The organism is Brevibacillus brevis (genome assembly GCF_900637055.1).
Classification (GTDB): Bacteria; Bacillota; Bacilli; order Brevibacillales; family Brevibacillaceae; genus Brevibacillus; species Brevibacillus brevis.
Genome location: NZ_LR134338.1, coordinates 2,098,609 through 2,213,448, shown reverse-complemented (window position 1 = coordinate 2,213,448; position 114,840 = coordinate 2,098,609). Strand labels below are relative to the sequence as shown.

Annotated in this window: 118 protein-coding genes, 1 pseudogene, 2 riboswitches and 1 other annotated feature (2 of these 122 cut by a window edge); of the genes and pseudogenes, 34 read left to right on the top strand and 85 right to left on the bottom strand. The window is 47.7% G+C overall.

Annotated features, from left to right (window positions below; all coding sequences use genetic code 11):
- Positions 1-1,752: the 3' portion of a squalene--hopene cyclase gene (gene shc / locus EL268_RS11115; protein ID WP_106653258.1), read on the top strand. It extends 147 nt beyond the left edge of the window; 1,752 of the gene's 1,899 nt are visible here — the last part of the coding sequence; the start codon falls outside the window, past its left edge; it ends in the stop codon at positions 1,750-1,752.
- A gap of 9 nt (positions 1,753-1,761) precedes the next feature.
- Here shc and EL268_RS11110 read toward each other — a convergent pair whose 3' ends face one another.
- The gene (locus EL268_RS11110) at positions 1,762-1,959 is read right to left on the bottom strand and encodes a hypothetical protein (protein ID WP_106653257.1); all 198 of its coding nucleotides are present in this window, start codon (positions 1,957-1,959) and stop codon (positions 1,762-1,764) included.
- A 146-nt stretch (positions 1,960-2,105) separates the two neighbouring features.
- Here EL268_RS11110 and EL268_RS11105 point away from each other — a divergent pair, with 146 nt between their 5' ends.
- The 6 genes from EL268_RS11105 to EL268_RS11080 are packed head-to-tail and all read left to right on the top strand — an operon-like array spanning position 2,106 to position 4,071.
- Complete coding sequence (locus EL268_RS11105) at positions 2,106-2,357, top strand: spore germination protein (protein WP_106653256.1); 252 nt, start codon at positions 2,106-2,108, stop codon at positions 2,355-2,357.
- On the top strand, positions 2,354-2,608 hold the full coding sequence (locus EL268_RS11100) for a spore germination protein GerPB (RefSeq protein ID WP_106653255.1): 255 nt from the start codon (positions 2,354-2,356) through the stop codon (positions 2,606-2,608). The genes EL268_RS11105 and EL268_RS11100 overlap by 4 nt, the downstream gene beginning before the upstream one ends.
- 34 nt (positions 2,609-2,642) lie before the next feature.
- Complete coding sequence (gene gerPC / locus EL268_RS11095; RefSeq protein ID WP_106653254.1) at positions 2,643-3,257, top strand: spore germination protein GerPC; 615 nt, start codon at positions 2,643-2,645, stop codon at positions 3,255-3,257.
- A complete protein-coding gene (locus EL268_RS11090) occupies positions 3,254-3,445 on the top strand; it encodes a spore gernimation protein (RefSeq protein ID WP_106653253.1) in 192 nt (63 codons plus the stop codon). The genes gerPC and EL268_RS11090 overlap by 4 nt, the downstream gene beginning before the upstream one ends.
- A gap of 14 nt (positions 3,446-3,459) precedes the next feature.
- Positions 3,460-3,852 carry a spore germination protein GerPE gene (locus EL268_RS11085; RefSeq protein ID WP_106653252.1) on the top strand — a complete coding sequence of 131 codons (393 nt, stop codon included), beginning with the start codon at positions 3,460-3,462 and terminating at the stop codon, positions 3,850-3,852.
- A 3-nt stretch (positions 3,853-3,855) separates the two neighbouring features.
- Complete coding sequence (locus EL268_RS11080) at positions 3,856-4,071, top strand: spore germination protein (protein ID WP_017249535.1); 216 nt, start codon at positions 3,856-3,858, stop codon at positions 4,069-4,071.
- Between the two features lie 74 nt (positions 4,072-4,145).
- Here the strand turns inward: EL268_RS11080 and ppsA are convergent, their stop codons facing one another.
- The 3 genes from ppsA to EL268_RS11065 all read right to left on the bottom strand — a co-directional run bounded on the left by ppsA (position 4,146) and on the right by EL268_RS11065 (position 9,015).
- Complete coding sequence (gene ppsA, locus EL268_RS11075) at positions 4,146-6,761, bottom strand: phosphoenolpyruvate synthase (protein ID WP_106653251.1); 2,616 nt, start codon at positions 6,759-6,761, stop codon at positions 4,146-4,148.
- 211 nt (positions 6,762-6,972) lie between these two features.
- A complete protein-coding gene (locus EL268_RS11070; protein WP_106653552.1) occupies positions 6,973-7,569 on the bottom strand; it encodes an Hsp20/alpha crystallin family protein in 597 nt (198 codons plus the stop codon).
- 84 nt (positions 7,570-7,653) lie between these two features.
- On the bottom strand, positions 7,654-9,015 hold the full coding sequence (locus EL268_RS11065) for an LCP family protein (RefSeq protein ID WP_106653250.1): 1,362 nt from the start codon (positions 9,013-9,015) through the stop codon (positions 7,654-7,656).
- Positions 9,016-9,251: 236 nt separating this feature from the next.
- On the opposite strand from EL268_RS11065, the gene EL268_RS11060 reads away from it, so the two are divergent.
- Together EL268_RS11060 and EL268_RS11055 are read left to right on the top strand one after the other, a co-directional pair.
- Positions 9,252-10,181 (top strand): NAD(P)/FAD-dependent oxidoreductase, encoded by a 930-nt coding sequence (locus tag EL268_RS11060; RefSeq protein ID WP_106653249.1) that lies wholly within the window; start codon positions 9,252-9,254, stop codon positions 10,179-10,181.
- 14 nt (positions 10,182-10,195) lie between these two features.
- The gene (locus EL268_RS11055) at positions 10,196-10,669 is read left to right on the top strand and encodes an NUDIX domain-containing protein (protein WP_106653248.1); all 474 of its coding nucleotides are present in this window, start codon (positions 10,196-10,198) and stop codon (positions 10,667-10,669) included.
- 67 nt (positions 10,670-10,736) lie between these two features.
- On the opposite strand, the gene EL268_RS11050 is transcribed toward EL268_RS11055, so the two are convergent.
- From EL268_RS11050 to EL268_RS10885, 34 genes and pseudogenes are all read right to left on the bottom strand, one after another.
- On the bottom strand, positions 10,737-12,110 hold the full coding sequence (locus tag EL268_RS11050) for an MFS transporter (protein ID WP_106653247.1): 1,374 nt from the start codon (positions 12,108-12,110) through the stop codon (positions 10,737-10,739).
- 15 nt (positions 12,111-12,125) lie between these two features.
- Positions 12,126-13,244 (bottom strand): mandelate racemase/muconate lactonizing enzyme family protein, encoded by a 1,119-nt coding sequence (locus tag EL268_RS11045; protein ID WP_373863418.1) that lies wholly within the window; start codon positions 13,242-13,244, stop codon positions 12,126-12,128.
- A 19-nt stretch (positions 13,245-13,263) separates the two neighbouring features.
- The gene (locus tag EL268_RS11040) at positions 13,264-14,037 is read right to left on the bottom strand and encodes a TraR/DksA C4-type zinc finger protein (protein ID WP_106653245.1); all 774 of its coding nucleotides are present in this window, start codon (positions 14,035-14,037) and stop codon (positions 13,264-13,266) included.
- 184 nt (positions 14,038-14,221) lie between these two features.
- Positions 14,222-16,999 carry an isoleucine--tRNA ligase gene (ileS, locus tag EL268_RS11035; RefSeq protein WP_106653244.1) on the bottom strand — a complete coding sequence of 926 codons (2,778 nt, stop codon included), beginning with the start codon at positions 16,997-16,999 and terminating at the stop codon, positions 14,222-14,224.
- A gap of 46 nt (positions 17,000-17,045) precedes the next feature.
- Positions 17,046-17,313: a binding site (T-box leader), on the bottom strand.
- A 91-nt stretch (positions 17,314-17,404) separates the two neighbouring features.
- Positions 17,405-17,896 (bottom strand): DivIVA domain-containing protein, encoded by a 492-nt coding sequence (locus EL268_RS11030; RefSeq protein WP_106653243.1) that lies wholly within the window; start codon positions 17,894-17,896, stop codon positions 17,405-17,407.
- Positions 17,897-17,994: 98 nt separating this feature from the next.
- Positions 17,995-18,768, bottom strand: a complete 774-nt coding sequence (locus EL268_RS11025) for a YlmH family RNA-binding protein (protein ID WP_106653242.1) — start codon at positions 18,766-18,768, stop codon at positions 17,995-17,997.
- Between the two features lie 12 nt (positions 18,769-18,780).
- Entirely contained in the window at positions 18,781-19,044 is a 264-nt protein-coding gene (locus tag EL268_RS11020) for a YggT family protein (RefSeq protein ID WP_106653241.1), read from the bottom strand.
- A 31-nt stretch (positions 19,045-19,075) separates the two neighbouring features.
- Positions 19,076-19,504 (bottom strand): cell division protein SepF, encoded by a 429-nt coding sequence (locus EL268_RS11015; protein ID WP_007717736.1) that lies wholly within the window; start codon positions 19,502-19,504, stop codon positions 19,076-19,078.
- Positions 19,505-19,546: 42 nt separating this feature from the next.
- Positions 19,547-20,245 (bottom strand): YggS family pyridoxal phosphate-dependent enzyme, encoded by a 699-nt coding sequence (locus tag EL268_RS11010; RefSeq protein WP_106653240.1) that lies wholly within the window; start codon positions 20,243-20,245, stop codon positions 19,547-19,549.
- An 18-nt stretch (positions 20,246-20,263) separates the two neighbouring features.
- Positions 20,264-21,094 carry a peptidoglycan editing factor PgeF gene (gene pgeF / locus EL268_RS11005; protein ID WP_106653239.1) on the bottom strand — a complete coding sequence of 277 codons (831 nt, stop codon included), beginning with the start codon at positions 21,092-21,094 and terminating at the stop codon, positions 20,264-20,266.
- 81 nt (positions 21,095-21,175) lie between these two features.
- The gene (locus EL268_RS11000) at positions 21,176-21,454 is read right to left on the bottom strand and encodes a YlmC/YmxH family sporulation protein (RefSeq protein ID WP_015892085.1); all 279 of its coding nucleotides are present in this window, start codon (positions 21,452-21,454) and stop codon (positions 21,176-21,178) included.
- 160 nt (positions 21,455-21,614) lie between these two features.
- On the bottom strand, positions 21,615-22,394 hold the full coding sequence (gene sigG, locus EL268_RS10995) for an RNA polymerase sporulation sigma factor SigG (RefSeq protein WP_007717728.1): 780 nt from the start codon (positions 22,392-22,394) through the stop codon (positions 21,615-21,617).
- A gap of 149 nt (positions 22,395-22,543) precedes the next feature.
- The gene (gene sigE / locus EL268_RS10990) at positions 22,544-23,266 is read right to left on the bottom strand and encodes an RNA polymerase sporulation sigma factor SigE (RefSeq protein WP_007717727.1); all 723 of its coding nucleotides are present in this window, start codon (positions 23,264-23,266) and stop codon (positions 22,544-22,546) included.
- 2 nt (positions 23,267-23,268) lie between these two features.
- Entirely contained in the window at positions 23,269-24,231 is a 963-nt protein-coding gene (gene spoIIGA, locus EL268_RS10985; RefSeq protein WP_106653238.1) for a sigma-E processing peptidase SpoIIGA, read from the bottom strand.
- 235 nt (positions 24,232-24,466) lie between these two features.
- Entirely contained in the window at positions 24,467-25,615 is a 1,149-nt protein-coding gene (gene ftsZ, locus EL268_RS10980; protein ID WP_106653237.1) for a cell division protein FtsZ, read from the bottom strand.
- Between the two features lie 126 nt (positions 25,616-25,741).
- Positions 25,742-26,995 (bottom strand): cell division protein FtsA, encoded by a 1,254-nt coding sequence (ftsA, locus tag EL268_RS10975; protein WP_106653236.1) that lies wholly within the window; start codon positions 26,993-26,995, stop codon positions 25,742-25,744.
- Between the two features lie 142 nt (positions 26,996-27,137).
- Positions 27,138-27,484: pseudogene (locus tag EL268_RS10970) on the bottom strand (small basic family protein).
- Positions 27,485-27,486: 2 nt separating this feature from the next.
- Positions 27,487-28,233, bottom strand: coding sequence for a DUF881 domain-containing protein (locus EL268_RS10965; RefSeq protein ID WP_106653235.1), 747 nt, complete (start codon positions 28,231-28,233; stop codon positions 27,487-27,489).
- Between the two features lie 20 nt (positions 28,234-28,253).
- The gene (locus EL268_RS10960) at positions 28,254-28,964 is read right to left on the bottom strand and encodes a DUF881 domain-containing protein (RefSeq protein ID WP_106653234.1); all 711 of its coding nucleotides are present in this window, start codon (positions 28,962-28,964) and stop codon (positions 28,254-28,256) included.
- A 22-nt stretch (positions 28,965-28,986) separates the two neighbouring features.
- Positions 28,987-29,772: a cell division protein FtsQ/DivIB gene (locus EL268_RS10955; RefSeq protein WP_106653233.1), complete on the bottom strand. Its 786-nt coding sequence runs from the start codon at positions 29,770-29,772 to the stop codon at positions 28,987-28,989.
- A 131-nt stretch (positions 29,773-29,903) separates the two neighbouring features.
- A complete protein-coding gene (gene murA, locus EL268_RS10950) occupies positions 29,904-31,160 on the bottom strand; it encodes a UDP-N-acetylglucosamine 1-carboxyvinyltransferase (RefSeq protein WP_106653232.1) in 1,257 nt (418 codons plus the stop codon).
- Between the two features lie 15 nt (positions 31,161-31,175).
- Positions 31,176-32,081 (bottom strand): UDP-N-acetylmuramate dehydrogenase, encoded by a 906-nt coding sequence (gene murB, locus EL268_RS10945; protein WP_106653231.1) that lies wholly within the window; start codon positions 32,079-32,081, stop codon positions 31,176-31,178.
- Positions 32,082-32,183: 102 nt separating this feature from the next.
- Positions 32,184-33,287, bottom strand: a complete 1,104-nt coding sequence (gene murG / locus EL268_RS10940) for an undecaprenyldiphospho-muramoylpentapeptide beta-N-acetylglucosaminyltransferase (protein WP_106653230.1) — start codon at positions 33,285-33,287, stop codon at positions 32,184-32,186.
- Positions 33,288-33,366: 79 nt separating this feature from the next.
- Positions 33,367-34,461, bottom strand: coding sequence for a stage V sporulation protein E (gene spoVE, locus EL268_RS10935; RefSeq protein WP_016740726.1), 1,095 nt, complete (start codon positions 34,459-34,461; stop codon positions 33,367-33,369).
- Between the two features lie 66 nt (positions 34,462-34,527).
- Positions 34,528-35,892: a UDP-N-acetylmuramoyl-L-alanine--D-glutamate ligase gene (gene murD / locus EL268_RS10930; RefSeq protein ID WP_106653229.1), complete on the bottom strand. Its 1,365-nt coding sequence runs from the start codon at positions 35,890-35,892 to the stop codon at positions 34,528-34,530.
- Positions 35,889-36,860: a phospho-N-acetylmuramoyl-pentapeptide-transferase gene (mraY, locus tag EL268_RS10925; protein WP_106653228.1), complete on the bottom strand. Its 972-nt coding sequence runs from the start codon at positions 36,858-36,860 to the stop codon at positions 35,889-35,891. Before mraY ends, murD begins: the two co-directional genes overlap by 4 nt.
- A gap of 42 nt (positions 36,861-36,902) precedes the next feature.
- A complete protein-coding gene (locus EL268_RS10920) occupies positions 36,903-38,381 on the bottom strand; it encodes a UDP-N-acetylmuramoyl-L-alanyl-D-glutamate--2,6-diaminopimelate ligase (RefSeq protein WP_106653227.1) in 1,479 nt (492 codons plus the stop codon).
- A gap of 152 nt (positions 38,382-38,533) precedes the next feature.
- The gene (locus EL268_RS10915; protein WP_106653226.1) at positions 38,534-40,462 is read right to left on the bottom strand and encodes a stage V sporulation protein D; all 1,929 of its coding nucleotides are present in this window, start codon (positions 40,460-40,462) and stop codon (positions 38,534-38,536) included.
- A gap of 64 nt (positions 40,463-40,526) precedes the next feature.
- Positions 40,527-42,998, bottom strand: coding sequence for a penicillin-binding protein (locus EL268_RS10910; protein WP_106653551.1), 2,472 nt, complete (start codon positions 42,996-42,998; stop codon positions 40,527-40,529).
- 141 nt (positions 42,999-43,139) lie between these two features.
- Positions 43,140-43,550, bottom strand: a complete 411-nt coding sequence (gene ftsL2, locus EL268_RS10905) for a cell division protein FtsL (protein WP_106653225.1) — start codon at positions 43,548-43,550, stop codon at positions 43,140-43,142.
- A gap of 33 nt (positions 43,551-43,583) precedes the next feature.
- Entirely contained in the window at positions 43,584-44,528 is a 945-nt protein-coding gene (gene rsmH, locus EL268_RS10900; RefSeq protein WP_106653224.1) for a 16S rRNA (cytosine(1402)-N(4))-methyltransferase RsmH, read from the bottom strand.
- 17 nt (positions 44,529-44,545) lie between these two features.
- Positions 44,546-44,977, bottom strand: a complete 432-nt coding sequence (gene mraZ, locus EL268_RS10895) for a division/cell wall cluster transcriptional repressor MraZ (protein ID WP_007717680.1) — start codon at positions 44,975-44,977, stop codon at positions 44,546-44,548.
- Positions 44,978-45,127: 150 nt separating this feature from the next.
- Entirely contained in the window at positions 45,128-46,387 is a 1,260-nt protein-coding gene (locus tag EL268_RS10890) for an adenosylhomocysteinase (RefSeq protein WP_106653223.1), read from the bottom strand.
- 83 nt (positions 46,388-46,470) lie between these two features.
- Positions 46,471-47,400, bottom strand: coding sequence for a LysR family transcriptional regulator (locus tag EL268_RS10885; protein WP_174769430.1), 930 nt, complete (start codon positions 47,398-47,400; stop codon positions 46,471-46,473).
- Between the two features lie 110 nt (positions 47,401-47,510).
- Here EL268_RS10885 and EL268_RS10880 point away from each other — a divergent pair, with 110 nt between their 5' ends.
- Positions 47,511-48,773: an APC family permease gene (locus EL268_RS10880; protein ID WP_106653221.1), complete on the top strand. Its 1,263-nt coding sequence runs from the start codon at positions 47,511-47,513 to the stop codon at positions 48,771-48,773.
- Between the two features lie 39 nt (positions 48,774-48,812).
- Here EL268_RS10880 and EL268_RS10875 read toward each other — a convergent pair whose 3' ends face one another.
- From EL268_RS10875 to EL268_RS10830, 10 genes are all read right to left on the bottom strand, one after another.
- The gene (locus EL268_RS10875) at positions 48,813-49,865 is read right to left on the bottom strand and encodes an S-layer homology domain-containing protein (RefSeq protein WP_106653220.1); all 1,053 of its coding nucleotides are present in this window, start codon (positions 49,863-49,865) and stop codon (positions 48,813-48,815) included.
- Between the two features lie 161 nt (positions 49,866-50,026).
- A complete protein-coding gene (gene bshC, locus EL268_RS10870; protein ID WP_106653219.1) occupies positions 50,027-51,646 on the bottom strand; it encodes a bacillithiol biosynthesis cysteine-adding enzyme BshC in 1,620 nt (539 codons plus the stop codon).
- A gap of 123 nt (positions 51,647-51,769) precedes the next feature.
- Entirely contained in the window at positions 51,770-52,327 is a 558-nt protein-coding gene (locus EL268_RS10865; RefSeq protein WP_106653218.1) for a helix-turn-helix domain-containing protein, read from the bottom strand.
- A 52-nt stretch (positions 52,328-52,379) separates the two neighbouring features.
- A complete protein-coding gene (locus EL268_RS10860) occupies positions 52,380-52,778 on the bottom strand; it encodes a DUF3397 domain-containing protein (RefSeq protein ID WP_106653217.1) in 399 nt (132 codons plus the stop codon).
- Positions 52,775-53,740, bottom strand: coding sequence for a ketopantoate reductase family protein (locus EL268_RS10855; RefSeq protein ID WP_106653216.1), 966 nt, complete (start codon positions 53,738-53,740; stop codon positions 52,775-52,777). The genes EL268_RS10860 and EL268_RS10855 overlap by 4 nt, the downstream gene beginning before the upstream one ends.
- A 171-nt stretch (positions 53,741-53,911) precedes the next feature.
- On the bottom strand, positions 53,912-55,450 hold the full coding sequence (locus EL268_RS10850; protein ID WP_106653215.1) for an acyl-CoA carboxylase subunit beta: 1,539 nt from the start codon (positions 55,448-55,450) through the stop codon (positions 53,912-53,914).
- A gap of 17 nt (positions 55,451-55,467) precedes the next feature.
- Entirely contained in the window at positions 55,468-56,241 is a 774-nt protein-coding gene (locus tag EL268_RS10845) for an enoyl-CoA hydratase-related protein (RefSeq protein WP_106653214.1), read from the bottom strand.
- A gap of 38 nt (positions 56,242-56,279) precedes the next feature.
- Positions 56,280-57,179 carry a hydroxymethylglutaryl-CoA lyase gene (locus EL268_RS10840; protein WP_106653213.1) on the bottom strand — a complete coding sequence of 300 codons (900 nt, stop codon included), beginning with the start codon at positions 57,177-57,179 and terminating at the stop codon, positions 56,280-56,282.
- Positions 57,180-57,231: 52 nt separating this feature from the next.
- Complete coding sequence (locus EL268_RS10835) at positions 57,232-57,444, bottom strand: biotin/lipoyl-containing protein (protein WP_015892116.1); 213 nt, start codon at positions 57,442-57,444, stop codon at positions 57,232-57,234.
- Positions 57,445-57,480: 36 nt separating this feature from the next.
- Complete coding sequence (locus EL268_RS10830) at positions 57,481-58,836, bottom strand: acetyl-CoA carboxylase biotin carboxylase subunit (protein WP_106653212.1); 1,356 nt, start codon at positions 58,834-58,836, stop codon at positions 57,481-57,483.
- A 276-nt stretch (positions 58,837-59,112) separates the two neighbouring features.
- Here EL268_RS10830 and EL268_RS10825 point away from each other — a divergent pair, with 276 nt between their 5' ends.
- On the top strand, positions 59,113-59,580 hold the full coding sequence (locus EL268_RS10825) for an N-acetyltransferase (protein ID WP_048033769.1): 468 nt from the start codon (positions 59,113-59,115) through the stop codon (positions 59,578-59,580).
- 89 nt (positions 59,581-59,669) lie between these two features.
- Here the strand turns inward: EL268_RS10825 and EL268_RS10820 are convergent, their stop codons facing one another.
- From EL268_RS10820 to EL268_RS10810, 3 genes are all read right to left on the bottom strand, one after another.
- Positions 59,670-60,311, bottom strand: a complete 642-nt coding sequence (locus tag EL268_RS10820) for an RsfA family transcriptional regulator (protein WP_047068386.1) — start codon at positions 60,309-60,311, stop codon at positions 59,670-59,672.
- Positions 60,312-60,445: 134 nt separating this feature from the next.
- Positions 60,446-61,213, bottom strand: a complete 768-nt coding sequence (locus EL268_RS10815) for an enoyl-CoA hydratase/isomerase family protein (RefSeq protein ID WP_106653211.1) — start codon at positions 61,211-61,213, stop codon at positions 60,446-60,448.
- 85 nt (positions 61,214-61,298) lie between these two features.
- A complete protein-coding gene (locus EL268_RS10810; protein WP_016740704.1) occupies positions 61,299-61,676 on the bottom strand; it encodes a Spx/MgsR family RNA polymerase-binding regulatory protein in 378 nt (125 codons plus the stop codon).
- A gap of 462 nt (positions 61,677-62,138) precedes the next feature.
- On the opposite strand from EL268_RS10810, the gene EL268_RS10800 reads away from it, so the two are divergent.
- Both EL268_RS10800 and EL268_RS10795 read left to right on the top strand, forming a co-directional pair.
- Complete coding sequence (locus EL268_RS10800; RefSeq protein ID WP_106653210.1) at positions 62,139-62,837, top strand: helix-turn-helix transcriptional regulator; 699 nt, start codon at positions 62,139-62,141, stop codon at positions 62,835-62,837.
- Positions 62,838-62,974: 137 nt separating this feature from the next.
- The gene (locus tag EL268_RS10795; RefSeq protein ID WP_017249582.1) at positions 62,975-63,241 is read left to right on the top strand and encodes a DUF2626 domain-containing protein; all 267 of its coding nucleotides are present in this window, start codon (positions 62,975-62,977) and stop codon (positions 63,239-63,241) included.
- A 49-nt stretch (positions 63,242-63,290) separates the two neighbouring features.
- Here the strand turns inward: EL268_RS10795 and EL268_RS10790 are convergent, their stop codons facing one another.
- The gene (locus EL268_RS10790) at positions 63,291-64,388 is read right to left on the bottom strand and encodes a class I SAM-dependent methyltransferase (RefSeq protein WP_106653209.1); all 1,098 of its coding nucleotides are present in this window, start codon (positions 64,386-64,388) and stop codon (positions 63,291-63,293) included.
- Positions 64,389-64,481: 93 nt separating this feature from the next.
- On the opposite strand from EL268_RS10790, the gene EL268_RS10785 reads away from it, so the two are divergent.
- Positions 64,482-65,555 (top strand): coiled-coil domain-containing protein, encoded by a 1,074-nt coding sequence (locus tag EL268_RS10785; RefSeq protein WP_106653208.1) that lies wholly within the window; start codon positions 64,482-64,484, stop codon positions 65,553-65,555.
- A gap of 13 nt (positions 65,556-65,568) precedes the next feature.
- Here EL268_RS10785 and EL268_RS10780 read toward each other — a convergent pair whose 3' ends face one another.
- On the bottom strand, positions 65,569-66,825 hold the full coding sequence (locus tag EL268_RS10780) for a CapA family protein (RefSeq protein ID WP_106653207.1): 1,257 nt from the start codon (positions 66,823-66,825) through the stop codon (positions 65,569-65,571).
- Positions 66,826-66,918: 93 nt separating this feature from the next.
- On the bottom strand, positions 66,919-67,566 hold the full coding sequence (locus tag EL268_RS10775; protein WP_106653206.1) for an MBL fold metallo-hydrolase: 648 nt from the start codon (positions 67,564-67,566) through the stop codon (positions 66,919-66,921).
- 63 nt (positions 67,567-67,629) lie between these two features.
- Between EL268_RS10775 and EL268_RS10770 the strand changes: the two genes are divergently transcribed.
- Positions 67,630-68,130 (top strand): hypothetical protein, encoded by a 501-nt coding sequence (locus tag EL268_RS10770; protein WP_106653205.1) that lies wholly within the window; start codon positions 67,630-67,632, stop codon positions 68,128-68,130.
- 55 nt (positions 68,131-68,185) lie between these two features.
- Here EL268_RS10770 and EL268_RS10765 read toward each other — a convergent pair whose 3' ends face one another.
- Both EL268_RS10765 and EL268_RS10760 read right to left on the bottom strand, forming a co-directional pair.
- The gene (locus tag EL268_RS10765; protein ID WP_106653204.1) at positions 68,186-68,725 is read right to left on the bottom strand and encodes a hypothetical protein; all 540 of its coding nucleotides are present in this window, start codon (positions 68,723-68,725) and stop codon (positions 68,186-68,188) included.
- Positions 68,726-68,807: 82 nt separating this feature from the next.
- Positions 68,808-69,254 (bottom strand): hypothetical protein, encoded by a 447-nt coding sequence (locus tag EL268_RS10760; protein WP_106653203.1) that lies wholly within the window; start codon positions 69,252-69,254, stop codon positions 68,808-68,810.
- A 138-nt stretch (positions 69,255-69,392) separates the two neighbouring features.
- On the opposite strand from EL268_RS10760, the gene EL268_RS10755 reads away from it, so the two are divergent.
- Entirely contained in the window at positions 69,393-69,869 is a 477-nt protein-coding gene (locus EL268_RS10755) for a DinB family protein (protein ID WP_106653202.1), read from the top strand.
- Between the two features lie 334 nt (positions 69,870-70,203).
- On the opposite strand, the gene EL268_RS10750 is transcribed toward EL268_RS10755, so the two are convergent.
- On the bottom strand, positions 70,204-71,538 hold the full coding sequence (locus EL268_RS10750) for a PhoH family protein (RefSeq protein ID WP_106653201.1): 1,335 nt from the start codon (positions 71,536-71,538) through the stop codon (positions 70,204-70,206).
- Positions 71,539-71,740: 202 nt separating this feature from the next.
- Here EL268_RS10750 and EL268_RS10745 point away from each other — a divergent pair, with 202 nt between their 5' ends.
- A complete protein-coding gene (locus tag EL268_RS10745; protein WP_106653200.1) occupies positions 71,741-72,346 on the top strand; it encodes a YhcN/YlaJ family sporulation lipoprotein in 606 nt (201 codons plus the stop codon).
- A 23-nt stretch (positions 72,347-72,369) separates the two neighbouring features.
- On the opposite strand, the gene EL268_RS10740 is transcribed toward EL268_RS10745, so the two are convergent.
- The 3 genes from EL268_RS10740 to EL268_RS10730 all read right to left on the bottom strand — a co-directional run bounded on the left by EL268_RS10740 (position 72,370) and on the right by EL268_RS10730 (position 75,463).
- Positions 72,370-73,557, bottom strand: a complete 1,188-nt coding sequence (locus EL268_RS10740; RefSeq protein WP_106653199.1) for a trans-sulfuration enzyme family protein — start codon at positions 73,555-73,557, stop codon at positions 72,370-72,372.
- A complete protein-coding gene (locus EL268_RS10735) occupies positions 73,554-74,717 on the bottom strand; it encodes an aminotransferase class I/II-fold pyridoxal phosphate-dependent enzyme (RefSeq protein WP_106653198.1) in 1,164 nt (387 codons plus the stop codon). The genes EL268_RS10740 and EL268_RS10735 overlap by 4 nt, the downstream gene beginning before the upstream one ends.
- 94 nt (positions 74,718-74,811) lie before the next feature.
- Positions 74,812-74,930: riboswitch (SAM riboswitch) on the bottom strand.
- A gap of 74 nt (positions 74,931-75,004) precedes the next feature.
- Positions 75,005-75,463, bottom strand: coding sequence for a pyridoxamine 5'-phosphate oxidase family protein (locus EL268_RS10730; protein ID WP_106653197.1), 459 nt, complete (start codon positions 75,461-75,463; stop codon positions 75,005-75,007).
- A gap of 138 nt (positions 75,464-75,601) precedes the next feature.
- Between EL268_RS10730 and EL268_RS10725 the strand changes: the two genes are divergently transcribed.
- A complete protein-coding gene (locus EL268_RS10725) occupies positions 75,602-75,943 on the top strand; it encodes a DUF5665 domain-containing protein (RefSeq protein ID WP_007723262.1) in 342 nt (113 codons plus the stop codon).
- 9 nt (positions 75,944-75,952) lie between these two features.
- Here EL268_RS10725 and EL268_RS10720 read toward each other — a convergent pair whose 3' ends face one another.
- The 3 genes from EL268_RS10720 to EL268_RS10710 form a co-directional block, all read right to left on the bottom strand.
- Positions 75,953-77,365 (bottom strand): hypothetical protein, encoded by a 1,413-nt coding sequence (locus tag EL268_RS10720; RefSeq protein WP_106653196.1) that lies wholly within the window; start codon positions 77,363-77,365, stop codon positions 75,953-75,955.
- Positions 77,366-77,554: 189 nt separating this feature from the next.
- A complete protein-coding gene (locus EL268_RS10715; protein WP_106653195.1) occupies positions 77,555-77,830 on the bottom strand; it encodes a hypothetical protein in 276 nt (91 codons plus the stop codon).
- A 10-nt stretch (positions 77,831-77,840) separates the two neighbouring features.
- Entirely contained in the window at positions 77,841-78,167 is a 327-nt protein-coding gene (locus EL268_RS10710) for a YlaH-like family protein (RefSeq protein ID WP_106653194.1), read from the bottom strand.
- Positions 78,168-78,399: 232 nt separating this feature from the next.
- On the opposite strand from EL268_RS10710, the gene EL268_RS10705 reads away from it, so the two are divergent.
- Positions 78,400-78,873, top strand: a complete 474-nt coding sequence (locus tag EL268_RS10705; protein ID WP_106653193.1) for a glutathione peroxidase — start codon at positions 78,400-78,402, stop codon at positions 78,871-78,873.
- Positions 78,874-78,939: 66 nt separating this feature from the next.
- Here the strand turns inward: EL268_RS10705 and typA are convergent, their stop codons facing one another.
- Positions 78,940-80,781 (bottom strand): translational GTPase TypA, encoded by a 1,842-nt coding sequence (gene typA / locus EL268_RS10700; protein WP_106653192.1) that lies wholly within the window; start codon positions 80,779-80,781, stop codon positions 78,940-78,942.
- A 139-nt stretch (positions 80,782-80,920) separates the two neighbouring features.
- Here typA and EL268_RS10695 point away from each other — a divergent pair, with 139 nt between their 5' ends.
- On the top strand, positions 80,921-81,532 hold the full coding sequence (locus tag EL268_RS10695) for a YhcN/YlaJ family sporulation lipoprotein (RefSeq protein ID WP_106653191.1): 612 nt from the start codon (positions 80,921-80,923) through the stop codon (positions 81,530-81,532).
- Positions 81,533-81,611: 79 nt separating this feature from the next.
- On the opposite strand, the gene speD is transcribed toward EL268_RS10695, so the two are convergent.
- Positions 81,612-82,013 carry an adenosylmethionine decarboxylase gene (gene speD / locus EL268_RS10690; RefSeq protein WP_007723244.1) on the bottom strand — a complete coding sequence of 134 codons (402 nt, stop codon included), beginning with the start codon at positions 82,011-82,013 and terminating at the stop codon, positions 81,612-81,614.
- 319 nt (positions 82,014-82,332) lie between these two features.
- Between speD and EL268_RS10685 the strand changes: the two genes are divergently transcribed.
- A complete protein-coding gene (locus EL268_RS10685) occupies positions 82,333-82,821 on the top strand; it encodes a GNAT family N-acetyltransferase (RefSeq protein WP_106653190.1) in 489 nt (162 codons plus the stop codon).
- Between the two features lie 143 nt (positions 82,822-82,964).
- On the opposite strand, the gene EL268_RS10680 is transcribed toward EL268_RS10685, so the two are convergent.
- The 3 genes from EL268_RS10680 to EL268_RS10665 all read right to left on the bottom strand — a co-directional run bounded on the left by EL268_RS10680 (position 82,965) and on the right by EL268_RS10665 (position 85,241).
- The gene (locus EL268_RS10680) at positions 82,965-83,561 is read right to left on the bottom strand and encodes a hypothetical protein (RefSeq protein WP_007723238.1); all 597 of its coding nucleotides are present in this window, start codon (positions 83,559-83,561) and stop codon (positions 82,965-82,967) included.
- Positions 83,562-83,907: 346 nt separating this feature from the next.
- Positions 83,908-84,414 carry a DUF4446 family protein gene (locus tag EL268_RS10670; RefSeq protein ID WP_106653550.1) on the bottom strand — a complete coding sequence of 169 codons (507 nt, stop codon included), beginning with the start codon at positions 84,412-84,414 and terminating at the stop codon, positions 83,908-83,910.
- Between the two features lie 227 nt (positions 84,415-84,641).
- A complete protein-coding gene (locus EL268_RS10665; protein WP_106653188.1) occupies positions 84,642-85,241 on the bottom strand; it encodes a hypothetical protein in 600 nt (199 codons plus the stop codon).
- Between the two features lie 231 nt (positions 85,242-85,472).
- Between EL268_RS10665 and EL268_RS10660 the strand changes: the two genes are divergently transcribed.
- Entirely contained in the window at positions 85,473-86,108 is a 636-nt protein-coding gene (locus EL268_RS10660) for a YktB family protein (protein ID WP_106653187.1), read from the top strand.
- Between the two features lie 84 nt (positions 86,109-86,192).
- Here the strand turns inward: EL268_RS10660 and EL268_RS10655 are convergent, their stop codons facing one another.
- Positions 86,193-87,152: an NAD(P)H-dependent flavin oxidoreductase gene (locus EL268_RS10655; RefSeq protein ID WP_106653186.1), complete on the bottom strand. Its 960-nt coding sequence runs from the start codon at positions 87,150-87,152 to the stop codon at positions 86,193-86,195.
- Positions 87,153-87,318: 166 nt separating this feature from the next.
- Here EL268_RS10655 and EL268_RS10650 point away from each other — a divergent pair, with 166 nt between their 5' ends.
- Positions 87,319-88,791 carry an aminotransferase class I/II-fold pyridoxal phosphate-dependent enzyme gene (locus tag EL268_RS10650; protein WP_106653185.1) on the top strand — a complete coding sequence of 491 codons (1,473 nt, stop codon included), beginning with the start codon at positions 87,319-87,321 and terminating at the stop codon, positions 88,789-88,791.
- A gap of 120 nt (positions 88,792-88,911) precedes the next feature.
- Positions 88,912-90,849 carry a beta/alpha barrel domain-containing protein gene (locus EL268_RS10645; protein ID WP_106653184.1) on the top strand — a complete coding sequence of 646 codons (1,938 nt, stop codon included), beginning with the start codon at positions 88,912-88,914 and terminating at the stop codon, positions 90,847-90,849.
- 66 nt (positions 90,850-90,915) lie between these two features.
- Here the strand turns inward: EL268_RS10645 and EL268_RS10640 are convergent, their stop codons facing one another.
- From EL268_RS10640 to EL268_RS10620, 5 genes are all read right to left on the bottom strand, one after another.
- Positions 90,916-92,805 carry a TolB family protein gene (locus tag EL268_RS10640; RefSeq protein ID WP_106653183.1) on the bottom strand — a complete coding sequence of 630 codons (1,890 nt, stop codon included), beginning with the start codon at positions 92,803-92,805 and terminating at the stop codon, positions 90,916-90,918.
- Between the two features lie 107 nt (positions 92,806-92,912).
- Complete coding sequence (locus EL268_RS10635; protein WP_007723214.1) at positions 92,913-93,038, bottom strand: GapA-binding peptide SR1P; 126 nt, start codon at positions 93,036-93,038, stop codon at positions 92,913-92,915.
- A 123-nt stretch (positions 93,039-93,161) separates the two neighbouring features.
- Positions 93,162-93,953 (bottom strand): alpha/beta hydrolase, encoded by a 792-nt coding sequence (locus tag EL268_RS10630; RefSeq protein ID WP_106653182.1) that lies wholly within the window; start codon positions 93,951-93,953, stop codon positions 93,162-93,164.
- 110 nt (positions 93,954-94,063) lie between these two features.
- Entirely contained in the window at positions 94,064-94,363 is a 300-nt protein-coding gene (locus EL268_RS10625) for a DUF3055 domain-containing protein (RefSeq protein WP_106653181.1), read from the bottom strand.
- Positions 94,364-94,441: 78 nt separating this feature from the next.
- Entirely contained in the window at positions 94,442-94,990 is a 549-nt protein-coding gene (locus tag EL268_RS10620) for a MarR family winged helix-turn-helix transcriptional regulator (RefSeq protein WP_007723208.1), read from the bottom strand.
- 181 nt (positions 94,991-95,171) lie between these two features.
- Between EL268_RS10620 and EL268_RS10615 the strand changes: the two genes are divergently transcribed.
- Complete coding sequence (locus EL268_RS10615) at positions 95,172-95,600, top strand: DUF1885 family protein (protein WP_106653180.1); 429 nt, start codon at positions 95,172-95,174, stop codon at positions 95,598-95,600.
- 111 nt (positions 95,601-95,711) lie between these two features.
- Entirely contained in the window at positions 95,712-96,350 is a 639-nt protein-coding gene (locus tag EL268_RS10610; RefSeq protein ID WP_106653179.1) for a glycoside hydrolase family 73 protein, read from the top strand.
- A gap of 112 nt (positions 96,351-96,462) precedes the next feature.
- Here the strand turns inward: EL268_RS10610 and EL268_RS10605 are convergent, their stop codons facing one another.
- The 5 genes from EL268_RS10605 to dapD form a co-directional block, all read right to left on the bottom strand.
- On the bottom strand, positions 96,463-96,825 hold the full coding sequence (locus EL268_RS10605) for a DUF4912 domain-containing protein (RefSeq protein ID WP_007723202.1): 363 nt from the start codon (positions 96,823-96,825) through the stop codon (positions 96,463-96,465).
- A 112-nt stretch (positions 96,826-96,937) separates the two neighbouring features.
- Positions 96,938-97,537, bottom strand: a complete 600-nt coding sequence (locus EL268_RS10600; protein ID WP_106653178.1) for a hypothetical protein — start codon at positions 97,535-97,537, stop codon at positions 96,938-96,940.
- A gap of 274 nt (positions 97,538-97,811) precedes the next feature.
- Positions 97,812-98,945 carry an N-acetyldiaminopimelate deacetylase gene (locus EL268_RS10595; protein WP_106653177.1) on the bottom strand — a complete coding sequence of 378 codons (1,134 nt, stop codon included), beginning with the start codon at positions 98,943-98,945 and terminating at the stop codon, positions 97,812-97,814.
- Positions 98,946-98,948: 3 nt separating this feature from the next.
- Positions 98,949-100,163, bottom strand: a complete 1,215-nt coding sequence (locus tag EL268_RS10590; protein ID WP_106653176.1) for an aspartate aminotransferase family protein — start codon at positions 100,161-100,163, stop codon at positions 98,949-98,951.
- 14 nt (positions 100,164-100,177) lie between these two features.
- Entirely contained in the window at positions 100,178-100,888 is a 711-nt protein-coding gene (dapD, locus tag EL268_RS10585) for a 2,3,4,5-tetrahydropyridine-2,6-dicarboxylate N-acetyltransferase (protein ID WP_106653175.1), read from the bottom strand.
- Between the two features lie 91 nt (positions 100,889-100,979).
- Positions 100,980-101,169, bottom strand: a riboswitch (Lysine riboswitch).
- Positions 101,170-101,308: 139 nt separating this feature from the next.
- On the opposite strand from dapD, the gene EL268_RS10580 reads away from it, so the two are divergent.
- Complete coding sequence (locus EL268_RS10580) at positions 101,309-101,749, top strand: flavodoxin (protein WP_106653174.1); 441 nt, start codon at positions 101,309-101,311, stop codon at positions 101,747-101,749.
- A gap of 68 nt (positions 101,750-101,817) precedes the next feature.
- A complete protein-coding gene (locus EL268_RS10575; protein ID WP_106653173.1) occupies positions 101,818-102,366 on the top strand; it encodes a GNAT family N-acetyltransferase in 549 nt (182 codons plus the stop codon).
- On the opposite strand, the gene EL268_RS10570 is transcribed toward EL268_RS10575, so the two are convergent.
- Both EL268_RS10570 and EL268_RS10565 read right to left on the bottom strand, forming a co-directional pair.
- A complete protein-coding gene (locus EL268_RS10570; protein WP_106653549.1) occupies positions 102,341-103,195 on the bottom strand; it encodes an EcsC family protein in 855 nt (284 codons plus the stop codon). The two genes, EL268_RS10575 and EL268_RS10570, sit on opposite strands and share 26 nt — an antisense overlap.
- A 271-nt stretch (positions 103,196-103,466) precedes the next feature.
- A complete protein-coding gene (locus EL268_RS10565) occupies positions 103,467-105,509 on the bottom strand; it encodes a hypothetical protein (RefSeq protein ID WP_106653172.1) in 2,043 nt (680 codons plus the stop codon).
- A gap of 199 nt (positions 105,510-105,708) precedes the next feature.
- Between EL268_RS10565 and EL268_RS10560 the strand changes: the two genes are divergently transcribed.
- Both EL268_RS10560 and EL268_RS10555 read left to right on the top strand, forming a co-directional pair.
- Positions 105,709-106,509 carry a class I SAM-dependent methyltransferase gene (locus tag EL268_RS10560; protein WP_106653171.1) on the top strand — a complete coding sequence of 267 codons (801 nt, stop codon included), beginning with the start codon at positions 105,709-105,711 and terminating at the stop codon, positions 106,507-106,509.
- Positions 106,506-107,180 (top strand): hypothetical protein, encoded by a 675-nt coding sequence (locus EL268_RS10555; protein WP_106653170.1) that lies wholly within the window; start codon positions 106,506-106,508, stop codon positions 107,178-107,180. The genes EL268_RS10560 and EL268_RS10555 overlap by 4 nt, the downstream gene beginning before the upstream one ends.
- A 90-nt stretch (positions 107,181-107,270) precedes the next feature.
- On the opposite strand, the gene EL268_RS10550 is transcribed toward EL268_RS10555, so the two are convergent.
- From EL268_RS10550 to EL268_RS10540, 3 genes are read right to left on the bottom strand one after another with little or no spacing between them, the layout of a single operon-like run.
- Positions 107,271-108,788 (bottom strand): HlyD family secretion protein, encoded by a 1,518-nt coding sequence (locus EL268_RS10550; protein ID WP_106653169.1) that lies wholly within the window; start codon positions 108,786-108,788, stop codon positions 107,271-107,273.
- 24 nt (positions 108,789-108,812) lie between these two features.
- The gene (locus tag EL268_RS10545) at positions 108,813-110,270 is read right to left on the bottom strand and encodes an ABC transporter permease (protein WP_106653168.1); all 1,458 of its coding nucleotides are present in this window, start codon (positions 110,268-110,270) and stop codon (positions 108,813-108,815) included.
- A gap of 24 nt (positions 110,271-110,294) precedes the next feature.
- Complete coding sequence (locus EL268_RS10540) at positions 110,295-110,996, bottom strand: ABC transporter ATP-binding protein (RefSeq protein ID WP_106653167.1); 702 nt, start codon at positions 110,994-110,996, stop codon at positions 110,295-110,297.
- 220 nt (positions 110,997-111,216) lie between these two features.
- Here EL268_RS10540 and EL268_RS32735 point away from each other — a divergent pair, with 220 nt between their 5' ends.
- Positions 111,217-111,390, top strand: a complete 174-nt coding sequence (locus tag EL268_RS32735; RefSeq protein WP_007723176.1) for a hypothetical protein — start codon at positions 111,217-111,219, stop codon at positions 111,388-111,390.
- 170 nt (positions 111,391-111,560) lie between these two features.
- The gene (gene pdxK / locus EL268_RS10535; RefSeq protein WP_106653166.1) at positions 111,561-112,388 is read left to right on the top strand and encodes a pyridoxine/pyridoxal/pyridoxamine kinase; all 828 of its coding nucleotides are present in this window, start codon (positions 111,561-111,563) and stop codon (positions 112,386-112,388) included.
- Between the two features lie 71 nt (positions 112,389-112,459).
- Here the strand turns inward: pdxK and rarD are convergent, their stop codons facing one another.
- Complete coding sequence (gene rarD / locus EL268_RS10530; RefSeq protein WP_106653165.1) at positions 112,460-113,368, bottom strand: EamA family transporter RarD; 909 nt, start codon at positions 113,366-113,368, stop codon at positions 112,460-112,462.
- Between the two features lie 288 nt (positions 113,369-113,656).
- On the opposite strand from rarD, the gene EL268_RS10525 reads away from it, so the two are divergent.
- Positions 113,657-114,565, top strand: coding sequence for an EamA family transporter (locus tag EL268_RS10525; RefSeq protein ID WP_106653164.1), 909 nt, complete (start codon positions 113,657-113,659; stop codon positions 114,563-114,565).
- Between the two features lie 148 nt (positions 114,566-114,713).
- Positions 114,714-114,840, top strand: the 5' portion of a protein-coding gene (locus EL268_RS10520; protein ID WP_106653163.1) for a DinB family protein. The gene runs 338 nt beyond the window's last position; 127 of the gene's 465 nt are visible here — the first part of the coding sequence; its start codon is at positions 114,714-114,716; its stop codon lies beyond the right edge, outside the window.

Here is a 114,840-nt window from a genome sequence, read left to right as displayed (position 1 = left end):
GATGAGCGTTTGATGGAGAAGCTCACTGCTCACATTACGTCTCTTCAACACGATAATGGGGCATGGAAGCTGTATCCTGACGAGCATGAAGGCCATCTGTCTACGACCATTGATTCGTATTACGCTCTGCTGTTATCAGGCAAATATACGAAGGATGAACCGAGAATGGTTCTGGCTCGCTCGTTTATTTTGGAAAAGGGTGGGCTGACACAAGCGAACATGCTGACCAAATTTGCTACAGCCTTGACAGGCCAGTACCAGTGGCCCTCGCATTTTCTCGTTCCCATCGAGATTGCTCTCTTGCACTCGAGCTTCCCTGTCAGCTTTTACGATTTTGTTGGGTATGCACGTGTCCATCTTGCTCCCATGATGATTGTGGCTGATCGCAACTATGTAAAAAAGCCTGACGATGCGCCAGACTTGTCCGATCTATACGCGGATACACCGATCACTCGCGGGCTATATCCGCATCGATTCCTAGAGAATTTCCTCAAAGAGGGCCAGTCGTTCCTCGCCACCATCCACGATTCCTTGCAGCGTCTCCCCTTTTTACCCGGACAACTGCACAAGCTCGCTCTACGGCGCCTGGAACAATACATCCTGGCGCGAATCGAGCCGGACGGTACTCTGTACAATTATTCGACCTCTACCTTTTTCATGATATTTGCGCTGCTCGCTCGGGGATTTTCTCCGCAAGACCCCCTCATCCAAAAAGCGATGCAGGGGCTTACGAATAGTGTCTACGATTATGAAAGCGGCGCACACTTGCAGCTGGCTACCTCAGCCGTATGGGACACGGCCCTCTTGGCTTCTTCTTTGCAAAAAAGCGGACTTTCTCCTACACATCCCGCGATTCAAAAAGCAAATCGGTACCTTCTCCAAAAGCAGCAGCATACGTACGGCGACTGGAAAATCCGCAATCCAAAAGGAAAGCCTGGCGGTTGGGGCTTTTCTGACTACAACACCATGAACCCGGATATTGATGATACGACAGCTGCTCTGCGCTCTCTGCGCCTGCTCGCCCGTACGGATATAACAACAGCTGCTGCCTGGAAGCGCGGTCTCGAGTGGCTATTATCCATGCAAAACGACGATGGAGGCTGGCCTGCTTTTGAACGAAACACAGACGCTGATTTCATTCGCCACCTGCCAATCGAAGGAGCCGATACCGTCAGTACAGATCCGTCCTCTGCCGATTTGACAGGGAGGACTTTAGAGTTCCTCGGAAACTATGCCGGACGAACATTGACTGACCCGCATGTAGAAAAAGGAGTCCGCTGGCTTCTCAAACATCAAGGGTCAGACGGCTCCTGGTATGGACGTTGGGGAATTGCTTACCTATACGGCACTTGGGCTGCCATTACCGGGCTGATGGCGGTTGGCTTTTCCCCTACTGATCCCGCCATCCAAAAAGCGGTTGCGTGGCTGGTTGCCAGCCAAAATCCTGACGGCGGCTGGGGGGAATCTTGCCAAAGCGACCAGAAAAAAACGTACGTCCCTCTCGGAGCAAGCACACCCTCGCAGACGGCATGGGCAATCGATGCACTGATAGCCGTGTCATCCAAGCCGACCCCAGAGCTGCAACGAGGGATTCACTACCTGCTTACTCACAATCAAGCAAACGACTGGACGACTCGCTACCCGACTGGCGGGGGGCGTCCTGGCGGCACTTACTTTGCTTATCACAGCTATCGTTGGATTTGGCCGTTGTTGGCTCTCAGCCACTATCAGACCAAATACGCGAACACGTAAAAACTACCGCTACCCTCTTCGCAAACCAAGACCTAACGGTTGAAGAGGAACCTGGGGTGAATAAACCACGGCGTGTGGCGGCGTATCAAAAATAGAGTAGCAAGACAGGACATCGGTGTCCCCAATCAGCACAATCGACGACTGAGACACTCCCCCAAAGCTGAAATCACCGACGTCTATTTTTTTATTCGTCACCTTCATATTCATGGAACTTTTTCTCCTTTTCCTAAAACTCGTGCCATCCATACAACGTATGCGGATCTCACTGGTTCGGTCGCAAAAACAGGTATGAACACCCAATGGCCTACGACATACAATACAGAGAGGATCTCTCCCAAAAGGATGTGCCGAACATGCCAGCATTCGTTGGAGTCATCAATGTAAACAACGTGGGCGGCGTTTTCAATGTCGGAGACGTCCGTAAAATCGCACCTACCAGCTATGCCAAAACCTTCGCGGGTGGAGGATCATTCAATTCTGGTACCAATCTGTCCTTTAAAATTCCACGTAGCGTCGTCTACATCAATGAACAATCCGATAATGATATCCCGCTTTTTGTAGAAGAAACGAATGATTTCAGGGCAAAGGGACGAGATTTCGCATGAACTTTTTTGTTACGCAACATATCGTAATCAATTCGCTCAAGATCGAAGGCATAAGCAACTCTTCAGTGTGCCAGATAGGAAGCGCAGGGATTATCAAACCCGTATCCAAGCTGTACAACACCGGCGGATTCACAGAGCCAGCTCCACAGGTGGGGCCTCTGCCCACAACTGGTTCGGAAGAATTCGTGCCCCTCATCCCGTTGGTTTCTCCCTCGCCCTTACGCCCTGGTATGCCTTCGCGGTTTGCCTAATTCGATGTATGTTAGATGAAGAAGGATGGTCGTCATGTACATGGATCCCGAAATGATGCAGTATCTTCAACAGTTACATGACTATATACAATTGCAAGACAAAAAGATCGAGAAGATGAAGCAAATGCTTGAACAGTTGCAGCAAGACGTAAATGAACTCAAGGAAAAACAGATTCCTTCCGTCATCAAGAACGAGTACAAATTCGATCTGCTAAAGGTTGAGCGACTGGAAGGGACTCTCAATATCGGCTTAAACCCTAAAGGAAATGACGCTGGAATCGGTGATTTTTCCATCAATCAATCGATGGATGTCCCTAATCCGCACCAAAGCAATGTCCCACTTTTTGACCGTGTCCAGAAAGAAATTTATCAATACCTGGAGACAGATGCCTACCACGTTCTTGAAAGAATCGAAACAGAGTGCAACTATCCGCTGGATAACAATTATCGTGCCTTTATCTTGGATGACATTAAAAAGCAGATCGATCAGCGGATTAAGTATTACCTGAGCGAGCTCCCTGCCGATGAACTAGAACCAGAGCAACTCGATGTTTTCGTGCAAAATACAGTCCAAAAAGTGAAACGGGATATCGACAAGACCTGCGAAACATTCGTGAAAAATTTGCCTCGTGAGGTGAACGAACCATGATGAGGTATCAAGTGATAAACGAAGCCATTTGTGTAAAAAAAGTCTCTGTTAGTGCTCTCTCTTCTGCTGCTTCCTTGTTTATTGGAGACACACAGACTGTAGACCTCAGAGCGATTTATGAAACCCCACCCGAAAAAATGATTGTCGGAGCTTCGATTCCGATTGATACTGCTCTGCGTGCTTCTTAAGGAGGGTTGTCCCCATGTACCGAAGGACCAGTCATGTCCATAAGCTGGATGTTCTCTCGGTCGATACCTCATCTGTTCTGCAAATAGGTGATTCCCGGCAGATTGATGCAGTCTCGAACATTTTAGCCGTCCAACGCGAGCAGGCCATCTTCTATGAAAATGAATTTATGTTCGAGGATTACTCGGTCTTTTCCGTTCCCTTAATTCCCCCTAGTCTCTCAGAACCGATTTGCATTGATACGTTCCACGACTGTCCGTACATTTTCATTCGAAAAGTGGAAGTCCCTTTCGTAGCAGGAGCGTCCGTCGTCCATGTTGGTTCTAATGAATCCATTACACTCGAAACGCGAGTCGTAAATATTCGTCACATTTTCCAAGACGAGCCAAAAACCAGAGGGAGGGGGTAGGCTGTGCCTTCTGTCATTGGAGCTGTCAATATCAATAGTAATTCGGGTACCGTTAACTTCGGAGATACGCTCAACATATCGCCAAAAACAGCCGCCAAGACATTCTCCGGTTCAGGAGGCGGCAACACAGGCAACGTCGTCAATACGCTCAATGGTGTCAACGCAACGAATACACTAGACCCCAATGTCGTCGATCAACCGATGTTTGGGAACATCTAATCCCTGCAGTGTTAATGTCTTTTCATTGACACTGTTTTTATTTTGGCTGAAAAAGGAGGCACGAGGCCCCCTTACTACAATATTTCAATATACCCTTCTGTTCCATGCACGCGAATTCGTTGCCCGTCTTTTATCATGGTGGTGGCATTTTCCACGCCGACAACTGCTGGTAAGCCATATTCACGCGCGATAACCGCTCCATGGGTCATCAGTCCACCAACTTCGGTGACTAGACCTTTTATGGATACAAACAATGGTGTCCAGCCAGGGTCAGTAAAGGAGGTGACTAATATATCTCCCTCTTCTAGATCAGCATCTTCCATGTTTAAGATGACACGTGCTCTTCCCTCTATAACGCCGGAAGAAACAGGTAGACCTACAATCGCATTGGCTGGCAGATTTTCTCGTTTGTACTCACCTGCAATGATTTCACCATCAGACGTGATTACACGCGGGGGAGTCAGTTTTTCAAAAAACTTGTAATCGTCTTTTCGTTTGCTGATGATCTGATCATCCAGTTTGTTTGTGCGTACGGCTTCGTGAAATTCTTCAAAAGTGAGATAGTATACATCTTCTTTTTCATGAATAACGCTTGTTTGGACGAGTTGTTCGGCTTCTTTCAGTAAAGCCTGCTTATAAACGAAGTAGCGATTCACCATGCCGTATTTTGGGTATTCCCGGTAGCCGATGAAATTCCGGATGAGGTCGATCTTTTGTTTTGTTTCTTTGGCTTTTTGTTCACCATCCGGTAATTGCTTTAATCGATCTAATAACTCTTGCTCTTTTTCCAAAGCTTCCTGTCGCCCTTGTTCGAATTTTTGTTTGCCAGCATTCGGCTCAAAGTTTTTGATGTTACCTAGAATCATGGGGACAAGCGTCATTGGTTTTTCACTCCAACGAGTTTTCGTTATATCGATTTCTCCGGCACATCTCATTCCGTATTTCCTGAGATAAGCATAGATTGCGTCTTGCGTTTCCTGTCCACCTTCAAACTGAACCAGTTCATCCAAAAAGTCATCGTCTTTTGCATGCTGCAAAAAGTCAATTACTTCTGGATAAGGACGAACCACATCTGCAACATCCATGAGCGCCAGTCCCATTTCCGAAGTAATATTGTGTGCCACAGATTGAGAAAGCGTGTCTGCTACGTTTTTTTCCCCCAACCACTTGTTCATTTTTTCATTGATCCATTTTGAAGCATCCATAGCAGCCGTAATCACACCTATGTTTTGTGGATCAAATAAAATCTTCTTTAATTGCTGGATGTCTTCTCGAATAAAATCAAATAACTCCGGTCCTGATTTCGTTTGGATGTGATGCTTTAACTCTTCGATCGATGTTTGACTACGCTTAATCAAATCAGCAACAATTGTCGGATCGTTTTCGAATTGTTCTTGAAAACCCAAAGACGACAAACCTTTATTGCTATTGTTGGGACTCTGTTCTTTTTTATCTATGGGTAATAATTGTATAAAATCTCCTCGCTCTATGACGGTCATAAGCGCGTCTTTAATAAGCGGATCGGATTGCCCCAGGGTATCTAATATGGTTTGTCTGCTGTCAGGTGAAGCCAGCATATTTGTAACATCAACAAACAGCCTTCCACCCGCTTTGCTCATGGGTGCAGGAGTTGTTAACAGGAAAAAAGACAGTCCCAATGGTTTTATGGGGTCGGTCATCATTTGTTGATGGCCAACAGATACATAGACGTGATTTTCTTGATCATTCGCTTTAGGAATGGGGTATAAAGTCGTGATTGGACGACTCTGGACAATATAAAAAGTATCATCAACCAAACACCATTCGATATCTTGTGGGGAACCAAAATAAGCTTCGATCTGTCTTCCAATGCGTGCCAGTTGTAAAATTTGTTTTTCAGTAAGGGTTTGAGTCTGTTGCTGATCAGGATCGATCGGCAGTGTCTCTGTTCCCCCTTCTTGTCGTCCATAGATAGCCAGTTTTTTGGTTGCTATCCTCTTATCGACGATTTCCTCTTCCTGTACTTTATAACAATCGGCAGAGACCAAGCCAGAGACCAGTGCTTCTCCAAGTCCATAACTGGCATCGATTGATAGCACCTTCCGGTTGGATGTAATTGGATCAGCGGTAAATAAAATCCCGGAAGCCTGTGGGAAAACCATTTTTTGAACAATAACGGATAAATAAACGTGTTTGTGGTCAAATCCATTTTGCATCCGGTAGATAACCGCGCGATCCGTAAATAGAGATGCCCAACATTTGCTGATATGCTGCAAGATTGCTTCTTTGCCGATGATATTTAAATAGGTGTCTTGTTGACCTGCAAAAGAGGCCTGTGGTAAATCTTCAGCAGTCGCACTAGAACGCACTGCATAAGCATGCTCCTCTCCGAATTGGGAGAGATAGTGAGTAACGGCTTTCACAACATCGGAAGGAATTTCTACTTCCATTATGAATTGGCGAATCTTCCTGCTGATTTCACCAATTTGATCTCGATCTTGTACGTTTAGCATGGTTAGTTGATCCAGCAAAGCATGGTACATTTCGTTTTGTTCGATGGCCTTTTGGTATCCCACTGTTGTCACACAAAATCCTTCTGGTACTTGTATTCCTTGAATTTTTGACAATTCCCCTAAATGCAACCCTTTTCCGCCAACGAGCAAAAGCTGCGTTTTTTCCATTTCCTCAAAACCGAGAACCAAAGAACTCATTCAACATCTCTCCTAACCATTAAAATTTAGAAAAAACATTTGACAGGAGTTCACCAGCATGGTACGATTAAAGTGTAAGATGCGTTAACTATGACTACATAAATCAAAACAGTCGTGATCTGATTATATCATCGCGTCTGTTACTGTGCAATAAAAAAGAACCTGGGCAGAATATCCAGGTTCTTTTTTGATTTTCCACTACCACCTGCTTTTACAAGCTTGCTTTAAATGTTGTTTTTCGTTCATTCGCCGCTCCATCACGCATCAAATAGATTTCTAACAACCCATCCTGATACTGGGCCCTCATCCCTTTTGAACTGACGGAAACCGGTAAAGCCAGCTTGCGATAAAACGGGCCGTAGCTTCTTTCCCCTTGTGTACGAAGCCCGTGGTGCTCACTTTCTTTGATGATCCCCTTGACCTCCAGCCACCGTTGGTCGGAGAGGGTAATCTCCAGACTATCGCGATCGAAGCCTGGCAGTTCACAGGAAACAATGACCATTTGCTCTGATTGGAAGATATCTGAGGCTGGGGAAAAATGCGAATCGTTTACCTGCACGAAACGCATCGGTTTTTCCTTCGTCTTTTTTTTCCCCTTTTTCACGGGTGGTACATTTGGCGCGGCTGCGGCAGTCGTCTTTTGTGCTGCTTGCTTATTAAGCGTCGCAATATTCTCCCAAAAATTCGTATCCAGCACCTGCCCCATCTGGCTTAATGCTTTCCACGGATGATCTGGGTCAAAGCCGAGCTTGGACAAACTTTCGGATGCTTTTTGTAACTGCTTCATGGTCTCTTGCAGGTTTTTCATCACTTCCGCACTCCCTCCCCAGCAAAGGCAAGACTGTCTTTGTACGATAGAATATGTGCTTTTGCCTGGGGAGTGTGCTCATGATCATCCAGTTTGCCCTACATCAGCACTATCTGTCGCTGGTGCAGGCGGAGCCAAAATATCTGGTGGTGGCATGTTACTATCCGTGGGCTCAGGATTGGATTCGCCGCCATTTCCATCTGGTACAGTCGGCGGGGTTACAGGCTCCTGTGTTGGTTCTGGAGCCGTATTTGGTGATGGTTTGGCTGGTTTCTGTGTTTTTGGCTGTTCTTTTGTACCTGTCGTGGGCTTGGGCTTCGAAGCTGGTGTTCTCTTCTCTGCTTTCATTTCGACCTTGGCTACTTCCGCTACAGCTGCATCACTGAGCTGTTCGCTCTGTCCAGCTACACCCGCTTCTGTTTGCAGGGCAGTTCGAACAGCTTGCATGTTCTCCCTCGGCCATAAGGAATAAGGAGAACTCCAGATCGCCCCATTATCCAAAGTAACCATGTTGCTGGACGAAAAGCTGGCAAAATCGAGTGCCAATCCTTTTATTTGGTCTTTTGAGAGGTCGGTTTTGATATGCTGACCAACGGTATCCAGTACGGCTGTCAAACTCGCTAATCCATCCATGGACATGCTCTTTTCTGCCACGGCACGAATCACCTGCTGCTGTCTGCGGTTTCGATCGAAGTCGCTCGAGTTGTAAGCGTCTCCACGTCTGTCGATGCGATGACGGACGAAGCCAAGTGCCTGCTCTCCGTTCAATACTTGCTTTCCTTTTTTCAAATTGCGGTATACACCTTGCTTCGGCAATTCGTATACGAGATCGCGATCTACGTCAACCGTAATCCCGCCCAGCTTGTCAATGACCGCTGTGAAGCCCTCAAAGTCAAGCTGCACGTAATGCTCAACCGAGATCCCCAGCATGTGATTCAATGTTTTTTTGAGCATCGTCATGCCATTTTCGGTAACAGGCTTCCCTTTGATTTCCGCATCTTTCCTGATATTTTCCCCTAATGCAAATACTTCATTGACTTTGTGATAACCAGGATATCCTGGGATTTGAACCCGGGTATCACGGGGCAACGATACCATGCTCAGCTTTTGCGTAACCGGATTGGCGACTGCAACGACGAGGACATCCGTGTTTAACATGCCGATGTTTTTGCGCGTATCCACCCCGACGATGACAAAGGCGATTGATTTCTTTTGTTCGTACGGCTTCTCTACAACGGGTTGATCCGGCAGCTTGTAAGGGTCTTCCGTTACGACGTCCAATGTCTTGTTAAACTGGTTGAGGGCGAAGCCTGCTCCTACGGCCAACAAACAGAGGAATAAGCAACCCGCCAAGAGCAGATACATCCGCTTGCTTCGCTGACCACGCTTGATCCGTTTACGCGGCTGTTTTGCAGGAGCTTGAGGCTTGTCATTCTTGGCTTGCACGTTCGGTTCACTCCTTTTTAAAATCACGGGGTCCATAGTGCTTTGGGCTTTTCATTTTTCAATATATTCTGGAAAACCATGTCCCATTTTACCACAATCTGCCGTCAAATTGTAGAATCCTGCCGATTCAACTCGATCGGTTTTCCCTGAGAGTTCTTGCACTTGCGAATCGAAACAGGTAGTCTAAAACTGTGGAAAATCGGATAGATGAATAAGGGAATCGGAGGGACTTGAGAGTGGAACACATACAGGTGCTGATCGCGGGTGGCGGCATCGCAGGGTTGTCCGCAGCAATATGGTGCCAACGATTGGGTCTTTCTTGTCTTCTTATTGAAAAAACGGATCGACTCGGCGGCCAACTGCATCACATATACAACGAGATTACCGACTTTCCGCCCCTTGTATATGACCAGGGAGCTGCCCTTGTAAAGGTACTGATCGCACATCCTTACATCCGACAGCCAAACATACGATTGAACGAAGCCATTCTTTCCATTGATCGGGAAACGAAGCAGGTAATTACTTCGAAATCCGTTTATCGTGTCGACTATTTACTCATCGCCACAGGAGTCGGCTGGAATGAGATACCGGCCCTAGCTGACTGTCCGAGCGTCCTGTCGCCTTGGTTTTCTACAACTGCCCAAGCGCACACCATCGCCGGGCAAGATATCGCCGTCATTGGCGGAGGAGATCGTGCATTAGAAAGTGCAGCAAATTTGAGCTTTCATGCCCGACAAGTCTATCTGTTGGTTCGGAGCAGTGGGTTGCGCGCTCGTCCCGAATGGCAAAAGAAAATCACAGGCCTGCCCAACATCCAAGTCCTGTGGGAAACACAAGTAAGTGACTATCAGGAAGAAGAGGCACGGACTGTTTTGACACTCACCTCTACGCGGGCAGGCAATCCGCAGACGATCGCAGTCGATTGGATTCTGCCGCGAATTGGTGTTCATGGAAACACAGCGGGTCTCGAAGGCTTGGACACGTTTGGCGATGACTATTTGCAAACGGATTCGTATCAACGAGTCAACTCTCCATGGATATACGCAGTCGGAGACGTGAGCAACGGAGCCGCTTATGCGAGTTTGTCACTGGCAGTTGGTCAAGCGATGAAGGCGGTCAAGCATATTTCCTTGGAAATTCAAAACAACAGATCAAAGAGCCTGTAGAAGGAGAGCTTTGCATGTACGCTTTTTACGACGATTTCGGCTTACCTGTCAAGCTAACCTTTTCCCCCGAAGAGTATCGTAACCACCAAGCAGGTCACGTGCTGGTCTTCGCTTTTTATCAAGGAAAGCTGTTATTTACTCGCCATCGTACACGCGGTGTGGAGCTACCAGGGGGAAAAGTAGAAACGGGTGAAAACAGCTTGGCGGCAGCCGTTCGTGAAGTCTATGAAGAAACCGGCGCCATTCTGGAAGGGATTGAGCGCATCGGACAGTACACCATCGACGATTCGATGCGAAAAGACATTTATATCGCAAAGGTAGCGGACTATACAAACCAGCCAAACGGCTCAGACGTGCTTGCCACCATTGTGTTTGCAGATATCCCGCGAAATGTAAAAGGCAATCAGGAGTTTAGTCGCATTCTGCAAGATGATGTGTATCCGCTCGCACTCGAACGAGCTTTACGTCATCCCTTCGCTACGTCCTAGCCATCAAAAACAGGCTCGTCCCTGTCGCTCTCCAACCCGGTGAGAATGACCGACAGAGACAGCCTGTTTATTGTTTTTCCTTTTCCTTTTTTCCCGACAACACGCGTTTGACGAGCTCATTTGGATCAAAGCCATACTTTTCGATGGCTCTCTCACGTTGTACCTCATGTACCGTTTCTCGTTCAATTCCCAGTACCTCTGATATTTGCCGCCACGCTTGCGTCTCGGTGTCTTTTGTCCCTTGTCCTTGCTGCTCGACCTGCTTAGGCTTCAAGAAGAAGATCGCAACTACAGCGAAAACGAGCGATAAACCTGCGATTGATAGAAACATGACCGTTCGAGAAATCTCGAGCAACCAGGTAAAAATAGGCGGGCCGATCGCAACACCGATAAAACGGACACCGCTATACAAAGACGTAATCATGCCCCGCTCTGTTTTTTGTACGGCCCCAACGATCATCGAGTTCAAGCAAGGTAAAATCATCCCCGTCCCCACACTGCCGATAACCAAAATGCCAATTAGGACATAAGCCCCTTTGACAAAGCTGGCCAGAATGTAGGACGTAGCGAGCAAGAACATGCCGACAATCACAAATAGACGCATCAGCTTCAGCTTCTTTTTGATGATGATTCCTGTTACATATGCCGCAATACTCATTACGAGCAATGGAATCGCCAAGAAAAAGCCTTTGATGACACCATCGATCTTGTATTTTTCCTCCAATAAATCAGACAGGTAAAAAAGTACACCAAACAACGTAAACAGGCAGATGCTCCCAATAAAAAACGCGGGGACAAGCCATTTTCCGTGCTGCTTAAACACTTGTGAGATCGAATGCATGTATTGCTTGACAGGTAGCGGCTTTTTCTCCTGTTTCTTTTCCTTGGTCAGAAATAAAAACATCAGGAGGACGACACCGCAAATTATCGGAAAAGCTAAAAAAACCATGTACCAAGAAATGAGAGCAAGCAAGGAGCCAATTATCGGGCTTAATACTTTTCCCATCCCGTTTGATGTCTCCAAAAGCCCCAATGCCCTACTCTCCGAAGCGCCATCGAACAGATCCCCTACCAAAGCCATCGCGATAGGGGCTGTCCCGGCGGCCCCGATCCCCTGCAAGACTCGCCCTCCCATTATGGCCATATAAGGTTGATCCAACCACAGTGCGGAAAGCCCTGCGACCAAACCACCCAGACCGTACAAGGCAAGGGAAATGATAATGACAATTTTTCTCCCAAATCGATCCGACAAATAGCCGGCAAAAGGGATAACAATACCTGCAGCAATCGAAAAAGCGGTGATCAACAAGCTCGTCTGTAAGGCGGTGAGCTTCATTTCCGTTTTCATTGTAGGCAGTACAGGGATCAGCATCGAGTTGCCCAACACCATAACTAATGGAACCCCGACTAGCCCAATCAGGTTTTTCGCATTTTGTGCCATACGAAACTCCTTGTCTTACGCATAAGCGCTACCGTCCCAGCGCATCGCGTTAATAATCTCCCAGTCAGGCTCGACGCCAATTCCGACGCCAGCAGGAATTGTCACTTTGCCCTTTATGGGTTGAAGCGGAAACAATTGTGTAAACGGGTTCTCCATGACGTCCCATTCGACAGGCTCAATCGGAAGGCTATCCATCTTGGTCCAAGCCAGCAAGCAAGCTTGTGCAAATAACGTGTACAATCGTGCCAACGAACCATCAAAGGAATGCGGGGACACACGATAGCCAAACTGACGGGCCATTTGCAAATGCGTTCGATAATCGTCAATACCTCCCGTATGCATCAGGTCAGGCTGTGCAATATCAATGGCTCCCCCCTCATACAAGGGCAAAAACTGCGCGCAGCGGATCAAGTTTTCTCCGCCTGCAAGCGGGATAGATAGTGACGAACGAAGCTTGACGTACTCGTTTGTACGATCCATGGGCATCGGCTCCTCCAGCCAAAGCCAATTGCCATAACGGGAAAAAAGCCCCTCCCACTTCCTTGCAGTCGCACAATCGTAGCTCTGATTGGCATCTACCGCTACTTGAACGTCTTCGGGAAGCATATTCATCAGTTTTTCGATATGCGTCTGATCCTCTTGAACAGACCGACCGCCAATCTTTACTTTCACCATCTTGAAGCCGTCGTCGACTTGCTGGCTGACTTGCTTCCATGATTGTTGCATCCAGTCTTCTGTTTCACGGTAGGATTGGAGGGAGGCATATACTGGGATGCCAGAATGAATCTGGCCTCCCCACAGTTGGCACACAGATAGCCCCGCCGCTTTCGCCAAAATTTCCGTGAGTGCCATACTGACACCTGAAGCCGATCGCTGATGCCACTTTCCTATGACATCAACAAGGGCTACTCTGTTGTCGACCTGCTTATCCAGCAAGTACGGAATGATTCGCTCACAAAAGCCCTTATGGAGCGTCGGCAGCCAATCGATAATTTCTCCCCAGCCATCTATTCCAGATCTTGTGATAATCCGAATGAGATAGCTGGTTCGATAACGCTTAAACCCATTCGCATCGCCGTAAGCTTGCGATAGACGATGAAGTAGCGGATACGTTTCTACGCGCTCAATTTGCAGGTCTGCGACCTCTACCTTGTCATGAGTAGTCATCCATGCCCTCTCGTTCTGCTTGCTCTCCCTCATAATCGTCATAGGAGAGGAAGTTTCCTTTCCCTTCTCCTTTTCTCATATACTCCTCATACGTCCCGCTTCTCATGAAATGCACACTGTCCGGTCCGTGATATCCTTCAATATCGGTATAACCGATTTCTTCTACGGCTTCTACAAAGCCATCCGGCTCATTGCTCTCGATATACATTTCGTCGTAATCCGTTTTGTCGGGTTCCTGGTAAGAGAAAGGAGTGCTGGATGTCCCCCATGACTCGACAATTTGCCAAGCATCCTCACCGTCAAATCCGTTCTGTCCTTCTTTTTCATCCAAAGACGTACGTCCAAACGGCGGCTGCAAAAATTCTTCTTCAATCGGGCGAGACTCGTTGACTGACGGCGCCGGTGCGTGCTCCTTGCACGTTTGTGCCTGAGGCAGTGCTTCCAGTCGCTCCACGGGTATTTGCTCCCCACAGACCGTACACAGGCCGTAGGTACCTTCCTCCATGCGCTGTAGCGCCTGATCAATCTCTTTTAATGTCTCGCGATCGAGACTGTCTAGGGCTAAATCTTTTTCCCGCTCAAACATCTCGCTGCCGATATCTGCCGGATGATTATCGTACATGGCAAACTCCTGCAAAGAGGTTGTCATCGGTTCTCTCATGCCATAATGGTCCTGTACGCGGTCTTCCAGTTCTTTTTTCTGTTCCAGCAGCTTTTCCCGGAAGCTGGCCACCATCTTTTGGTCCACGCTGTACACCACCTTTGTTTGGTTTCCTCAACAGGTAGTATGTCTTGGTCCCGAAGGAAATATGACCAACAAAACGGTCATGACCTTTTTGTTGGTCCGCTATCGCTCACATCTACTTTTATGAAAAACGTCTCCACGTTTTTCACAGCAAAAAACCTGCCATCCCCAAAGGGAATGACAGGTTGATCAACCGTTTTTATTCTGTTACATGTGCGTAGTGTTGTTCTACGATATCAGCGCAACGTACGCAGAGCGACGCGTGCGACTCGCGGGTACCAACATCAGGTTTCACTACACGGCAACGCTCGCATTTTCCACCGTCTGCGGCTGAGACCACTGCAGCAATTCCTTCGAGTTGTACCGCTTCTGCCGGAGCAGATCCGCTGTGTACATCCACGTGAGCCACGATGAACAGGTCAGCCAGATCGTCCATGGCTGCCAATGTTTTCGCGACTTCTTCCGTTTGTGGGTACAGAGCCAGCTTCGCATCAACGGAGTTACCGAACACCTTGTTGCGGCGCGCTTCTTCCATCGCTTTGAGAACCTCGTCACGGATCGCCAGGAACGCATCCCATTTGCTCTCTGCTTCTGCTGCAAAGCTGAGATGTTGCTCGTCGCCTTCTGGCATATCTGTGAGCTGTACACTCTTCTCTTCCACGCCTGGAATGAACGCCCACACCTCATCGGCTGTATGCGGCAACAGTGGAGCGACCAGCTTCACCAGACTGAGCAAGCAATCGTACATCACGGTTTGTGCAGCGCGTCGCTTCAAACTATCTGGCGCTTCTACATACAGACGATCCTTGCAAATATCCAGATAGAACGCGGACAAATCAATGACGCAGAAGTTGTGAACGGCATGGAAAACGGTATGGAACTGATATTCATCGTACGCTTTGCGTGTACGCTTCGCGACTTTTGCCGCTTTCGCCAGAACATAACGGTCCAGCTCTCCCAGCTCTTCGTACGCTACGCGGTCTGTTGCTGGATTAAATCCATCCAGGTTACCCAACAGGAAGCGGAACGTATTGCGGATTTTGCGGTACACCTCAGCGATCTGGTTCAGAATCGCATCGGAAATACGCACATCAGCCTGATAATCAACAGAAGCTACCCACAGACGCAAGATATCTGCGCCCATCTTGTCAATCACTTGTTGAGGCACGATGACGTTACCGAGGGATTTGGACATTTTGCGTCCTTCTCCATCCAATGCAAAGCCGTGGCTCAGGACGGATTTGTAAGGAGCTGTGCCATACACGGCAACACCCGTCGAGAGAGAAGAGTTGAACCAGCCACGATACTGGTCAGAGCCTTCCAGATACATGTCGGCCGGCCAAGCAATGCCTCTTTCGCGCAATACAGCCTGGTGGCTGGAACCGGAGTCGAACCAAACATCCATGATATCCGTTTCTTTGCGGAATTCCTTGCAATCGCATTTCGTGCAAGAAAGTCCTTCTGGAACCAACTCATTCGCTTCACGGGAGAACCATACTTTCGACCCTTCTTTGCGGAACAGATCAGCAACATGGTTGATCGTCGTGTCGTTAATGATTGGTTCATTACACGATTTGCAGTAGAAGATTGGAATCGGTACACCCCATACACGCTGACGGGAAATGCACCAGTCGCCACGATCCGCAATCATGTTTGCCAGACGCGTTTCTCCCCAATGCGGAATCCATTTTACATTTTTAATCGCTTCGAGCATTTGCTCACGGAATCCGTCGATTGATGCGAACCATTGCTCCGTCGCGCGATAAATAACCGGTTTTTTCGTACGCCAGTCATGTGGATAGGAGTGCGTGAAGAAATTGAGCTTCAAGAGTGCTCCGTTTTCTTTCAGCTTTTCTGTAATCACTTTGTTAGCATCTTCGTAGAAGAGGCCTTCAAAGCCTGGTGCCTCATTGGTCATTTTACCTTCGTGATCTACTGGGCAAAGAACACCCAAATTGTATTTTTGACCAACGTTAAAGTCATCCTCCCCGTGTCCTGGAGCAGTATGAACGCAACCAGTACCTGCATCCAAGGTTACATGCTCACCCAGGATGAGTGGAGATTTGCGATCGTAGAACGGATGCTGAGTTTCTACGCCTTCCAGATCTTGACCTTTAAAGGTCGCGAGAATCTCTACGCCTTCCCAGCCAATTTCTTTGCTCGCAGCTTCAATCAGACCGTTTGCTACTAAGAATTTGCGGCCATCTACCTTCACTACGTTGTACTCGAGTTCAGGGTGCAGGCTGATCGCGAGGTTTGCTGGCAATGTCCACGGAGTCGTTGTCCAGATAACAACGCCTGTTTCTGTATCCAGCTTGCCTTTTCCATCTGCTACCTGGAAGCTGACGTAAATCGAAGGAGAGCGCTTGTCTTTGTATTCGATTTCTGCGTCAGCCAGAGCCGTCTCAGAAGACGGAGACCAGTACACGCAGCGAAGACCTTTGTAAATATAGCCCTTTTTCGCCATTTCGCCGAATACGCGAATTTGGTTGGCTTCATATTCAGGCAGGAGTGTCACATAAGGGTTTTCCCAATCTCCACGAACACCCAGACGCTTGAATTGGTCGCGTTGCTTGTCGATATAGGACCAAGCATACTCTTCACAGCGCTGGCGGAAATCGTTCACTTCGATGCTGCGACGATCCAACCCTTGCGCATTGATAATCGCTTGCTCGATCGGCAAACCATGTGTATCCCAGCCTGGGATGTACGGCGCATAAAAGCCTGCCATGGATTTGTATCGAACGATGAAGTCCTTAAGGATTTTGTTCAGTGCGTGACCGATATGGATGTCTCCATTCGCATACGGAGGGCCATCATGCAAGACAAAAGACGGGCGGTCTTTCGTACGATCTAACACTTGTTGATAAATATTTTGCTCTTCCCATACCGCTTGCATCTGTGGCTCGCGGCTTGGCAAATTTCCGCGCATGGGGAAATCTGTTTTTGGTAGCGCTAAGGTTTTGCTGTAATCCATGGCCTGATTCACTCCTTAAATAAATAAAAGCCTTCACTCATCCCATAAAAGGGACGAGAGAAAGCTCCCGTGGTACCACCCTGATTGAACAAACCCGTACGACAAAAAAGCCTGCATCGGATTCGTTCCACTTCACTCATTCGTAACGGGAATGACGCGCTCACTTACTCACCTGTTTACCATCAAGGTTTTCTGGGCTTTCGGATATTGAACTCCCGGGTGATTTTCTGCGAAAGCAACTGGCCGGGTTTTCACCTTTTCCCGACTCTCTAAGCAGTGCTGGCTCACATACTCTTCCCGTTCATCGTCTATGATTTGTATAAACGTGTTGTCAACCTCTATAAGTGCCTATTTCAAAAAAGTTGTTTTTCATTATAATACCATCATTGGTCGAACGTCAATGATTTATTCAACAGTGACAGCAGAATCTGTCTGTGGCTGTTCAATTTGATCCCAATCGCCATTCTCCAACATTTCCAGCTGTGCCTCCAAAAGCGTCCGGAAGCGCATGCGGTAAACAGAAGCGCGTTTCTTCAGTTCTTCGATTTCGATTGCAATTTTGCGTGACTTCGCGAGTGCTTCATTGACGATGCGGTCTGCATTTTTCTCAGCTTCTTTTAAGATGAGCTGCGCTTCTTTGCGGGCATTCGACTTCACGTCCTCCGCCGTCTCCTGCGCCACCAGAATCGACTTGCTCAAATTTTCTTCCAAGCTCTTATAGTAATCTACGCGCTCATTCAGAATGGCTACGCGTTCTTCCTGTTCTTTTTTCTCTTTTATCAAGAGCTCAAAATCTTTGATCACCTGATCGAGAAATTCGTTCACTTCGTCAATGTTATACCCACGAAAGCCTGTGCTGAATTCCTTATTGTGTATATCCAACGGCGTTAATGGCACATGAACCCCCCACTTTTCCCGATAATTCGTCCTTAATCATTTCGACAGGATTAGCAGTGTTTCCTGCCGTATTTTACAATTTTTTGCCTTGGTCCATCTTATGTAACCAGTCCGACGATCATGCGAAGTCTTCCGCTGCGTGTTGGACCGGCTACCTCAATAATTTTGAACCGGCCATAACCTGCAAGTGAAACCATGTCCCCCATCTGAAGTTGATAAGACGGGTCTTCGATTACTTTCCAGTTGATTTTTACTTTTCCCGCCCGAATTGGCACCAGCGCTTTTGCGCGAGACATATTGTGTACTTCTCCGATGATCGCGTCAACTCGCGGTGATGGCACAGTGATCGTTTTCTCTACAAACTTGGGTGCAGGCGGTGTAAACGCCTCCCATGGTATCCGCTCAAACTGAACAGATGTCCGATGAATTTGCCTCACCTGCGCACAGACAAAATCAGCGACTTCCTCAGCTACAATCGCGTAGCTGCCAGCTGAATCTGTCAGCATATCTCCGAATTTCTCCCGCTTCATCCCGACACCCAGCATCGCCCCCATCACATCTCGATGCTCCAGCACATGAAAGCGCTGATCAGCCCTGATTGCCAATAAGGTAAGGCGATAATCCTCAGGCTCGACAGGAAGGTACTCCGGATGGATGATAATACGGACACGCTCGGCACCCTCGTAGCCTCCAAAAGGAGAAACCTTCACATCTCTTACTTGTGAGGATAGACTCTGAAAAATCATCAACTGCCTGGGGTCTACAAAATCAGTAAGGCGCATGGCCTGCTTCCGCTCTACTTGCGTCAGCATTTCCAGCGCCCGTTCAACAAAGGGACGTTCTTCTTTTGAAAAATGGTCAAATATGCTCATCGTTTCACTCGCCTACAGGATTTGTTGCAATATGGCGTACAGGCCAGATTGGGCAAAGCGCAGTGCAATCAATGCGACAATGGGAGAGATATCGATGAAGCCGAGGGGTGGGATAAACCGGCGAAATGGCGCCAAATAAGGCTCAACCAGTCTTTCGAGTAACTGGCCGATGCCCGTACCTCTTATTTGAGGAACCCATGACATCAAAATGTAAGCAATAATCATGTATTGATATACCGTAAAGGCAAAATCTAAAATATCCAAGACAACCTTCATTAGCTCACCCTTTTACATTCGTCTTAAATGGCTACTCTTCCAACACACTGGAGATTGTCCCCTGAATATCCACATGGTCAGGCGTACACACAAAGATCGTGTCTCCTACCTTTTGAATGTCGCCGTTCAGCGCGTAGACTGTTCCGCTCAAGAAATCGATAATTCTCTTGGCTTGATCTTTTTCCACGCGATGGAGGTTCACCACAACGGGTCTACGATGACGCAGGTTATCAGCGATATCCTGAGCGTCACTGTAATGACGGGGTTCACAGAGAATCAAACGGATTCCCTCCTTTTCCCGCGCTTGAAACGGTACCACGTTGTTAGCTCGGCCGATCGCTGGCTGGCGTTTGTGCGAGGATTCTTGCTCTTCCCTTTCCTCTTCAACCGTTGTTGTCTCTTCGATGTATTCCTCGTTTTCCAACCCCAGAAACCCCATCAATTTATTCATAACACCCATACTCTTCCTCCTCTCTTACTCCGTGGTTTGGTCAGATTTCCTTTACTCCGGCTTGACCAATACCGATCCCAAACGAATATATGTAGCTCCCTCTTCAATGGCCACTTCAAAATCACTAGACATGCCCATGGACAGCTCTTCCACCTGTGCGTGCGGGAATGCCATTTCGTTAATCCGTTGCTTCCACTCATAGAGGCCACGGAACACCTGTCTGGCTTCCTCTTGATTTTCGACAACAGGCGCCATCGTCATTAATCCGACGATACTTATATGTTTCATATTACTGGTTTCGCGCAAAAAAGCCAATACGTCATTGGGACTAAGCCCAAATTTTGTCTCTTCGCCTGATATATTGATCTGCAAAAAGCATTTTACGACATGATCCAACGCTTCACCGCGTCGATTCAGCTCCTGTGCCAAAGAAAGCCGATCCAGGGAATGAATGTACGGGAATCGTCCTACGACTTCTTTTGCCTTGTTCGTTTGAAGGTGTCCGATAAAATGCCAGATCCCTTTATCGCCGTGTAGCTGGTGCTTGGGCAGGGCATCCTGCACGCGATTTTCCCCAATATTCTCTACGCCTACAGCGAGCAAGTCCCCAATGGCATCTGCATCGACATACTTGGTCACGGCAATAATTTTTACTTCCTCACGGTTGCGGTTCGCCCGATCGCAAGCAGCCTGAATTCTTGCTTCGATGGATTGCAGTCGTTCTTTTAACAATTCTTGTTCCTTGGTCATAACGAACCTTCCTTTCTTTTACAGGTTTTCCTTCCAGCCGATATAGGAAGCCATACGTCCGGTAGTTCCTTGTATCCCGGCTTCCTTGCGATGAGAGAAAAACAAGTCTGTTCTGCAGCTTGTACACCAATCCGTGGATAAAATATTCCCGGAAGAAATTCCTGCTTCGAGCAATATCTCTGTGTTCAGCTGACGAAGGTCCAGCATATACCGCTCCCCTGTGGAGGAGATGACTGCTTTTTCCCAATCGCCTGCACAAGTGCGTACCTGCGTCATGATTCGCTCATCGACTTCATAGCAACAGCCCCCAATGGATGGGCCAATTGCGACGCGGATGTCCTCTGGATTTGCCTCATAGTGCTTCGTCATTGCCTTCACCATTTCCTCGGCAATACGGCCCACTGTCCCCTTCCAGCCTGCATGGGCAAGTCCGATTGCTCCCGATTGGGGATCAAGAAAATAGAGGGGAACACAATCTGCATAGAACGAGGTCAGCATAACACCTTTTTCAAGGGTAAACAAACCATCTGTTGCAGATATGACATCCTCCAGACTTTCTTTTCCCGCACCGCCTGCTGTAACCTGACAAACCCGATTACCATGCACTTGATCAGCGCATGTCCACGCTGTAAAAGACATCCCGACTTGTTCTGCGAGCTTGCGTCTATTGGCTACTACGTTTGCAGATTCATCACCCACATGCAGCCCCATATTAAAAGACCCGTACGGTTGTTCACTTTCCCCACCTGAGCGAATCGTAAACCCCGCCACTAATCCAGGAAATTGTTGCTCCCACTCTGTTAACGATAAGATTGACTTATCCTCTACCCTGACAAATGGTTCTCTCATGTTGTCACCTTCCTCATATGGCTAATCATACCATAGCCGAAAAGAAAAGAAAGGCTATCCGTGCCTTTCTCCCTTTACTCGCTAGTATTCATCTCCACCAGATGTTTTCACTTCAACTTTAAGTGCTTCTTCCATCCGAACAAGCACCACATCTTTCCCGATCTTCACAATATTGCGCCAGGGTATGACGTAATCGTTCCCGGCAGAAAAGAAGCCGAGAAACTTGCCTGGTCCCGGTACGACGATAGCCTCTACGCGACCGTGACGCAGATCGATCTCCAAATCTGAAATTTGCCCAAGCCGTTTCCCATCGAGAATATTTACTACTTCTTTGGTCTGGAAGTCAGAGATTTTTACCATTCTTCCTCACCTTCTTTTCTCCGTTACTTTCAGTATATGAGTCCACTGAGGAATATGTCCGCTTCTTTGGCAAAAAGTAAGGCGATGGAAAACGAACTTTTCCGCTCGTACAAAAAACCCGAACGGTACAAGACCGCCGGGTCGCCTATGTGGTTTCTCATTACGATTGAACGTGCTTTTGCATATGGGCAATTGCCGCTTTTTCTAATCGGGAGACTTGTGCCTGTGATATACCGATTTCCTCTGCTACTTCCATCTGCGTTTTTCCTTCGTAAAAGCGCATGGATAATATCATTTTTTCTCGATCACCTAGCCGCTGCATTCCCTCACGAAGCGCAATTTCCTCTACCCACGTGACATCTTTGTTCTTCTCGTCACTAATCTGATCCATGACGTAAATCGGATCGCCACCATCCTGATAAATCGGTTCAAACAATGAAACCGGATCTTGGATCGCATCGAGCGCAAACACGACATCTTCTTTTGCTACGTTCAATTCCTGAGAAATCTCGATAATGGTAGGCTCTCGCGAATGTTTGTTGGTCAGATTGTCACGCACCTGCAAGGCCTTGTACGCGATGTCTCGCAAAGAGCGGGAAACGCGAATCGGATTGTTGTCCCGTAAATAGCGTCGAATTTCTCCGATGATCATCGGTACGGCATACGTGGAAAACTTCACATTTTGACCGAGATCAAAGTTGTCGATCGCTTTCATCAACCCGATGCAGCCCACTTGAAACAAGTCATCTACGAACTCTCCGCGATTGTTGAATCGTTGGATTACGCTAAGCACCAGTCGCAAGTTGCCGTTGACCAGCTTCTCGCGGGCAGCCAGCTCCCCACTTTGCAGGCGCTCAAACAATTCCCGCATCTCTTTGTTTGTCAACACCGGAAGCTTGGAGGTATCTACCCCGCATATCTCTACCTTATTGCGCGTCACGTCTTTCCCTCCTCGAAGCAAGAAAAAAGTCCCTAACCCGGTTGTCTTGAAAGGCCGCGTAACTGACGCGTAGCCGACCAAGAAGGTGGCAAAAACCACCATCTGTTTCGGTTTAGGAACAGTATCCCCCCAAGCTGGGAAAATATGCGTTAGACCATCTTGTTGAATTCTTTTCGTAACCGTTTTATAATTCGCTTTTCCAAACGCGAAATATACGACTGTGAGATCCCCAACAAATCTGCTACATCCTTTTGGGTCTTTTCCTCTTCTCCCGCTAAGCCGAAGCGCAGCTCCATGATAATTCTCTCGCGGTCAGACAGCTTATCCAGTGCTTTTTTCAGAAGCTTCCGATCCACTTGGTCCTCGATGTTTTTATAGATCGTGTCATTCTCCGTACCCAAAACATCTGACAGCAACAGCTCATTGCCATCCCAATCAATGTTAAGCGGTTCATCAAAAGATACCTCTGAACGAATTTTATTATTGCGGCGAAGATACATGAGGATTTCGTTTTCGATACAACGAGAAGCATACGTTGCCAGCTTGATGTTCTTGTCTGGATCAAAGGTGTTCACTGCCTTGATCAAGCCGATGGTGCCAATGCTGACCAAGTCCTCAATATTAATTCCCGTATTCTCAAACTTGCGGGCAATGTATACGACCAGACGAAGATTGCGTTCAATTAGCATACCGCGGACAGCCGGATCACCAGACGGCAGTCGTCCGAGCAAGAGCTCCTCTTCTTCTCTGGTCAACGGTGGAGGCAATGCTTCACTCCCGCCAATATAATAGACTTCTTCGGCGCGTACACCAAGCCAGAGCAAGATTCGGTACCAGGTCAATTGGAGTTGTAGGCGAAGTTTTACATACATGATTAGCCCTCCTGTTTGAGAATAAAGGTTGATTCCTCTGTATAAGTCTCCATCATGGCTGGGTGCACGATGGCCTGATACTTGCCGTCAGCGGCCAATGGGATCGGGTTAAGCCCGATTAGCACCCGTTCTGTTTCAAAACGAATCCCGTCTTGCACGACTATGACATGGTCTGGTTTGATTGCGAGTAAAAAATCCATACCTCTTGACACGCTGCGATACGGGATCAAGCGTACCCGAGACTGCCATTCCAGCGGCAGATGGTCCCAAGATCCGTCCAGCTTCTCCCACACTCCACCGTTTTCATCGGCTTGTCGGAGAAGCGACGGCGGAAGCAAATGTGCGAACATGCGATTTTCCATAATCATGACGGGTATGCGTGTAATCGGCTCGTGGAGCTGGTTTCCAGTATCCACAAGTCCACGGCAAATGACTTTTTCCCCTGCCAACGTAACGACGACATCCACAAGAAAGGTTTCGATTCTTCGCGGCTCCTGGATCGCGCGGTAGCTCTTTTTCCCGAGGAAAAAGACCAGGATAAACCCGATCAGGACAATCCCCAAGGTTGGTTTGAACCCAACGCCAAACCCATCATTATGCGTGACAACCAGTCCATTCACAATTTCACTCTGCGGTGCCAAAAAATACTGTAGCCCAAGCACTCCCCCTCCAAACACAAATGCGACAAAGTAAAAAATGATCAAGTTTTGCGCAAAGGACAACAACCTCCTGTTCCCAAAAGCAATCCATAGCATGATGACAGAAAAGAGCAGTTTGACCCACCATTGATACATCGAAGAAAACACAGGAAAAAAGAAAAAGACCAGATATGCGGAGCCAAACAGGGAGGCAAGTATCATTTTCCACCACACCATGCGCTCTTTGCGAAAATAAGCAGTAAACCAGAGTAACAAGGTATCAATAGCCACATTCAGGAGTAGAATGATATCAAGATACACAACCACTTGCTTTCCCCCTCATCTTTTGACCGACTTGGCAGCAAGCATGTGTCCTAGCAAAAATGGCAAATAGTAGGACGACTTCTATCAGTAAAAGCAGTATATATCAATGTGTATGTAAAGTCTGTCAATTCTTGACGGTGTTTTTTTGGTTTTTTTGTCTAACATTTTTCATCCAATCAACGAAAAAAAGCCTTGTCCCCACTGACGGGAACAAGGCTTTTGACAGTCGTTTATCGCTTTAGTTTTTGTTGCGGCGGCGATTGCGCAGGAATGCTGGAATATCCAGATTATCCAGGTTGCCCATGGAGAAGAAGGACTTGTCTTCCTCTTCTTCCTTCGCACGGCTGTTATTCGTATTGGAAACTGGTGTCGGACGATTGCCAGGCGTGTTGACCGGCTGTTGTTGACGGCGAGGAGCTTCCGGAGCCCGTTGAGCATGCTCGAAGCCTGTGGCAATAACTGTCACGACCAATTCATTCTTCAATTCCTCGTTAATAACAGCACCGAAAATCATATTAACATCTGGGTCCGATGCAGAAGCCACGATGTCTGCTGCTTCGTTTACTTCGTACAAGCTGAGGTTGGTACCACCTGTGATGTTCATGAGAACCCCACGTGCACCATCAATGGAAGTCTCGAGCAATGGGCTGGAAATAGCACGGCGAGCAGCTTCAGCTGCACGATTCTCCCCACTGCTCACACCGATTCCCATTAGTGCAGAACCGCGCTCAGTCATGATTGTCTTCACGTCAGCGAAGTCCAAGTTAATCAAGCCAGGTGTTGCAATCAAATCGGAAATACCCTGAACCCCTTGTCGCAGTACATTGTCAACTTCACGGAATGCTTCGAGCATTGGCGTATTTTTATCAACGATTTCCAAAAGGCGGTCGTTAGGAATCACAATCAGCGTGTCTACTTTTTCTTTCAAAGCTGCGATACCAATTTCACCATGCTGGGAACGTCTACGACCTTCAAAGGAGAACGGACGGGTTACGACACCAACTGTAAGAGCACCCATTTCCTTGGCGATCTCTGCAACAACAGGTGCTGCCCCTGTACCTGTACCTCCACCCATACCAGCAGTTACGAATACCATGTCAGCTCCACGCAGAGCGTTCTCAATCAGATCGCGGCTTTCTTCCGCCGCTTTTTTACCGATCTCAGGATTCGCACCTGCTCCCAGTCCACGTGTCAGCTTTTCACCGATTTGCAGCTTGATATCGGCATTAGAGAGTTGGAGTGCTTGCGCGTCAGTGTTCAAGGTGATGAATTCTACACCTTTCAATCCTCCAGCGATCATGCGGTTTACTGCGTTGCTACCTCCGCCCCCGCAACCAATGACTTTAATTCGTGCAAAGGATTCCATATCCATATCAAATTCCAGCATATTGCTAGTCCTCCCCAATTCAACATAAGAAAACTTCGTGGCTACAGAAGCCTGTCAACTAAACACAATGGAACGAATCGATACTCGTCTTCGTCATTGTAGTTAAGCTCGGTAAAGCGAACTCCATTAAATAAATTCGCTAAACCAGTTTTTTACTTTTTCCATCAAACCGCCGCCTTCTTTTGGCTTAGACGAGACGGTTTGCTTCTGAGTGCCCTTGAATGAGGGGGTGACGCGAATGCTGCGGCGCTCCATCAACTGCAAGGCATATTGAATCAAACCTACCCCGGTGGTGTAGGCAGGATCTCGCACTCCGATGTAATCAGGAATCGCAATTCGAACAGGTGCGTCCAATTCTTCTTTTGCCAATTCCAACATGCCCGGCATGGCTACGGTACCACCCGTAAGAACATAGCCACCTGCAATTTCGTCGCGATAGCCCAATTTGTATACAGCATCCTCGACTAATTGGAATATTTCCGCAGCGCGCGGCTCGATAATATTGGCCAAATCCACTTGCGTAAATTGCTTTTCGACTTCACTGCCAATCCGGTTTACCTTGAACTTCACATCTTCGGATGCTTCGTCAATAAGGGCACAGCCGTGTTTGGTTTTCACACGATCTGCTACATCTGTATGCGTACGCAGTCCCAGTGAAATATCGCTCGTAATGTGGTCGCCACCGATGCCGATCACGGTGGTCGCTGCCAGTTTCCCCTGCTCGAATACACCGATCGTGGTAGAACCCGCACCGATGTCGACAAGAACGACACCCATGTTTTTGTCATCTTTGGATAGAGCAACAGTGCTAGCCGCAAGCGGTTGCAAGAATATTCCAGCTACACGCAGATTGGTTCGTTGAGCACAGCGAACGATGTTATGTACGACCGTTTTCAACCCGGTCACAATGGTCCCTTCCATTTCCAGTCGGACACCAATCATCCCACGCGGGTCCTTAATGCTCCCTTGTCCATCAACGATGTACTCCTTTGGGACTACCTCGATGATTTCACGGTCTGGAGGAATAGCCACAACCTTCGCTGCCTGAATTACGCGTTGAATATCTTCTTCTCGTATTTCACGGTCTTCGCTGGATACAGCGACAACCCCTTGGGTTTCATGCAGATCGATATGGTTTCCAGTGATCCCTACATACACTTCTTCGATTGAAACGCCAACCATGCGCTCTGCATGATCAACCGCTTCCCGGATGGCATGCACGGTTTGGTCGATGTCTACAATCACTCCCTTCTTGATGCCTTCTGAGTGTGATTGTCCGACGCCGATGATGTTGATGGAACCGTTGTTGATCTCGCCGATCATGACGCGTACTTTGGATGTTCCAATGTCTAGGCTGACTATGAGTTCATTGCTTACCAAACCTGTGACACCTCCCCTGCTACGTCTTTTTTCTTGCTAAAATGAGAACACCTGCATAAATTATTCCACACAGGACAACCATTCCCTTTTTTTCTTATTGATTTTTTGTAAAAAAATGACCATCTTCCCATTTTTCTTCGCGTTATTCTTGCTGATTGATCCATTTGGATAGAACAATTCTCCTAATGACAGCGAGATTGTTGAACAAGCGGACCCCGAAAGCCACGATCGCAGCCAAATACAGATCAATCCCCAAGAACCCTCCGATGAAGGCCAAGCCTGCTGCAAAAAGTGTGTTAAAAAAGAATCCAGACATGAAAATACGAACGTTAAAAGTACGTTCTAAAAACGAACGAATCCCCCAAAGATCGTATCCAATCCAGCCAAGAGGGCTATTGATAGATAGCTGCTATACTCCTGGGGCACACGCCAATCCAGCAGGAAGCCGACAACAAGACCGACAATCAGTCCGATAAGCGGGAGCCACATGGTTACGAATCTCCTTTTTCTTTCACAGGTTTCATAAATTGAATGACACGTGTTTCATTATTCGCTGAAATCATCAGCTTGTCCCGTTTTTCGGCCAGCACCTTTTTATTCGCCAGCTGGAAGTTCTCCTCTACGCCCTCCAGTTTCAATGCGGACAACAATACTTCAGGTTCCCCCAATGCTTTTATCTCATACGGAGCCCTGATCGTCCTGGTATCGATTTGGATGACGTCTCCCACATTGCGGATCGCAGTGGTAGCAATCAGTCGATGACCATTAATGGAAACAGCTTGTGCTCCGTTTGCAAACAGGATATTTACCAACCAGCGCAAATCTTCATCGTCAATCGTATAGTCTCCTACAACAGGCACAGGCATATGTTCATCCATAACTGGCTCTTCAGGCGTATGGGCGTCGACAACATCAATAACGATGCCTTCTCCCTCCATTCCTACCATACCAGCCATTCGGCGAGTCCGTGCCAACTCCTCTTTCATAACGGAGATACTTTCATCTTCACTGAACGAGGTTTCGTATTGGTAGTACAGCTGATTATACTTTGAAATGTCTGCGAGCAGGTTTTTGTGTTTCTCCAGTTCTTTTTGCAACGTGGTCCGAAGTTCCGCGATGCTGCGAGACTCTTTATGAATAGGATGAAGACTGCTTCGTAATTGCACAGTCAACATCACACCTATGATAGCACTAATAATGGCAAGAATAAATGTGATTTTACGGCTTTTTTGTAACATAGGTAAACGCATCCTTTTATTTAGGAGTGTTTCGTTTTCGCGTCACCAACAAAGGCAGGCAACTCAACCCGTTCTTTTTTGGCTACGTTTATTTGGACAAAATCTTGCAAGGAGTGCAAAACACCTCCCGGCAAATTCAAAGCACTGTCTAGTGTGTCGGGATTCCCGATCGCTGTTACGACGAACGGAGCGGCCGACTTGATGCCGTTTACGATGATTGTTGGTCCAATGCAACGAATCTCGGAATTGCTCACCACACGCTGCCCGTTAATGCTGATTGCCTCTGCTCCTGCTGCACGCAGTTCATTGACGACCAGGCGTACATCCTGCTCATGCACGATGTAGTTCGCGATGTCTGCACTGTTCGCTGCATTCTGGCTATCCTGCATCGTTATGACGATACCCGGTCCTTCGACAGCGACTACCCCTGCCAGCATCCGCGCTGCATCCAGTTGACTGAGTGTCTCTGCAGCCTCCGATTTACGCTCTGCCATCGCTTCTTCCACTTTTCCCACCTGACGCTGCAAATCGAGCAGTTGATTTTCCAGATGCCGATTTTGCTCCTTCTCAGCCAATATCCGGTCATTCAATTGCGTTTCCTGTTGGAACAGCTGATCATTCATCCGTTCTTTGCGCGTAAGCTTGTTCGTTTCGAAGGAAGTGGCCACTAGAAAGCCGGTAGAAAACGTCACGATGGTTAAATACAAATGAAATTTGCGACGACGACTCATTGTCTACTTTCCCCTTTTTCATTTACTGCTGTGGCTGCTCTTGCCCTTCCTGTATAGGAATAGCCCCTTGAGCCCCGTACGGAATAAACCACGGCTGCTCAAACAAAGAGAGCACCCCTTTTGTATCTGGCGGCAATTCTTTCACAATAGCCGGGTACCAGTTCATCATTTTGTCCAGCTTGTAGATGACGCTTCTTACTTCATTCCCGTCGCGCATATACAGCGTGACGCGTTGCTTGTCATAAACCGTTGGCGTCAGTGTAATATCCGAAATCTCCGCGAGTACATCTGGCGATAATTTCGATAGCGACTTGGCGAGATGGGGAAGGAGCTCAGGTGAGGCCCACGAGCTAATCAATGGCCTGTCCACTACGCGCTTGGCGAAATTGACCTGTTTGAGCACATAGCCATTGTCCAGTAAGGCATAGCGGCTTCCGTCCTGCCCACTCCAAAAAGCGACGCGCTTTTGTTCGGTAATATGTAGCGTGATCAATCCGGGGAAAGAGCGGCTCACCATCACATCTTTAATGGCCTCTAATGGCTTCAAGTTATTTCGTACACTGTTCTCCCATACGTTTAGAAACTGCATGTCCTTTATTAAGCCCGATTGTGTAATGATTTGCTCCGTCGTATAAATATCATTACCAATCACTCGAATCTCTTGCACCTTACTGTAAGGGGAACGGATAAAAACGATGATGAGAATGGTAAGAAAAAACAATACCAGTAGAAAGACCAGCTTGCGGTTGCCCCTTCTTCTGGGGCGTTGTTGCTTGACTTGCGGAATGCGTTCCTCATATACCGCCATGGCCGTACCCTTCCTCATGTTTTTTAGGCTCATTGCCCAGAGCAAAGTAAATTACTGGATGTCTTCCAAATAAATGTCATTGAACAAAACAGGGAAAGCGGCATAACATTATGCCGCCCACTCTCCCTCGGTTACATCGATACTCGTGATATATCGGCTCCTAATTGACGCAACTGCTCTTCCAGCCGATCGTATCCGCGATCGATATGATGGATCTGGTTCACCGTGGTAATACCTTCTGCAGCAAGCCCTGCGAGGACTAAGGCAGCACCTGCTCGAAGATCAGTAGCTTCGACATTCGTAGCGGTCAATTTGTTGACACCCCGAATAATAGCGGAGCCAAGATCTACGTATATAGAGGCGCCCATTCGCGCCAATTCATTCACATGTTTGAATCTTCCTTCAAAAATGGTCTCTTTGATGACACTCGTTCCCCTAGCCTGTGACAGAAACACCATCAGCTGCGCCTGCAAATCGGTTGGAAACCCAGGATACGGCGAGGTGATGATCCGGTCGTAGGCACGTGGACGGGAGGTGCTTTTGATTTCCATTATATCATGGCGGGTCTTGATTTCAACACCGCAGCTACGGGCGACCTCAATTAATGCCGTCAATTGCTCAGGCAGTGTATTGGTCAATTCGATATGTCCCTGTGAAATACCGACAGCCAGCAGATAGGTTCCTGTCACAATCCTGTCCGGTATGATCCGGTAGCTGACGGAACGCAAGCGAGGTACACCACTGATTTCAATCGTATCGGTGCCTGCCCCTCTGATCCTCGCTCCCATTGCATTCAGGAAATTCTGAAGGTCGATGATTTCCGGTTCTCGCGCTGCATTACAGATTCGGGTCGTGCCTTTTGCCAGCACTGCCGCCATCATGATATTTTCCGTCGCGCCCACACTGGGGAAGGAAAGAAAGATATTGGACCCACGCAATTGTTTGGCCCGAAATGTAATGTAGCCTTCCGATTCTTCGATTTTGGCTCCTAGCGCAGTCAATCCAGCCAAATGCAAGTCAATCCTGCGCTCTCCAATGTCACATCCACCTGGCCTGGAAATCGTGACCTCACCCAGACGTGCAAGGAGTGGTCCTGCCAAAAAAATCGAAGATCGCATTTGGCTCATTAAATCATCCGGCACCTGCGGGACACAGACAGATGTTGTATCCAGATCGACACATCCGTCCTCATGCTTCGTATTCGCCCCAAGCAGCGTCAAGATTTCGAGCATGACCTTAATGTCTTTTAGATGGGGGACGTCATAGATATAGAATTGCCCTTCCGCAAGCACAGCAGCAGCAAGAATGGGAAGAGCAGCGTTCTTAGCACCTTGGATCCGAAGCGAACCGGACAGAGGTCTTCCGCCTTCGATCGCAAAAGTCTCCAAACTTTCACCTCCGTGTTACCCCTCGCCCACCACCAGGACTTCCGGATGCAGGTCAATCCCATTTTTCTCGAGAATGGTGCTCCGAACGTGATTAATCAAGGTGAGGACGTCGGCAGCCGTTGCCCCTCCGCAATTCACGATGAAGTTGGAGTGTTTTTCTGAAACCTGAGCTCCTCCGACCTGATAGCCCTTCAACCCAGCCGCCTCAATCAGGCGACCTGCGTGGTCATTTGGCGGATTTCGGAACACGCTGCCGGCACACGGCATTTGCAGTGGCTGTGTATTGCGCCGTCGTTCCTTATTGGCAGCGAGCGTGGCCGCAATCTCCTTGCGGTCGCCCGTCCTCAATTGAAAACGGGCCTCTAGCACGATCCCTTTTTGCTTTTGCAAAAGAGAAGTTCGATAACTAAAGCTCAGTTCCTCGTTACTCAACACTTTACTTTCGCCGTTTTCGAAAAGGATCTCGGCATCAATAAGAATACGTGAAAGATCAGATCCGTGTGCCCCCGCATTCATATAGACGGCGCCGCCTACCGTACCAGGAATCCCTCCTGCAAACTCCATACCTGTTAATCCCATCTTGCCTGTCTCCACCGCCAGGCGGATCATGGAATATCCGGCACCCACACACACCTCTTCGCCCCTGAACTCACAGTGGCTCAAGCCCTCGGCCACTTTAAGCACGGCTCCACGTATCCCTCTGTCCCTCACCAGAAGGTTTGAACCGCGCCCGATTACACTCCAAGGAATTTCATGACGATGGATGATCTGCAAGGCTTTTTGCAAGGATGCTTTATCCTTGGGTTGGATTAACAAATCAGCAGGACCCCCGATCCGCCACGTTGTATGATTAGCAAGGGGTTCATCGGTCCACACTTTTTCGATTCCTGCTTGCATGAGTTCATCTGCGATCATTTTCATTTGTGAACCTCCTGATACGTTTGCTAGGTCGGACCTAGTCTTCTCACGTGTTTGCTCCATACTATGCGTTCGCCCAGATCGGCGTGACAATCGCCCATCTGATCATTTTTTTCGTGTAATCGCACCTAATTGACGGACAATCTCCGTCGCAGCTTGCGGCATCCCCAAGGAAAGAGAGCTGTTTTTCATCTCTTCCCATTTTGCTGGATTGGCAAGGATATTTTCCAAGGAAAGTAGCAGGCTCTCTCCGGTAAGCTCCCGCTCTACGATGACATGAGCTGCCCCTGCGCGTTCCAATCCCCTTGCATTTTTCTCTTGATGGTTGTTCGTGACATATGGGGACGGAATCAAGATCGAAGGCACACCGAGTGCTGTTATTTCTGCCAAGGTAGATGCTCCTGCGCGACCAACCAGCACATGCGTCGCTGCCAAAACATCCGGCATATTATGGACGAAAGGAAGCACAGAAATGTTACTTGGAAGTGTTCCCAGTTCGCGAAGCTGTGCCGAAATCGTTTCAAAATGAACGTCGCCCGTCACATATACAAAATGAGTATCGGCATATTTGCCCAACTGCGTAACAACGGAAAGCACCGCCTCATTTATTGCGCGCGCTCCCCTGCTGCCACCAAAGATCAGCACGATTTTTTTGTTGTTGTCCACGCCCAAAAAGCTGCGACCCGCCTCTGCATTACCGTGCATGACTTCCGTTGCACGCGGATTTCCGGTTAGCACCGTTTTGGACGGGGGAAAATGGGCAAGCGATTCTTTGAACGAAACGGCCACCCGTGTAGCTGAGCGAGAAAGAAACTTGTTGGTCAAGCCCGGCACTACATTTTGCTCATGAATGAGAGTCGGAATTCCCAATCGCGAAGCAGCATATACGACTGGACCACATACGTAGCCACCCGTCCCAATTACGACATCGGGTTTGAACTCGCGCAGCATTTTCTTGGCATCGCCAACTGCTCGGACGAATTTCCATAAAGTCTTCAGGTTGTCCAACGACAGCTTGCGTTTCAATCCGCTAATTTCTACGGACTGGAAAGGAATATTTGATCTCGGAACCAAACCTGCTTCCAAACCTTTTTTACTGCCAATATACAAAAAGGCAGCCTGCGGATTTTGGCGGGAAACTTCCCTCGCCACCGCAAGCGCCGGATAAATATGTCCACCTGTGCCACCGCCTGTTAAGACGAAACGCATACGTTCACACCCTTTTTTTGAGAAGGAGTAGCAATAGGCTGATTTACTTGCTTATTGCGTACTCCTTTTGAGGTTTCTATTATCGAGAAAAACGCGAGATGTTCAACAAGACGCCAACACCAGTGAGCATCAGTGTCAATGATGAACCACCGTAGCTTAAGAACGGCAACGTGATTCCTGTCACGGGAAACATCCCAGTCACAACACCGATATTGATGACTACCTGGATGGCAATCATGCCAATGATTCCTAGCGCAAGCAGGCTTCCGAACAAATCTGGAGCCGTAATCGCCGTCCGCATTCCCCTCCACAACAAGAGGAGAAAAAGCAGGAGAATGAGTGTGCCTCCGATGAAGCCCAACTCCTCCGCGACGATTGAGAAAATAAAATCATTGTAAGGCTCAGGCAAGTACAGATGCTTCTGTCTGCTTTGTCCAAGGCCAAGCCCCAACAAACCGCCGGGACCTATTGCGTAAAGGGATTGGATGATCTGATAGCCGGTATTGAGCGGGTCAGACCACGGATCGAGGAAGGACGTAATCCTTTTGATTCGGTAAGGTGCTGACAAAACCAAGCCGATGAAGCCAACAACGCCGATCATTCCCAACCCGACAAAATGACTGATCCGCGCACCTGACGCAAAAATCATGACGACAGCCGTTCCCATCAAAACTGTCCCTGTGCCCAAATCCGGTTGCAGCATGATCAAGCCAAAACACAGAACCGGGATTCCCAAGGCAGGCATAAGACCTTTTCGGAACAAGACAATTTGCTTCTGATTATCGGAGAGCCACTTCGCCAGGAATGCAACGACGCCAAGCTTTGCAAATTCACCTGGTTGAATTCCAAAGGCTCCAAAACCAAGCCAGCTTTTCGAGCCATTTACTTCGATCCCGATGATCAGAACCAAAATCAACAGACCGATGCTCACCAAATACCCTGGCTTGGCCCATTGCTTCCACACCCAGTAGTCGATATTCATCGTAATGTACATGGATGTAATCCCTAACAGTGCGAAGATCAGTTGCCGCTTGGCGAAAAAATACGGATCAGAAAACGGCGGCTTTTGTGCCACGATCGCGCTGGCGCTGTACACCATCACGATGCCAATTCCCAATAAAAAAAGTGTTGCAAAAATAATTACGAAGTCGGGGGCAGAGCGTACCTTGCTCATTGTGCCAGGTCATCCTTTCTCATGCCGTCCCGCTTTTGTCATATTCTTGATTGTACCAGTGGGACGTTATGCTAGGCTTGTTTTAAGTCTATGCACGCCGTCCTTAAACATGCTCCCCCTTGTCTCAAACGAAGGAAACATGTCCCAACTCGCACAAGCAGGGCTCAGTAAGACCACATCACCTGATTCGGCCAACTGGGAAGCAGCAAGAACGGCTTTTTCCACAGTATCGACATGGATACGCTCATTAATCCCTGCTTCCTGAGCACGTTCCAGTAAAATCGGAGCCGTTTGCCCGAGAGCGATGACTGCTTTTACCCGGCCTTGGATCACAGGCAGCAGTTCCCGAAAGTCAACACCACGATCCAGCCCGCCGCAAATCCATACGACCGGCTCCTTGCATGCTTGCAAGGCGCGCGATGCCGCTTCCGGGTTCGTTGCTTTTGAATCATTGAAGTATTTGACACCGCGAATCGAATCCACGAACTCCATCCGGTGCTCTACCCCTGGGAAAGTAGTAAGAACTTGTATAATTGATTGCTTGTCCGCTCCCGCGAGCTTCGCAACAAGAATCGCTGCCAGTGCGTTGTCCAGATGAGGAACGGTAATATCCGCTATCGCAACGATTGGCTCTGTATTCCCATTCCCATCCGCAAACAGAATCAAACCATCCTTGACAAAAGCTCCCTTTGGCACCTCTTGACTCTTGCTAAAGTAGTAGATGGCTGCGGGGAGGTCTTTGCATTTTTCTACAATCTCTGGTTGGTCATATGGCAAAATAGCTGCGTCATCTGCGGTTTGGTTGGCAAACATTTTCAGTTTGGCTGCCAAATACTCTTCCATTGTGTGATGGTAATCCAAATGAGCAGGATACAGATTGAGCAAAACACCGATATGCGGGCGGAATTCCCGTGTCCCCATCAACTGGAAGCTACTCAATTCGGCAACGAGCCATTCGTCGGGACCAGCTTCCTCAGCCAGGCCGCACAACACGGTACCAATGTTGCCTCCTACTTTCGCATCCAGACCCGCTTCTTTGAAAATCAGTCCGACGAGTGTAGTAGTGGTGGTCTTGCCATTGGAGCCTGTAATGCCGATAATCGGTGCCTTGGCAATCTGGGAGGCCAGCTCCACCTCCGTCACAACAGGAATACCTAATGCCTGCGCCTGCTTGACGGGTGCTGCTTCATACGGAATCCCCGGATTTTTGACCACAAGGGATACGCCTTCATGAATGAGATCATCGGGGTGGTAGCCGCAAATGACCGGTATCCCCAACGATTCCAGCTCTTCTATACCCACTGCTTCTTCACGTGGCTTTTTATCATTTACGACGACATGAGCACCAAAGCGGTGTAGCAGTTTTGCCACTGCGACACCGCTCTTTGCCATACCAATAACGACGACATGCTTATTATGAAAACGCATCATCTGATTGTCACCACCTCAAGGTATACACCCAATCCAGCAAAGAACATACCGACGAGCCAGAAGGTGACAACCACGCGCCACTCTGACCAGCCTGTTAATTCAAAATGATGATGCAGGGGACTCATACGGAAAATACGCTTTCCACGTGTCTTAAAGGAGACTACCTGCATGATAACAGAGAGCGTCTCGACAACAAATACCCCACCGATAATAGCCAATAGCAATTCCGTTTTGGTCATGATTGCAATTCCCGCCAGGGCTCCCCCCAGTCCGAGTGAACCCGTATCACCCATGAACACGCGTGCCGGATGTGCATTGAAGACGAGGAAGCCAAGTACCGCACCTACAACAGCCGCACTAAAAATAGCGGTGTCATAATCTTGACCAAACCATGCGATGATCGCATAAGCACCAAAAGCAATTGCTCCCGTCCCTGCCAGTAGTCCATCCAATCCATCTGTGATGTTAACGGCATTCGTTGTTCCTACCAAGAGGAACAACAGGAATGGGAAGTAAAAATAGCCGAGCTCCAGCTTCCACGGTGTACCTGGCAGATGGATGGACGTGTCATGCCCCATCATGAGCAGCAAAATATATGCGCCGATTGCCAAGACAATCTGACCAGCAAACTTCTGTTTGGCGGTTAACCCGAGGTTGCGTTTTTTCCTGATTTTGATGAAATCATCCAAAAAGCCGATTAAACCGTATCCGAGAGTCACCAATAACAGGAAGTAAATTTCCATTTTCGCATTGGCAAACTTCAACACGGTAAATATGAGTGCCAAAAGAATGATGGTGCCTCCCATCGTGGGAGTTCCAGCCTTCTTAAAATGGGATTGCGGTCCTTCCTCACGAATTGCCTGCCCAAATTTCAGGCGGCGAAGGAAGGGAATAAACAATGGGCCAATGAGTACGGCGATGAGAAACGCAGCGACGATCGTGACGATTAGGACGTTGTCAACGAACATGCCCGAGCCTCCTTTCTTTCGATGCAGTGTGTGGCATCTGTTCTATTCTTGGTTGTACCGGGCAATCGCTTCGCGCGCAACTTCACGGTCATCGAAGGGCAACACCTGGTCTTTCACAATTTGATACGTTTCGTGTCCTTTTCCGGCGATCAAGATCACATCGTCCGGCTTCGCAAGCGAAACTGCATGCGCAATTGCTTCACGTCGGTCAGTCAGTGCCGCATAACGATCAGGTGCCACTTCCGACAAGCCAGCCAGCATGTCATCGAGAATCGCCTGCGGCTCCTCCGAGCGCGGGTTATCTGATGTTAAGACGGTCAGATCAGCATATTTCGTTGCAATTTGCGCCATGATTGGGCGTTTCGTTCGATCCCTGTCGCCTCCGCAACCAACGATGCAAAATACGTTGCCACGGGCAAATTCCTTGACGGTTATTAATGCATTTTCCAAGCTGTCTGGCGTGTGGGAGTAGTCGACGAGTACCGCAAACGGCTGACCAGCATCCACTGCTTCAAATCGCCCATTTACGCCTGCCACCTCTTCCAGACTCGCTTTGATCTCTTCTAGTGGAATACCTTCTGCGAGTGTAACCGCGATGGCTGCCAATGCGTTATACACATTGAACTTTCCCATCAGCTTCAAGTTCAGACGCGCACTACCAGCGAAGCTTTCGACTGTAAAAGAAGTACCTTTACTTGTGATTTCGATTTGCTTTGCCCTTACATCTGCTGGCTGATCGATGCCGTATGTAATGACTCGCGCCGGTGTAACGGTAGCATATAATTCAGACGCCTCATCATCCGCATTCAGTACAGCCGTTTTTAGACGGTCTGCGTCATAGCTGTTGCCCAGCTGGGAAAACAACAATGATTTGGCGTAGCGATAGTTTTCCATCGTTTTATGATAGTCGAGGTGATCCTGCGTCAGGTTGGTGAAAACCGCTGTATGGATTTCGCAACCGCGGACTCTTCCCAGCTCCAGCGCATGAGAGGAAACCTCAATAATCGCATAGTCTGTGTTTACATCGCACATGCGACGAAAGCTTCTTTGCAAATCTATGGCATCCGGAGTCGTATTTTTGACTTCCTCCGTTACGTCCCCAATTCTCATATGGATCGTTCCGATTAAGCCTGTTTGCTTGCTTTGATCGCGCAAAATTTTGTCGATCAGATGCGTAGTGGTCGTCTTTCCATTTGTCCCCGTTACGCCGATGACTTTTACTTCTTTCGTAGGAGATCCGAAAATACGATCAGCCAGCATAGCCATTGCCCGCCGGGTATCCGGTACTTTGACAATAGTCGCTGGCACGTCCAGATCTTGTTCGGATAACACGGCGACGGCACCATTCTTCACCGCCTGGGCCGCGAACGTATGTCCATCCACGGTATATCCAGTCAGACAGACAAACAAGTAGCCGGGCTTTACCTGGCGCGAGTCTGCTGTCAAACCCGTAATCTCCATGCTGTCATCCCCCGAAACCGTTACTGGCAACAAAGGCATGAGCAGATCCCGTAGAAACATGAAACAGGCACCCCATTCTCCAACTAGTATAGACAGAAATTTGAACATTTGTACTTGGCTACGCCGATCAATTAGGCGCAGTCTTGACGAACAAAGGCAGAGCGAACGTAGACAAGCCTACTCCCCTCCGCCTTCGAAATCTCATTTTATAGCTAATTGGTCGATTTGTCACCAAGGTATATGCGAATTTTTCCGCCCTGATCAATTTTTACTCCAGGTGCCGGGGACTGCTGAATGACATACTGACCTTTACCTGAAACGACTAGCGGCAGCGTATCATACGTTGTCACTACGTCTCTCATGGATTGTCCGACCATGTTTGGCACTTCGATTGGCGCCTTTTCACCAAGTGCTTTGTTAATTTCCTTGGGAATGCCATCTTTTCGTTTGGGGACATTCAAATGTTGAAGGGAGGACTCCATGATACTTTTTACACTCGGGGCGGCAATCAATCCACCAAACGCCAGTGCTTTCGGATTGTCTACGGCGAAATATACGACGATCTGTGGATCATCAGCTGGCGCAAAGCCGATAAACGACACGATGTATTCCCCATCGACGTAACGGCCATTTTTTACTTTTTGCGCTGTTCCCGTCTTTCCTCCTACTCGATACCCTTCAATATATGCCTTATTACCCGTTCCTTGCGCGACCACGCTTTCCAACGCATGCCGAACTTTAGCTGAGGTCTCCTCGGTAATCACCTGTCGAACTTCTGTCGGCAAGGTCCTCGCTACAACATCGTGCGTCACGCTATCCCGCCATTCTTTTGCGACAAACGGCTTCATGAGTTTGCCACCATTAATAGCAGCTGAGACTGCAGCCATTTGTTGAATCGGCGTTACCGATACCCCTTGACCGAAAGAAGTCGTCCCAAGCTCTACCGGTCCTACTTTATTCAAATTGAATAACAGCCCGTTTTCTTCGCCAATCAAATCGATCCCTGTCTTTTGTCCGAAGCCAAATTTTTTGATGTAGTCAAATAGTCGTTCTTTTTGCAGTCGCTGGCCCATCGTAACAAAGCCAGGGTTACAAGAATTTTCTACCACTTCCAGCATCGTTTCCTGCCCATGCCCCTGCCGCTTCCAGCAACGCAATCGCTTACCTGCCACGTTTATGAATCCCGGATCGTAAAAGCCCTCGTTCAGATTGATGACACCTTCGTTTAAAGCAGCTGCCAGTGTCACAATCTTGAATGTGGAACCAGGCTCGTATGTTTTCCAGATAGGGAGATTTCTATTGTACACCTCCGAAGGATAGTCCCTGTAGGCGTCCGGCTGAAAAGTCGGGCGACTTCCCATTCCCAATATCTCTCCTGTCTTTGGATTCATGGCGATCGCCAGAACATCATCAGGCTGATAAGCGACCACCGCCTGATCCAGCTCACGTTCGATAAAAGATTGGATGGTACTGTCCAGCGTTAAATACATGTCCATGCCATTCACGGGTGCTACGTAGTCTTCGGTTCCACCTGGCAGCACGCGCCCTTTGGCATCTGACGGAAATGAGATATGCCCCTCGGTCCCCATCAAGAAGGGATCATAAATTTTTTCAAGCCCTGTCAACCCTTGATTGTCAATGCCTGTGAAACCAAGAATATGGGCTGCCATATTTCCATTCGGGTAAAAACGCTTCGTATCCCCTGCCAAGTATATGCCTGGCAAATTCAATTCTTGTATTTTTCTCGCCTTTTCAATAGACAGTTTTCTTCCGCCTGGAATCTGGTTGTTGCTCATTTCTTTTTTCGTAATGGCACGAAATACATCTTCTTCTTTTTGCTCCAAAATGATGGCGAGCTGTCTCGCTGTTTCTTTCGGGTCTTTGATTTGCGCTCCTACCGATACCAGTGTGGGGACGGTCATATTCGTCACGAGCTCATTGCCACTTCTGTCTAGAATTCGACCGCGATTGGGTTGAAATTTAATTTCCCGCTTGAGCAGTTCATCTGACATTTGCGAGAGTTTCGGTCCTTCTATCAATTGAACATAACCCAAACGGGTGACAAGCGCAAAATACAAAACGACTCCTACAATCAAGATGATAAAAATGCGACGGCGTACAGTAGCATTGGATACCCGCAAAGCGAGTCCCCCCTCAAATAGGTTGTCTCTTCTTAACCTTATTCGCAGGGGGGACTAGTTAGAACTATGGAGTTGTCGGTGTTTGCGTTGTTTGGTCTCCTGGTTTGTCAGAAGGAGGCGCCTGTCCAGATGCTGGCGGCTGTGCTGCCTCACCTTGCCCAGTTTGCTGACCGGAAGATGGCGGAGCCGGATTATTTCCACCTGATTGATTTGTAGTCGTATTCTGCCCCGGATTGTTTGGCGTCGTTGTAGCAGGCACTGTGCTGCCCTCCTGACCTGGAGAAGGCGCTGCCGGTACAGGTGGTTCCGACACGGATTGCAGCGTCACCTGAAGCAGTTCTGTACCCTGGAGCACCGTTCCCGGAGGAATACTTTGCTGGGTGACGAATCCAGTTCCAGTCGATTTCATTTCGAGATTGATCAAAGAGCTGAACTCCATGACATCCCGCAATGATTTTCCTTTGAAGTCAGGCATCTTTGTTCCTTTGACCCTGTCTGTTACAAGGATAATCTGTTCACCTGGAACGACCTGCTCATAGGCTTCCGGATACTGTTTGACGATTTTCGTACCTGTCCCAGCTACCGTGACCGTCAAATTGTCCTGCTTCGCCCGCAATTGTGCAGCTGTCGTGGACATCCCTTCAAACTTAGGCAATGTCTTCGGTGTAGCAGGTGAGGATGCCAGCGCTGCCTGCGCTTCTTTTTTCTGTGTTGTCTTTTCACTCTGTTTATTCTTGACTAACGACAGATCAGGCTGCTGCTGCAAATATTGCAGGCTGCGTTCCATAATGGATGTAAACATGGGAGCGAGCATCATTTGGCCCCACAATGCATACCATGCATCTGTTTGCGGATCGTCAATGACGACATAAACCAACAGCTTCGGGTTGTCTTTTGGCGCAAAACCGATGAAAGAACCAACGTAACGGCCATCCATAATTTTCCCTGTGTTGGGATCGTATTTTTGCGCAGTTCCCGTCTTTCCTGCTACTTGGTACCCTTCGATCTGATATTGTCTACCCGTCCCGGGTTTCTCTGAGACAACCTTCCCCAAAATGTCGCGTGTCTGTTTCGCAGTCGCTTCGCTTACAACCCGCTCCACAACCTCACGTTGTGTGCGATTAACGACTGCTCCCGTGTGAGGATCGCGCATTTCTTTTACAATATGAGGTTTTAGAAGCTCTCCTCCATTCGCGATCGCCCCCACAGCGGCAACCTGCTGGATCGCCGTAACCGTTGCTGCTTGACCATACGTTGTTGCAGCCCAGTCACGTGGTGACCGAGGTTTTTCCAGGTTGATCAAACTTCCTTTTTTCTCGTAGGGAAGCTCAATTCCGGTTTTTTCACCCATCCCGAATTTTTTGAAGTATTTCTTCAGACCTTCCAGCTTCAACCGTTCATATCCCAACTTAGCGAACAATACGTTACTGGATCGCTGAACCCCTTCCAAAAAGGTGATGGTTCCCCAACCGGCACCATTGTTATGGTCGCGGATCGGAATCTGCCCCTTGATGGTATAAGCACCTGATTGATAGGTTTCATTCTGATTAAACATTTTTTCTTCAATCGCTGCCGCCAGCGTAATAATCTTAAACGTAGAGCCCGGCTCAAACATGGTGGTGACAGCATGGTTATTGTAGTTTTCAATCCCGTTGTAGTACGTATTCGGATTAAACTGCGAGCGGTTGCCCATCGCCAATACCTCACCCGTTTGCGGGTCGGCCACAATGACCGTCATGCCCTTCGGCTTGTACTGCTGTTCCACCTTGTCAAGCGCTTGTTCTACATAATCCTGTATTTGTCGATCAATGGTAAGATATACATCTAAGCCGTCTTTTGCCGGAATGTACTCCCCTTCTCCGTCTGGGAGCTGGTATCCAGCACGATCCCTTTGGTAGGCAATATGTCCCTTTATACCAGCCAATTCTTCGTTCAATTGCAGCTCAATTCCCATTTTCGGTTCATCGTATAAATCCAGATAACCGATCACATGGGAGGCAAAGGCATTATTCGGATAGACTCTGCGAGTCGTTTCAGTCAAATAGATGCCTGGGAGCTGGTTCTTTTTGACTTGCTCTCCACTTGGCAACTTGGGATATTGCAATGCCAGAATGCGGTTCCTCTGCTCTTCACTGATCTTTTGCCCGTAGCGTCCCAATTCCACCACTTTGTTCGGCTTGGTCAAATTCTTTACCAATTCTTGAACAGGCGCATTCAAAATAGGAGCCAGCATATTCGCTGTGTAGTAGGGGTCTTTCACCACATCTTCGTCTCTCGCGTCAAGTGGCTTCAGCCTTGCATTAACCGTGTATGCCTTACCATCATACGCCAAAATTTCTCCGTTTCGATCATAGATCGCTCCACGCTTCGGCTTCAAAACATGCTCCCTGTCCCACTGCTTTTGTGCAGTTTCCATGATTCTGGCAGCCTCTGCTGTTTGGATCCAATAAATTCGAAAGCTCAACGTCGAAAAGGTCAAGATCAGGCATAAGGCTACCACGAGAATTCGCCAATTTACTTTTCGTTTCCATTCCATCTCCATTCAACTCCGTCGCATCAAAGATCGCCCGTCTCCCATGAAAGGTTGATAGGGGAGACGAACGCAACCTAGCCGAGTCAGGAGCAGACTCGAGCCCAGCTAAGAAAAAATGGTACCGCACATAAGGAGCAGTAACATTTAAGGTTTTTTGGGTTGTGTTTGTGGCAGAGAACTCGCCTGTACCTCTGGTTTCCCAATCGTATGTACAGCTGCTGGATTGTATACCATCCCCTGCTTCTCTGCTTCTTTTTGCAGGCGATCCCGGTTGGTCATTTGCTCAATTTGCAATTTCAACGTTGCATTTTTTTCTGTCGTCAAACGATTTTCATGTTTGGTGCTTTGGATTTCGTAGTTCAACTGGGAAATTTGCGAGTAGCGGACACCCACTAGACCCAAGCCGACGACGGTTAACGAGATAAATAAGAGATACAGCAATTTTTCTCCGGTCGGAATCGTTGGCTTGATTCGAACCGTGCGCTTTGTTGTTTTCGTTACAGAGCGGGATTGTTGCTCCAACTCCATAGCTAGATTTCCTCGGTAGTAACTCATCGCTTCTCCCTCCCCTTTCTCGTCGATCCCGGTCTACAGCTTCTCCGCTACCCGTAGTTTAGCTGATCGTGCACGATTGTTTGCTTCCAATTCTTCTTCTGATGGCAAAATCGGCTTCTTTGTAATGACTTTTACAACCGCTTTATTTCCGCATGTGCAAATCGGAAAGGCTGGCGGGCACGTGCACCCTTTTGAAAAGTCTTGATAAATTTGCTTGCAGATTCTGTCCTCTAATGAATGAAACGTGATGACACTTACGCGACCTTCTGGATTCAAAACCTCAATAGCATCGACGACGGCCTCTTTGAATGCATCCAATTCATCATTGACTGCGATCCGAATAGCCTGAAAGGTACGCTTCGCCGGATGGGGTCCGGTACGGCGCGCAGCGGCAGGAATTCCTTCCTTAATCAACTCAACAAGCTCACCTGTTGTTTTGATCGGCTGCTTCTTCCGTTGTTGAACGATTTGCCGGGCAATTCGCCGGGAAAACTTCTCTTCTCCGTACAGCCAGATGATCTTGGCAATCTCTTCTTCATCCCACTCATTGATAATGTCATAGGCGGACAATGGCGCTTGTTGGTCCATTCTCATATCCAAGGGCGCATCGGCATTGTAGCTGAAGCCGCGCTCTCCCTCGTCCAATTGCGGAGAGGATACCCCGAGGTCAAACAACACCCCGTCTACACCAGCCAAGCCTAAATCCCTCACAATGTCTTTGATATGGCGGAAGTTGCTCTTTACCAGCGTGACTCTATCCATATAGGAAGCGAGTCTTTCGCGGGCATTATCCAGTGCCCAGTCGTCCTGATCGATGGCGATAAGTCGACCGCCCTCCGTCAGCTTGGAAGCAATCAAACTGCTATGCCCGGCTCCACCGAGTGTACAGTCTACATAAATGCCTCCAGGACGAATATTTAGCCCTTCGACAGCCTCATCCATCAAAACGGTTACGTGATGAAACGACAATGTCGTCACTCCTGTTCTTCTCGCTGCTACAAATTAAAATCAACCAGTTTTTCGGCAATTTCTCCAAAAGAGCCTTCTGACTGGGCAAAATAATCTTCCCAGCGTTCCTTGCTCCATACCTCTACACGGTTTGATACCCCAATGATCACACATTCCTTTTGCATGCCTGCATGCTCACGTAAATTGGGTGGTATGTTTACCCTTCCCTGCTTGTCCCACTCGCATTCGGTGGCACCTGAAAAGAAAAATCGTGTAAATGCGCGAGCATCTGCTTTTGTAAATGGGAGAGACTTGAGTCTTTCCTCTAGTTGTTTCCACTCATCTTGCGGATAAGCAAACAAACATTGGTCCAGCCCGCGGGTAATAACAAAGGAAGTACCTAGCCCTTCACGGAATTTGGCTGGGATCGTCAGGCGGCCTTTTTCGTCGATGCTGTGCTGATATTCCCCCATGAACACGCCCTGGTCCCCCACTTTCCTGTCGGTTGGCTCCACTTTCCCCCACTTTTCCCCACCTGGTACCTATTTGTTATTATAAAAAAAATCCTGCGTTTGTAAGCAGGATTTTTTCGCATATTTTTTTGCCGGGAAAAGACGGGATTCGAGGGACTATTCGACCCAGCTTTCCAGGTAGGATTTTTGCTCATCCGTCAATTTGTCGATTCCGATGTTCAGAGCTTCCAGCTTGTACTTAGCAACCATTTGATCCAATTCGAATGGTACGTTCAGCACTTTTTTGCCAATGTTTTTGTACTGTTCATTGACATAAGCCAAGGATACCGCTTGCAGAGCAAAGGTCATATCCATGATTTCAGCCGGATGTCCGTCGCCAGCAGCCAGGTTCACGAGGCGGCCTTCTGCGAGCAGGTACACTTTTCGACCATCAGCCAGGACAAATTCTTCAATATCTTTACGCACAATGCGGGAAGAAGTCGACATTGCATTCAGATCGACCTTGTTTACTTCGACATCGAAGTGACCCGCGTTGGACAAGATTGCGCCATCTTTCATCACAGCAAAATGCTCTTTGCTGATGATATCACGGTTACCTGTCACTGTTACGAAGTAGTCACCATGCTTCGCAGCTTCTAGCATTGGCATTACTTCAAATCCATCCATGTAAGCTTCTACCGCTTTGATTGGGTCGATTTCGGTTACGATTACTTTTGCGCCCAAGCCTTTTGCACGCATCGCTACACCTTTACCGCACCAGCCATAGCCAGCTACAACAACAGTTTTACCAGCCACTACGAGGTTCGTTGTACGGTTGATACCATCCCATACGGATTGACCCGTACCATAGCGGTTGTCGAACAAGTATTTGCAGAATGCATCGTTTACGGCAACCATCGGGAATTCCAGCTTGCCTTCTTTCTCCAACGCTTTCAGACGCAGAATACCTGTTGTCGTTTCTTCTGCACCACCGCGTACTTGAGACAACAGATCACGGCGCTCACTGTGCAAAATGGTGATCAGGTCGCCACCGTCGTCAATGATCAGATCAGGACGAGTTTCCAGTGTTTTGATCAGGTGCTCTTTGTATTCAGCAGGATCTGGATTGTATTTCGCAAATACGCGAATACCGTCTTCTACCAATGCTGCGCAAATGTCATCTTGCGTGGACAGCGGGTTGGAACCGGTAATGGTTACTTCAGCGCCACCAGCTTGAACTACTTTTGCCAGATAAGCCGTTTTCGCTTCCAAGTGCAAGGAGATCGCAACTTTCAGGCCTGCAAACGGCTGCTCTTTTTCAAAGCGCTCACGAATGCGGTTTAAGACAGGCATGTGTTCTTTTACCCAATCAATTTTCAGATGGCCGTTGTGCGCCAACGACATATCTTTTACGATGCTTTCAGAAACAGTGTTCATGTACGGATGGACCTCCTTTTATCTCATAAAGCAACCTTGTCTATCATATCATACGCAAGTTCAACCATCATCAGTTTTTCCAATTATTTTCCTATTATCGGCAATTTACGCTCTGCGGTTTCTACCGTTAGCAGCTCCAAAAAGCGCAACAAAGCCTGAGGCATCCATTTCTTTTTATGGTAGACCAACTGTCGGAAAACACGGATATCCGGATGGGAAAACGAGAGTATCACTAGTGTACCATTTTTTACTTCTTCTTGTACGACAATTTTCGGAAGCAACGCAATTCCCAAATCATATGCAACACATTGTTTTATTGCTTCCAGGCTGCCAAATTCAAAAGAAGATTCCACGGTGGCTCCTGCTTCACGCAACACCGATTCCATCATTCCTCGGTAACTGCATCCCTTTTCTGTAAAAATCCAGGTTTCCCCGGTAAACTCGTGCGTTTCTACCTTCTCTTTTTTGACCAGTGGATGGGTAGGTGCAGCCACAACAACTAGTTTTTCCTCACCTAAAACGACATTTGTCAGCTCAGATTGATCTTGGAGCCAATCGAGCACAAAGGCGAAATCGTACTTCCCTTCCTTTACTCCCTGTCTCAAGTCTTGGCAGATGCCCGGCGCAAGCATGATCCGCATACGTGGCTGCTCCAAGCGAAATTTTTGCAAATAAGGTGGCAAATAAAAGGCTGCCAATGACTCCACTGTTCCGATACTCAACGTTCCCGCCAGATGTGCCTGCTCTGACAGATTCGCTTTTGCCTCATCTAATACAGCTTGCAGCTGTTCGCTGTAGCCGAGAAGCACTTCGCCCGCGTGGGTAAGCCTGATTTTTTTGCCCCAACGCTCGAATAGGCTGACACCGAACTCCGATTCCAGATTTTGAATTTGGGTCGTCACACTTGACTGCGCGTAGCCTAAAATTTCGGCTGCACGAGTAAAGCTCTGGCATTTTGCTACTTCACGGAATGTTTGCAAATAACGAGTATCCAAATTTCCTCCTCTTTTCATCGAAAAAACCGATTTGAATTATCTAATATTATAGATAACTCCGATGATTAAGTCTATGCTACACTTCAGTTACCAACGACAAGGTAAGTAAAAAAGTGAGGGATCTACCTATGGGGAAATTGTCCACGCAAGCCCCCGGCCTAGCCAAAACACTGCGACTTCCGCAAATCGTCGCCTTATACATCGGGGCGGTGATCGGTTCTGGCGTACTGCTCATTCCCGGACTTGCAGCACAAAAGGCTGGTCCAGCTTCCATTTTAGCTTGGCTCGTCATGTCTATTCTCGTCCTGCCCATGGCCATTACGATGGGTCTGTTATCTGCTCGTTATCCGAGCTCAGGTGGAGTCTCTACATTTGTACGGACAGCCTACGGAGATCGTTTCGGAAACATGGTAGGCTGGTTCTTTCTCTTGTCTGTCCCGATTGGCGCACCCATTCTGAGTGTTACAGGGGCCAACTACATTGCGATCCTGCTGAACTGGAGTGAGTCGCAAGTGTATGCGGCGGCGGCTCTGCTTCTTCTCGCTGTCCTTCTGATGAATGTTGTAGGCTTGCATGTAGCTGCACGTGTCCAAACGATTGTTGTCTCGCTGATTATCACGATTTTGATTTTGGCCGTTGTCGCAAGCATTCCGCATGCATCTGTCACGCACTTTACCCCTTTTATGCCAAACGGTTGGTTGAGTGTCGTGCAAGCCGCAGGTCTGATGTTCTGGTGCTTCATTGGGTGGGAAGCCGTGACGCATCTCTCAGAGGAATTCGTCGATCCTGCGAAAAACGCGATTCGCGGTGTTTTGTGGAGTGCAGGAATCGTCGCTCTCTTGTATTTTGCTGTGGCCTTTATGACTGTGGCTACGCATAGCTACGGGGTCGGCATCTCCGCTGCCTCGCTCAGTGTCATGGTTCAACTCTCCCTGGGTCCGATCGGGGGATGGATTGTAGCCGTAACCGCCTTGTTCATTTGTATCGCAACAGCCAACGCTTACATTGGAGCTGCGTCACGCATCGCCTATTCGTTGGCGCAAGAAAAGATCGCTCCTCGCTGGTTTGGCACCCTCCATACCAAGTACCGGACACCAACCGGCGGACTTTTGTTTCTCTCTCTTTGTTTTGTCGTCGTTCTCGGCGTACTCTATTTCGACGTGATCGACTTGTCCAGACTCATCGAACTGCCCAATGCTACCTTTTTTGCGACTTACATCGGCGGGTGTCTGGCTGGGGTCCGACTCTTGCGCAATAGTCGCGTAGGCCGAATCGCTTCCTGGACTTCTCTCGTCTGTACAGTAGGACTCTATCCTTTCTTGGGATGGTCCGCTCTCTATCCCCTCGTGATTGCACTCGTCCTTTTTATCTGGCAAAAACGTCATGCCTGACACGAAAAAAGGCTGGGGTCATGTCCCAGCCTTCTTTTCTTATTCATCTTTTCCAATCAGTCGAAACGTTTTGCCATCGCTCGAGGAAAGGTAAAACGTGCGATCGACGCTTCCCCCCAACTCCCCTGCGTAATATTGAACCGTCATTCTGTATTTATTCATTCCGATTTTTGCAAAGTACATCAGCTCATTAAACTGCGGAAACCGGACATAATCATACACTTCATACTGCATAAACGAAAAATGCTCGCGTAAAAACGATTCACTGACAGGCAGATTGTTTTTCTTTACATATGCGACCAAGTCATCAAAGCGACGAATCTTTTGCGTATCCATCACGTCCCCTACAAATGACGAGACAGCTTGTGTCATTGCCTTCTTCTCGCCCTCTGTGACATTGCCAGGGTACAGTTCGGCGATTTTGGTTTCCAAACGATTTAACAGGACGACTGCCTGTGCTCTGCTGATTTTGTCATCAGGACGAAAGCTTCCATCTGGAAATCCAGCCAAAATTCCCATTTTGTAAGCAGGGTAGACTGTCATCACCTGTGTTTCATTGTCGACCGAAAGATCCGTGAAAAATTTCGCTGTCGTTCCCCGATATTTTTCTCCTTCTGATTGATGCCCGATGGCTGCCAGTAACGTTCTTGCCGCTTCCAACCGCGTCATGCTATCCGTCGGTTTTCCGGATGGCATGATACCCGCTGAAGCCAAATGGTGATAGTTTTTTTCCGACCAACGTCCCGCAGCATCCTGCAAGTAGGTCTCTTTGATAAAGCTGTCAGGCTCATGACCTGTAAAGGAAGGAATGACGCGTTCAATCAGGGATAAAAACTGTTCTTGCGTCACCGTTCGCTCTGGCTGAAAGGTTCCGTCGGGAAAGCCCTTGATCAATCCTTTTTTGGTAGCAATCCCTATTTCTTTTGATGCCCAATGTGCATTTGTGTCAATAAATGCAGGTGAATTGGCCACGTATTCTTCCCGTGCGTCGGCCTTTTTCAATCCTGCGGTTGCGATGCCCGTCAAAAAAACGGATAAGCTCACAACTAGTAGAGTGGCTTTTTTCCCGATTTGTTGTAATGCAATCTGCATCCCGAGTACCACCTTTCCCCAAAAACAATCCATTACTACTAAGACGCAGAATTTGTCGGAAAAGTTTCGGCATAATTTGAAGAAATGTTTTCCATCAGCTTAAACAACAAAAAAATAGCCGGGTCCACTTCTAGGACGATCCGACTATTTTGTGCTGCACTTTACAGGTAATAAAGTTGATGAGTACCATCATGCGCGAATGGCGCATCTACTAATCGGTCAATCAAACCAAGACCATACTTATTTGCAAACGGGAAAAACGAATGCTTTCTTTCTTGCAATCCACCTTCGGGCAACAAAGCGGTCTCAATTCGTTGGACGCGCACATGCTCTACGTCATCTTTTTGCTGGAGTGAACGAATCAAACGCTCTTCCAAAAAGGATACTTGCTCTAACAGCAGCTTACTATTTTTCTCGGCCAGACCACGCAATCCGCCATCCAGAGAAACGACCTCCTCTACCAGGGGACGATAGATCGACATAATCGACTCCCGTGCTGATGCGAATTGCTGCTCCAACGGATGTGGCGCCTGGTTTGTGGACCACTCGGTTTTCCATGCGGTGAAATCAGTCAAGACTTGTTCAACAGAAAGCCCCAAGCTATCCAGCAGTCTCAGTTGAGCACCTTCCACAAGGGTAACGGACAAACGAGGCAATACGATCGGCATCTGCATCCCGAATAGCTCGAATACCTCCCGATAAAACGCCCAATAAGCAATCTCACCCGGACCTCCAATGAAGGCAAGCGTAGGAAACAGATGCTCCTGCATCAACCCGCGAGTAACGACATTTGTGCTAAAACGCTCCGGTGAATCTGCAACCTGCTTGAGCAATTCATCGCGACTGTAAGCACGTCTCCGATTGATAAAGCGCTCCCCGTGACGTTCTAGCAGCAATCGATCATCGCCCTCATAGACGAACAAATTGGCTTGATGCTCTTCCACTTGCAATTGAAGCGGATACCCAGCCGTTGAAATCCGATCCGCTGCCCGTAGCAACACCTTCGTCAATTGCTCATTGTTTTCAATGATCTGTGAAAAGATGGGTTGCTGCAGTTCACGAACAAACGGCAACGAGGATTCAACCAGAACAAGACCGTGCTTGCCAAACAGTTTTGCCATCAAGCGGGCAAACCACTCTGCGACTGTGCGCGAATCTGCTGCAGTCTGCTTCAGTAGCTCACGAATCTGTTTGGTTTCGGCAGTCTCTGTTTGTCCCTGGAAAAAATTTTCCAGAAACTGCGTACACAGTTCAGGGTCCAAGGGTAGGGTACTTGCCGATTGACGGCCCTTTTTGTTCAGAGCCAGTCGCTCTTTATGCAGGCGCTTCCCATCGTCCGCTCCCCAGTACACATGATCGATCTCATCGATGTCATGGTCTTCGCCAGCAATCCAGAACACCGGAATGACGTTCGCCTGAAGCTCGGCAGACAGCCTCTTTGCTGCCTGGATCAGATGAACAGCTTTGTTGATCGAGAGGGGTCCACCCAGAACTCCTGCTTGCTGACCGCCGATGACCACATATGTGTCTGGCTGTTTGAGCAACTCGATATTTTTCAGTGCTTCAGGGTGAGTACCCATCTCTTTATTAAATCGATATAAACCTTCCACGAGCTGGTTCCGGTGAGGATAGGATTGACTTTGAAGCCATTCCACGCGTTCTCGGTAGGACTGTTCACGGTAGGGATTATGCGCAAAAAACTGTAATGCAGAGGCATTTTGCTGCTGGTACTCCTGTGCCAGCGGATTCGCCAATGGAAGCGCGAGACATTCAACATTCATGCTAGCTCACCTTTCTTAGGGCCATGGTCAACAAAAATTATACCATGCTCCACAGCCACAAAAAACAAGACAACCCACTTTAATGGGTTGTCAAAGTGTAATACAGGCTCGTTCGCGCTTGCATTAAAATTGTGGAGGGGTGACGGACCAGATTAACAAAGCTTCCGTTTCTCCCGTATTTTCGATTGCGTGTGTTTTGCTGCTGTCAAATGAAATACTGTCTCCTGCTTCCAATACATGCTCTTCATCGTTGAAGCGTGCTGTCACACTGCCGGTAATGACCGTGAAACACTCTTCTCCCTCTGACTGCACGAACTTGTCGACAGCCATTTCTCCAGGCATCAGTCGCACTTCCAGCATCCCCAGCTTGGCACTACCTCCCATCGAGAGCAGCGAATAAGTGCCCGTCGATTCAGGAAAGACCAGTTGTCTGCGTTTTTGCAAGCGAGTCACATGCACCTGCTTTTGATCAATATCTTCGAAAAAATGAATGATGGGTGACTCCAGAGCTTTGGTGATTTTCCACAGCGAATCCAGCGACGGCTGCGAAATTCCACGCTCTACTTGGCTCAGCAAACCTTTGCTTAACCCTGTCTTGCCTGCCATAATTTCCAAGGTAAAGCCGCGTTCTTTCCGAATCATTCGAATCTTGTGACCGATGGTCTCGATGGGAAGTCGCATAGTTCCAACCTTCTTTCTTATCGGAATAAATACGATATGTATCAACAGTGCTTTACACGACACCCATCGTTTTGATAATTCCGGTCGTAAACAGCACTATGTAGACGATTCCAAACCAGAGAAACGACAAACGCCAGGCCGAAAATCCTACCCTTTTGAGGGAGAGCCGCCCCTTCCACTTCATCTGTACCCACCCAAGGAGCACGGTTGCCACCAGGTAAAAGCAGAATACCCACCACCAAGCGGAAAATGCCTCGGGCCAGATCAGTTCGTAAGCAGAAACGGCAGAACGAATCACCAAAAGATTCGTGATATTTATCGCGAAGCGGCCTGCCAATTTCTTGTTCCGCGTCGCCCCATACAAGATGAAATAAACGAGCGGAAACCCGAGAAACGGCACAACCGTCAGCGTACCCCACAAATAGGCCCAGACATTCGCCAAAATGGTCATCTACTGTCGCCTCCCTCCTTCCGTATTCCCATGTCTGACTTCAGAAGGATAACGCGAAGCAAGGTTTCGTGCAGCGGAGTCGGAATCCCGGCCTTTTTTCCTACTTGGACAAGATAGCCGTTGATAGACTGCACTTCCGTCGGTCTGCGCTTCTTTATATCCTGCAGCATGGAGGAAAGATTACGGGAAGTATTTCGGCAAATGGAGACAATTTCCTGCAAGTCTGCATCCTCGATTTTTTGTCCGGCATACGCAGCCACTGCGGCAGCTTCCACAAATAAAGCACGCATGAGCTGTTGCGTATGTGAATTTTCGAGGAGAGCACCATTTGGGATTTCAAAAAGCGCGGTTAACGGATTGATCAGTGCATTTGCGATGAGCTTGCGCCAAGCGAAGGGCTGTATTGCCTTTTCATAGACAGCCTCCATGCCTGTTGATAATGCCCACTCGACAAATGAGTGAATCAGTGGATCATTGCGATCAGAAGTCTCCCAAGAGCCTACCCGCAAAGTACCAGTACCGGTATGCACGACTTCTGTAGGCGACAATCTCCTTGCTCCTTCCGTATTAATCGCAAAGAAGCACTGTGTCTCCGTTAAAACGGTTCGAAGCAATTCGTAATGACCCATGCCATTTTGCAAAGCGATCACTCTTGCCTCAAGTTCTAACCCTTGTAAGGCTGGAAGCACGCTGTGCATATCTGGCTGCTTTACAGTTAACAGATACAGATTCCCTTCAGGCAATCCTTCTTCAATCGGGCTGGCGGCAACCGGAACAGTGACTGTCTCGCCATTAAGCTTTTGAAAGCTGAGCCCGCGTTCATTTAGCTGATTCGCCTGGAGTGAACTGCGTGTAACAATCGTAACAGGTTGTCCAGCGAGTGCGAGCCTTGCTGCATACAGCAGCCCGACAGACCCTCCACCTATGACTACCACCCGACACGTCATTGGTTCTAGCAGCATTTGTTCACCCACATTAATCAATGCTTATTTTTCAAGAATAACAGAGTTTTCGGGATTGTTCAATTGATTGCCACAAAAAAAGATCGAAATTATCGAAATATTCCTAGGTTATTACACATTTTCTGTAAAAAAATCAGGCTATCGCCTTTTGACGACAACCTGACTCCTGATTTATACCGGATAAACCGCATGCTTTCTGTCCGAAAAAACGTGACGCTTTTCCTTGTAAACCTCGTAGCGCTGGATTAATTCTCGTCTCAGCTCGCTTGGAGGCACAACAGCATCTACAATCAAGTTCGATGCCAGTAAGTATAAATCGATGTCTTCCTGATATTCTCTGCGTTTTTCTTGAATAAACGCTTGACGCTCTGCCGGGTCCTCAATCGCCTGTATTTTGTTACTGTAGACGGCATTGACTGCTGCTTCTGGTCCCATCACGGCGATTTGGGCACCGGGCAGTGCGAGGCAAGCATCTGGTTCAAATGCCGAGCTGGCCATTGCGTACAAGCCGGCACCATACGCTTTGCGTACAATGACAGATATTTTTGGTACCGTGGCTTCCGCCATGGCGGAGATCATTTTTGCCCCGTGTCTGATAATGCCTGCCCGCTCTACGGCTGTCCCGATCATAAAGCCAGGAACATCTGCCAAGAACAAAAGTGGGATCGAAAACGCATCGCACAATGTGATGAACCGAGCTGCCTTGTCAGCCGAATCGACAAACAGGACTCCTCCCTTCACACGCGGCTGATTCGCAATGATTCCGACAGGCTTGCCATCCAGACGCGCCAATCCAGTAATCAGCTCTTGGGCAAATAACTTTTTGATTTCAAAGAACGAATCCTCGTCGACCAATGCAGTAATCACATCATGCATATTGAAAGCTGCATTTTGATTCTCCGGCACGATGCTGGTGATTTCTTTCGCGGTAGACACAGGGGCTTTTGCCAGTGCAGTCGGTGGCGTCAACGTATAGTTCGCCGGGAAGAAACGAAGATAGCTGCGCGCTGCTTGAATCGCTTCTTCTTCATTGGCAGCCAGTACGTCGCCGCATCCGCTGACGGAGCAATGCATGCGTGCGCCGCCCAACTCTTCCAAGCTCACTTTTTCTCCAATCACCATTTCCGCCATGCGCGGAGAGCCCAAGTACATGCTCGCGTTTTTGTCGACCATGATGACAATGTCACAAAAAGCTGGGATATAGGCGCCACCAGCCGCAGAAGGTCCAAACAAAATGCACACTTGTGGAATTTTGCCAGAGAGCTTCACTTGGTTGTAAAAGATTCGCCCAGCACCCCGTCGGCCTGGGAACATCTCCAATTGGTCAGTGATACGCGCTCCTGCTGAATCGACGAGATAGAGAAGAGGAACACGCATTTTTTCAGCTGTCTCTTGAATGCGAATAATTTTTTCGACGGTCCGCGATCCCCAAGACCCTGCTTTCACTGTCGAATCATTGGCCATTACGCAAACAGTTTGACCATTTACCTTGCCGATTGCGGTCACAACTCCATCCGCCGGCAGATCACCTGCCATGACATTCGCGAACAGCCCATCCTCGACCATGAACTCGTCATCGAACAATAGCTTGAGGCGATCGCGGACGAACAGCTTGTTTTGCTCCTTGAGCTTGTCATGATACTTGGCATCGCCCCCTTGCACTACTTGGGCGATTCTTTCGTGCAATGTGTCTTCCAAATGTTTGGTCATCAGCGTAATCCCCCTCGTCACTCTCCGCGGTATATCGGTTTTCGTTTTTCTTGAAAGGCTGCGAGTCCTTCTAGGCGGTCTTTCGTCGGGACGAGCAGCTTGTACGCGTTGCTCTCAATCTGAAGTCCGCTAGCTAGTTCGACTTCCCCTCCACAATCGATGGCAAACTTGGCTTGGGCTAGGGCAAGTGGAGCATTCGCTGAAATTTGCTCGGCCAAAGAAATCGCTGTCTCCATGAGTTGATCAGCAGGAACAATCCGATTGATCAACCCAATGGACAGTGCCTCCTCGGGAAATACACGCCTTGCCGTAAAAATCAGTTCCTTGGCGACGCCTTTTCCAACCAGCCGAGGCAAACGCTGTGTTCCGCCGGCACCAGGGATGATCCCGAGCGATGTCTCCGTTAAACCCATCTGGGCATGTTCACTCATGATCCGCAGATCGCACGCCAACGCCAATTCTGTACCGCCCCCCAGTGCCAGCCCGTTAATCGCCGCGATGACTGGTTTCGGTAGCTTTTCCAGCTCTGTGAACGTATCTCGAATCGTTTGGATGTATACTTCGACCTGTTGTGGTGACATGGAGCGCCGCTCTCTTAAATCTGCACCAGAGCAAAACGCCTTGTCGCCAGCCCCTGTAACGATGACCGTCCGGATGTCACGATCATGGCTGAGTTCACTGATCAAGCCGCGCAATGTCACGAGCGTTTCAAGATTGAGGCAGTTAAAAACTTCTGGCCGTTGCAGCGTTAGTACGCCGATTGCGCCCTCTCTTTGAAAGGAAACCGTCATCTTCTATCCCCTCTTTGCGAATGTGTGGAAAAAACAGATCATCCAGCTGGTTTGCTTGCGAGCGATGCCTGCAGCACTTTGGAGGGGAGCTCTTTGCCCAACTGCTGCCCAATATACGCACCAGCCTCAATCAACTTCTCGAGATCGACGCCTGTTTCATAGTCCATACCATGCAACATGTAGACCAAATCTTCAGTCGAAATGTTGCCTGCAGCTCCTGGCGCATACGGGCATCCGCCGAGGCCGCCAATTGAGCTGTCAAAGATTCGGATTCCTTCATCTAGCGCTGCTGCTACGTTCGCCAATCCAGTTCCTCTCGTATCATGGAAATGGGCGGCTAAGCGCTCGTTCGTAACATCTTTCACAAGTTCTCTAAAAACCTCATGAACCTGCTTCGGAGTTGCAACCCCTATCGTATCCCCGAGAGAAATCTCGTACACTCCCATTTCCAACAGAGCCTCTGTCACCCTGCGGCTATTGTCCAGCGGAACGTTTCCCTCGTACGGACAACCGAACACTGTTGAGATATATCCGCGAACTTTCATCCCGAGAGCCAGCGCTTCCTGGGCAACCTCCCGCAGGATCGGATACGTGTCTTCTATCCGTTTATTAATGTTTTTTTGATTATGCGTTTCAGAGGCAGACATGAACAGGGCAATCTCTGTCAGTCCGCATTGGCGTGCCCGCTCCAGACCGCGAATATTTGGAACCAATGCGCTAAGCGTTACGTCTTGGCTGCGATTGATTCCCTGCAAGACCTCATCTGCATCGGCCAATTGCGGTATCCATTTCGGATTCACAAACGAACTGGCTTCTATCCGCTTCAAGCCTGCTGCCATCAGCTTATGAATCAGCTCAATTTTTGCTGCTGCCGGAACGATCGCGCTCTCATTTTGCAGCCCGTCACGAGGACCGACCTCCACGATTTGCACACGCACAACAAGTCACCCCCCTTGCCTAGCGGTCGCTCAGTTTAGAAGTATTCTAATCCTATTCCAGAACGACAATGATATCACCATCGTTGACAAAATCGCCAATGTTCGCTTTTACTTCCACAACCTTGCCTGAGGCTTGAGCCTGTACAGGAACTTCCATTTTCATCGATTCCAGTACAAGGACGTCTTGTCCCTCATTGATCTCGTCACCTGGCTGCACCAGGACATTAATAACGGTCCCTGCCATATTGGCTGCTACTTGTTTCATGGATGGTCCTCTCCTTTACATATCATTCTTATTAACTTAGCGTTTTTCCGTGTTTGACGCAGCTCCGCGCTCAGTAACAAACCATGTCGTATAGTTGCCTTCTCGGAATTGATCGTCCTGTAATACTCCTTGCAAAAACGGAATGTTCGTTTTAATGCCAGTAATCAGAAAATGATCCATAGCTTTCTGTGCCTGTTGCACAGCCTCTTCTCTAGTCGCCCCGGATACAATGACCTTTGCAATCATCGGGTCGTAAAAAGGAGTCACCTGTGTACCTGTCTCTACCCCATCATCAATTCGTACATGTTCGAATGCAGGTGGCTGGTACAACGTAATCGTCCCTGGCGATGGCAGGAAGGTGACAGGGTCTTCCGCATAGACACGCAGCTCAATCGCGTGGCGCAGAGCCTTGACGTCCTCTTGCTTGATCGACAGCGGATGACCATCGGCAATGTCCAGTTGGAGCGACACGAGGTCAATGCCCGTCATTTCTTCCGTTACAGGATGCTCCACTTGCAAACGTGTATTCATTTCCAAGAAGTAAAAATTTTTCTGCTCATCTACGATAAATTCAACCGTTCCTACTCCCGAGTAGCCCACTGCTTTCGCTGCTGTAACCGCTGCATCGCACAGAAGCTCTCTCGTTGCTGTGTCCAAAAAGGGCGAAGGGCTTTCCTCCAGCACCTTTTGATGTCTGCGCTGTATAGAGCATTCCCGTTCGAGTAAGTGGATGACGTTTCCATGCTGATCGGCAACGACCTGCACTTCGATGTGGCGCGGACGTACCACGTATTTCTCCATATACATCGCATCGTTACCAAAATACGCTTTTGCACGGCCTTTCGCCGATTGGTAGGCTTGTCGCAGCTCGGCCTCGTCTCGGCAAATGTGCATCCCAATGCCTCCGCCGCCAGCACTGGCCTTTAGCATCACGGGATATCCGATGGACATCGCGATGACAGCTGCTTCATCTGGAGAATCGATAGCCTGTTCGCACCCTGGAACGACTGGTACTCCCGCAGCCTCCATAATATGGCGGGCAGTCAGCTTGTCACCCATTTGACCGATGACCTCGGGGGTAGGCCCAATGAATAGAAGGCCTTCCTCCAAAACGCGACGGGCAAAAGCTTCGTTTTCTGACAAAAGACCGTAGCCTGGATGAATGGCATCGGCACCGGTGCTTTTCGCTGCTGCGAGAATGGCCTCTACGTTCAGGTAGCTGTGTGGCACAGGCGGTGGACCAATATGGACTGACTCATCTGCTTCACGTACAAACGGCAGATCCTTGTCTGCATCCGAATAGACAGCAACCGTAGCCACTCCTCTTGCCTTGCATGTACGGATAATTCGTCTGGCAATCTCACCACGGTTTGCGATTAATACCTTGTTCATGGCAACGCTCCCCTCTTTGACAAACCGACTACAACCGTAAGCGCTTCCAAATTGTTTGCCTGGTTTGTATCATGTGATGCTACTTTCTATTTTGCCACGAGAATGATCATAGTTCTAGGATGAAATTTTAAATTTTTCCAAGGAAGCGAAATCATTTCCTGACAATCCCTCCAATAAAAAAAGAAAAACACTTCGGAAAAGCCAATCATCGTGTATAATAAAGGGGCGGGGCCAAAAGGTGGCCAAGGCAAAGAGCTGTGAGAGGAGTGGCTAACCATGTTTGAAGTAAGACGTTTGCAAATCAACTATAAGACACTGGAGGAATTCCAGAAGTTTCGCGAATTTGGCCTGGAGGAGCTTTCTATGAAGGAAGACCTGGAGGCGAACATCGTGGAAAACGATTCGGAATCTCCATTTTACGGTATTTATGACAACGATCTTCTGGTAGCACGTATGAGCCTCTACAAAATTGACGGAAAATACGACCGTTACTTCCAACCTGCCCAAGACTATTATGAGCTGTGGAAGCTCGAGGTTCTGCCTGACTACCGTCACAAAGATTACGGGACTGCTTTGGTCAACCACGCGAAAAGCTTTGGAGCTCCTATTAAAACCAACTCCCGCTGTCGCGCAGACGATTTTTGGTTGAAAATGGGCTTCACGCCTGTGAAGTACAACCTCATGCGTGATCGTGGTGAAAACCCATATGTGTGGTTGCCAGAGAGCGTAGAGCTGCAAGACTAGCTCCCTATTTACTAAAACATGAATGACAGATGAATGCGTAAACAAAAAGAAGCGGATCAATGACCGCTTCTTTTTTCATGGCCTTGCGCTTATTTTTCCACGCGCTCTAAATTTCCGTTTTCATCCATTTTGAAGATCGCTTTGTTGGAATCCTCTTCCTGTAAAAAAGCAAGCTTGCGTGCACGTTCCATGATCTGTACCAACGCACGGTAGTCATCATTGACACCCTGCACCTGATCCAGCTCTTTTCTAGCGCGTTCGTGGGCTTCTTTCAATTCTTTTAACTCCAACTCTTTTCCTTCCAACTCTTGTTCCAATTGTCGTAAGCGACGAGTCATTTCTTTTTGATTGACGAGCATGCGAATGACTGCTTCAATCTGCTGCTCCTCTACATCCGCGTACTTTTGCACCTCTGCTACTGGCGTCTCAGAACGTTTTGTATGCAACGTGACGACCTCGACCTCAGCCACCACAGGTGGCGGTGCTTGAATCCTCCCGAGCTTTTTCAACTGCTGTCTTTGGCTTTTGGCAATCGAAATGGCCGCATCGTACCGTTTGCGAACGCAACTGTTCCAGCGGAAGCCGCACGCAGCTGCTGTCCTTCCCAACCTTTGACCCACTTCTTCAAATGCAGCAAGCTGTGTGCCGCCTTCGCGTATGTGGCGCAAGGTGACTTCCGCCAACACTAGATCGTCATCTTCGGTCCATGCGTCTTGTCTGGAAGCTACCATATGAGTCCCTCCCGTTACCTTTAAAAAGGATGATGTAATTCATCCTATGCTTTTCCCTACTCTTGTAGAATCGCTTTCTACTAGAAAAAGTATGTCCAAGCAAATAAATGTTTAAACGAAAAGGACCACATCAATTAGGACGTTGGACGCTTTGTCAGGAAGCTTTCCACTACGGCGACGTGTTCAGAACTACCCCATAGATGCGCACATTGACTCACTTCGCGCCGGATTCGTTCTTCTTGCGGAAGGCCCATACGCTTCCACTGCAAGATCTTCATGTACGCCTCAATGCCAGCTAGCGGCTGGGCAGCGATTTTTCGAGCGAAACGATATACTTCCTCATGCAGCTCCTCTTCTGTATATACCTCGTCAACAAAACCGTAGGACTTAGCTTCCTCTGCACGCAATCTGTCACCAGTCAGAAGGAGAGCGAGTGCTTTTGACTCAGGCAGCAAGTCCAACAACCGACTTCCTCCACCCCAGCCTGTCGTAATATGCATGCTGATTTGCACAAACCCGAAGGTCGCTCGCTCACTGGCAAAACGAAAATGACACGCGCCCGCAAACTCACAGCCACCTCCGACTGCGGCACCGTTGATCATAGCAATCACCGGTTTGGAATACTGATCGATGGCCGACAAAAGCTCCGTCACTTTACTGAGCAAAGGATGCGCCTGTTCAAAGCCGCGTGCTGCAATAAACTGATTCAAATCACCGCCGGAAACAAAGCTTCTGCCCGTCCCCGTCACAATCAAAACCTTTACCTCAGGATCAACGTGGCATTCTTGCAAGACCTGATGCAGTTCGTCAACTAGCTCCACGCTGATGGCATTATGTACATGTGGCCGATTTAATGTGATCGTGGCGATACCGTCCTGTTTTTGTAAAAGCAAGGTCTCCATAAAAACACCCACCTTTTTATCAGCTTGATGCTTTATTTTACCTTTCGATGGACAAACAAAAAAGAGGAGGCTTTCCCCCTCTTCATTAGGACAACAGATTTTTCATGGCGGAAGAATTGAATCCGACGATCAGGTTTTCACCGTCAGTCAGGATCGGACGCTTCAAAAGCTGAGGCTCTTCACTAAGCATTTCGAGCAGTTCCTTTACCGACATATCATTAATATCGACATCCAGGTTTTTAAAACGCTGACTTCTCGTCGACAAGATTTCATCCAAGCCATTTGAAGTCATTTTGATAATATCCAGCAGTTCTTCTGCTGTCGGTGGATTTTTGAACAAGTGACGCTCTTCGTAATTCACTCCGTTTTCTGCCAGCCATGCCTTCGCTTTGCGACAGGATGTGCAGCTCGGATAAGTGAAAAACGTTAATTTTTGTGTTTGTGTACGTTCAGCAACGGCCATTGGATACCCCTCCATCTCGTCTATCACGAGTGATTTCATCTATAAAAGTCTTGCCATTTGCAGTTCTTGATGTTTCGTTCAAGCTCTTACAAAAAGTTAGCCGATAAAATTTCCTTCCTTACTTTGGATTTTAATGCTTCATTAACACTATGTCAATAGTAGTTAATTTAAAAACTAGATGAAAATGAGAACGAAATGCTGTTGTAGCACACTGCTACCTTAACAAGTAACACAAAATGGGATACACTTATGGAGATTGTTCAAAAATTCGTTTTTGATCACGAAGAAGTCCTGAAAGCTTGGGCAACATCGAAAGAGGCGTTCACCTTCAAAGTCCGGTGCTCATGTAGGTCCCCTACACTCCGCTCCTCCTTTTTCAGGTTCTCACCACTTTCTCGGTGCTGAAAAGACGACTTTTTGAATTTGATCTTATGGAGATTGCTTTGAGAAAGGGGTATCGGCATGGACCACGATGCGCAAAAGTTAACCAGTGCTTTAGCTGACCCCACCCGTTTTTCCATTTACCAATTTGTCGCCTACAGTAAAGATCCCATCACGGTTCAGGATATAGCTGATCACTTCTCTATCCACCCTAATGTGGCACGCTTGCACTTGACGAAGCTGGAGGACGTGAATTTACTCACTGCTGTTACAGACAAAAGTGGTAAGGGAGGACGTCCCAGTCGGTTGTACTCACTGTCTGAACAGGTTGTGAGTCTGCAATTCCCACCTCGTGACTATCAGCTGTTGGCCGATATCGCGATTGAAAGTCTGCTCTCGCTCGGTGAAGCTGGCGAAGCCGCTCTAATTAAAATGGGACATCGCATTGGAACAGAGATGGCAAAACGGGCGGTTGTCCAAAGTGGACTCAATTTAGAAACAGCCTCTATGGAAGAAAAATTGGACCTGATCCATCGGATTGTCGTGGCTCAGGGATTGAAACCAGACATCGAAGCAATGGCTGAAGGAAAGCTGCGATTTCGCGTGAATAATTGCACCTTCTCTGACAGCGCAAAAAAATATCCGAATGCCGTATGCCAGATGCACAACGCTCTTTTGATGGGAATATTCGAAACGTACTTGGGGAACATTGAATTACGTGAGGATGATTCCAAAATTCGCGGTTGCCAATCCTGCAACTATACGGTGATTCAGTATTAGCACTGCAAGTCCAGTCTCTCCTCCCCGGGTGACAATAATCCGTCATACCTTTATCGTTTACACGTGTTCACCTGTCCTATATAATGGGGGAGGAATCTTGTAAATCTTACCGGTCGAGGCAAAAAGGGGGGACAAAAATGGATCGTATGTATCGCGTTCTTGGTTTCTGGACCATCGTGATCGCGTTGATGGCGTTTTGGGCAGAATTGTACCCGATGGCGCTCATCTTCTTCAGTTTGACTGCTTTCTTCGTAGCGTTGAGCTACATGAACCTGACTGAACGAGTATACCTAAACATTTTCTTCGGCTTCATGTTCCTGTCTTTTGTTGGATTCACGTATTACACGTTCTTCGTGATGCCTGTTGGCCCACAAGAACACGCTTTCCTACAACTGATCATGTAAGAAAAAAGATGCTCGCCATGAGCATCTTTTTTTGTGTCCTCTTCTTCTTTTACTCCCACGTGCCTTTCTCTTGGACCATGACCCAAAAACGCCCACCCAAGCCAGCAGGATCAATCAACTGCTGAATAGCCCGATTCCGTTTCATCGCAACGCTCGTGAAAGGGTCTGTATCCATATGTGCGACCGCTTTATGAAGCAAGCCATTTCGCATTAAAAACCGATCCTGTCTCATATAGTCTATTTCCCGTAAGCCAGCCTTTTCTCCATACTCTTGCCACGCAGAAAAATTCACATGTGTCGTCAAGTCTTGTTCGCCTATGTTGATATACGGATTCGTATGAGCCTGATGACGATGGTAGCACATCAGTGTTCCGTTTTTTCGACTGGGATGATAGAGCTCCTCTTGCAGGTCACCGTAATCAATCGTGATGACGAATCCTTTTTTCAATAGGCAGGAAACTTCTTGTGCAGCTTGCTCCATCGCCAAATTTATCTCGATCCGCATTCCGATTGGCAGCTTCAAGTTCAGCCCGCGCAAATATTCCCCTAGTGCTGGGGTCAACTCCCCCAAACACTCTTCCAACCCGTCCTCGCCAACACGCACCCACACTTCTTGCCAGCCGTCTCTGGTTTTCTCCACAATATGTACCGGAAATGCGTCCAGCCATTCATTCGAGAAAATTACCCCTTCTATTTTTTCATGCTTGGCAGCTTCACTCACGGAAGAATACCAACGTTTCGGACCCTCGTGCCACTGAAGCGCCTCCTGCTGCATTTTCCGGTGATACGGACTCGCCTCTATTAAAATGACCGTCAGCTCTTTGTATACCTCTGGCTTACTCTCACGGATGCGCTCCAGCATGTGACGGCAAACAGTCCCGGTTCCACCACCAATCTCAACGAGAACAGGCGAAGTCATATCCGCCTCCTCCCATAATGCCAAGACAGCATCTGCGATTGTTTCCGCAAAGACGGGATGCACCGATGCACTCGTATAAAAATCTCCCGCTTTGCCTACTTTGGGTTGTTCGACCATATAATATCCATAAGTGTCATGGTAGAGGGCCAACTCCATAAAGCGCGCGAACGTAATCGCTTTTCCTGGTTGGCATGCTATTTCCTCGCGAATCAGTTCGATCATCGTCATAAGCTCTTCTCCTGCTATCCAAATTCAACTAGATAAGGCTATAATACGAAAAGAAGCATACAATATGGAAAGGCAAAAGCAAAAGGTGAAATCATGCGCAAATTTCTTCTCGTCTTGTTCCTGCTTGTATGTCCACTGACGGTGTTCGCCCAGGAAGAGCCCGCTACTCCTTTGGAGCAGCTCATCCTGCAGCAGCATTTTACACAAAAAGAGCTGGAGCGAACCCTCACCTTACTCAAGGAAGAAGAGTCACGGACATACGGGGAAATCGCTCAAATGGATCTCGACTTGCAACGGCAAAAGCTGGTGATGGAAGCGACACAACGTCGTGCCGGTGAGGTAGCGCGAGCCTATTACATGGGCGAGCGTACTAATCTTCTGACGTTACTATTAAATGCGGAAAATTTCAATCAGTTCTTATTGATGTACGACTTCTACGAGATTTTGTACGAGCGTGACATGTCTCGACTAGAGTCCTATCATACTGAGCGCACCAAGCTCACCGCGATGCAAACTGACAAAAAGAATCAATTGGACCAACTTCAGACGCTGCGAAAAAAATACGAGCTTCAATTGTCAGAGATGCTCGCCGTTGCCGCTGAAAAAGAAAAAAACGTACAAAAACTGGATGACCCGACAGTTGTGGAATCCATGATGAATCACTTGATTTTAGACTGGGAAAAACGTGGTTTGCCCGCTTTTCAGACCTTCTTCGGAATGCTCGCGCAGGTCATGGTTCAAGTTCCCGAGTTGGCGACTCCGGAGCGAATTCAGTCGGAAGGTCTCCTCAAGCATACGCTAACCATCAATCAGACTGACTTCAATAATTTTTTGATAGAGAAAGACGCCTTGTTTAAACAATCCCATTTCTCCTTTGAGGATAACAAGCTGACCGTGGAAGGCACGTATGATCAGATGGAGCTAAAGCTCGTTGGCAACTATGAGCTCGTCTCTCCTACCCATCTCAAATTCCACATTACCGAGCTGTACTTTGACGGCTTTGCCTTGCCTCAATCGACCGTGGAGGAAATGGAGGAAGCGTACGATCTCGGATTTTATCCAGAGCTGATCTCCCCAAATATCCAAGTGCAGGGCATCACGCTGATGGACGAAGAATTAAAGCTCCAGCTGCAATTCAATCTTCCATTTGGATTCGGAAAGAAGTAAAGCCAGCTATTCGTTAGCTGGCTTTTTTCTTAGAGACAACCTTATTAACATGAGCCGGCATTTCCTTCTGCAATTGTGTCATGTACTGGATCGCCTCTTTTGTCAGCGTAGGGTATTTTTGCCCCTGCTTCAGCTTTTCCAATGTTTCTGACACCGGGTAAATGACATAGTTCCGCTTGTTATTTTTCCGATAAAAATGAACGTAGGTCGGAATCATTTCAGCACTTTCGATGCTGGCCTCTCCTGACTCATTCTTGTACAGCACAAGCTTCAGGATTGCACCAACATCCTTGTAGTCCCATCGCTGCGCAGAGATGAAATTGCCTAAAGAGTAGGCAATCAGTCCTTTGTGTTGACGTCCATCTTCGAGGGTAACCGTCTTCCATTCGTAAGGTTGTACCACATGTGGATGCGCGCCCAATATCAAATCCGCTCCAAATGTTAGAGCTTGCTCGGCGGTCTTGATTTGTTCAGGACTGGGCATGCGTTGATACTCATTTCCGAAATGAAGAGCCACTGCAACCAGATCGGCTCCTTTTTCTCTTGCCCGTGTGATGTCTTTTTTCATCAGCGCAGGCGAAATCAAATTGACTAGATACGGCTTGCCTTCTGGAATCGCGATTCCATTCGTTCCGTACGTATACGATAGCAAGGCTAGTGTGAATCCGTCCTTGGTCAACAACAAGGGCTCATCTCGTTCTTCGGGACTTGCAAACGTTCCCGTGTGCGGAAGACCAGCTTCATCGAGATATTTGATGGTTTGCAGGACCCCTTGTTCTTTGCGGTCCATCGAATGGTTATTCGCTGTCGATACCGCAGTAAATCCAATTTCCTTCAACGTATGTGCAAGTGACTCAGGAGAATTAAACATCGGATAACCTGAGTATTTTGCCTTGCTACCGCTCATCGTTGTCTCAAGATTGCCGATGACCCAGTCTGCCTCGCGGAACATCGGAATGACATTCGGGAAGAAACGCTTAAAATCATAGCTTTTCGTCGCTGGGTCCCAGACGGCATCCAACTGCTCCTGATGCATCATGATATCCCCGACGGCAAGAAGGGAGATACGCTGTTCTGGAAATCTTGATGGCAATGTCGGAGGTTGTGTCTCCTGATGATTGGGCGCTGTCTGCAGTGGTGTTTCGGGATCAGGCGCTTTCACGTTGGGAGCTTGGTTCGTCTTATCTGCTTGGGCGATGGGTGCCGCACACCCAACCAGACTCGTGCAGGCGATAACGAGAATGAGTGCCCATTTCCATGTTCGCTTCATAATGAATAGCTCCTTTAGTAAATGGTAACCCCTTCCTTTTCTCCACCGCCTGACAAAATCCTCTCCCAACCTTTATAAAGAATGATGAAGCAATTAACGAAGCATGCCTGTGACAAACGGATTGTACGTTTTCTCGTAGTCGATTGTCGTCTTCGGTCCATGTCCTGGATAAACAATGGTTTCATCATCGAGCTCAAACAGTTTGTCCTGGATGCTGATCATCAGTGTTTCGTAATCTCCTCCGAAGAGATCCGTACGCCCGATGCTCTGGTTAAACAGAACGTCGCCACCGAAGCAGTGCTGGCCAATGACGAATGAACAACTGCCCGGTGAATGACCTGGCGTGTGCAACACCTGAATGTGAAAACCTGCCAGTTCTAGAGTCTGACCATCCTCCAACTCGTGCTCGGCCCGCTCACATACGATGAGTTCAGGCAGATCCCAACGTCGAGATCCGTTGAGATCAGGATTGGTGAGCCATTCCTGCTCCAATGGATGAATGTAAACTGGTGCTTTTGTCAATTCTCTTACTTGGTTGAGACCACCAATATGATCCAAGTGAGCATGCGTCAAAAGAATGGCAACGACGTTTTTATTCGCGAGGGCGCGGAGCAACTGATCTGGCTCCATGCCCGGGTCAATCACAATAGTTTGATTGGTATCGGTGTTTGTCACCACATACGCATTGGTTTGAAATGCTCCCAACGCATAGGATTCAATGGCAAGATTTTGATTCGTCATAGGAAACCTCCTTGATTTTTTGATACGATAGAAAAAACACGTTTGCAAACATGGGGGTATGACATGCGCCATATGTACGGAATTGAACTGAATGTACCAGCCGGGAAGCTCCCTGGCTTCTATGCTCAAGTCATACATAAAATCGGAGATCATGTCAATGTCTTTGATCGGGACAAACTGCTTTTTATTGTAGAGAATCAAGCCGAACAGGAGAAGCTGGAAACCATTTTGGAGAAGTCCAACATGTTAGGCGATGCCTTTTCCCTATTGCTGCTCCCGCCAGCAACCACAATCGATCAACTCGATGATATCGGTTTTGTCTCCCAAAATGAACATTTGTATGTATATGCAGATCAAGTTGCCATCGTAACGCTCGGGGCTTTATCCCAATCAGAAGATCAGTGGGCTGCCATGGAGCAAATCCGCGAGCATGTCTTGGGTGTCATACCTGAAACCGACCAGCAACCCGAAGCCTACCTGATCGATCAGAGCTTGATTCCACTGGCAGAGGGAATCGCGAAGGCTTATCAAGTGAAGCTTGTTTGGCACCATCCGACTAAATGAATCCTTCAAATGCAAAAAAAAGGGAGCTTCGGTTAAGCGAGCTCCCTTTTCCTTTTTACGATGCTTTACGATCAAATCGAAACCACGCCACTTGATTGTCCACAAGACCAAAATTGGCGGTGTATTTGCTGCCCTCATACACCACTTCTTGTTCGCCTTTTCCTTTGCCGTACAGCTTCTCTAGCTGCTCAGCACTATCAAACATAGCGAGTCCTCGATAGGTTTTGAATTTTTGCGCGTCCTCACGGGGAACTCCTCCCAGCATGATCGATGTCAATTCACCTTTGTGGACTTTGATCATCATCTGGGCTTGATCAACCAGCAGCATCCCCATCACTGCATCTCCAGTACCCTGTGCCATCTGCTCTACCGTGTAGCTTTGCCTTGTCACCATATCCATAAAATCCGCTTTTGTCGGCTTCAACATATCCATCGCTTCTTTTATGTTCTGCCCGAGATAAATGCCGTTTACTCCGTACTCCTTTTGATTTTCGGGGTCAAATGTAGCAGTTGGTTCCGACTGGGCCGAACACGCCGCCAAAACAACTACTGTCAGCACCCAAAACGCAGTCATTCGCAAGTATTTCCACATCATTCACCTGTGCCCACCTTTGCTACCGCTCTTTTGGTTATCTTAGCGTATCCGGCAAGCATCGGGCAACCATTGGGATACCAGCTTATTCTCGTGTTCCGCTGACTTTGCGGCGCGGACGATTAGGCGGCAGATTGCTGTCCACCGATTGTTTGAAGCTCTCTAGTATTTTGAGGAGTGATGCGAAAAAAGGCGAGCCGAATACCGCAACAATTCCCCACATCCATGTTCCTAACTGCCATGAATTTTTTACATAAGCTGATTCTGCACCTGTTAAAATCAGAGCCGGGTCCAGACCAAGCATGCCAAAAATCACACCAGCAGCCAATACGGAAATAAGCAGATTGAAAAACCGCTTGTAGTGCATCAATCGAGCAGCATGATACTGATCCTCCCAGCAATTTTCTTTCGCCTCATAGTCCGTCGCCAAAAAGGGAATGACTGATTTAAAAGCTTCCGTAACACCTGCTGCCGCGCTGGACACCGCTGTTATATAAATCAAAAAAGAAATAGATGAATCCAACGTAACCATCATTCTTCCCTCCTTTGTACATATGTATGGAGTTGGAGGGACAACTTGCAAATTTTTTTGCAGTTTGTATATTTCCCCTTTGCTGTTTATGCGGTAACATGTTGGTGCATGCAAATATGAGGAAGGGCAGGGATTACTATGCAGGACTTTTCTTTTGTATGGAATCAGTACGACTTGGTTCGCGGAATGTTTTTGGCAAGATTGACGGAAATAACCGAGGAGGAAGCAGACGTAGTTCCAGATGGCTTTAAAAACAACATTCGCTGGAATATTGGTCATATTCTCTTGACACAAGATTTCTTACTCTTCGGACCAGAAGGAATGAAATGTCCTTCGTATTACGGAGCCATGTTCGCTCCAGGAACCAAGCCTGCTGATTGGCAAAAAGAAGGGCCTTCCCTCGAAACTTTAGCTGCCGAGCTAAAAGCACAGCATGTGCGTATCAAAGAAGAATTGCATTCCCGATTGAATGATCCATTGCCAAAACCGTTTGAACTAGGAGGCAGAGGCACTATTCATACTTATGGGGAAATGATGGTCTTCACGCTTTTCCATGAAGGTATGCACATCGGATGTATTTCGTCATTGCGAACAGCGATTGCGGCTGCTAAATAAGGAAAATCGGACAAAAACGCGGGATTTTTTTATCCGCGTTTTTCTTTTTGCCTGAGAACCTTCAAAAAATGAAAACCGCTCCAATGAGGAGCGGTCCTTGTCGAGCCCGAATTGCTTATGGGGTTCTACCGGTTATTCTCTTTGGCTCTTCAACCTCCATCGTAGAGAAAAGTAGCTAAAGGAATCGGTTTATCTCCATACGACTTTCGTCGATTGCTTGATCATGATTATCCACGGATCTTCGCCTCCTGCAAGGCATTTCGCCGTTTACTTACATGAATCATCGGGCTCGACAAAAATAGTATGACCTCCGCGTTGTTTTTCATACCTCTCTTTACAATAAATCTGCGGCCAGCTGTGCGAGCACACTCCGTTCGCCTTTTTCCAACCGGATATGTCCAGCCAGCTTTTGGTCTTTAAATACTTCTACCACGTAGGTTAAACCGTTGTTGCTCTCATCCAGATAGGGATGATCAATCTGCTCAGGATCACCCATTAGCACAATTTTCGAGCCGTCCCCCACCCTCGTCAGGATCGTCTTCACTTCATGCTTTGTCAAGTTTTGGGCTTCATCAATGATAATAAATTGTTCAGGAATGGAGCGCCCCCGAATATACGTCAAAGCTTCCACCTGCAAACTGCCCATGCCTGCCAAAATTTTATCCAGATCACCTGGTCGCTTTGTGTTGAACAAATATTCTAAATTATCATAAATCGGTTGCATCCACGGTCGAAGCTTTTCTTCTTTTTCGCCGGGCAAATAACCGATGTCTTTTCCAAGCGGAACGATAGGTCTTGCCACTAACAGTTTTTTGTATTTTTGCTGGTCCTCGATTTGCAGCAGGCCCGCTGCTAATGCCAGCAAGGTTTTTCCTGTACCGGCCTTACCGGTCATGGTTACTAAAGGGATATCATCTCGCAGCAGCAATTCGGTTGCCATCCGTTGCTGCACGTTACGAGCCCGGATGCCCCAAATCGGATCATCATCTGACACAAGCATTTCTAACATTTTTCCGTCCGGGTCGACTTTTCCAATCGCTGAAATCGATGGGTTGCATTCGTCCTTCAGCACTAAAAATTGATGAGGGTAAAAGCGATAGCGTGGAAAACAGGAGGCCAGCTGCAGCTTTCTTGTCGCATAGTAAGTCTTGATGATGTCGGACGCTACCATCATCTTCTGATAACCCGGGTAAATACTGGAGAACTCCCCCACAACTCGATCCGAAAGAAAATCCTCTGCGGAAATATTCAAAGCATCAGCCTTGACTCTCATGAGTGCATCCTTGCTTACCAAAATGACTGGTCTTGGCTGTGGTTTTCCGTTTTCCTCCTCCTGTAAGTTTAGTGCGACCGCCAAAATGCGGTTGTCATTACTCATTTCTGTGAATTGTTTCTGAAGGCGGTGGAAAGAGGAATGATTTAGTTCCACCCGAAACAACCCACCTGTTTCCAGGGTAATTCCAGTGTGCAATTGCCCCAGCTCACGAAAACTGTCAAAGAGCCGAGATACGTACCGAGCATTGCGGCCAATTTCATCCATATACCGCTTTTTGGAATCGATTTCTTCTAATACGACAGCTGGTATGACAATTTCGTTGTCAGCGAAAGAAAACATCGCCCTTGGATCTTGCAGGAGTACGTTGGTGTCCAGTACGTAGATTTTCTTCAAAATCTCGCCTCCTATTACCCTTCTTATATACCCTATGCAATTTTTAGAGGGATGCTCAAGTGCGGCGACGTGATGTACTACAGTCTATGTTCAGGCAGACAGAGATAGACGACCCATTGGCAGAATGAAAATGGGCAGCCCAGAACAAAATACTTGTAACCCTGCCCTCCTTAAGAAGGAAGGCAATACTGGGAAAGGGAGAATGCCTGTGAAACGGATCATGATCTGCTGCCTCGGTTTTAGCTTGTTGCTTACAGCATGCATGTCGGGCAATAATCCACCAGCGAATCAGGCTGGACAACAGCCCAAGCATGCCACTCATACTCAACGTGTTCAGCAAACAGCTCCTGAGCCTACTTATAATCAATCTTCTCAAGCCACTGCCGATCGTCTCGTTCAATTGGCAACACGTGTAAAAAGGGTACAGAACGCGACTGCTCTGGTCTTGGGTAAATATGCTGTTGTCGGTATTACAGTAGACCCGAATCTGGATCGCCCAGAGGTGGGTGTCATTAAGTACACAGTTGCGGAAGCACTGAAGGAAGATCCTCAAGGAGCGAATGCCGTCGTAACCGCTGACCCTGCCATCGTACAGCGATTACGGGAAATGGGAGAAGATATTCGTCGCGGTCATCCTGTTTCAGGAATTACCGAAGAACTCGCGGATATCGTAGGCCGGATCATGCCGCAGCTGCCGCGCAGTGTGCAGCCTCCCGAAGAAACACCTGCTCAAGTAAAAGAAAAACGCATGCATAAAGAACCGCAAGGACAGAACAAGATCAACGCAAATCGTACAGGAACACCTTAAAAGAAAAGAGGTATCCCCCGGATTTAAGCCCGGGTGAATACCTCTTTTTCTTTATGGACGGATGCTTCAGAAGGCAAATAATCCAATGCTTGCTTCAAATCTGCCACCAAGTCATCGAAATCCTCTAAACCAGCTGACAACCTGATCAAACCATCTGTGATTCCCCTTGCAGCTCTTTCCTCAACAGGCATCGCTGCATGTGACATTGTAGCCGGGTAGGAGAGAATTGTTTCTACTGCCCCGAGGCTAACCGCTACAATCGGCAATTTTACACGATCAAACAGCGCTTTTGCTCGCTCGCGGCTCCCTACATCAAAGGAAAGAACAGCCCCATGACCAGTCGCTTGTTGTGTCTGAATCAAGTGACCGGGGTGATCCGCCAGTCCCGTATAGTAAACTCGGCTTACTTGTGGATGCGTAGACAACCAGTCAGCCAAGCTCGCGGCTGTTTTCGTGCTGACATCCAGCCGGGCTTTCAATGTTTTGAGCCCACGCATCACGAGCCAGCAGTCCTGCACACCCAAAATCGCTCCCATGCCATTCTGGATAAAGTAGAGCTGCTCTCCTAACCCAGCCTCTCTAGTCACGGCCAGACCTGCCACGACGTCGCTATGCCCTCCGATAAACTTCGTTGCACTATGAATGACCACATCTGCGCCAAGTTCCAATGGACGCTGGTAATACGGGGTAAGGAATGTATTGTCGACAATGACGAGCAAGCCGTGCTCCTTCCCGATACGTGAAACCGCTGCAATATCGGTCACCTTTAAGGTGGGATTGGAGGGGGTCTCCAGGTAAACCCCTTTCGTCGCCGGTGTAATGGCCGCACGAACAGCTTCTGTATCTGTCGCATCCACGAATGTAACGGAGATGCCCATTCTCGACAATACCTTGGTCAAAAACCGAAACGTGCCACCGTATACATCTTCCGCCACGATAACATGGTCTCCGGCTGAAAACAGCATGAACACGCTGGAAATGGCAGCCATGCCAGATGAGAACGCGAAACCGCGTGCGCCTCCCTCCAGAGACGCAATGGCTTCCTCCAAAGCCTGCCTCGTCGGATTGCCTGATCTGGCATAATCGAATGTAGCTGGCTGATCGATATCAGCCTGATGAAACGTCGAAGCTTGATAAATTGGAACCGACGACGCACCTGTGAACGGGTCAATGCAAGTCGAACCGTGGAGGATCTTGGTTGCAAAATTCATCGTACACTCCCCCCTACGACCAAACTAGCATTCAAGGCCTGAAACAAATCGGCTACGACATCATCTGGATGCTCGATGCCAACCGACAGTCGCAACAATCGATCACAAACACCGACATGCTCTCTAACTTCTTTCGGGATATCGGCGTGAGTCTGCGTCGCCGGATACGTACACAATGACTCTACACCACCCAGACTTTCCGCAAAGGACACGATTTGCAGATTTTGCAGGAACAATCCCACCTGCTCAGCAGCGCGCACGCGGAACGAAACCATTCCACTATGCCCAGTCGCTTGATTCACCTGGATCTCATGCCCCGGATGCTCTGGAAGACCTGGATAAAATACCTCCGCCACTGCCGGATGCTCACGCAGCTTTTCCGCTACAATCAAGGCATTGGATTGATGACGCTCCATCCGCAATGCCAGTGTTTTCATCCCGCGAACGAGAAGCCAGCAATCTTGCGGTCCGAGTACAGCACCGATTGAATTGTGCAAAAACCGGATTTTTTCCGACAACTCTTCCCCTTTTGTTACGATGAGGCCAGCCAGCACATCGTTATGTCCTGCCAAATACTTGGTTGCACTATGTAAGACAATATCTGCACCAAGCTCTAGTGGGCGTTGACAATACGGGGTTAAGAATGTGTTGTCTACAATCGTAAGAAGCCCGTGCTGTTTCGCCAAAAGCGCTACTGCTCGAATATCGGTAATCTGCATGAGCGGATTGGTTGGTGTCTCGACGAAGATGGCTTTTGTATCTGGACGAATCGCATTTTTGAGTGCACCAATGTCACGCAAATCCACGTACGAAAACGTCAGACCGTAACGAGAGAGCACTTGCTCGAACAATCGATAGGTTCCCCCGTACAGATCGAGTGACACGATCAAATGATCCCCTTGGGAAAACAAGCCCATGACAGTATGAACAGCAGCCATTCCTGAGGCGCAAGCGAATCCTGCATCTCCTGATTCCGCTTCAGCGATGGTCTCCTCCAAAATGGTGCGAGTAGGATTAGCTGTACGCGTATAATCATATCCAGTGCTCTGGCCCAAGGCAGGATGGCGATAAGCCGTTGCATAGTAAACAGGAAAGCTCACCGCCCCTGTTTTTTCGTCTCTGCCTACTCCCGCCTGAATCAATTTCGTTTCCAATTTCATGTCTGTTTCTCTCCCTCCAATAGTGTACGAGGGCATCAAAAAAGCCCTCTTTCCTCTGAAAGAAGGCTTTGTTTACGTCACCGTAAGCAAATCCTTCTCATCTTTCAGAGTTTGATAACTCTGCAGGAATTAGCACCATTATCTCCCTGTTCAATACAGGTGATTGGTTGCCGGGCATCATCGGGCCAGTCCCTCCGCCGCTCTGGATAAGAAGATTGCTATTCAATTCGATTGACCCTAATACTAAAGGATCGGCAGGATTCTTGTCAACAATTTATTTCCACCTGTTAGTTTGCCTCTTTCAAGGCGGTCATAACTTGATTGTCCAGCTTCGCTGCCGCGTTTTTGTCATACGTCTTTTCATACTGTGGTTCTACGGAAATACGGGAACCGTAAAACATAATATCACGAACGGCCTCAATTTTGATTTCCGCCATGGCCAGCTTGAGCGGAACACCTTCCAGTCGGTCTGTTTTGACGACAGCACGACCATTAATGGCAAAAGATGAGCCAGCACCGATCAAATGCAGAACAACTTGTGGTTCCTTCGCAATATTAGCCAAAATACGCGAGCGATTATCCACAGCAAAACGAATCGTATCGGCGCTGACAGCATACGTCCAGGACAAGGAGCTGAGCGATGGTGCCCCTGACTCATGGTCTACTGTGCCCAAGGTAACAAAACGCTCCTTTTGCAAGAGCTTGAATAAATCTTCGGAAAGAGATTGGGAAACAGTTTCAGCCATTTCAAAGCCTCCTAACAAACGTTTTGTACGTTCATTGTACCCTTCGTATAGCTGATAGGCAAACGTTTCCTCTTCACCTTGATTCTGGTTGTCTTTTTCCCTAGACTGGTAGGTAACGATACCGAATGATGGAAGGGGATGGACAGCTTGTCGCCTACAGATCGCCTCATGCAGCAAATTGATCAAGTCCTTGAAGAGCTTCAGGAAGTTCGGAAGGTAAATGAGCGGATGCATAAAATTGCGATGTTCCTGGAAGATATCCGACTAGCAGATGTGATCCAAAATTACACAGCCCCGCGCAAGCTGCTCTGGATCAATTTCCTCGCAGGTCTTGCCCGGGGTCTGGGATTGACGATTGGTACTGCTATCGTTTTGGCTTTCCTCGGCTCCCTCTTGACGCAATTTCTTTCGATCCCCATTCTGGGGGATTACATCAGACAATTGGTGGAGTACGTCGAGACTTACAAGCAGCGGCCTTAACGACAGAGACTAGTCTCTGTCGTCGTCACGATCGTCATCGTCATCATCATCGTGGTCGTCATTGTCATCATCTCTGTCGTCATTCCATTCCTTACCGTGCTTTTTCCAATAGCCATACGCGTTGCCGTTGGGATGCTTATCTTTCTGCTTCCCTTTTTCTTTTTTCTTTTTGTCATCATCATCGTCTTCATCGTCGTCTGTTGGCTTCACAGGCTCGACAATGACTTTTGTGCTTAATGCAACGTCAGCTTTTTTAACCAGCTTATCGTCTTCATACAATGCGAATTGAATCGATTGGGCGCTAAAGGAACGATTCTTATAAGACAACGTCAAAGAAAACTCACCTTTGTCATTCGGTTCAATTTCTTTTTTCTTCCCATCAGGAGCGATCACAAACAATTCAGTATCGTCCTTTTTATTCCAGCCGCTTACTGTCCCCTTCACCTGAATGGACTTGGCGGCAGGATTGTTTACAGCAGTCGCCTTGATGGCATATGCAGTCGCTTGATCCTTGTCAGGAGCGTTAACGATCTCTACCTGAACGGATTCGGAATCAACCTTCTTGCCATCCTCGTAAACCTCGATCAAGGCTTTTTGATCTTTTGCTGCTTGTACATCCTTTACTGAAACCGTAAAGCTGCCTACGCCATCCCACAGCTTCTTCACGTTTGCGTCTTTTTTCACGCCATTATAGGTGACAGTTACTTTGTCTGCCCCCTGCTTGACAATTCCTTTTACTTTTAATTCCTTTTTCTTCGCATCCAATACAGACATGGTATGGATGATCATTTCCTTATCTTCTTCTGCTTTTGGAACGATTTTTACTTTTTCGCTATCTACCAGCTTGCTGCCTTCATAGGCACTCACCGTTACATACGGTTCATAGGATGCATCAGGAGCTTCAAAGCTGACCGTAAAAGAGTGCTCGTTGGTCGGAACGACTTCAATGATGTCAGAATTCGGCTTTTTCACAACCACCTTGGTGACATCTGAAGTCACAATCCCCTTTATGTATACTTTGTTATTTTCAGTCTTGGCATTTACGCTCACAATTTCTTCATCGTTGTCTGTCAGGCGCACTTCCAGCCAAATATCGCTGTAGTACTCGTTGTAGATACGCTCCCACTCCGCTTTGTTTTCTTCCATAAAGGTTTGGAGCTTCGTATTCAAGTTGATTTCTTCCACAATGATGTACAAGTGATCCGCTTGATTCTTCAAGAGCATGTTCAACGTGGTTGGATCATTTTGGGCAAGTTCTTTCAGATTGTAGCGTGTGACTTGCTTCCCCTCGTCATTCATGACTACTTTTGTGGCGCTTGGACTAGCAATCGAGCTTGCATCGGCAAAAATTGGCGTCAAACAGCCAAGAATACCTGCAGCTGTCACCACCGCTAATACGGGTTTGGTCATGTACTTTTTCAATGGTAGTTCCCCCTTCTAGTCTGCCAAAATCCCCCTGCATGCTTGGGGCATGAATATTGACGGGAAATCATTTTCAAAAGTTGCATCATCCAAGAAACCGCATCTTATTACCTATAAAAAGCGCTTAATACAAAAAACTCCCCCCAACTTCCGAATCATTTCGGCAAGTGGAGGGGAGTCTTTGTCCTGCTAGTTGCAGTTGTACTTGGGTTCACTTTCAATCGCAACCAATAAAGATTCGACTGATTCAGCAGGGTATCGCACTTCCATAGGCTGTGAATCAGCGTTCCCAAATAGCACGTACCAGCTGCCTTCCTGTCGATAGCCGATATCGCTGATTTGATGATCCTCTTGCAGCAATTGCAAGAAAAAAGCAGCTGTATCCAAAGCAGAGCGGTCTTCTGGTCGCGCATCGGCAACCACTTGAATTTGGAGCCAGTTAAAAAGTGCATCTTCACGCTTCACGCGGTTCTCCTCACTTTCGCCCAGTTTGCTCCGGCTTGATCCGTACCTTTACAATCACGAGAATCGCAATCGCCACCAGCATTGCACTTTTCACAGGAAGCTGCACATCCAAAATAGCGAAAATGAGAGCTCCAGCAAACAAAAGAATGTACAAGAGCAAGTTTTTCAAAATAGGCATACGGATACGGGTAGCAAAGCCAAGATAATAGACGATAATTAGTTCCACAAACAAAATCCAAGCCCGATATTTGTCAGCCCATATGCGAAAGCTGTCATATGCTGTGAGCTGATCTGGATTCGTTGGCACATAGGTTGATGCGATTTGTATCCAGTCCATCACTTATCTCTCCTGTCTTCAAGCGGTGAAACTCCTACCGCTTCACATGCCACCCTCATAGGCGGAATGAAACGAATAGTCACTCCTTTTTTCTTAGGAAAACGCTATCTTTCTTACTTTATCAGGTGGTGGATTCTGTGTCAAAAAACGGCAGGCCCTTCCATGTTGCTGGCATGAATTTCGCCGTACATGCTATGATGAGGATATGTCAGTAGAAAAAGGTGGAAATAAAATGAGTTTGTATGATATTGCCGTCAAAACGATTTCCGGTGAAGAGAAGACATTGGCCTCCTTCAAAGGGCATGTCCTGCTAATCGTGAACGTCGCCAGCCAATGCGGCCTTACCCCTCAATACAAAGGCCTGCAGGAGCTGTATGAGCGTTATCAGGATAAGGGTCTCGTTGTTCTTGGCTTCCCTTGCAACCAGTTCGCTGGGCAAGAGCCAGGAACAGAAGATGAAATCGCAACGTTCTGCGATCGTAATTACGGCGTGACGTTCCCGCTGTTTGCGAAGATCGATGTCAATGGTCCTGGTACTCATCCGTTGTATCAGCACTTAAAGGAACATGCCCCGAGCGAAGAAAATCCAGATATCGAATGGAACTTCGCCAAATTTCTCGTGGATAAAGACGGTCATGTCGTAAAACGTATCAGTGCTCGTACTCAACCTGAAGAGCTCATCTCTGATATTGAAAGTCTGTTGTAAGGACAGCCCAAACAAAAACGCCACTTCATCCCAAGCAGGATAAAGTGGCGTTCTTTTCTTTCCATCTTACGCTTGCGGTTGTGCTTCCCAGCGTTTTTGCTTCTCATAGCGCTCACGATCTGATTTGTTCAGATATTTTTTGCGCAAACGAACGGATTGTGGTGTTACTTCGCACAGCTCATCGTCGTTCAGATATTCCAGCGCCTCTTCCAAAGACAACATGCGAGGAGCCTTCATTTTGACAGTCTCATCCTTGGTCGCAGAACGTACGTTGGTCGCATGCTTTTCTTTACATACGTTAACGGTCAGATCGTTGTCGCGGTTATGCTCACCTACGATCATTCCCTCGTATACTTCTGTACCTGGCTGAATGAACATCGTTCCGCGATCTTCTACGGACATCAAGCCGTACGTGGTAGCTGTTCCTGTCTCGTGGGAAATGAGTACCCCTGCGTGACGTCCTCCTACCGCTCCTGGTACAAGTGGACGGTAGCTGTCGAAGGAGTGGTTGAGAATTCCGTAACCGCGTGTAATCGTCAAGAACTCTGTACGATATCCAATCAAACCGCGGGATGGAATAATAAATTCCAGACGAACTTGTCCGAAGCCGTTGTTGATCATGTTAACCATCTCGGCTTTACGTTGACCCAATGTCTCCATAACCGCCCCTGTGTATTCCTCAGGCACATCAATGATCAACAGCTCAGCCGGTTCCATTTTTTGACCATCGATCATACGAATGATAACCTCAGGCTTGGACACACCCAGCTCAAAGCCTTCACGACGCATGTTCTCTACCAAGATGGACAAGTGCAATTCACCGCGTCCAGAAACCACATACGCATCTGGTGAATCTGTTTCATCTACACGCAAAGATACATCTGTCTCCAGCTCAGCCATCAGACGATCACGCAGCTTGCGGGAAGTCACGTGCTTACCTTCGCGACCAGCAAACGGGCTGTTATTCACGAGGAACGTCATTTGCAGGGTAGGCTCGTCAATTTTCAAGAGTGGCAATGCCTCTGGATGATCAACGTGGCAAACGGTCTCCCCTACGTTGATATCGTCAATACCAGAAATGGCTACGATATCTCCTGCTCTTGCTGTTTTTTGCTCAACACGTTGCAGACCGGAGAAACCGAACAGCTTTTGAATCCGTGCTTTTTTCACTTCGCCTTCGCGTGTAGTGACGGATACCATTTCATTCAGGTTCATGGTTCCGCGATAGATGCGGCCAATCCCGATACGACCCAAAAAGTCGTTGTAGTCCAGCATGGTTACTTGCATTTGGAGCGGAGCAGATTCGTCTGCGTCAGGAGCAGGCATATGCTCTACGATGGTGTCAAACAGTGGGCGAAGGTCGCCTTCCAGCTTATCTGGCTCAAGTCCTGCAATCCCTTGCAGACCGGAAGCATATACGATTGGGAATTCCAGCTGGTCTTCCGTCGCATCCAGATCAATGAACAGGTCGTACACTTCGTTGATAACTTCTTGAGGACGTGCATTGTCGCGGTCTACTTTGTTCACGACAACGATAGGGGTAACTTTTGCTTCCAGCGCTTTTTTCAATACAAAGCGCGTTTGTGGCATACAGCCTTCGAATGCGTCTACGATCAACAGAACGCCATCCACCATGCTCATGATACGCTCAACCTCGCCACCGAAGTCAGCATGGCCTGGTGTATCCAAGATGTTAATCGTGAAATCTTTGTATTTGACAGAAGTGGTTTTCGCCAGGATCGTAATTCCACGCTCGCGCTCCAGGTCGTTGGAGTCCATCATTCTCTCTTCTACCTGTTGGTTCGAGCGGAATGTGCCCGATTGGATCAAAAGTTTGTCAACCAGTGTGGTTTTTCCGTGGTCAACGTGGGCAATAATTGCAATGTTGCGTATGTCAAGACGCTTCATGTGAACCTCCTCTATTATGCATACCTTCCATATTAACAGGTAGTGAAACGCGGCACAATGGGCAGTTTTTTACGGGAGCCACTTCCAGAGTAAGGGACTTTATTTTCGTCATACTAAGGAAAATGGAGGTGGCATACGTATGAAACGGTACAGCCCGAAATGTTTGGTTGGCTTGCTTATGATTGCAACCATGATGACCGGATGCGCTAGCTCGAGCAGCCAGCCAAAAAATCAAGCGCACACACAAAATACCGCCTATCAACAGGCCCCAGGTGCAAGAACAAGCCTCGCTCATGATTATCATGCCTACACTGGCGGAATCAATGCCCGTAATTATCGAAACGGATATACGGTCAATGGTTTTAATCAGGATTTGGCTGAGCAGCTCACCATGGCCGCAGATGACGTGCCTGGCGTGGAACGTGCTACTGTTCTCGTCAGCGGCACAGATGCCGTCATCGGAATTCGTGTTCGGAAAAATTTCGGCCCTGAGCAAACGCGCATAATCGAACAGCAGGTCCATTCAGCCGTTCGTTCACGTGTTCCCAACTTCTCGATCCAAGTAGCCTCCGACGCAGCCACATTCGACCGGATTCGTGCCATCCATGCAGATATTTATGAAGAAGCGACGCATCGGACCAATCAAGTTGATGTGAGACCCGACATGAACAGCCAGATCACCAATACATCCACGGAATTTCGTTCTCTGCTCCACGATATCGGCCGCAGAACTCCTACTGTCACTCCATGATGACAAATATGAACCGAAGCTCCATATAAAAGAGGTGCGGAATCAGCCCGCACCTCTTGAAAACTTTTCCATTTGTTACTTACTTTGCCGCTTCAACCAGTTTCATTTCTGGCTCAACAACTTGCAGTTCACCCAAACCACGAACTAATTTCTTCGCGTAAGTTTTTTCCGGCTTCAGCACGGATACCAAGTAGTCGATGGCAATTTGCGGATCAACGGTTTCCCCACACGTGTAGCAATCCAGAGCAGCAAAGCCGCGCTCAGGATACGTATGAATGGACAGGTGGCTTTCCGAGAGAAGAACCAGTACGGTAGCACCCTGAGGAGAAAACTGCTTCGCTTGCACACTCAGCACCGTAGCACCGCATGCCTCAGCAGCCTCAATCATTTCCTTTTTCAAAAATTCTGCGTCGTTCAACAAATCAAACTGAACTCCCCATGTGTCAACAGCAACGTGTCTTCCGAAAGTCGAATATTCCATCTTTCGGTTCCCCCTTCCTAACGAGTGTAATGTTAAACATCGCTAGGACCTGCGTCATTCACTAACGGGGGCGGTTTCCGTTGTTATCCACCCTTTAAAGTGAATCCTGGTTCCTAATCCTGTTTCCAACGAAAACAACAATACCATGCATCGGCCTAGTTTGACAATACCCTTTTTCAATAATCTATAAGAACAATACAAATAGGCCGACGGCTATCTCTACAGAATGGAGGAACGCCACCTGCTACAAATGGCTTTCACATATTATGAGATATGCTACACTTTTAGAAATGGACCAGAATGGAGAGGATCGCTATACATGATTACTATCCGTAATGCCAAAGCAGAAGACTTGCCAGCACTAATCGCCATCGAGCACCTTTGCTTCTCACCAGAGGAAGCTGCAACACAGGAAGCATTCGAGAAGCGTATTCGATTGATTCCTGACAGTTTTTTTGTAGCGGAAGCGGATGGAATCATTGCGGGTTTGGTTAATGGACCCGTCATCGAATCCACCTTCATTACCGATGACCTGTTTCAATCCATTAAAGAAAATCCGGCATCTGGCGGACATCAAACCATTTTAGGGTTAGCGGTTTCCCCCGCTTTTCAAAATCGCGGCATTGCCTCCATGCTCCTAGCACACCTGGAAGCATCAGCAAGGGTAACCGGTCGTGAGACGATCACGCTTACGTGTAAAGAAAATCTGATTGGCTACTATGAAAGTCATGGATATCTCAACAACGGCGTTTCCAGCTCAGATCATGCTGGAGCAATTTGGTACAATATGAGCAAGCCATTACGCTAAGGGAAGGACAAACAACAAAAGCGGGCACCCCTTGTTTAGGAGGAAACCCGCTTTTTGTTATTCACTGTGTGATCGCCATGCTGCCTCAGCACCGTATCAGGAACCAATACATAAAAAAGGGCGCCCAAGGCACCCTTCTTTCACTAAACTTCTAATTCAAATAGACGTCGCGACAACGTAACTAATCGAACATCAATTGCTGGAAGTTTTTCTGGGGCAGTTCTCTTTGCCCAATTACGCAAATCCAGCCATCGGTCCGTTTCTTGACGTAAGGACTCAATCTCCTGCTCACTGCCATCCTGCTGGAACAAAGCCTCCAGCTCATTGGCCATGTGCAATGAGTTATTTTCAAAGATGGACACTTCTTCGTCTCCGGTTAGCTCCTGAATGCTCACAACCGATCCTTGATCGTAGTGATACACCATTGTGAAGCCGTCATAAATCCGGTGGACAATTCCATAGCCTCGGAACGCTTTCATTGCTTTTCTCATGGCATTTGCCAGCTGTCGATCTCGGATCAGATACGAGCTGTCGCATGAGTAGCGGCTGCCAACCCGGCAAAAACTCAATTGAATTTCGCCGTTCTTGTCATTCAAGATTACGTCACGATCGCCATTGTCACACACTTTGACTTGGACTGAAATGTGTTCATTGGTGAAAAGCGAAACGAACTGGTTCAGCTCTTCTTCATTCACCGTAAAATAGGCCTTGGCGTAATTAGTTGCTAAACGCTGTGCCATAAATATCTCCTCAATTCTTTTGGTTTGCATGGGCCGAGTACGACCGAACAGTTATCCAAATCTGAGGAGATACGCTAAGTGTCAACAAAAGAACGCTGTAGAACCTGGCCTTGCCCCGCGAATCGAAAATCGATTTGGGTAATGAAGGCGGATCACCTACTTTTTGTTTTTCGCAAAAAAGCTACTTTTGACACCTTTATTATATCTCAGATGCCCTCAAAAGTCTTGAGCAAAATAGCGATGAATTTTAGCAAAAAACCGGAATATCCGCAATCAGACGCAGGGAAATGAAAAGAACTCCCTGATTCATTCATATGCTTGCTGTTTCATTGAAATTCAGAGGGACTTATATCCCTGTGGTTGAGGTCATCGCTTTTTTGATCGCAGCCTGTTCTTCTTCAGACAAATGGTAGCTCGATGTCCCTTGCTCAAGCGGCTTGGCGTACACGCGAGATTCTTCTCGTCCAAAAATGCTGGTGATCACGACGCCGTTCCCAGCGTCATCTGTTACCGCCAGCGAAAAGCTAAGATCACTGCCGACATCCCCGAAGGCATTGTAACGGATAATCGCTACTTTGCCGCATTGCGCTGCCATTCGTTGTGACAGACGATTAATGGCAAACTGCTGATCACTGTGCTGCTTTTTCATTTCCTCTACCTGATCCAGCAGTCTGTGCAAGCCTTCCTCGAGATTGGCTCCTCCCGTCCCTGTCATAATCCGGTTGATTGATTTCCTCAATCGACTAATCCGGACAGACTGCATAATCACGATCCAAAACAGGATCAGTGTCAATGCGATGACGGCTAAAAGCAGGATCGCTACATTGGGGATTTGTGATAGGAATGCTTCCAAAACTTTTCTTCCTTTCCGGCGCGTGCGTAAATATGCTGTCAAAAACCTTCTTTATTGTACAACCGCCGGGCCTCCCATTCAAACAAGTCTTTCATAAAAACAACAATTCCTAAACAGATGACTTTCACACCAAAAAAAGCGACACCCTCATTTGTTTGAGATGTCGCTTTTTCATTCCGTATTGGTTTGTGTCAAACTCATCGTCCTTTGGCTATCCTCCAGTCTGCCTACGCTTCCAAAAGCAACATTTCCCGACGGAGCTGTTTTAATCGCTCTGTGGACTGCTTCATTTGACTTTGGTCTTTTGCTTGCATCGCGTCATACAACGTCGCCAGTTCATAATCCAACTCCAGACGCAGCACCGGGATGCGTTCTTCCGAGTCACGTCGTTTCATCGCGGCAATTACCTGATCCATCGTTACATTGCAAAATTTTTCATAGATCACTTTTTTCTCAGCTCCTTTTAATTCCACTATTCTGACAACTTCTCCGTACTGGATTTGCTTCAGCAAGACGCACTCTTCAAAAGTGACCTTGATCATGGCATGCCCTTTTGCCCTCTCTACGAAGTGGTACAGTACGAGTGCCACCCGCGAATCATTGACAGGAATGCCTGCAATGTGCAGCTTATAGGACCCATTTAAACGCTGCATTTTCCAGTCGGATCGGCCATCTGTGGTGTTCACGAGGAGGTGAAACTGCTCGGGAGATTCTTTCCACGTGACGCTCACCCCTGCTTCCACCAGGGCCTGCACCATCGCGTGCAATGTTTTGCGGTCAAACCAAACTGCCAAATGAAAATACTCCAACTCCATGCCGAGATTCATCTTCTACAGGCCCCTCCCGTTGACAGAATACTCAGATATCATTTTCGCCGTAAGGGAGTGAGTGGTATATCATATTATTCAGGCTTTGGTTTTGCTATTCATAAAACTCGGCATGTATTTTTTTCCTGGATGGTATGATATCATATGGAGGATTCCAAGCTCCCTTGACGGGGACGATCGCCCTTTTCTTTCCAGTGGGGTTCGATGATGCTTAAAAGAGGTGTTTGTTACATGCCAACGTTTTCAGGCTTTCGTCAAGAAGATTTTGATGTTTTTGCCATTGATGGACTGGATTCTCGGATGGATGCGATCAAAACCAATATCCGTCCCAAATTCGAAGTACTCAGCCAGCACTTTGCGCCTTTTCTCTCCGTAGCAACCGGGGATGAAATGTTTACGCACATAGCAAAGCATGCACGCCGTACGGTGAACCCACCTGCAGATACGTGGGTTGCCTGGGCTAATGATAAACGCGGTTACAAAAAACACCCGCACTTTCAAATCGGCTTGTGGGGAACACATTTGTTCGTTTGGTACGCGGTAATCTACGAGTCTCCTTCCAAAGAGATCATCAGCCATGCTTTTAACGAGCGTCTAGATGAGGTCATCGCGTTGGTTCCGGAGCATTTTCACTGGTCTCCAGATCATATGCAACCAGCAAGCACGTCTCAAAAAGAGTTGGGAACGGCTGGCGTAAAAAAGCTGGTGGACAGGCTGGCACAGGTAAAAAAAGCGGAGTTGCTCTGTGGAATTACCATTGATCGTCATGATCCAATCCTGGCAGACGGTGAAGCATTGGTGAGTCGTCTCGAAGAAACATTTGGGGTGTTGAGCAAGCTCTATACATTAGGAAATTCTCGTGGATAGACCGCCTCCCGCTTTCTTTAGTTAAGTTATATGCAAAAGAACAGGTCCGCTTTCATTTGAAAAACGCAGGCCTGTTCTTTTGTTTTAGGAAAAAGACCGCAGTCGATCCAATGACTTGTTCACATCACCAAACATGCGGTCAAACAATTGTTGGACACTTGGCACATCATCAATCAATCCAATAACCTGACCAGCCCAACCAAAGCCACGCTGGCTGTCGCCCTCATAAATAAATGTGCAATTGTTCTCTCCACTGATGAAGCTCTTTAACTGCTCGTAGCCTGCCCCTTCTTTTTCCAATTGGAGAATATGATCAGAGCCCGGTGTACGAACCACCCTGGCAGGTGTCCCCAGTGTGCGCTTGATAACTGCAGTATCGTGCTCCGTTCCAGCAACCAGCGCCTCTTTGTAGGCCGAATGCGCATGGACACATTCTTGCGTCGCAATAAATCGCGTCCCCATCTCCACACCCTCTGCACCAAGTGCAAGCGCTGCCAAAATCCCCCGACCATCGCCGATGCCACCGCTAGCCAATACCGGAATTTTTACGGAATCCACCACACGCGGAATCAAAACAAATGTCCCGATATCATCTCGTCCCAGATGACCCCCACCTTCTTGACCGACAGCCATCACAGCATCCGCGCCAATCGATTCGGCTTTTTGTGCTTGGCGGGCAGACGCAACCAAGACAAGCTTTTTGATGGGATGACCATCGAGTCTGCGCAGCAGCGGCTCTGGATTGCCTCCTGTTACCGAAACAGCTGCCACTCCCTCTTCAATCGCCACATCCAGCATTTCTTCATACGGCCGACCGTGTTGACCAATTGCATAATTCACACCAAACGGTTTATCCGTCAATGCACGAACCTTGCGAATCTCCTCCCGCAGTGCATCAGCCGATGGCAAGGACATAGCCGTAATTTGACCGAGTCCCCCGGCATTTGACACAGCCGCAGCCAAGTCTGCGTAAGCCAAATATGCCAAGCCACCTTGGACGACCGGATATGTAATTTGTAGCAGCTCCGTTACTCTCGTTTTCATCCTTTTATCACCCCGTGCTAATGACCTTCTCGGCTTACAAGCCAAACTCCTGCCGCCACTCGTTAACATGAATAAAAATTCGCTTGCTTTCCCCCCCTATTTTGCTATACTCAATTTGTTTGTTTTTCCCCTATATATTCTTGATTAGTAAAGTGAGGCGATCGTAATGAGACAAATGAAAACTCCTTTGTTCAGCGGGTTGTTGGAGCACGCCAACCGGAACCCGATTCAATTTCACATTCCGGGCCATAAAAAGGGTATGGGTATGCATCCGGCATTTCGTGAGTTCATCGGGGACAACGCTCTTTCGATAGACCTCATCAACATTGCGCCATTGGATGACTTGCATCACCCGAAGGCAATGATTAAAGAAGCACAAGAATTGGCAGCCGAGGCATTCGGCGCTGACCATACATTTTTTTCCGTGCAAGGTACAAGCGGTGCCATCATGGCGATGATTATGGCGACCTGCAGTCCTGGCGACAAAATTATCGTACCGCGTAACGTACACAAATCGATTATGTCGGCGATTATTTTCGCTGGAGCAATCCCAATCTTTATTCACCCTGCAATGGACGAGCGTCTGGGTATTTCTCACGGGATTACAGTGAAGGCCGTGCAAAAAGCACTGGAAGCCCATCCTGATGCTGCTGCCCTGTTGGTAATTAACCCAACGTACTTCGGTATTGCAGGTGACCTGCGTGAGATCGTGCGGGCTGCGCATAACTATGAAATTCCTGTATTGGTCGACGAAGCTCATGGTGTGCATATTCATTTTCATGAGGAACTGCCGATTTCGGCCATGCAAGCAGGTGCCGACATGGCAGCGACCAGCGTACACAAGCTCGGTGGCTCTTTGACTCAAACGTCGATCTTGAATGTACGGGAAGGCCTCGTCGATGTCGATCGGGTGAAAACTGTCATGAGCATGCTCACGACGACCTCGACTTCTTACATCTTCCTCGCATCGTTGGACATGGCGCGTCAGCATTTGGCCCTCAACGGGAAAATGCTCGCGGATCAAGCGATGGAACTGGCAGCAAAAGCACGCGATATGATCAACGAAATCCCGCGCATCTACTGCGTTGGCAAGGAGATTCTTGGAAAGCCTGCGACTTTTGCGATGGACCCAACCAAGCTCCTCATCCACGTACGCGATCTCGGAATCACTGGATGGGAAGTCGAGAACTGGCTGCGTGACAAGTACAACATTGAGGTAGAGATGAGCGATCTGTACAACATCCTCTGCTTCGTTACTGCGGGAGATACGGAAGAATCCATCCGTACACTGGTAAATGGCTTGCGTGATCTGTCCGTTGAATTTTCGCACGTACAAGCAGAAGAGAAGCCTACCATCTCGCTGCCGAATATCCCTGTGCTATCCACCACTCCTCGGGAAGCATTCTATGCAGAAACAGAGACGATTCCGTTGGCGGAAGCAGCAGGTCGAGTCATCACTGAGTTCATCATGGTGTATCCTCCAGGCATCCCGATCTTCCTTCCAGGAGAGGTAATCACTGAGGAAAATATCGCGTACATCCAGGAAAACATCCGAGTCGGATTACCCGTACAAGGCCCTGAAGATGAGACACTGAAAACGATCAAAGTCGTAAAAAGACAAACCGCCATTTCTGGCTAACCGATCCAAAACGAAAAACAGCTGCCTCTTTCACGAGAGAGCAGCTGTTTTTATTTTTTATGCAAACATTTTGAGATATGATGGAAATGGGAAAAATCAGGAAAGGTGGGCGATGCTGCCATGCCAGACTGGTCGTATCAAACGATGTTTCGACCACTTCTCTTTCTCATGCCACCCGAACGGGCCCGATTTATTACCTTGCAGTCAATCGGCGCTTTGGCAAAAATTCCGGGTGGTCCGTTCATCATCGAATGGATGGGACATATGGAGCCTCCTTCACAGCTCTCCAAAACAATTGGTCCTGCCACGTTCCCTACTCCAGTCGGGTTGGGTGCCGGATTGGACCCAGAATGCATCGCCATTCAGGCTCTGTCCAAATTCGGCTTCGGGTTTCTAGAGCTGGGACCTGTGTCCAAAGAAGCAATTGATTCCCACGGCACTATTCAACGTGACACTGCCGCGATGAATATCCACTATTCCAGTCCATTGGTAAATAATGGTATATATGCCCTTGAGAGGCGCCTGGAGGGGGCTTCTGGCATCAAAATCCCTATCGGAGTCAGATTGGCCTGCCGACCAGAAGCTAGCCTGAGAAAAGCCACAGAAGAGCGTCAGGAGCTGATCGACAAACTGAAGCGTTTTTGTTCGTTTTTCACTATTGATGCGCGGGCGAATATGGGACATCCAGAATGGAGCCATACAGCTTGGAAGGAACATTTTTCCTGTTTGCGTAACCAAACTGATCTGCCACTCTTGCTGGCGCTCCCTCCTAGCCTTACAGAATTGGAAGCATTCCCCATTCTCATCTCAGCAAAAGAAGCAGGACTCAACGGTCTCGTTGTCGCTGGAGGCACGATTCAGGAAGCTTCACCATCCGCAAACACCTCCGTTTACACCACAGGGAGAAGTTCACACGAGCAAGCCGTCAAATTTGTCTCCTGGGCACGGGAACAGTGGTCAGATGCCCTTATCATTGGATCAGGCGGCATTCTAGCGCCACAAGATGCTCTGACCTTTCTTGCAGCGGGCGCCAATTTTGTGCAGTTGCACAGTGGCTTGGTCTATTCTGGCCCCGGCTTGCCAAAACGAATTAACGAAGCCATCTTGCAAACACAACCAGACGTTGCCCCTCCTCAAGAAAAACGATCTGCTTTTTTATTTCCTTCTTGGGTATGGGGAATCTTGCTGGGCGTGGGCATGATGATCGGTGGCGCACTTGCTTGGCTGGTCGCCGCAACAACCGTCGTCCTCCCCTACGACGAACGCTTTCTCGGGATGTCAGCCGACCAGCTTGCGCTCTTAAATGCGCAAATCCTCTCTTTTATGTCACACGATCGGATTAGTCTGGCAGGAACAATGATATCCATTGGAATTTTGTATAGCCAACTAGCTTACCATGGCCTGCGCAAAGACATTCACTGGACGCGGACCATCTTGCTCGTCTCCGGTGCTGTTGGCTTTTCCAGCTTCTTTTTATTTATTGGATACGGGTACTTCGATTACTTGCACGCGATTTTAGCACTCATGTTGTTCCCTATGTTTTTGCTCGCATTACGTACACCTGCAAAGGTTCATTTGACTCGACTACCGCCTCAGCTTCACAACGATCGTGATTGGCGAATGGCTCTATGGGGACAATTGCTCTTTGTCATCATCGGATTTGGTTTGACAGGGGCTGGTATTATCATTTCGATCATCGGCGTCACAGGTGTCTTCGTTCCTTCCGACCTCGTCTTTCTCTGTGTGTCTGCTGATGCCTTGCAGTCTTACAATGAGCGATTAATTCCGGTCATTGCTCATGACCGTGCTGGCTTTGGCGGAGCATTATTTTCGAATGGCCTGGCTGTCTTGCTGATTAGCCTTTGGGGGATCAGGCGAGGAGAAGCGTGGATTTGGTGGACCTTGTTTTTAGCAGGTATTCCAGGCTTTGTTTCTGGCATAGGCATACATTTTACTGTAGGCTATGTCGATTTTCTTCATCTCTTGCCCGCTTATGTCGCCGTCATTTTATTTCTCGTAGCACTCGTACTTTTGAAGCCGTATTTATGCCGGACATAAAAGAAAACAGACGAAAGAATTCCTTTCGTCTGTTTTTTATAAAAGCCTGACTACCAATATGCAGAATCAGTCTTCGTCTTCTTCCTCTTCTTCATCATTGCCCGGAGCGAATGCTACCGTGTATACATATGGGTCTTTATCACGCTTATCGACCCAGACAACGCGATTTCCACCGATGCGGGCATTTTCCATCTCCGCATCATCATCCCACTCAAAATCGCTATAGGAATCCTCTTCGAAATCGTACAACTCATAGTAGAATTCCTTACCTTTTGAGGACAGACGATTGTCTTCATACAAAATCATATTGCGTGAAGCCTGTGGATTTTTCTGGTCACCATCTGTATAACGAAGCAAAGGATTGACTCTTTGACGGTCGATGTTGTAATAGTACAAATCCCAACCGGTTTTGGAATTGCCTGTATCTTCGCTCCAAACAACGAAGTCATCGCCGATTTCCGCTTTCTCTACTTTGACGTTATCACGGATTTCTGTCTCGTCATCTTCTTCGATATCGTAGAGTACGATGCTTGCGCTCTTTGAGCCTTCTTCTACTACCCAGGTAGCATAGTTTTTGTAAATATCAACACTCAGTGGTTCCTTTCTCACCGTCGTAACTTCCGTATGCTTTCCAGTCGATAGATTTGTGATGATCACTTCTGATCTGCCAGCGATATTCACCCATAACAAACGCTCTCCGTCAATCTCATAAAGCTTCTCACTCGGCTTTTGATCATCATCTTCATGTGTAATCTGCTTTTGAATGTCTTTACGAATATCGTAGGAGAAGAGTGCATCCTCGTGCTCGTCATACCAGACAACATAACGCGAGCTTACAACAGGGCGAACAGAATCATGCTCTGGATTACTGACGACTTTACCTTTTTTATTTTCGACATCGTAGAAAACGACCGTATTATCTTTTTTAGACTCGGTTACGTACGCTACATAACGATCATGAGCACTTGGCTCCTTTGGTTTTCCTCCTGCATTACCTATCGGAACTAATTCCTTTTCGTCCAGGTCATACAGGTGAAGTTGGAGCTTTTTGTTACTTTCTTTTTTCGCGAATAAGATGAAATCGCCATAAATTTTCGGTCCAGTCTCACCGTACAGATTGCTCGCTATCTTTTTGCCAGACGTTTTGCCAAGCTCACGATATTTCAAGTCATTATCGTCAGAGTAGACATAATCCTCTTGATACAAATGCACGTTTTGCTGTTCGTTGTCATCATCGGTCAATTTCTTAATTCTACCGTTGCTGATGGAATAGGAATAGAGGTCTCCAGCCGATTGATGCTCGTATACGATTTGATTGGAGAAAATGCTGGGACGCCCTTGGTCTCCTTTAGCAGTGACGGCAGCCTTTTCCTCTTTTGCTTTGATGTCATAGTAATAAATGTCATCATTGCCATCACGATCATCTTCCCAAGCAACATAACCACTGCTTACCACCGGGTTGCTTGCTTTTCCACTCGCAGATACAATCTCTGTATCCCCAGTAGAAATTTTATGTAGATAAACATCGCCTTTGTCTGTCCATACAACATTTTTATCAGCAATCTCCAGCCCATCGACCGAAGCAGAACCACTTGTCAAACGGATTTCTTTCTCTTTCACTATGTCATACAAATAGACATCTGAGCCGCCATCACGGGAATCAATCCATACGACGTAATCTCCATCGACCTTTGGATTTGTCTTCTCAGATTCCTTGTCGCCTATTTCGCTCTGGTCACCTTTATTGAGGTTGTAGAGTGTTACTCTTTGCCCACCTTCAACCATCCATACCGCATATTTTTTTGATATATCATATCCTGCTGAGGATATTGTTGGCTGACTACCGTCGATTTTTTCTTCATCACCAATATTGTAGGCAAGCGCCGGTGTCCCGCTCCACAGGGATGTGACCAAAAGTGCAGCGGCCAACATTCCCTGCATCGGTTTTCGCTTCATGAAACAATTCCTCCTTTTGCAACGATTTTCACACTTCTCCATTATCCTCCATCCGGAAAAGGTTGTCAAAAAAAACAGGCCTCAACATAGGCCTGTTGACTATTTTTTTATTCTTTTTCCTGTCTTTCACCAGGTCGGCAGTCACAGTTGCATACCGCATAAAGCGTTTTCACTGAATTACATTCAAAATGCTCGATGATGGTTCCGCAAGTCTGACATACGATAGTTCCCATCTATGTCCCCTCCGCATTCAATTGATTCACATATTACTACAAATGTTATGTTACATTCATCTTAATATGCCACGTCATTCGGAGTCAAGATACATTTGTTGATAATTAGTATGTCACATTAAACTAAATATTGTCATTCAACCAGGTCACGATTTTTTGCAAGACTTCTTCCTTTTCAGGTTCGTTCAAAATTTCGTGCCGCAAGCCTGCGAATCGTTCAAATGTTTGTCTGTCTGGAAGGCCAATTGTAAACTTCTCCACTGCATCCGCATCAACCAATGTATCAGCACCAGCCTGCAGAACAAGGACTGGATGCTTGATTCGATGCCTATCCTCCCACGCCTTTTCCATAGAGCGATTCAATTCCGTGAACCATCTGACACTTACCTTGGAATAATTGAGCGGATCGTTCTGATAAGCAGCCTGAACAGCTTCGTCACGGGATACCATGTCGGGAGTTATTCCATTCGGCATGACAAGTGTTGGCCAAACCCGGTCAAGAAACTGTGCCAATTGCTCCTTCCACGCCGGTACTGTCAGTTTTAGCTTCAAGCATGGGGATGTGAGAATTAACCCTGCCAACTCTTTACTGCGCTCATCCGTCTGAATAAAGCGAGTCGCGATGAGACCACCCAGACTATGCCCCATTAAAAATACAGGCTTCTCTCCTGATGCATCTGCAAGAGCGGTACTCGTCCACTCGCGGACACGGGACAAATAGTCTTCGAATGATTGAATATGCCCCCGTCTCCCGGGAGAGCGCCCCCATCCCGGCAAATCTTCCGCATATACGTCCCAGTCCGCCTGATTAAAATAACTCGCTACATGCTCATAACGCCCATGATGTTCTCCCGTTCCATGGACGAGAACAATCGCTCCCCGCGAATCTTTGGCCGACCATTTATGTACACCCATTCTCCCTGTTCCTCCTACTGCTTAATTTCTTTCGATTATACTAAAAAACGGATAAGGCCGTTTTTTACAGAAAAACCAAAACGAGCAGAAGATAAACTTCTGCTCGTTACCTAATACTGATTTTCTTCAAATGGAATGGATGGTAAATGCTCCTGGAAAAACTCAGCAAGAGCGGCTGCCTCGTTCTCCGAATCCAGCCTGAAAATTTTTTGCAGATATCCTGGATTCACCGCATCGTCCGAACTGAGAAGAGTCGATTGCCCTGTCTGCATACAGATCACCAACGGCTTCCCATAAAACTTGTGTGTAAATACCATGCCAAAGTCGTAACGTGTTCCCTCTGAAATAAAGCCAAGGAAACGTACATTAGCGTTCTCCGAAACATCGTATAAGTGGTCGTAGTGCTCCATCAGCAATCCCTCCTCAACAGTATTTTGGCCTCCGAATTTCGTGAAATATTCGGATTATTCACTAGTATAATCGAAAAATCACGTTTTTGCTACCCAAACAGCATCATTTACCAGACGCGTCGGGTTAATTACCCTGTCTTCCCCTTCTTGAATCCATCTCACTTTTTCTGCACCATGCAACGATTGCGCGACAAAGGAGAGACATTCAAAGAACAGTTCAACTACTGCTGTACTGTATCGTTCCTCCATTTTCTCCAATGCATACGTCAATCTAAAAATATCTGGTACACTTCTTCGACTGGCTTCCAATACTTCTTTTCCTTTTTCAGTCGGGTATACGTGAACCACACGCCCATCCAACTCCGACTTTTCGATGGTCACCATGCCTTTCTCCATTAACTTCTTGATATGAATGACAATCGATGAGGGATGCCAGAAGGTCCAATCTGCAATTTGCGTGACGCGTACACCTTCATAACAGTAGATGATCCAGAGAATGTTTAACTGTACGGAGGAATCCAATTCGGCTTCCTTCGCTGCCCGCTCCCAGTCTTCTTTGTTCACCACATCGATGGCGCGCATGGTGTTTAAAGCTTCGAATACGTGTCTAATTGAGGCCTCCTGCATGCGTATATTCCTCCATGATCCTTTATCGTTCATCTAATGGCTATATAAATATGATATATATTTTACACTTTTCAGAAAAAACACGCAATTGTTTTTGGTCGCCAACTGCCTCATTGCCAAAGAGTGGAAGACAATGCTACACTAAACGCACAGAATACCGGTACTAGGAGTGAGTGCAGTCGTGAAACTTCAATCGGCCTACATCTATTTCGTTGATGGTTCTACCGCAGCATCTGTAAGTATTGACGACGTGAAAGCCAAGTTTACGCGATACGTTGACATGACCTCAAAAACAGGAAAGCAGTTGGGCTGGACCTATGCAGACGCCGCTTTCCCTTACACCCTAGAAGAACGCTCAGAAGGAAAGGACTCGTGGTTCCTTCTCAAAGGTAAAGACCCAAACATGTACAAAGCCATCGTTGTTGGAGTCGGGAGCAAAAATGAAAACGGTTCCGAGAAGCACTACATACAAGTGTCCCTTCCTGAATCAGCGACGCATGGCGATAAAAACAAGGCAAATGAGTACTGTCGATACTTGGCACGTGATTATAAAGCAGAGCTGCACCTCTTCAACAAGCGCATTCAATACTTCCAACCTCGAAAGCCATAATGAAAAACGTAAAAACAGTCGAGAAATATCGACTGTTTTTTCATGTTCAGGCCTATTGCCCCTGACCTCTTTTTTTCATACGAATAACAAAGAGAGGAAAGGGGTGAGCTTATGGAAGCGCAAACATTTATACAGTTGGTTGCTGACCACGCCAAAAAGTCTTATCTGAACCATCGTCTATTCCCCTCCATTATCATAGCGCAAGCCATACTCGAGTCAGGTTGGGGTAAAAAAGTACCTGTTGACCCTGCCACTGGGACATCCTCGTACAACCTCTTTGGAATAAAGGGAACAGGACCTGCCGGCTCTGTCACCATCGAAAGCAAAGAGGTGGAAAACGGAAAGACGGTTACACGTACTTCCCAGTTCCGCGCTTATGAAAATTACCAGCAATCTATGGAAGACCATACCCAGTTTTTACGTAAGCCCGCTTACAAAAACGTGCTTGCAGCCACTACTCCCGCACAAGCGGCACAGGCTTTGGAAGAAGCCGGGTACGCTACCGATCCTGCGTACGCTGAAAAGCTGACGCGCCTCATTCAGACGTACAACTTGTCTCAGTACGATCAAGTCGCCTCAGAAGAGCCACAAGCGTTTCCTCCCTGGAAATTGGAGCTGGGCAATCGTGCGTTACAGGAGGGCTTGCTGACCTCACCTGAATGGCTAAATAAATTAGACGAACCAATGCCAGTATGGGCTGTTCTAGCGGTTGCCCTGCGGCTTCTGGACAAACAGCGAGAGAAGCCATGAGTCCATAAATAAAAATCAAAAGCCCCATTGCCACAAGCAAATCTCGTGGGTAATGGGGCTGTTTCGTATAAAAATGCAGTTGCCTCAGTCGTACGTTGCTTGAGCACGTTGATCAAATCATTTGAGACCTGGACAGCGAATAAAACCTTCCGTCCACCATCCGAATTCCCAGATCGACGCAATATTCCAATCCTTGCGTCACTCCGTACAAAATCCATTCGGAAGAACGGTGGTTGATATCAAAATCAGTGTAAAGGTCAGTGCCATCATTTCGGATCTCTTTGCGGTACGTCACATCAAAAAGGCGTAGGACAAAAGGCAGTTCAGCGAACGGAATAGCAAACTTTCGCTCTATTTCTTGCTCGAACTCCTTCGTCATGCTCCACTCTGCCTGAATGGATTGCTCATCTTTCCAGGCAATGCGTATACTCGGGCCTTCTACATCCGTGGACGATCGCGGGGGATTTGTCTCCATTCGCTCCCATCGTTCCTTTCTTTCATGTACTTGCTATTACCAAGTATATTGGCTTTTCCGTATATTATAGCACGGGGACATGCAAAGTGGAAACGCATCCAAGCCATAATTTTTAACGCCCAACTGTAAATGTATTTTCACCGACGGTTACATAAGAAGTGAATTTCTCGGATTTCATTTGAACTTGTACTTTATAAGTGCCGTATGCTTCGAGTTTCGTAGATACAAAAGGCTCAGAAAAATAGAAGCTGTTTGCATTTTGCGTGGAGTATTTCCATTCTTTCCCTTTAGATACTTCTTTGCCGTCCGGTCCGATCAACACAAGTTGCATGCGCAAGTCTTTGGCAACAGGCGCGTCATCAACCTCTACGAACACGTTAAACGTACGAGGCACATTTTTGTCGCTGTATCCTTTGACAGGGTTGCTGAAAACGACATTTTTATTGCGGGTCTGCTGAATCCCTTCGACCACAATAATATTCACATTTGGCTTAATCACTTGCAATTTCCCAGATTGCTGATCGTAATCGGTGAAACCACCGAGCTTGTTCACTATTGATTCTACCGATTCGGCCTTGGATGCTGGCATTTCACTCGCTACGGTTTCCGCACCGAAAAATACGCGCATCGCACCCTCTCCCAGCGCAGTAGTGCTCCCCACCCCTGCTGCTACAGTCAACGCCAACAAGGCCGATAACCATGCTTTTTTCATGTCAATAATCCTCCTGTATGTGTGCGCGGCAGCGCTTGTTTTTCCGGAATTTCTTCTCTCTAGTTTATACGTTTGGAAAAGGAAATAGTTGTGCTGCCCTGATAAGTTTTTTCAACAATATCCACATTATCCACAAGCACAAAATGCTTAGGAAGAAAGACTTATGCACAGAGATGTTAGTAACTACTTCTTACTCTTGACGAGAATATACGGTTGGGAATGACACAGAAAAAAGAGCGGCTATCCAGCCACTCTTTTTTACTCCAGACACCTGCTACTTCTGTTGTGAAAGCCATGTAAAATACCGGGAGACCAGTCGAATGGCAACCTCGATCGCGTCTTCGTTCGGCTCAATTTTGGAATGGTGCAAGCCGTACGGCGTTTGCACACCCAGCCAGAACAAAAAGCCGGGGATTTCTTTCAAAAAGTAACCGAAGTCTTCTCCGGTCATGGCTTCCTTGCAGGTGATGAGAGTTACATCTTCACATTGTTCCTGTACCCATTGCATGAAGTCTGTCGTTAGCTGCTCCTCGTTGTAAACCTGGCAGTAGCCGACACCGTAGTCAATCGTTGCCTGGCAATCAAAGCCTATTTCCACTCCCTTTACGAGAGATTCAATGCGGCTCTTGACGAGCGCCATCGATTCCATCGAAAAGGTTCGGATGGTCCCTTCTAGCCTGGACTTCTCTGCGATGATGTTCTGCTTCGTCCCGCTCTCCAGCTTGCCAATCGTTACGACGGCCGAATCCAATGGATCTATATTGCGCGAAATAATCGATTGAAGCTGTGTCACAAGATGGCTTCCTGCAACCACCATGTCATTCGCCTTGTGCGGGAAGGCTGCATGCCCCCCTTTGCCAACCAAATCAATGTACAACTCAGAAGTGTTGGCAAACAAAATTCCTGGCTTCGTCGCAATATGACCAACTGGATATTCTGGCGCGATATGCAGGGCAAAAATACAGTCCGGTCGCCACCCTGCAAACTCTTCACTTTCCAACATCGGCTGTGCACCGCCAGGCCCTTCTTCTGCCGGCTGGAAGAGGAACAGCAAATCATCTGCTATCGGATGTTCTGTAAAATGCGTCAGGAGGCCCAGAGCAATTGCCATATGCATGTCATGCCCGCAAGCATGCATGTATCCTTCATGAAGCGAGCGAAACGGATAGGACGTTTCCTCTACGATCGGCAGGCCATCCATATCCGTCCGCCAGGCAATTAATCGTTTTGGCTCTGTTCCTGCCAGCTTGACCAAAATGCCTGTCCGCCACGTTTTGATCTCGATTCGATCCTGGGGCAGCTTTTTCAAATAATCAAGCAAATATTGTTGCGTCTTCACTTCAGCAAAGCCTGGCTCCGGTATTTGGTGCAGGTCTCGGCGAATTTGTGTAAACAAAGAAGTCGTCAAGGTCTACGCCTCCTTTTTTGTGCCTGTTCTTGCTGTTAATTGCTCCTCAAACACGGCAAGGAAACGGTCCACATCAGCTTTTGTCAACGTCAGAGGCGGAAGCAGACGAACAATCGTTTTCTGCGTCACGTCAACGAGAATTCCTTCGTCAAGCAATGCTTGCTGCAAGTGACTTACCTCTTCCGGGGTGGAAGAGAGCGGAATTCCAACCATCAAGCCTTTTCCGCGAAGAGATTGCAGCTGATCTGGAAGACGCATCCGCAACGCTTCCAAGCCTGACCACAGATACGCAATTACTTCTTCTACGTGAGCGATGAAGGCTGGATCAAGCAATTCGTCCAACACGACATTCCCCAGGGCAGCAGACAGTGGTGATGGTGCGAACGTCGTTCCGTGATCCCCCGGTTTGAACTGGTTCATCAGCTTTGGACCAGCGATGACTCCGCCAAGGGGAAGCCCTCCCCCTATGCCTTTGGCAAAAAGGATAAGGTCTGGCGTTACGCCTGCATGCTCATAAGCAAACAGCTTTCCTGTTCTGCCCATTCCTGTCTGGATTTCGTCCATGACAAAGAGCATGCCTTCTTGTTCACAGATGGCAGCTACCTCTCGCAAGAACGCTTCCGTTAGCGGCACCACACCGCCGGAACCCAAGACTGGCTCCATCAGGACTGCAGCGGGCCTTGCTTCCTGGCAAATCGCTCGCAATCCTTCCGTGTCCTCCACATCCAGTTCATAAACAGGAAAAGCTGGCTGAGGAAAGTCTTGATAGACATGAGCCTGCCTCGTCAAACGCACTGCTCCAAGTGTTCGTCCGTGAAAGCTGTTGCGTAAGACAACGATGCCTTCACGACCTGCTCCCTCATTCTTCGTCCATTTGTGAATCAGCTTGATCGCAGACTCTGTAGCCTCGGCACCAGAGTTGGTGAAAAACACTTTCCCACTGATGCTGTTCGCAACCAACCGCTCGGCCAAACGAATGGCCGGCTTGTTTAAAAATACATTGGAAATATGCAAGAAGCGCTCTCCCTGCTCACGCAGAGCCTGTACAATGCGCGGATGAGAATGACCCAGAACGTTTACCGCGAGTCCGGTAAACAAGTCGAGATAGCTCTTTCCGTTCGTATCGTACAAGTAATTTCCTTCGCCTTTTTCTATGGCAATCGGAATTCTTTTGTAAGAAGAGACGATATATTGTTCATCGAGCGAACGCCAGTCCATGTACACTCTCTCCCTTACAGCTGACGTAGCTCCTGCTTGATCTCTGTCTTGGAACGAGTTTTTTCATCGATTTGCTTGATCACGCGTGCAGGCGTTCCCGCAACTACCACGTATGGAGGTACATCTTCAATCACGACAGCACCCGCTGCAACGACAGCACCTTTACCTACGCGTACGCCTTCCAGAATGACAGCATTTGCTCCGATGACAACATCATCCTCGACTACAACTGGCTGTGCAGATGGCGGCTCGATAACGCCCGCGATAACCGATCCCGCGCCGATGTGGCAGTTTTTCCCGATGGTTCCACGCCCACCTACGACAACATTCATGTCGATCATCGTGCCTTCACCGATAACTGCACCGATGTTAATGGAAGCACCCATCATGATGACCGCGTTGTTGCCGATTGTCACTTGGTCACGGATAATTGCGCCTGGCTCAATACGCGCTTGAATCCCTTTTGTATCCAGCAATGGAATAGCGGAATTGCGGCGGTCGCTTTCTACTACATAATCTTCAATTTTGTCCGCGTTAGCAGCGAGTACTGGCTCAATCTCTTTCCACTCACCAAAAACAACACCAGTTGAGCCAGTAATGAAAGCTTTGGAGCTAGCACCGAAGTCGATTCCCTCCAGGTTCCCTTTCACATATACCTTCACTGGTGTTTTCTTTTCGCTTTTTTGAATAAACGCGATAATTTCGTTGGCATCCATCATGTTCATAGTTACATCCTCCTCAAAATAACAGCATGGTAAATCAAAAAAAGCAATGAGTGCATTCGCTATCTCATTGCTCTTGATACTACAGAAGCAAATCATAAATAGCGCTCCACAAAAAGACGAAAGGTCCCTTGTGACAGGATGTTCATTTTTCATGAGACACCCCAGCCTGTGCTACGTAGGGGCATAGCATAAGCTTCGGCGCTTTAGCCTTTCTTCCTTCTCCTACCCCCTGGCAGATTGCGAAAAGGCTTACTCTTCTTCGGCGCACCTCTATTTAGTGTACATTATTATAATTTTATTTAACTCTACCAAAATGAATGAGACGTGGCAATAAGAAAAAAGTTATTGACAACGATTCTCATTTTCATTATTTTATTTGTGAGAATGATACTCATTATCTAATTGGAGGTTTTACGTTTTATGAGCATTTTGATGGTATACGCGAGCATGACAGGGAATACACAGGAGATTGCTGAAGCAATTGCAGAAGGTATTCGTTCAACTGGTGCTGAGCTGGAGATAAAAGAAGTGATGGATGCAAACGCAAAAGAACTCGAAGCATACGACGGAATCTTGCTTGGCGCCTACACATGGGGCGATGGCGAACTGCCAGACGAATGCCTGGATTTTTATGAAGAAATGGACGATATTGACCTCAGCGGGAAAAAGGTTGTTGCTTTTGGCTCTTGCGACTCCGCTTACGAGCATGTTGGTGCAGCTGTTGATATTTTGCTGAAAAAAGCGAGTGAGCGTGGCGCGGAAACACCAATGGAAGGATTGAAAATCGAGCTTTCTCCTACTGCAAAAGAAGTGGAAACTTGCAAAGCATTTGGGGTATCGTTTGCTGAATTGCTCGGCTAATTGATGTTTCTCAAATACTCTGGCACATGATATACTATCAATCCAACTTTTTAAGGAGGATTGATCTCATGTCACTACATACGGACGAGATTCTCTTACGGCCTCTCCAACAACAAGACGCAGCCGAGCTCCTAGAGCTTCGGCTGCGCAATCATGACTTTCTCCAACCATTTGAACCGATCCGCCCCGCTTCTTTTTTGACCCTCCCAGGACAGCAAGAGCAGATTTCACAAGCTCAGAATGATTTTGAACATGGTACTGCCTATGCTTTCGGCGTATTCTCCCGAGAATCCGGAAAGATGATTGGCCGTGTAGCGCTTTCGAATGTCGCACGTGGTGCGTGGCAAAATGCAACGATTGGTTACTTCATGGATCAGGCGTGCAATGGCAAAGGCTATACGACATCAGCAGTAAATCTTGCCCTTCGCTTTGCTTTAACGGATGCTAGGCTGCATAGGGTACAAGCCGCTGTCATGCCTCGCAATCAAGCTTCCATTCGCGTCTTGGAAAAAAACCGTTTTCGCCAGGAAGGCCTTTCGTTACGTTATTTGCAAATTAACGGTGTATGGGAGGACCATCTCATCTTCGCTCTTACTGCTGAGGAGTGGTCTCAGTAATCTCCTCGCTCTTTTCACTCTCACGTAGCCGCTCCAGGATGCGCCGTTTACGGTATAGCATCATCCCCGCTTCGGCGACATCCTGTACGGTTGAGCGATTCAAATACGCCCCGAACAAAATACCCGCAATGGGCACCATCTGAAATAATTTTTTCCACCCATAGTTTTCTGTGTATGTTACTACGACTTCACGCCATCCCTGCAATTGCGCCATCACCTCTCTCTGCGCACTTGGATCATCAAAGCGAGAGAGCTCAGCGAGTATCGCTTTTTTCCCTACGATGTCTGATGAAGCAAACTGCAAGCATTTGACGACAAACAGCCGCTCCCTCTTCTCTTCTGGTCGATAGCCATAGGCTAGAGCCATCTCTTGTAATACTTTTAGGGATGTCCCCATCAATAACGGGATATCGATTGCGAGGGTAAAAATCCCCCCGAAGCCAGTCGTCGCACCTTGTACCGTGGCAAAATTCGCACGTGAATCCTTCAGCTCCAACGCGACATCATTCATGATCGTAAGCGGTACAGCAACAATCTCCTCCTTGCCCATAACAGAAGTGCCCTGTCCCTCTAACCGTTTGCCAAACCGCTTGTAAATCGGTTCATCCTGCACCAAATATGTTCCACCTGTCTCAAGAAAGGCTGCCATTTCATCTACGGCTTTTCCCAGCTTCTCTTGAACGAATGCAGGCGTAATCCGATCCAACAGAACAAAAGGAAGTCTGCCAAGCTTTTCCCAGAACCACAAGTCGTTCTGGTCCTTCTCCCAAGCCTCTACTTCATGTAATGCCGTAACTAATGTCTCCCTAGACTCTTTCAACCCCAACAACCTCCCTGGCTGCTCACTCAGCTTCTCCTCGCCTCCACTCCACTGACATTGGTTGCGCAAGATGGACTTGATATAGTCCTGCAACTCTTTTGACGTGGCGTGACAGACGAATTCTTTTTTATTTCTTACGATTCCCAGCTTCAAATGTTTCACTTGCTCTCCTTCGATCTGAAACCCGAACTTTTCCAAGATCGCCTTCTGCTCGTTTGTCACAGGACTTCCTCCCCTTATAGTCGAAAACCCCCATGCCAAAATGCAAGGGGGTCAATCGTTATTTCACTTCGATTGTGAATGCGATCGTTTCTTTTCGTTCATCAACGTCTGTTTTTTTGACTGATCTTTTTTGTCTTTGAACGAGTCGACAAGTCTTGTTGCTAAGGATATTGGTTATTTTGATCTCGTATTTACCGGGCTGCTGCCGATCAATGAACTTGCTGATATCAAGTGATTCCAGTCCGTTTTCAGTGCCGTCATCGCGATTTGAAGGCTTAATGTCAGTGATTTCTTTTCCTTCGTAGTAGATCTCGATCCGATTTTCTGATGATATCGTAGCACTGCTATGCTCTTGTCTAGCACCGATGGCGTTCTCTCCATATTTCCACTCATACTTGGGCATATGGTAAGAGGAAGCCTTCCTACTCTCTCTAACTTTCTTCGTCCCAGTCCGCTCTGCATACGTGGAGATGAGTTGTAGGTTCTCCAATTCAGCAAGATCGCTATCAGATTCCACAGTCACAAGATCTCCATTGCGATATTCCTTGCCCTCTTTTCCTCTCATGAACATCGGTGCTTGTGGTGGAGCTATACCTGAATCACCTGGATCACAACTTTGGGACGCTGGGATTGGTGGCGTATCCTCAATGACCTGTATGTAACCGCACCATGTCTTAGCAGGGTCCCTTTTGCTGTAATAGTTTACCTTGTAACGCCCTGGCTTATAGCCCGACAGTAACAAGCCTGTATGATCCCAATTCAATTTATCACTATCGACCACGACGTTATCGACTGCCCATACTCCTGGTCCTTCATCGTCATCAGCTTCACTACCGAATTCGATATGCTCTGCTGCTGTAGTCAGCCATATCACATGTACCGGGTTTTGATAGAGCCTCACTGTATTGTCTGATGAATACACATTTGCTTTCTCGACCATGAGTGTAGATTTTTCGTTTGGCTGCATCAACACATCCAACGTGACGTCTCCGCTTGTGGGACCACAAGCATTCGGTGCACCTGGAATTTGTATGTAAATCGTAGTCGACGTAGACCCCCCCCATAAGGAATCCGTTTTGTTTTCCTTGGAATCTGGCTCAAATGTGACAGAAATCGTCATACCTGCCAGCATTTTCGGGATATCAACTTCAAAATGTTGCGCATTCGTCAACGTTTGTCCAGTTCCGTTCACCGACCATCGACCTAGGTATGCCGAATACAAGGAAATCTTACCTGGTGGCTCCGGGGCAGTAATGGTCTGATCCGGCGCGAGTTTTTGACCGCTTGCATCTGTACCCATATACAGCTCCGCCATGCCAATCTGAACCGTCGTAGTCCAAGTCGACATTGAGGTATCGTCAGGTAGAAAAAGGAGCTGGTATTGACCAGTCAACAACGTACCTGTTGAAAACACAGTAGCAGGAACAGATCTCATTTCTTGGTTCGTAGACTTGTTTGTTAGCTTCCACGTACCAGGTACAGAACTGTTAAAATCAGTTGACCCCATATTTCCGAAAATGGTCGTCTGCCCGCCTGTCGCCAACGGCTCACCCTCTGCTTTTTCCCCCTTATAAATACGTGGGTAATTTTGTGCTTCTACCTGAAAGCTCACGTGTAACGTACTGCTCTTTTCATTAGCATCAGTCACTACAAAGGTCAACGTATGAGAGCCAGCTGACAATTTCGCTGCGGGAATTGTAAAGCGAGGTACCTGCCATTTGAACACAGCTTGATTTGAGCTTTGCTCCATTTGAAACTCCGTTAATTCTGCACCATCCAAATATACTTGCTTCCGACTAAGATTTGTTCCATTTCCATAAGTGGTCTGTATCACATCAATATCAAGTGGTGTCTCCGGAGGTAGAATAAACTCATCATTCTTCACCCAGTTCCAACCTTTTGAATCCAGTCCCGCAACCTGATAATCGTTAAAGATAACCATATCGTGAACAGGCTGCTTCCGGATTGGCTTAGATACTTGGCTGTTTTTTTTCATTGATGCTGTTGCCCCGGCTCCCATGGCTGGCGGTACTGACACACCTGACAAAAAAGTACCAGTTGCCAAACACACGAGAAGTGCTTTTACAACCCATTTTTTCACGAACTGTCCTCCTACTTTTTTGTCTTACGTATTTGCATTTGAACAACTGATTTTATTCGACAATAACCGTGTTATATCCTTTAAGTTCGCACACTTTTTCCTAAGAGAGATATAGTTAAAAACTATCCGCTTAATAATTTATATAGATTTGACTTATGACTTCAAAGTCGGTAAAAAGGAAGAAAGGGAGGGGATTCAGATGGTTCAAACCAATCAATGGGATGCCGGGTTATACGACGCCAAAATGAATTTTGTTTCTGAATACGGCAAAGGGGTAGTGGACTGGCTACAACCGGCTCCTGGAGAAAGCATTCTGGATTTAGGCTGTGGAACAGGCGACCTGTGCGCTCAACTATCGCTTGCGGGAGCAAATGTGACAGGAATCGACTTTTCTGCCGCCATGATTGAGGCAGCTCGCCAAAAATATCCGCAGTTTGCCTTTGAAGTAGCCGATGCGCATACGTATCGAACAAATGTCAGCTACGACGCTGTCTTTTCCAATGCCGCACTCCACTGGATGAAACGTCCGGCAGAAGTCGTTGAAACCATTTGGTTGGCTCTTGCTCCCGGTGGACGCTTTGTTGCCGAATTTGGAGGACATGGCAATTGCGGACAAATCACAAAGGCATTACGGACTGTTTTGGCACGAAAAGGAATAGCTGCCGATGAACGCTCGCCTTGGTATTTTCCCAGCATTGGCGAGTACACGACTCTTTTGGAGAAGCAAGGCTTCCACGTCGTGCTTGCCTCCCATTTTGATCGTCCGACAGTCATGGCTGATGGAGACCTGGGGCTTTCGCATTGGCTGAATTCTTTTTGCAGTCCTTATTTTGCTGGACTGTCCTCAGATGAAATCCAGCAAGTATGTAGGGAAGTCACTGACTTACTGCGTTCTGCGCTGTTTCAAGAGGGTCACTGGGTGCTCGATTACAAGCGTATTCGCGTCCTTGCCCATAAGAAATCAGAGAATGATACGCTACATGGGGGAGCTGCACGATGACCCGTATTGCCTGTCTCCATGGACATTATTCGAACATTTCCCTCTTATCAGATGCGTTCGCAGCCTTTGACGTAGAGCTCATTCATTTTGTTGATCCAGGTTTACTCTTGCAAAACGCGGGAACACCTGTCCATACCACGGAACAATCACATGCCAAATTACGTGATCAACTAGCCTGGATGCAGAGCTGCACCGTAGATGCAATCATGATCACTTGCACGCAGTATGCCGGACTGGTAACACCAGAGGATGAGGCAACTGCCACTGTCCCCATCTTCACCATCGATGGACCTTTTTTTCATGAGATAGAACAGCATACGGAGCCACAAGTTCTGCTATTCTCCAATCCCGCTACTGTCCAACCTACGTTGGAGCGTCTCGTAAAACACGCCCATTCCTACAACCTACACCCAGAGATACAAGTAAGTATCGTCGAAAATGCTTTTGCCCTGCTCATGGAAAACAAGCAGGAAGCGTACAGAGAAGCGATAAAAGACGCCCTGTATCAACTCCACCAAACGTTTCCAGATCAACCTATTGCAGTGGCACAGCTCTCCATGGCACCTGTTGCTGATGAGTTTGCAAAGGAAAACGACTGTACAATCTCCCATCCTTTACATAGTTTGACGTCGCAAATGTCCGCAACGTTACAATTGCGTTCAAAGCGTTGAAGTGCGTATGAGTATAAAAAACAGCCCCGTTTGCTTAGGTCTTTGGCCAGTGGCAATGGGGCTGTCGCTATAAACGAATTCGATTGGCTTTTACATGCCTTCGGAGTTGGTCACCAGAACCTCTTCTCCCTCATTCAAGCCGCCTTTGATTTCAATAAAATCGTATCCTTCAATGCCGATTTCTACATCTTTCGGCATTGGATCTCCGGTGCTCGGATCTTTCACCATTACCGTTCCCTGACCTGGCCCCAGAATTTCAACCGCATTGCTTGGCAAGCGCAGGACATTCTGTGCTTGGGCGACGATAATATCGTTGTCTCCCGTCATCCCATGCTTAAAATCAGCCTTGTCTAGCAGTTCCACTTTTACCGCGAAACGAACTTCCTTGTCTTCTTTTTTCCCTTCCTTCGGAAGCTCTATGACTTTGCCTTTAAACGGCTCGGTACCGAACGCATACACATAAACATCGACATTTTGTCCAATTTTAATTTCGGGAATATCAAGCTCTCCAACGGCTGCCACAAAGTAAACAGAAGTCGTGTCCATAATAATGGCTGCAGGATCTGATCCTGGCGCTTCGCCTTCTTTTACTCCTAGCTTGGTGATGACACCGCTGATTGGCGCTGTTACTTGGTTCTTCGCAATTTCACGCTTTTTCTGCTCCATGTTCAATAAGGACGTTTTTAGCGCGAGCTCTTTTTCCTGCAGTTCCATAGAGGACGATTCCATATCCATCTTGAATAGTTGTTGCCCTACCTTGACTACATCGTCTTTTTTCACGTCGATTTTGCCAATTTTTCCGTGAGTACCCGCCAAAATTTCTATTTCATCTGGCAACTGGAATTCTTTCTGATTTCGGCTTACATATAAGAGGCCCTTATCATCCGTATACTGTACCTCACCCTTATCCCCAACATAGATTGCACCAGGTTTTTTGACCAAAACCTCGACATTGTGAATACCGCCCGCTCCTTCTACCTTTTCACCAATTCTATCGACTTCCGTTACGACACCATCCACAAAATACATGGAAGTTGGAATGAACACCTTCACTTTTTGACCTACACTGAATCGTTCAGACTCATAGGAGGTAAATTGTCCAATAATTTTCAAATAGTCGGTATTAGCAAGCTTGACTACTACCTGCTCCGGTCTTACATCTTGCCCTTCTTCCACAAGGACCTCAACCACTTTTCCTTCTTTAGTAGCCGTGATTTTGTCTTTCTTTTGTTTAATTTCATTTAGCTCTTTTTTCGCCTTTAAAATGTCCAGCTCCAGCTTTTGAATTTCCAACTGTGCATCCGAACTGTCTATCGTGAACAAGACATCGCCTTTTTTGACGGACTGCCCTTCCTTCACTAGCACACGTTGCACCTTGCCACTGAGCTCTGGCTTGACTTCCTCACGCGCCTTCGCTTCCACTGTACCTGCAGAGTTGATCGTCTTCTTGACGTCACCACGTTCCACGAGCGCTGTCGGGAAGTTCGGTTTTTCTTCTGGCTTTTCTTCTGTAACCTCTTCGCCCTTGAAGTACGAATAGCCGTAATAGCTTCCCCCTCCAAGAACGGCCACGACCGTGGCGATAATGATCCATTTTTTCTTGTTCATCTTACGTTCCTCACATTTCATCACTTATTCAGATCGAATCGCTTGCAGTGCACTTAAACGAGACGCACGGATCGCCGGGAAGATTCCCGCCAGCACCCCAATAATAAAGGAGAAGCCAATCGCAAAGAGTGCCAGCCAGCTCGGAATGACCGCCAATTTTGTAGGTTCAGCCTCTGGATCACCACCGCCGTAGCCCATGTTCAGACTATCCAAGAGACCCCCAGACGCTCCGAAGTAATTCACGAGCTCAACCGCTCCCCACGCCATACCGAGACCAGCCAGTCCACCAATTAAGCCAATAAAGCCTGATTCCATTAAGAACAGCCAACGAATATTCAACACAGTGGCTCCGATTACTTTCATGATACCAATCTCTTTGGTTCGCTCTAAAATCGACATGATCATCGTATTGACAATTCCAATGGTTGCGACGAGCAAGGAGATTGCTGCAATTCCTCCGAGGACCATCTGAATCACGAAGAAGAATTTATTGATGGTTTCCAGCTCACGTGCAGGCGACCATACTTCAAAGCCCTTTTCCTTCAAAGCTTGTACGACACCCTCGACTTTTTCCCGAGATTCTACCTTGACAGTAATTCTGTCAAATTCAAAAGTTTCCTTTTTGGCTTTATCGCGTGATCTGCGAGATGCTCCCTCTTCGACTTCGTCACCTCGACTGCGCGTGACCCACTCGTTCAGCTCTTTCACGACGTTAATCGGTACATAAACCGCGGCTGACGAGTTACGTTCTTCAGACTTCTTTAATTGACCGACAACCTTCACACGCAGTTCTTTTTTCTCGTATTTCGGTTCATCGTCGATGCGATATTCGCGTGACAAGATGAGAGTCCCCGCTCTGTCTACGAGATTGAAGGCCAGTGCTTCTCCGCCCCCGATATCAGGCGGCGGCATGTTGGACATTTCATTACGGCCACCTCCGGCCTTTCTTCGCCGTTCCTCGCGCTTTTCCTTTTCTACGTCGCGCAATTCTCTGGATACATCGAAAGCAACCACTATCTCTTGTGGCGCCCCTGTCAGATAGCTTCCTTTTTCAATGTCATTTTTGCGATAGGCAGCCGACTCATTTACATCCACCCCAATAAGCTGTACGTACCCTTCTCGTCTACCTACCTTGAGCTTCGCTTGCTCTCGTAATTCTTTTATCGGCATAACTGCCTGAATGCCAGGAATCTTTTTTAATTCCTGCACCGCTTGCATGTTCAGCTTCTTGACTTTATCCTCTGGAACATCGATCCATTCGCCATTTTCCTCGTACCAACGCAATGGCTCGACGTCCATCTCTGTCAAGTTTCCGAAGTTCTCCAAGCTTTTTACCGCACTTTCCTTAAGCCCTAAACTAAGTGCCATCATCGCAACGATTGCAGCCGTCCCGATCATGACACCAACCGACGTGAGGGCTGTCCGCAGCTTCATTCGCCACAGATTCCTCCAGACGATGCGAAAAGAATCCATTACCTTCACTGTTTGTTCACCTCATACCCTCGCCTACGCTGGTCTTGTCCTTTTTTGTACAACCCGTCCGTCCTGGAGATAAATGACGCGGTCGGACTGTTCCGCTACTTCCTGCTCATGGGTAACGATGATGAACGTAGTCCCATTTTCCTTGTTCATTTCTCTCATTAATAGGAGAATCTCTTGTTCGGTCTTCGAGTCCAGGTTCCCCGTCGGCTCATCCGCCAAGATGATGCCTGGCTGATTGACGAGCGCTCTCGCAATACTGACACGCTGCTGCTGTCCACCACTAAGCTCATTGGGTCTGTGGTCGATACGACCTTCCAGCCCTACGCGGTGTAGGATTTCCGTTGCTTTCGCCCGACGTTTTTTCTTGCTTTCGCCTGCAAAAATCAAGGGAAGTTCTACGTTTTCCAACGCTGTCAGATTGGGGAGCAGATTGTATGACTGGAAGATAAAGCCCATATTTTTACGGCGAAACATGCATAGTTCATTTTCGCTGTAGCTGGAAATTTCTGCTCCGCTAACCATGACACTTCCTTCCTCCGGCTTGGTCAAACCTGCAAGCAAATTCAAGAGCGTAGACTTGCCTGACCCCGACGAGCCACACAAAGCCACGAATTCGCCCTTGTTGATATGAAGGTTGATATCATACAGCACGGGAACTTTGATTTTTCCCGTTCCGTAGCTGTGATTGACCCCTGTCACCGTCAGCTCTCCTGTTGAATTGACCATCGTTTGTCGCACCTCATTCGTTCTTTCAAAATGGAAGCTTTCGTAAACATCACATACTAAAGACGTAACATTTCGCAAAACGTAACGCTTCTTTCGGAAACAATTTACGTTTTACAAAAAAACAATCTTTTCTTCAAAAATATGTAACAGCTATGTAACCTTTTGCAGCCTGCTGCGTAATACAATGTGAATGTCAACAAACCATGGAGGGTCGAAGAAGATGACTATCTATCGCTTTTTATTTGAAACAGCAACACGCAGATGGGTTGAAATCATCAAGGCACCCAGTATGTTTGAGGCAGCAAAGCAAGCCAAACAGCTTGCAACCAAGCGTTCCAAGTCCATGTCCACTACCATCAGCTTCTCTTTTCACCACGCTGCTTCTCAAGCATAAATGCACACATACATAAACCGCTTGCCCGCTATGGGAGGCGGTTTTTATATTTTGGGGATATTATTGACAGCACCGATTTCTTCCTCTTTAATATAGAGAGAGGCATTACAGTGCATGACAGTATAGATCCGCTTCGATTGTGCAGCGGTATACAAAGGGAGATAATCACAATGACCATGAAGAAAGCACTCACCATTGCAGGTTCCGACACCAGCGGCGGAGCTGGTCAGCAAGCAGACCTCAAAACGTTTCAGGAGCTTGGTGTTTTCGGGATGACCGCCCTCACCGTTATCGTAGCCCAAGATCCACATAACGAATGGTTTCACGAAGTGTTTCCGATCGATGTCGCGATCTTGGAAAAACAAATCGAAACCGTCCTCGCAGGAATTGGCGTAGATGCTGTAAAAACAGGGATGCTCGGAACCACTGAACTGGTTGACCTCGCTACCCGTAAAATAAAAGAATACAATTTGAAAAATGTTGTCGTTGACCCTGTGATGATCTGTAAGGGTGCAGATGAAGCACTCCATCCAGAAATTGCTGTCAGCCTGCGTGAAGTCTTGCTCCCGAACGCGACAGTTGCGACTCCTAACCTGTTCGAAGCTGGTATTCTCAGCCAAATGGGCGCACTGAAAAGTGTCGAGGACATGAAGGAAGCGGCGAAGCGCATCCACGACTTCGGTACCTCTTATGTCGTTGTAAAAGGCGGCAGCAAGCTCCAAAGCGGCAATGCTGTAGATGTTTTCTATGACGGGAAAACGCTCGAGGTATTGGAATCCGAGCGCTTTGAAACGAGCTTTACTCATGGTGCCGGCTGCACGTTCTCAGCTGCAATCTGTGCTGAATTGGCAAAAGGAAGCTCTGTACACAACGCAGTAGCTGTTGCCAAAGAGTTTATTACTGAAGCGATTCGCCACTCGTTTGCGCTCAATAAATATGTGGGACCTACTAATCACGGTGCGTACCGCATGAAAAAACACGGCGAAGCAATTTGCTAATCACGTCCTGGTAAGCAAAAACTCCTGACCATATCCGAGGCTTTCTCGGCGGGTCAGGAGTTTTCTTATGTTTACGCTTGTTTTTTGATGGCGACCTCGGCATTGATTGGGGTCGCTTTTCGTTTTATTCGCACGGAAGACACCGTAAATACGATGAGCGCAGACCAGATGAATCCAAAGCTGATGAGATGTGTTTGGGTGAAAGGCTCTCCAAACAAGAAAACAGCTGATAGGAGCGATATCGTAGGCGCCAAGTATTGAATGAAGCCTACAACGGAAAGTGGGAGTCTAGTCGTTGCTAGGGCGAACCAGTAGAGCGGCATGGCAGTAGCTACCCCCGCCAGCGTCAGCAACAAAAGTTGCCACCACGCTAAGGATGTCATCGTCTCCGTCCCATTGACCTGCAGCATCAGCAGATAACCGAAAGCAATAGGGGCCACAAACAGCGTTTCCCACGCCAGTCCAATCATCGCCTCCATTCGGACGACCTTTTTCGCCAAGCTGTAAAAAGCAAAGGTCAGGGCAAGTGATAGAGAGACCCATGGAATCTCACCGTACTGGAAGGTGATGAACATGACTCCGAAAGCCGCGAGTACAAGCGCGAGCCATTGCCCAGCATGCATTTTTTCTTTTAAGAAAATAACTCCGAGCAGTACGGTGATGAGAGGGTTCATGTAGTAGCCAAGACTCGTTTGCATGACTTGATCGTTATTCACTGCCCAGATAAAAATGAGCCAGTTTGCGCTGATTAGCAGGGAACAAATCGCTAATGCTCCGAACATTTTAAAACCAGTGACCGCTCCCCACATACTGCGCCAGCGTTTCGTTACCTGAATAATGATTGCGACAAAAATAATCGACCAGACAATTCGATGAGCGAGTATCTCCCATGCCCCCATCGCCTGAAACAGCTTCCAATAGAGCGGGAGTAACCCCCAAGCCAAATACGCCACAATTGCGTAAATAATTCCCTGTCTCATCCATGCTCCTCCATGTGTTTCGCCTTCTCTTTCTCTATTGACGACTTTTTGAACTTCTTCTCTATGGAGTAGTGTAACGGAAATACGAAAAAACAGCTATGTATTCTCACGAAGAATAAGGAGTCCCCTACACTTTCATCCGTTACCATATTACCAATGCATGCAGATAGCTAATTACCTTAGTAGCATAGTAAAGTATGGACAAAAATTTTATTGTACCACTTTTAGACCTGTAGTACAATAGTCATTATTCTTCCGAGTTTAGTCATACGAAAGGAACTTTTACTTATGACATACTGGCGATCTATCTTTTTAGTTTTACTCGGTGCGTGCAGCTACGGTGTCCTCTCAATCTTCATGAAGCATGCTTTTCAACTCGGCTTTACACCATTCGAAATGAGCGGGAGCCAATTGATTTTTGGCGGCTTGATCATGACAGTCATGGCCATCTTTTTCTCCAAGCAACGGTTTTCGTTCAAGTATTTGTTGCTTTTGGCACCAGCCAGCCTCATGATGGCCTCAACCAGTCTTTTTTACCATCAGGCTGTTAGCCGGGTCTCTGCTTCGCTCGCAATCGTTCTCCTCTTTCAGTTTACCTGGATCGGCGTCTTGCTGGAGGCGATTGTGGATCGCAAATGGCCAACCGCTGAAAAATGGGTGTCTCTGGTTATGCTTGGAGCAGGGACGGTTCTTGCAAGCGGACTTGGGGAAAGCGGCATTCAGAGCGTAGACATAGTCGGATTGATCTTCGGTCTGATGTCTGGCGCGACCTTTGCCCTGGTTATTTTCTTCAGTGGGCGAATTCTACCTGGAATGGACCCATACTTGCGAAGCGCGATTTCGATTACTATGGCAGCCCTGATGCTCTCGATTGTTTATCCACCCACATTCCTGGTAAATGGTCAGCTTCTGCAAGGTTTGCTGCCGCTCGGTCTTTTGGTTGCGATCTTCGGTTCGGTCATCCCGATCTTCTGTTTGGCTGTCGGTGTACCTCGGATCGGCAATGGACTGGCTACTATTTTAAGTGCAGTGGAGCTGCCAACAGTCGTGCTCTTGTCGAGCTTCGTGCTTCAAGAGACTGTCTCTCTCCCACAATGGGGTGGCGTATTCATGATTCTCGCTGCCATTTGCGTACCGCAAGTAAAATGGCGGAAACTATTCTCCCCTTCTCACGCCCTCGAGCAGGAAAGAATGTAGCCCCGTTTCCTATACAAAGTATACAAATCGCGTGCAGACGAGCTGGTTCTGCACGCTTTTTTGTTGGTAGATCCCCTTCTTATAGAAGGAAGGTAGATTATCTGACTCGAATTTATTTGCGAAGACTGCCACTCAAGGGGGAAAATGTATGGAAAAACGGCATAGGGTGCTATTCCAGCAGCTAGAGGATTATCGACAGGAGACGTTAAAAGCAATTGATGGTTTGACGGATGAAGATGTAAACCACATACCCGATGGTTTCTCCAACAATATCT

Excerpts from the sequence above, each read along its gene's own strand:
- EL268_RS10525 (WP_106653164.1), top strand. The coding sequence starts at position 113,657 with ATGACATACTGGCGATCTATCTTTTTAGTTTTACTCGGTGCGTGCAGC.
- speD (WP_007723244.1), bottom strand. The coding sequence starts at position 82,013 with ATGGAATATTCGACTTTCGGAAGACACGTTGCTGTTGACACATGGGGA.
- pdxK (WP_106653166.1), top strand. The coding sequence starts at position 111,561 with ATGACCATGAAGAAAGCACTCACCATTGCAGGTTCCGACACCAGCGGC.
- EL268_RS10745 (WP_106653200.1), top strand. The coding sequence starts at position 71,741 with ATGCCTGTGAAACGGATCATGATCTGCTGCCTCGGTTTTAGCTTGTTG.
- EL268_RS10695 (WP_106653191.1), top strand. The coding sequence starts at position 80,921 with ATGAAACGGTACAGCCCGAAATGTTTGGTTGGCTTGCTTATGATTGCA.
- EL268_RS11050 (WP_106653247.1), bottom strand. The coding sequence starts at position 12,110 with ATGGCACAAAATGCGAAAAACCTGATTGGGCTAGTCGGGGTTCCATTA.
- EL268_RS10725 (WP_007723262.1), top strand. The coding sequence starts at position 75,602 with ATGGACAGCTTGTCGCCTACAGATCGCCTCATGCAGCAAATTGATCAA.
- EL268_RS10710 (WP_106653194.1), bottom strand. The coding sequence starts at position 78,167 with ATGGACTGGATACAAATCGCATCAACCTATGTGCCAACGAATCCAGAT.
- EL268_RS11055 (WP_106653248.1), top strand. The coding sequence starts at position 10,196 with ATGTACGCTTTTTACGACGATTTCGGCTTACCTGTCAAGCTAACCTTT.
- EL268_RS10770 (WP_106653205.1), top strand. The coding sequence starts at position 67,630 with ATGCGCCATATGTACGGAATTGAACTGAATGTACCAGCCGGGAAGCTC.
- murG (WP_106653230.1), bottom strand. The coding sequence starts at position 33,287 with ATGCGTTTCGTCTTAACAGGCGGTGGCACAGGTGGACATATTTATCCG.
- EL268_RS10640 (WP_106653183.1), bottom strand. The coding sequence starts at position 92,805 with ATGAAGCGAAAACCGATGCAGGGAATGTTGGCCGCTGCACTTTTGGTC.
- EL268_RS10580 (WP_106653174.1), top strand. The coding sequence starts at position 101,309 with ATGAGCATTTTGATGGTATACGCGAGCATGACAGGGAATACACAGGAG.
- EL268_RS10875 (WP_106653220.1), bottom strand. The coding sequence starts at position 49,865 with ATGCAGATTGCATTACAACAAATCGGGAAAAAAGCCACTCTACTAGTT.
- ileS (WP_106653244.1), bottom strand. The coding sequence starts at position 16,999 with ATGGATTACAGCAAAACCTTAGCGCTACCAAAAACAGATTTCCCCATG.
- EL268_RS10955 (WP_106653233.1), bottom strand. The coding sequence starts at position 29,772 with ATGGCGGTATATGAGGAACGCATTCCGCAAGTCAAGCAACAACGCCCC.
- EL268_RS10810 (WP_016740704.1), bottom strand. The coding sequence starts at position 61,676 with ATGGCCGTTGCTGAACGTACACAAACACAAAAATTAACGTTTTTCACT.
- EL268_RS10910 (WP_106653551.1), bottom strand. The coding sequence starts at position 42,998 with ATGGAATGGAAACGAAAAGTAAATTGGCGAATTCTCGTGGTAGCCTTA.
- murB (WP_106653231.1), bottom strand. The coding sequence starts at position 32,081 with ATGAAAATGATCGCAGATGAACTCATGCAAGCAGGAATCGAAAAAGTG.
- EL268_RS10815 (WP_106653211.1), bottom strand. The coding sequence starts at position 61,213 with ATGGAGACCTTGCTTTTACAAAAACAGGACGGTATCGCCACGATCACA.
- EL268_RS11085 (WP_106653252.1), top strand. The coding sequence starts at position 3,460 with ATGTACCGAAGGACCAGTCATGTCCATAAGCTGGATGTTCTCTCGGTC.
- EL268_RS10655 (WP_106653186.1), bottom strand. The coding sequence starts at position 87,152 with ATGAAAACGAGAGTAACGGAGCTGCTACAAATTACATATCCGGTCGTC.
- EL268_RS11020 (WP_106653241.1), bottom strand. The coding sequence starts at position 19,044 with ATGAAGGTTGTCTTGGATATTTTAGATTTTGCCTTTACGGTATATCAA.
- EL268_RS32735 (WP_007723176.1), top strand. The coding sequence starts at position 111,217 with ATGACTATCTATCGCTTTTTATTTGAAACAGCAACACGCAGATGGGTT.
- EL268_RS10920 (WP_106653227.1), bottom strand. The coding sequence starts at position 38,381 with ATGTTTCTACGGGATCTGCTCATGCCTTTGTTGCCAGTAACGGTTTCG.
- EL268_RS10800 (WP_106653210.1), top strand. The coding sequence starts at position 62,139 with ATGGACCACGATGCGCAAAAGTTAACCAGTGCTTTAGCTGACCCCACC.
- EL268_RS10575 (WP_106653173.1), top strand. The coding sequence starts at position 101,818 with ATGTCACTACATACGGACGAGATTCTCTTACGGCCTCTCCAACAACAA.
- EL268_RS11000 (WP_015892085.1), bottom strand. The coding sequence starts at position 21,454 with ATGGTAAAAATCTCTGACTTCCAGACCAAAGAAGTAGTAAATATTCTC.
- EL268_RS10635 (WP_007723214.1), bottom strand. The coding sequence starts at position 93,038 with ATGGGAACTATCGTATGTCAGACTTGCGGAACCATCATCGAGCATTTT.
- EL268_RS10660 (WP_106653187.1), top strand. The coding sequence starts at position 85,473 with ATGCCAACGTTTTCAGGCTTTCGTCAAGAAGATTTTGATGTTTTTGCC.
- EL268_RS10860 (WP_106653217.1), bottom strand. The coding sequence starts at position 52,778 with ATGACCATTTTGGCGAATGTCTGGGCCTATTTGTGGGGTACGCTGACG.
- EL268_RS10790 (WP_106653209.1), bottom strand. The coding sequence starts at position 64,388 with ATGACGATGATCGAACTGATTCGCGAGGAAATAGCATGCCAACCAGGA.
- EL268_RS11100 (WP_106653255.1), top strand. The coding sequence starts at position 2,354 with ATGAACTTTTTTGTTACGCAACATATCGTAATCAATTCGCTCAAGATC.
- EL268_RS11015 (WP_007717736.1), bottom strand. The coding sequence starts at position 19,504 with ATGGGTGTTATGAATAAATTGATGGGGTTTCTGGGGTTGGAAAACGAG.
- EL268_RS10775 (WP_106653206.1), bottom strand. The coding sequence starts at position 67,566 with ATGACGAATCAAAATCTTGCCATTGAATCCTATGCGTTGGGAGCATTT.
- bshC (WP_106653219.1), bottom strand. The coding sequence starts at position 51,646 with ATGAATGTTGAATGTCTCGCGCTTCCATTGGCGAATCCGCTGGCACAG.
- EL268_RS10665 (WP_106653188.1), bottom strand. The coding sequence starts at position 85,241 with ATGAATCTCGGCATGGAGTTGGAGTATTTTCATTTGGCAGTTTGGTTT.
- EL268_RS10735 (WP_106653198.1), bottom strand. The coding sequence starts at position 74,717 with ATGAAATTGGAAACGAAATTGATTCAGGCGGGAGTAGGCAGAGACGAA.
- EL268_RS10850 (WP_106653215.1), bottom strand. The coding sequence starts at position 55,450 with ATGACCAAACATTTGGAAGACACATTGCACGAAAGAATCGCCCAAGTA.
- spoVE (WP_016740726.1), bottom strand. The coding sequence starts at position 34,461 with ATGAGCAAGGTACGCTCTGCCCCCGACTTCGTAATTATTTTTGCAACA.
- ftsL2 (WP_106653225.1), bottom strand. The coding sequence starts at position 43,550 with ATGAGTTACTACCGAGGAAATCTAGCTATGGAGTTGGAGCAACAATCC.
- EL268_RS10630 (WP_106653182.1), bottom strand. The coding sequence starts at position 93,953 with ATGGGTGTACATAAATGGTCGGCCAAAGATTCGCGGGGAGCGATTGTT.
- EL268_RS10960 (WP_106653234.1), bottom strand. The coding sequence starts at position 28,964 with ATGAGTCGTCGTCGCAAATTTCATTTGTATTTAACCATCGTGACGTTT.
- EL268_RS10890 (WP_106653223.1), bottom strand. The coding sequence starts at position 46,387 with ATGAACACTGTTTCTGAAAGCATCGTAAAAGATATGTCGTTGGCGCAC.
- EL268_RS11070 (WP_106653552.1), bottom strand. The coding sequence starts at position 7,569 with ATGAAAAACCTGCAAGAGACCATGAAGCAGTTACAAAAAGCATCCGAA.
- EL268_RS10540 (WP_106653167.1), bottom strand. The coding sequence starts at position 110,996 with ATGGTCAATTCAACAGGAGAGCTGACGGTGACAGGGGTCAATCACAGC.
- EL268_RS11010 (WP_106653240.1), bottom strand. The coding sequence starts at position 20,245 with ATGACCAAGGAACAAGAATTGTTAAAAGAACGACTGCAATCCATCGAA.
- EL268_RS10610 (WP_106653179.1), top strand. The coding sequence starts at position 95,712 with ATGGAAGCGCAAACATTTATACAGTTGGTTGCTGACCACGCCAAAAAG.
- EL268_RS10755 (WP_106653202.1), top strand. The coding sequence starts at position 69,393 with ATGCAGGACTTTTCTTTTGTATGGAATCAGTACGACTTGGTTCGCGGA.
- EL268_RS10600 (WP_106653178.1), bottom strand. The coding sequence starts at position 97,537 with ATGAAAAAAGCATGGTTATCGGCCTTGTTGGCGTTGACTGTAGCAGCA.
- EL268_RS10765 (WP_106653204.1), bottom strand. The coding sequence starts at position 68,725 with ATGATGTGGAAATACTTGCGAATGACTGCGTTTTGGGTGCTGACAGTA.
- EL268_RS10680 (WP_007723238.1), bottom strand. The coding sequence starts at position 83,561 with ATGGCACAGCGTTTAGCAACTAATTACGCCAAGGCCTATTTTACGGTG.
- EL268_RS11090 (WP_106653253.1), top strand. The coding sequence starts at position 3,254 with ATGATGAGGTATCAAGTGATAAACGAAGCCATTTGTGTAAAAAAAGTC.
- EL268_RS10605 (WP_007723202.1), bottom strand. The coding sequence starts at position 96,825 with ATGGAGACAAATCCCCCGCGATCGTCCACGGATGTAGAAGGCCCGAGT.
- EL268_RS10625 (WP_106653181.1), bottom strand. The coding sequence starts at position 94,363 with ATGGAGCACTACGACCACTTATACGATGTTTCGGAGAACGCTAATGTA.
- mraY (WP_106653228.1), bottom strand. The coding sequence starts at position 36,860 with ATGTTCGTTGACAACGTCCTAATCGTCACGATCGTCGCTGCGTTTCTC.
- EL268_RS10965 (WP_106653235.1), bottom strand. The coding sequence starts at position 28,233 with ATGTTACAAAAAAGCCGTAAAATCACATTTATTCTTGCCATTATTAGT.
- dapD (WP_106653175.1), bottom strand. The coding sequence starts at position 100,888 with ATGAACATGATGGATGCCAACGAAATTATCGCGTTTATTCAAAAAAGC.
- EL268_RS10650 (WP_106653185.1), top strand. The coding sequence starts at position 87,319 with ATGAGACAAATGAAAACTCCTTTGTTCAGCGGGTTGTTGGAGCACGCC.
- EL268_RS10740 (WP_106653199.1), bottom strand. The coding sequence starts at position 73,557 with ATGAATTTTGCAACCAAGATCCTCCACGGTTCGACTTGCATTGACCCG.
- EL268_RS10885 (WP_174769430.1), bottom strand. The coding sequence starts at position 47,400 with ATGAAAAGAGGAGGAAATTTGGATACTCGTTATTTGCAAACATTCCGT.
- EL268_RS10795 (WP_017249582.1), top strand. The coding sequence starts at position 62,975 with ATGGATCGTATGTATCGCGTTCTTGGTTTCTGGACCATCGTGATCGCG.
- sigE (WP_007717727.1), bottom strand. The coding sequence starts at position 23,266 with ATGTATGTAAAACTTCGCCTACAACTCCAATTGACCTGGTACCGAATC.
- EL268_RS10590 (WP_106653176.1), bottom strand. The coding sequence starts at position 100,163 with ATGGACTGGCGTTCGCTCGATGAACAATATATCGTCTCTTCTTACAAA.
- EL268_RS11105 (WP_106653256.1), top strand. The coding sequence starts at position 2,106 with ATGCCAGCATTCGTTGGAGTCATCAATGTAAACAACGTGGGCGGCGTT.
- EL268_RS10555 (WP_106653170.1), top strand. The coding sequence starts at position 106,506 with ATGACCCGTATTGCCTGTCTCCATGGACATTATTCGAACATTTCCCTC.
- EL268_RS10865 (WP_106653218.1), bottom strand. The coding sequence starts at position 52,327 with ATGCGACTTCCCATCGAGACCATCGGTCACAAGATTCGAATGATTCGG.
- EL268_RS10560 (WP_106653171.1), top strand. The coding sequence starts at position 105,709 with ATGGTTCAAACCAATCAATGGGATGCCGGGTTATACGACGCCAAAATG.
- EL268_RS10645 (WP_106653184.1), top strand. The coding sequence starts at position 88,912 with ATGCCAGACTGGTCGTATCAAACGATGTTTCGACCACTTCTCTTTCTC.
- EL268_RS10705 (WP_106653193.1), top strand. The coding sequence starts at position 78,400 with ATGAGTTTGTATGATATTGCCGTCAAAACGATTTCCGGTGAAGAGAAG.
- murD (WP_106653229.1), bottom strand. The coding sequence starts at position 35,892 with ATGATGCGTTTTCATAATAAGCATGTCGTCGTTATTGGTATGGCAAAG.
- EL268_RS10620 (WP_007723208.1), bottom strand. The coding sequence starts at position 94,990 with ATGCAGGAGGCCTCAATTAGACACGTATTCGAAGCTTTAAACACCATG.
- EL268_RS10685 (WP_106653190.1), top strand. The coding sequence starts at position 82,333 with ATGATTACTATCCGTAATGCCAAAGCAGAAGACTTGCCAGCACTAATC.
- EL268_RS10760 (WP_106653203.1), bottom strand. The coding sequence starts at position 69,254 with ATGGTTACGTTGGATTCATCTATTTCTTTTTTGATTTATATAACAGCG.
- ppsA (WP_106653251.1), bottom strand. The coding sequence starts at position 6,761 with ATGAGTTCTTTGGTTCTCGGTTTTGAGGAAATGGAAAAAACGCAGCTT.
- EL268_RS11110 (WP_106653257.1), bottom strand. The coding sequence starts at position 1,959 with ATGAATATGAAGGTGACGAATAAAAAAATAGACGTCGGTGATTTCAGC.
- EL268_RS10880 (WP_106653221.1), top strand. The coding sequence starts at position 47,511 with ATGGGGAAATTGTCCACGCAAGCCCCCGGCCTAGCCAAAACACTGCGA.
- EL268_RS10730 (WP_106653197.1), bottom strand. The coding sequence starts at position 75,463 with ATGGCTGAAACTGTTTCCCAATCTCTTTCCGAAGATTTATTCAAGCTC.
- EL268_RS10825 (WP_048033769.1), top strand. The coding sequence starts at position 59,113 with ATGTTTGAAGTAAGACGTTTGCAAATCAACTATAAGACACTGGAGGAA.
- EL268_RS10845 (WP_106653214.1), bottom strand. The coding sequence starts at position 56,241 with ATGACGGTTTCCTTTCAAAGAGAGGGCGCAATCGGCGTACTAACGCTG.
- pgeF (WP_106653239.1), bottom strand. The coding sequence starts at position 21,094 with ATGAGAGAACCATTTGTCAGGGTAGAGGATAAGTCAATCTTATCGTTA.
- EL268_RS10835 (WP_015892116.1), bottom strand. The coding sequence starts at position 57,444 with ATGAAACAAGTAGCAGCCAATATGGCAGGGACCGTTATTAATGTCCTG.
- EL268_RS10785 (WP_106653208.1), top strand. The coding sequence starts at position 64,482 with ATGCGCAAATTTCTTCTCGTCTTGTTCCTGCTTGTATGTCCACTGACG.
- typA (WP_106653192.1), bottom strand. The coding sequence starts at position 80,781 with ATGAAGCGTCTTGACATACGCAACATTGCAATTATTGCCCACGTTGAC.
- ftsZ (WP_106653237.1), bottom strand. The coding sequence starts at position 25,615 with ATGCTGGAATTTGATATGGATATGGAATCCTTTGCACGAATTAAAGTC.
- EL268_RS10855 (WP_106653216.1), bottom strand. The coding sequence starts at position 53,740 with ATGCTGCTAGAACCAATGACGTGTCGGGTGGTAGTCATAGGTGGAGGG.
- EL268_RS10830 (WP_106653212.1), bottom strand. The coding sequence starts at position 58,836 with ATGAACAAGGTATTAATCGCAAACCGTGGTGAGATTGCCAGACGAATT.
- EL268_RS11025 (WP_106653242.1), bottom strand. The coding sequence starts at position 18,768 with ATGAGCATATTTGACCATTTTTCAAAAGAAGAACGTCCCTTTGTTGAA.
- rarD (WP_106653165.1), bottom strand. The coding sequence starts at position 113,368 with ATGAGACAGGGAATTATTTACGCAATTGTGGCGTATTTGGCTTGGGGG.
- EL268_RS10780 (WP_106653207.1), bottom strand. The coding sequence starts at position 66,825 with ATGAAGCGAACATGGAAATGGGCACTCATTCTCGTTATCGCCTGCACG.
- EL268_RS10820 (WP_047068386.1), bottom strand. The coding sequence starts at position 60,311 with ATGGTAGCTTCCAGACAAGACGCATGGACCGAAGATGACGATCTAGTG.
- gerPC (WP_106653254.1), top strand. The coding sequence starts at position 2,643 with ATGTACATGGATCCCGAAATGATGCAGTATCTTCAACAGTTACATGAC.
- EL268_RS10550 (WP_106653169.1), bottom strand. The coding sequence starts at position 108,788 with ATGAACAAGAAAAAATGGATCATTATCGCCACGGTCGTGGCCGTTCTT.